The sequence below is a fragment of the Pseudomonas sp. QLc11A genome (assembly GCF_052112305.1).
Classification (GTDB): Bacteria; Pseudomonadota; Gammaproteobacteria; order Pseudomonadales; family Pseudomonadaceae; genus Aquipseudomonas; species Aquipseudomonas laurylsulfatiphila.
Map to the genome: position 1 here is coordinate 1 of NZ_JAVAJJ010000010.1, position 115,343 is coordinate 115,343.

Annotated in this window: 95 protein-coding genes and 4 tRNA genes (1 of these 99 running past the window's edge); 59 read left to right on the forward strand and 40 right to left on the reverse strand. The window is 60.5% G+C overall.

Features of this window, described 5'->3' with window-relative positions; genetic code table 11:
• Positions 1 to 452, reverse strand: a 452-nt coding sequence (locus Q8X48_RS15715) for an SDR family NAD(P)-dependent oxidoreductase (protein ID WP_407802771.1), incomplete at its 3' end; no start/stop codon positions are given.
• A 268-nt stretch (positions 453 to 720) separates the two neighbouring features.
• Here Q8X48_RS15715 and Q8X48_RS15720 point away from each other — a divergent pair.
• From Q8X48_RS15720 to dmpG, 4 genes are read left to right on the forward strand one after another with little or no spacing between them, the layout of a single operon-like run.
• Positions 721 to 1,563, forward strand: coding sequence for an alpha/beta fold hydrolase (locus tag Q8X48_RS15720; RefSeq protein ID WP_407801074.1), 843 nt, complete (start codon positions 721 to 723; stop codon positions 1,561 to 1,563).
• On the forward strand, positions 1,560 to 2,351 hold the full coding sequence (locus tag Q8X48_RS15725; protein WP_407801076.1) for a fumarylacetoacetate hydrolase family protein: 792 nt from the start codon (positions 1,560 to 1,562) through the stop codon (positions 2,349 to 2,351). Before Q8X48_RS15720 ends, Q8X48_RS15725 begins: the two co-directional genes overlap by 4 nt.
• An 18-nt stretch (positions 2,352 to 2,369) precedes the next feature.
• On the forward strand, positions 2,370 to 3,278 hold the full coding sequence (locus Q8X48_RS15730) for an acetaldehyde dehydrogenase (acetylating) (RefSeq protein ID WP_217835796.1): 909 nt from the start codon (positions 2,370 to 2,372) through the stop codon (positions 3,276 to 3,278).
• 12 nt (positions 3,279 to 3,290) lie between these two features.
• Positions 3,291 to 4,325: a 4-hydroxy-2-oxovalerate aldolase gene (gene dmpG, locus Q8X48_RS15735; RefSeq protein ID WP_407801079.1), complete on the forward strand. Its 1,035-nt coding sequence runs from the start codon at positions 3,291 to 3,293 to the stop codon at positions 4,323 to 4,325.
• Positions 4,326 to 4,391: 66 nt separating this feature from the next.
• Here dmpG and Q8X48_RS15740 read toward each other — a convergent pair whose 3' ends face one another.
• From Q8X48_RS15740 to Q8X48_RS15755, 4 genes are all read right to left on the reverse strand, one after another.
• On the reverse strand, positions 4,392 to 4,559 hold the full coding sequence (locus Q8X48_RS15740; protein ID WP_407801081.1) for a hypothetical protein: 168 nt from the start codon (positions 4,557 to 4,559) through the stop codon (positions 4,392 to 4,394).
• Positions 4,560 to 4,811: 252 nt separating this feature from the next.
• The gene (gene nudE / locus Q8X48_RS15745) at positions 4,812 to 5,360 is read right to left on the reverse strand and encodes an ADP compounds hydrolase NudE (RefSeq protein WP_407801083.1); all 549 of its coding nucleotides are present in this window, start codon (positions 5,358 to 5,360) and stop codon (positions 4,812 to 4,814) included.
• Positions 5,361 to 5,447: 87 nt separating this feature from the next.
• The gene (locus tag Q8X48_RS15750; protein ID WP_407801085.1) at positions 5,448 to 6,578 is read right to left on the reverse strand and encodes a helix-turn-helix transcriptional regulator; all 1,131 of its coding nucleotides are present in this window, start codon (positions 6,576 to 6,578) and stop codon (positions 5,448 to 5,450) included.
• 136 nt (positions 6,579 to 6,714) lie between these two features.
• Positions 6,715 to 7,758, reverse strand: coding sequence for a Rieske 2Fe-2S domain-containing protein (locus Q8X48_RS15755; protein ID WP_407801087.1), 1,044 nt, complete (start codon positions 7,756 to 7,758; stop codon positions 6,715 to 6,717).
• 146 nt (positions 7,759 to 7,904) lie between these two features.
• Here Q8X48_RS15755 and Q8X48_RS15760 point away from each other — a divergent pair, with 146 nt between their 5' ends.
• From Q8X48_RS15760 to Q8X48_RS15775, 4 genes are all read left to right on the forward strand, one after another.
• Complete coding sequence (locus Q8X48_RS15760) at positions 7,905 to 8,744, forward strand: SDR family NAD(P)-dependent oxidoreductase (RefSeq protein WP_407801089.1); 840 nt, start codon at positions 7,905 to 7,907, stop codon at positions 8,742 to 8,744.
• Positions 8,731 to 9,657: an alpha/beta hydrolase gene (locus tag Q8X48_RS15765; RefSeq protein WP_407801091.1), complete on the forward strand. Its 927-nt coding sequence runs from the start codon at positions 8,731 to 8,733 to the stop codon at positions 9,655 to 9,657. The genes Q8X48_RS15760 and Q8X48_RS15765 overlap by 14 nt, the downstream gene beginning before the upstream one ends.
• Complete coding sequence (locus Q8X48_RS15770; RefSeq protein ID WP_407801093.1) at positions 9,654 to 10,769, forward strand: 3,4-dihydroxy-2-butanone-4-phosphate synthase; 1,116 nt, start codon at positions 9,654 to 9,656, stop codon at positions 10,767 to 10,769. The genes Q8X48_RS15765 and Q8X48_RS15770 overlap by 4 nt, the downstream gene beginning before the upstream one ends.
• 271 nt (positions 10,770 to 11,040) lie before the next feature.
• A complete protein-coding gene (locus Q8X48_RS15775; RefSeq protein ID WP_095967419.1) occupies positions 11,041 to 11,499 on the forward strand; it encodes an REP-associated tyrosine transposase in 459 nt (152 codons plus the stop codon).
• A gap of 150 nt (positions 11,500 to 11,649) precedes the next feature.
• Here Q8X48_RS15775 and surE read toward each other — a convergent pair whose 3' ends face one another.
• From surE to Q8X48_RS15790, 3 genes are all read right to left on the reverse strand, one after another.
• The gene (surE, locus tag Q8X48_RS15780; protein WP_407801096.1) at positions 11,650 to 12,627 is read right to left on the reverse strand and encodes a 5'/3'-nucleotidase SurE; all 978 of its coding nucleotides are present in this window, start codon (positions 12,625 to 12,627) and stop codon (positions 11,650 to 11,652) included.
• 78 nt (positions 12,628 to 12,705) lie between these two features.
• Positions 12,706 to 14,085: a DUF1329 domain-containing protein gene (locus Q8X48_RS15785; protein WP_407801098.1), complete on the reverse strand. Its 1,380-nt coding sequence runs from the start codon at positions 14,083 to 14,085 to the stop codon at positions 12,706 to 12,708.
• A 23-nt stretch (positions 14,086 to 14,108) separates the two neighbouring features.
• A complete protein-coding gene (locus Q8X48_RS15790; RefSeq protein WP_407801099.1) occupies positions 14,109 to 15,686 on the reverse strand; it encodes a DUF1302 domain-containing protein in 1,578 nt (525 codons plus the stop codon).
• A gap of 265 nt (positions 15,687 to 15,951) precedes the next feature.
• Between Q8X48_RS15790 and Q8X48_RS15795 the strand changes: the two genes are divergently transcribed.
• The gene (locus Q8X48_RS15795; protein ID WP_407801100.1) at positions 15,952 to 17,694 is read left to right on the forward strand and encodes an FAD-binding protein; all 1,743 of its coding nucleotides are present in this window, start codon (positions 15,952 to 15,954) and stop codon (positions 17,692 to 17,694) included.
• Entirely contained in the window at positions 17,691 to 18,569 is an 879-nt protein-coding gene (locus tag Q8X48_RS15800) for an SDR family NAD(P)-dependent oxidoreductase (protein WP_407801101.1), read from the forward strand. Before Q8X48_RS15795 ends, Q8X48_RS15800 begins: the two co-directional genes overlap by 4 nt.
• 153 nt (positions 18,570 to 18,722) lie before the next feature.
• Here Q8X48_RS15800 and Q8X48_RS15805 read toward each other — a convergent pair whose 3' ends face one another.
• From Q8X48_RS15805 to Q8X48_RS15830, 6 genes are all read right to left on the reverse strand, one after another.
• Positions 18,723 to 20,303, reverse strand: a complete 1,581-nt coding sequence (locus tag Q8X48_RS15805) for a FadD3 family acyl-CoA ligase (protein ID WP_407801102.1) — start codon at positions 20,301 to 20,303, stop codon at positions 18,723 to 18,725.
• A 72-nt stretch (positions 20,304 to 20,375) separates the two neighbouring features.
• Positions 20,376 to 21,122, reverse strand: a complete 747-nt coding sequence (locus Q8X48_RS15810) for an SDR family NAD(P)-dependent oxidoreductase (RefSeq protein WP_095967411.1) — start codon at positions 21,120 to 21,122, stop codon at positions 20,376 to 20,378.
• Positions 21,123 to 21,353: 231 nt separating this feature from the next.
• Positions 21,354 to 22,436 (reverse strand): 2Fe-2S iron-sulfur cluster-binding protein, encoded by a 1,083-nt coding sequence (locus Q8X48_RS15815; protein ID WP_407801103.1) that lies wholly within the window; start codon positions 22,434 to 22,436, stop codon positions 21,354 to 21,356.
• A gap of 13 nt (positions 22,437 to 22,449) precedes the next feature.
• Positions 22,450 to 23,205, reverse strand: coding sequence for a glucose 1-dehydrogenase (locus Q8X48_RS15820; protein WP_015094272.1), 756 nt, complete (start codon positions 23,203 to 23,205; stop codon positions 22,450 to 22,452).
• Entirely contained in the window at positions 23,193 to 24,872 is a 1,680-nt protein-coding gene (locus Q8X48_RS15825) for an FAD-binding protein (RefSeq protein WP_407801104.1), read from the reverse strand. Before Q8X48_RS15825 ends, Q8X48_RS15820 begins: the two co-directional genes overlap by 13 nt.
• Before the next feature lie 9 nt (positions 24,873 to 24,881).
• The gene (locus Q8X48_RS15830; protein ID WP_015094274.1) at positions 24,882 to 25,397 is read right to left on the reverse strand and encodes a flavin reductase family protein; all 516 of its coding nucleotides are present in this window, start codon (positions 25,395 to 25,397) and stop codon (positions 24,882 to 24,884) included.
• An 841-nt stretch (positions 25,398 to 26,238) separates the two neighbouring features.
• Here Q8X48_RS15830 and Q8X48_RS15835 point away from each other — a divergent pair.
• The 16 genes from Q8X48_RS15835 to Q8X48_RS15910 all read left to right on the forward strand — a co-directional run bounded on the left by Q8X48_RS15835 (position 26,239) and on the right by Q8X48_RS15910 (position 42,438).
• Positions 26,239 to 27,423 carry a flavin-dependent monooxygenase gene (locus tag Q8X48_RS15835; protein ID WP_095967406.1) on the forward strand — a complete coding sequence of 395 codons (1,185 nt, stop codon included), beginning with the start codon at positions 26,239 to 26,241 and terminating at the stop codon, positions 27,421 to 27,423.
• Between the two features lie 139 nt (positions 27,424 to 27,562).
• Entirely contained in the window at positions 27,563 to 28,684 is a 1,122-nt protein-coding gene (locus Q8X48_RS15840) for an LLM class flavin-dependent oxidoreductase (protein WP_217835777.1), read from the forward strand.
• Between the two features lie 799 nt (positions 28,685 to 29,483).
• Positions 29,484 to 29,843 carry a DUF6124 family protein gene (locus Q8X48_RS15845; protein ID WP_407801105.1) on the forward strand — a complete coding sequence of 120 codons (360 nt, stop codon included), beginning with the start codon at positions 29,484 to 29,486 and terminating at the stop codon, positions 29,841 to 29,843.
• A 209-nt stretch (positions 29,844 to 30,052) separates the two neighbouring features.
• Complete coding sequence (locus Q8X48_RS15850; protein WP_407801106.1) at positions 30,053 to 31,180, forward strand: peptidoglycan recognition protein family protein; 1,128 nt, start codon at positions 30,053 to 30,055, stop codon at positions 31,178 to 31,180.
• The gene (locus tag Q8X48_RS15855) at positions 31,177 to 31,464 is read left to right on the forward strand and encodes a hypothetical protein (protein WP_407801107.1); all 288 of its coding nucleotides are present in this window, start codon (positions 31,177 to 31,179) and stop codon (positions 31,462 to 31,464) included. Before Q8X48_RS15850 ends, Q8X48_RS15855 begins: the two co-directional genes overlap by 4 nt.
• A gap of 332 nt (positions 31,465 to 31,796) precedes the next feature.
• Positions 31,797 to 32,687 carry a VOC family protein gene (locus Q8X48_RS15860; RefSeq protein WP_407801108.1) on the forward strand — a complete coding sequence of 297 codons (891 nt, stop codon included), beginning with the start codon at positions 31,797 to 31,799 and terminating at the stop codon, positions 32,685 to 32,687.
• A gap of 11 nt (positions 32,688 to 32,698) precedes the next feature.
• Positions 32,699 to 33,580: a CoA transferase subunit A gene (locus Q8X48_RS15865; RefSeq protein ID WP_407801109.1), complete on the forward strand. Its 882-nt coding sequence runs from the start codon at positions 32,699 to 32,701 to the stop codon at positions 33,578 to 33,580.
• Between the two features lie 12 nt (positions 33,581 to 33,592).
• Positions 33,593 to 34,381, forward strand: coding sequence for a CoA-transferase subunit beta (locus Q8X48_RS15870; RefSeq protein WP_407801110.1), 789 nt, complete (start codon positions 33,593 to 33,595; stop codon positions 34,379 to 34,381).
• 25 nt (positions 34,382 to 34,406) lie between these two features.
• Entirely contained in the window at positions 34,407 to 35,279 is an 873-nt protein-coding gene (locus Q8X48_RS15875) for an enoyl-CoA hydratase (protein ID WP_407801111.1), read from the forward strand.
• 2 nt (positions 35,280 to 35,281) lie between these two features.
• A complete protein-coding gene (locus Q8X48_RS15880; protein WP_407801112.1) occupies positions 35,282 to 36,349 on the forward strand; it encodes an NAD(P)H-dependent flavin oxidoreductase in 1,068 nt (355 codons plus the stop codon).
• Between the two features lie 29 nt (positions 36,350 to 36,378).
• A complete protein-coding gene (locus tag Q8X48_RS15885; RefSeq protein ID WP_407801113.1) occupies positions 36,379 to 37,134 on the forward strand; it encodes an enoyl-CoA hydratase family protein in 756 nt (251 codons plus the stop codon).
• A 10-nt stretch (positions 37,135 to 37,144) separates the two neighbouring features.
• On the forward strand, positions 37,145 to 38,311 hold the full coding sequence (locus Q8X48_RS15890) for an acyl-CoA dehydrogenase family protein (RefSeq protein ID WP_407801193.1): 1,167 nt from the start codon (positions 37,145 to 37,147) through the stop codon (positions 38,309 to 38,311).
• Between the two features lie 10 nt (positions 38,312 to 38,321).
• Positions 38,322 to 39,377: an acyl-CoA dehydrogenase family protein gene (locus Q8X48_RS15895; protein WP_407801114.1), complete on the forward strand. Its 1,056-nt coding sequence runs from the start codon at positions 38,322 to 38,324 to the stop codon at positions 39,375 to 39,377.
• A gap of 168 nt (positions 39,378 to 39,545) precedes the next feature.
• A complete protein-coding gene (locus Q8X48_RS15900) occupies positions 39,546 to 40,694 on the forward strand; it encodes an acetyl-CoA C-acetyltransferase (RefSeq protein ID WP_095967394.1) in 1,149 nt (382 codons plus the stop codon).
• Between the two features lie 161 nt (positions 40,695 to 40,855).
• Positions 40,856 to 41,731, forward strand: coding sequence for an SDR family oxidoreductase (locus tag Q8X48_RS15905; RefSeq protein WP_407801115.1), 876 nt, complete (start codon positions 40,856 to 40,858; stop codon positions 41,729 to 41,731).
• Between the two features lie 197 nt (positions 41,732 to 41,928).
• Positions 41,929 to 42,438: a DUF1993 domain-containing protein gene (locus Q8X48_RS15910; RefSeq protein ID WP_217835767.1), complete on the forward strand. Its 510-nt coding sequence runs from the start codon at positions 41,929 to 41,931 to the stop codon at positions 42,436 to 42,438.
• A 187-nt stretch (positions 42,439 to 42,625) separates the two neighbouring features.
• On the opposite strand, the gene sstT is transcribed toward Q8X48_RS15910, so the two are convergent.
• A complete protein-coding gene (sstT, locus tag Q8X48_RS15915; RefSeq protein ID WP_407801116.1) occupies positions 42,626 to 43,858 on the reverse strand; it encodes a serine/threonine transporter SstT in 1,233 nt (410 codons plus the stop codon).
• A 317-nt stretch (positions 43,859 to 44,175) separates the two neighbouring features.
• Between sstT and Q8X48_RS15920 the strand changes: the two genes are divergently transcribed.
• Positions 44,176 to 45,339, forward strand: coding sequence for an MFS transporter (locus Q8X48_RS15920; protein ID WP_407801117.1), 1,164 nt, complete (start codon positions 44,176 to 44,178; stop codon positions 45,337 to 45,339).
• Here Q8X48_RS15920 and nhaR read toward each other — a convergent pair.
• On the reverse strand, positions 45,326 to 46,225 hold the full coding sequence (nhaR, locus tag Q8X48_RS15925) for a transcriptional activator NhaR (protein WP_407801118.1): 900 nt from the start codon (positions 46,223 to 46,225) through the stop codon (positions 45,326 to 45,328). The genes Q8X48_RS15920 and nhaR overlap by 14 nt on opposite strands.
• A 159-nt stretch (positions 46,226 to 46,384) precedes the next feature.
• Here nhaR and Q8X48_RS15930 point away from each other — a divergent pair, with 159 nt between their 5' ends.
• On the forward strand, positions 46,385 to 46,627 hold the full coding sequence (locus Q8X48_RS15930) for a hypothetical protein (RefSeq protein ID WP_126050385.1): 243 nt from the start codon (positions 46,385 to 46,387) through the stop codon (positions 46,625 to 46,627).
• Positions 46,628 to 46,656: 29 nt separating this feature from the next.
• Positions 46,657 to 47,406 carry a TerC family protein gene (locus Q8X48_RS15935; RefSeq protein WP_007977136.1) on the forward strand — a complete coding sequence of 250 codons (750 nt, stop codon included), beginning with the start codon at positions 46,657 to 46,659 and terminating at the stop codon, positions 47,404 to 47,406.
• Between the two features lie 69 nt (positions 47,407 to 47,475).
• Here Q8X48_RS15935 and Q8X48_RS15940 read toward each other — a convergent pair whose 3' ends face one another.
• Complete coding sequence (locus tag Q8X48_RS15940; protein ID WP_217835763.1) at positions 47,476 to 47,643, reverse strand: hypothetical protein; 168 nt, start codon at positions 47,641 to 47,643, stop codon at positions 47,476 to 47,478.
• A gap of 178 nt (positions 47,644 to 47,821) precedes the next feature.
• Here Q8X48_RS15940 and Q8X48_RS15945 point away from each other — a divergent pair, with 178 nt between their 5' ends.
• The 3 genes from Q8X48_RS15945 (at position 47,822) to Q8X48_RS15955 (ending at position 49,091) form a co-directional block, all read left to right on the forward strand.
• Positions 47,822 to 48,556: a peptidase C39 family protein gene (locus tag Q8X48_RS15945; protein ID WP_407801119.1), complete on the forward strand. Its 735-nt coding sequence runs from the start codon at positions 47,822 to 47,824 to the stop codon at positions 48,554 to 48,556.
• A 95-nt stretch (positions 48,557 to 48,651) separates the two neighbouring features.
• Complete coding sequence (locus Q8X48_RS15950) at positions 48,652 to 48,858, forward strand: DUF6021 family protein (RefSeq protein ID WP_015094297.1); 207 nt, start codon at positions 48,652 to 48,654, stop codon at positions 48,856 to 48,858.
• A gap of 17 nt (positions 48,859 to 48,875) precedes the next feature.
• Positions 48,876 to 49,091, forward strand: coding sequence for a hypothetical protein (locus Q8X48_RS15955; protein WP_015094298.1), 216 nt, complete (start codon positions 48,876 to 48,878; stop codon positions 49,089 to 49,091).
• A 131-nt stretch (positions 49,092 to 49,222) separates the two neighbouring features.
• On the opposite strand, the gene pbpG is transcribed toward Q8X48_RS15955, so the two are convergent.
• Positions 49,223 to 50,161, reverse strand: a complete 939-nt coding sequence (pbpG, locus tag Q8X48_RS15960; protein WP_015094299.1) for a D-alanyl-D-alanine endopeptidase — start codon at positions 50,159 to 50,161, stop codon at positions 49,223 to 49,225.
• Between the two features lie 237 nt (positions 50,162 to 50,398).
• A complete protein-coding gene (gene folD / locus Q8X48_RS15965) occupies positions 50,399 to 51,253 on the reverse strand; it encodes a bifunctional methylenetetrahydrofolate dehydrogenase/methenyltetrahydrofolate cyclohydrolase FolD (RefSeq protein WP_008001570.1) in 855 nt (284 codons plus the stop codon).
• A gap of 274 nt (positions 51,254 to 51,527) precedes the next feature.
• On the opposite strand from folD, the gene Q8X48_RS15970 reads away from it, so the two are divergent.
• From Q8X48_RS15970 to Q8X48_RS16025, 12 genes are all read left to right on the forward strand, one after another.
• Positions 51,528 to 51,604: transfer RNA gene (locus Q8X48_RS15970), tRNA-Arg, on the forward strand.
• A gap of 32 nt (positions 51,605 to 51,636) precedes the next feature.
• Positions 51,637 to 51,712: transfer RNA gene (locus Q8X48_RS15975), tRNA-His, on the forward strand.
• Between the two features lie 56 nt (positions 51,713 to 51,768).
• A tRNA-Leu gene (locus Q8X48_RS15980) sits at positions 51,769 to 51,853 on the forward strand.
• 77 nt (positions 51,854 to 51,930) lie between these two features.
• Positions 51,931 to 52,006, forward strand: a tRNA-His gene (locus Q8X48_RS15985).
• 385 nt (positions 52,007 to 52,391) lie between these two features.
• Positions 52,392 to 53,702 (forward strand): trigger factor, encoded by a 1,311-nt coding sequence (gene tig, locus Q8X48_RS15990; RefSeq protein WP_102702178.1) that lies wholly within the window; start codon positions 52,392 to 52,394, stop codon positions 53,700 to 53,702.
• 93 nt (positions 53,703 to 53,795) lie between these two features.
• Positions 53,796 to 54,431: an ATP-dependent Clp endopeptidase proteolytic subunit ClpP gene (gene clpP, locus Q8X48_RS15995; RefSeq protein WP_015094302.1), complete on the forward strand. Its 636-nt coding sequence runs from the start codon at positions 53,796 to 53,798 to the stop codon at positions 54,429 to 54,431.
• A gap of 111 nt (positions 54,432 to 54,542) precedes the next feature.
• Positions 54,543 to 55,826 (forward strand): ATP-dependent Clp protease ATP-binding subunit ClpX, encoded by a 1,284-nt coding sequence (gene clpX, locus Q8X48_RS16000; RefSeq protein WP_007982210.1) that lies wholly within the window; start codon positions 54,543 to 54,545, stop codon positions 55,824 to 55,826.
• Positions 55,827 to 56,073: 247 nt separating this feature from the next.
• Complete coding sequence (gene lon, locus Q8X48_RS16005; protein WP_007970757.1) at positions 56,074 to 58,470, forward strand: endopeptidase La; 2,397 nt, start codon at positions 56,074 to 56,076, stop codon at positions 58,468 to 58,470.
• Between the two features lie 149 nt (positions 58,471 to 58,619).
• A complete protein-coding gene (locus Q8X48_RS16010) occupies positions 58,620 to 58,892 on the forward strand; it encodes an HU family DNA-binding protein (RefSeq protein ID WP_002552737.1) in 273 nt (90 codons plus the stop codon).
• 233 nt (positions 58,893 to 59,125) lie between these two features.
• Positions 59,126 to 60,997: a SurA N-terminal domain-containing protein gene (locus Q8X48_RS16015; RefSeq protein WP_407801120.1), complete on the forward strand. Its 1,872-nt coding sequence runs from the start codon at positions 59,126 to 59,128 to the stop codon at positions 60,995 to 60,997.
• Between the two features lie 203 nt (positions 60,998 to 61,200).
• Positions 61,201 to 62,052, forward strand: a complete 852-nt coding sequence (locus Q8X48_RS16020; RefSeq protein ID WP_407801121.1) for a DUF2242 domain-containing protein — start codon at positions 61,201 to 61,203, stop codon at positions 62,050 to 62,052.
• A 194-nt stretch (positions 62,053 to 62,246) separates the two neighbouring features.
• Positions 62,247 to 62,393 (forward strand): hypothetical protein, encoded by a 147-nt coding sequence (locus Q8X48_RS16025; RefSeq protein ID WP_407801122.1) that lies wholly within the window; start codon positions 62,247 to 62,249, stop codon positions 62,391 to 62,393.
• Between the two features lie 3 nt (positions 62,394 to 62,396).
• Here Q8X48_RS16025 and Q8X48_RS16030 read toward each other — a convergent pair whose 3' ends face one another.
• The 5 genes from Q8X48_RS16030 to Q8X48_RS16050 form a co-directional block, all read right to left on the reverse strand.
• Positions 62,397 to 63,437: an AraC family transcriptional regulator gene (locus tag Q8X48_RS16030; protein WP_015094307.1), complete on the reverse strand. Its 1,041-nt coding sequence runs from the start codon at positions 63,435 to 63,437 to the stop codon at positions 62,397 to 62,399.
• Positions 63,438 to 63,440: 3 nt separating this feature from the next.
• Positions 63,441 to 64,571 carry a carbon-nitrogen hydrolase family protein gene (locus Q8X48_RS16035; protein ID WP_095967381.1) on the reverse strand — a complete coding sequence of 377 codons (1,131 nt, stop codon included), beginning with the start codon at positions 64,569 to 64,571 and terminating at the stop codon, positions 63,441 to 63,443.
• Positions 64,572 to 64,806: 235 nt separating this feature from the next.
• Complete coding sequence (locus Q8X48_RS16040; RefSeq protein WP_407801123.1) at positions 64,807 to 66,135, reverse strand: TolC family outer membrane protein; 1,329 nt, start codon at positions 66,133 to 66,135, stop codon at positions 64,807 to 64,809.
• A gap of 1 nt (position 66,136) precedes the next feature.
• Entirely contained in the window at positions 66,137 to 67,477 is a 1,341-nt protein-coding gene (locus tag Q8X48_RS16045; RefSeq protein WP_407801124.1) for an HlyD family type I secretion periplasmic adaptor subunit, read from the reverse strand.
• A gap of 6 nt (positions 67,478 to 67,483) precedes the next feature.
• Positions 67,484 to 69,220 (reverse strand): type I secretion system permease/ATPase, encoded by a 1,737-nt coding sequence (locus Q8X48_RS16050; RefSeq protein ID WP_015094311.1) that lies wholly within the window; start codon positions 69,218 to 69,220, stop codon positions 67,484 to 67,486.
• A gap of 669 nt (positions 69,221 to 69,889) precedes the next feature.
• Here Q8X48_RS16050 and Q8X48_RS16055 point away from each other — a divergent pair.
• A complete protein-coding gene (locus tag Q8X48_RS16055) occupies positions 69,890 to 80,572 on the forward strand; it encodes a peroxidase family protein (RefSeq protein WP_407801125.1) in 10,683 nt (3,560 codons plus the stop codon).
• A 182-nt stretch (positions 80,573 to 80,754) separates the two neighbouring features.
• Positions 80,755 to 81,330, forward strand: coding sequence for a hypothetical protein (locus Q8X48_RS16060; protein WP_015094313.1), 576 nt, complete (start codon positions 80,755 to 80,757; stop codon positions 81,328 to 81,330).
• Positions 81,331 to 81,355: 25 nt separating this feature from the next.
• Here the strand turns inward: Q8X48_RS16060 and Q8X48_RS16065 are convergent, their stop codons facing one another.
• From Q8X48_RS16065 to Q8X48_RS16095, 7 genes are all read right to left on the reverse strand, one after another.
• Complete coding sequence (locus tag Q8X48_RS16065) at positions 81,356 to 82,345, reverse strand: fatty acid desaturase family protein (protein ID WP_407801126.1); 990 nt, start codon at positions 82,343 to 82,345, stop codon at positions 81,356 to 81,358.
• 56 nt (positions 82,346 to 82,401) lie between these two features.
• Positions 82,402 to 83,184 carry a PaaX family transcriptional regulator C-terminal domain-containing protein gene (locus tag Q8X48_RS16070; RefSeq protein WP_407801127.1) on the reverse strand — a complete coding sequence of 261 codons (783 nt, stop codon included), beginning with the start codon at positions 83,182 to 83,184 and terminating at the stop codon, positions 82,402 to 82,404.
• A gap of 148 nt (positions 83,185 to 83,332) precedes the next feature.
• Positions 83,333 to 83,791: a glycine zipper 2TM domain-containing protein gene (locus Q8X48_RS16075; RefSeq protein ID WP_007976931.1), complete on the reverse strand. Its 459-nt coding sequence runs from the start codon at positions 83,789 to 83,791 to the stop codon at positions 83,333 to 83,335.
• A 14-nt stretch (positions 83,792 to 83,805) separates the two neighbouring features.
• Positions 83,806 to 84,234: a hypothetical protein gene (locus Q8X48_RS16080; RefSeq protein WP_126050412.1), complete on the reverse strand. Its 429-nt coding sequence runs from the start codon at positions 84,232 to 84,234 to the stop codon at positions 83,806 to 83,808.
• Between the two features lie 28 nt (positions 84,235 to 84,262).
• Positions 84,263 to 84,940 (reverse strand): DUF3313 domain-containing protein, encoded by a 678-nt coding sequence (locus tag Q8X48_RS16085; protein ID WP_407801128.1) that lies wholly within the window; start codon positions 84,938 to 84,940, stop codon positions 84,263 to 84,265.
• A 47-nt stretch (positions 84,941 to 84,987) separates the two neighbouring features.
• On the reverse strand, positions 84,988 to 86,256 hold the full coding sequence (locus Q8X48_RS16090; RefSeq protein WP_407801129.1) for an OmpP1/FadL family transporter: 1,269 nt from the start codon (positions 86,254 to 86,256) through the stop codon (positions 84,988 to 84,990).
• A 238-nt stretch (positions 86,257 to 86,494) separates the two neighbouring features.
• Entirely contained in the window at positions 86,495 to 88,531 is a 2,037-nt protein-coding gene (locus Q8X48_RS16095) for an alkyl/aryl-sulfatase (RefSeq protein WP_407801130.1), read from the reverse strand.
• A gap of 153 nt (positions 88,532 to 88,684) precedes the next feature.
• Here Q8X48_RS16095 and Q8X48_RS16100 point away from each other — a divergent pair, with 153 nt between their 5' ends.
• From Q8X48_RS16100 to Q8X48_RS16110, 3 genes are all read left to right on the forward strand, one after another.
• Positions 88,685 to 89,644 (forward strand): LysR family transcriptional regulator, encoded by a 960-nt coding sequence (locus Q8X48_RS16100; protein ID WP_407801131.1) that lies wholly within the window; start codon positions 88,685 to 88,687, stop codon positions 89,642 to 89,644.
• Between the two features lie 164 nt (positions 89,645 to 89,808).
• Positions 89,809 to 90,255, forward strand: a complete 447-nt coding sequence (locus Q8X48_RS16105) for a hypothetical protein (RefSeq protein ID WP_126050422.1) — start codon at positions 89,809 to 89,811, stop codon at positions 90,253 to 90,255.
• Positions 90,256 to 90,537: 282 nt separating this feature from the next.
• A complete protein-coding gene (locus Q8X48_RS16110) occupies positions 90,538 to 92,250 on the forward strand; it encodes an arylsulfatase (RefSeq protein ID WP_407801132.1) in 1,713 nt (570 codons plus the stop codon).
• 76 nt (positions 92,251 to 92,326) lie between these two features.
• Here Q8X48_RS16110 and Q8X48_RS16115 read toward each other — a convergent pair whose 3' ends face one another.
• A complete protein-coding gene (locus tag Q8X48_RS16115) occupies positions 92,327 to 92,986 on the reverse strand; it encodes a MarC family protein (RefSeq protein WP_015094324.1) in 660 nt (219 codons plus the stop codon).
• A gap of 146 nt (positions 92,987 to 93,132) precedes the next feature.
• Positions 93,133 to 94,719: a GMC family oxidoreductase gene (locus tag Q8X48_RS16120; RefSeq protein ID WP_407801133.1), complete on the reverse strand. Its 1,587-nt coding sequence runs from the start codon at positions 94,717 to 94,719 to the stop codon at positions 93,133 to 93,135.
• Positions 94,720 to 94,851: 132 nt separating this feature from the next.
• Between Q8X48_RS16120 and Q8X48_RS16125 the strand changes: the two genes are divergently transcribed.
• Entirely contained in the window at positions 94,852 to 95,856 is a 1,005-nt protein-coding gene (locus tag Q8X48_RS16125; RefSeq protein WP_407802772.1) for an AraC family transcriptional regulator, read from the forward strand.
• A gap of 4 nt (positions 95,857 to 95,860) precedes the next feature.
• Here the strand turns inward: Q8X48_RS16125 and Q8X48_RS16130 are convergent, their stop codons facing one another.
• Entirely contained in the window at positions 95,861 to 96,937 is a 1,077-nt protein-coding gene (locus tag Q8X48_RS16130; protein WP_407801135.1) for a LysR substrate-binding domain-containing protein, read from the reverse strand.
• 27 nt (positions 96,938 to 96,964) lie between these two features.
• Between Q8X48_RS16130 and Q8X48_RS16135 the strand changes: the two genes are divergently transcribed.
• From Q8X48_RS16135 to Q8X48_RS16160, 6 genes are all read left to right on the forward strand, one after another.
• Positions 96,965 to 99,340, forward strand: coding sequence for a crotonase/enoyl-CoA hydratase family protein (locus tag Q8X48_RS16135; protein WP_407801136.1), 2,376 nt, complete (start codon positions 96,965 to 96,967; stop codon positions 99,338 to 99,340).
• A gap of 108 nt (positions 99,341 to 99,448) precedes the next feature.
• Positions 99,449 to 100,906 carry a coniferyl aldehyde dehydrogenase gene (locus Q8X48_RS16140; RefSeq protein WP_407801137.1) on the forward strand — a complete coding sequence of 486 codons (1,458 nt, stop codon included), beginning with the start codon at positions 99,449 to 99,451 and terminating at the stop codon, positions 100,904 to 100,906.
• A 47-nt stretch (positions 100,907 to 100,953) separates the two neighbouring features.
• A complete protein-coding gene (locus Q8X48_RS16145; RefSeq protein WP_095966585.1) occupies positions 100,954 to 101,340 on the forward strand; it encodes a tautomerase family protein in 387 nt (128 codons plus the stop codon).
• Between the two features lie 95 nt (positions 101,341 to 101,435).
• On the forward strand, positions 101,436 to 102,227 hold the full coding sequence (locus Q8X48_RS16150) for an enoyl-CoA hydratase/isomerase family protein (protein WP_407801138.1): 792 nt from the start codon (positions 101,436 to 101,438) through the stop codon (positions 102,225 to 102,227).
• A 172-nt stretch (positions 102,228 to 102,399) separates the two neighbouring features.
• Entirely contained in the window at positions 102,400 to 104,439 is a 2,040-nt protein-coding gene (locus Q8X48_RS16155; RefSeq protein ID WP_407801139.1) for an oxidoreductase, read from the forward strand.
• A gap of 182 nt (positions 104,440 to 104,621) precedes the next feature.
• Positions 104,622 to 105,548 (forward strand): 1-aminocyclopropane-1-carboxylate deaminase/D-cysteine desulfhydrase, encoded by a 927-nt coding sequence (locus tag Q8X48_RS16160; RefSeq protein ID WP_407801140.1) that lies wholly within the window; start codon positions 104,622 to 104,624, stop codon positions 105,546 to 105,548.
• Positions 105,549 to 105,674: 126 nt separating this feature from the next.
• On the opposite strand, the gene Q8X48_RS16165 is transcribed toward Q8X48_RS16160, so the two are convergent.
• From Q8X48_RS16165 to Q8X48_RS16175, 3 genes are all read right to left on the reverse strand, one after another.
• Complete coding sequence (locus Q8X48_RS16165; RefSeq protein WP_407801141.1) at positions 105,675 to 106,235, reverse strand: cytochrome b; 561 nt, start codon at positions 106,233 to 106,235, stop codon at positions 105,675 to 105,677.
• 250 nt (positions 106,236 to 106,485) lie between these two features.
• Complete coding sequence (phnX, locus tag Q8X48_RS16170) at positions 106,486 to 107,313, reverse strand: phosphonoacetaldehyde hydrolase (RefSeq protein WP_407801142.1); 828 nt, start codon at positions 107,311 to 107,313, stop codon at positions 106,486 to 106,488.
• Positions 107,314 to 107,468: 155 nt separating this feature from the next.
• A complete protein-coding gene (locus Q8X48_RS16175) occupies positions 107,469 to 108,578 on the reverse strand; it encodes a 2-aminoethylphosphonate--pyruvate transaminase (RefSeq protein ID WP_407801143.1) in 1,110 nt (369 codons plus the stop codon).
• Positions 108,579 to 108,687: 109 nt separating this feature from the next.
• Between Q8X48_RS16175 and Q8X48_RS16180 the strand changes: the two genes are divergently transcribed.
• On the forward strand, positions 108,688 to 109,551 hold the full coding sequence (locus Q8X48_RS16180; RefSeq protein ID WP_407801144.1) for a LysR substrate-binding domain-containing protein: 864 nt from the start codon (positions 108,688 to 108,690) through the stop codon (positions 109,549 to 109,551).
• Between the two features lie 119 nt (positions 109,552 to 109,670).
• Here the strand turns inward: Q8X48_RS16180 and Q8X48_RS16185 are convergent, their stop codons facing one another.
• The gene (locus Q8X48_RS16185; RefSeq protein ID WP_015094338.1) at positions 109,671 to 110,543 is read right to left on the reverse strand and encodes a LysR family transcriptional regulator; all 873 of its coding nucleotides are present in this window, start codon (positions 110,541 to 110,543) and stop codon (positions 109,671 to 109,673) included.
• A 267-nt stretch (positions 110,544 to 110,810) separates the two neighbouring features.
• On the opposite strand from Q8X48_RS16185, the gene Q8X48_RS16190 reads away from it, so the two are divergent.
• Positions 110,811 to 112,136, forward strand: coding sequence for an MFS transporter (locus Q8X48_RS16190; protein ID WP_407801145.1), 1,326 nt, complete (start codon positions 110,811 to 110,813; stop codon positions 112,134 to 112,136).
• A gap of 67 nt (positions 112,137 to 112,203) precedes the next feature.
• Here Q8X48_RS16190 and Q8X48_RS16195 read toward each other — a convergent pair whose 3' ends face one another.
• Positions 112,204 to 113,616 (reverse strand): type VI secretion system Vgr family protein, encoded by a 1,413-nt coding sequence (locus Q8X48_RS16195; RefSeq protein ID WP_407801146.1) that lies wholly within the window; start codon positions 113,614 to 113,616, stop codon positions 112,204 to 112,206.
• A gap of 225 nt (positions 113,617 to 113,841) precedes the next feature.
• Here Q8X48_RS16195 and Q8X48_RS16200 point away from each other — a divergent pair, with 225 nt between their 5' ends.
• Positions 113,842 to 114,546: a YebC/PmpR family DNA-binding transcriptional regulator gene (locus tag Q8X48_RS16200; RefSeq protein WP_007976978.1), complete on the forward strand. Its 705-nt coding sequence runs from the start codon at positions 113,842 to 113,844 to the stop codon at positions 114,544 to 114,546.
• Positions 114,547 to 114,682: 136 nt separating this feature from the next.
• Here Q8X48_RS16200 and Q8X48_RS16205 read toward each other — a convergent pair whose 3' ends face one another.
• Positions 114,683 to 115,343 carry the 3' portion of a leucine-rich repeat-containing protein kinase family protein gene (locus Q8X48_RS16205; RefSeq protein WP_407801147.1) on the reverse strand. Its footprint extends 653 nt past the window's final position, so 661 of the gene's 1,314 nt are visible here — the last part of the coding sequence; the start codon falls outside the window, past its right edge; it ends in the stop codon at positions 114,683 to 114,685.

Here is a 115,343-nt window from a genome sequence, read left to right on the forward strand (position 1 = left end):
GTGCCGGGGGAGGGGCGGGTGGCGCTGACGCTGCAGATGTTGATGATCGCGCCGCCGTCGACCTGGGCCTGCATCACTTGGTTGGCCTGCTGGCACAGGTTCAGTGGCGCGATCAGGTTCAAGCGAATGATCGCTTCGCTGAAGCGAGGAGACGCGGTGGCCGCGTCGGCATTCGGTGAACCGCCGGCGTTGTTGACCAGCACATCGAGGCGGCCGAAACGCTCGACGATCTGTGCGATCAAACGCCCGGATTGTTCGAATTCCCGCAGGTCGCAGGGCACGAACAGCGCCTCGCGCCCGCCGCTGGCAGGCACGGATGGCGGGGCTTCGCGCCCGCAGATCACCACCTCGGCGCCGCACTCGAGAAAGCGCTGGCTGATGCCGCGGCCCACACCTTTGCCACCGCCGGTGACCAGTACCACTTTGCCGCGAAAGTCCATTGGGTCAAGCATGGGAGTTCTCTTTTTGCCGCTCGGGAATGCCGTCGATGCTAGGTCTGTGGTCCCTGTAATCCAACGTCCGATGAGACTAGGAACGGTGTAGGAGCGAGCCTGCTCGCGATGGACGTCAACGATAACGCGTAAAACCTGATGCCCCACGGTGTCCTGGCGTTTTTCGCGAGCAGGCTCGCTCCTACAAGGGCGTAGTCCTGTCGGACGATGTTGCGCAGCCGGCCCGTCTGAATAATCCAGCTACAACAACAGGCCGGGAGGACACCTTATGGGCGCTTCAGCGCAAGGGCACTTCGTTACGCTGCCGGATGGTTTGCAGCTGCGCTATGTGGATACAGGCGGGAAGGATGGCGGCAACGGCGAGCCGGTGATCTTCATCCATGGCAGCGGGCCGGGCGCCAGCGGTCACAGCAACTTCAAGCAGAACTACCCGGTGTTTGCCGAGGCCGGTTACCGGGTGATAGTCCCGGATCTGCCGGGCTACGGCGCCTCGGACAAACCCGACACCCTCTACACCCTGGATTTTTTTGTCGCAGCCCTGAGCGGTTTGCTCGATGCCCTCGACATCCAGCGTTGTGTGTTGGTCGGTAATTCGTTGGGCGGCGCGATCGCGATCAAACTGGCCCTCGACCAACCGCAGCGTGTCAGCCGTCTGGTGCTGATGGCCCCCGGTGGCCTGATGGAAAAGGAACAGTATTACCTGCAGATGGAAGGTATCCAGAAAATGGGCGCGGCCTTCGCCAAGGGTGAGCTGAACGACGCGGCGGGCATGCGTCGCCTGCTGGCGCTGCAGCTGTTCGACGAAAGCCTGATCAGCGACGAGACGGTCAACGAGCGGGTGGCCGTGGTGCAACAGCAGCCGGTGTGCGTGCTGTCGACCATGCAGGTACCGAACATGACGTCGCGCCTGGGTGAGTTGCGGTGCCCGATCCTCGGTTTCTGGGGCATGAACGACAAGTTCTGCCCGTCCTCCGGTGCCCGGACCATGCTCGAGAACTGTTCCAGAATCCGTTTCGTGATGCTCAGCGAGTGCGGGCATTGGGTTCAGGTCGAGCACCGTGACTATTTCAACAGCCAGTGCCTGGCGTTTCTTCAGGAGGCCCGCGGATGAGCGTGCAATTGCGCCGTGAGTTCGGCGAAGAGCTTTATCAGGCGCTGCTCAGCGGCTCGACCCTGGCGCCGCTGACCGAGCGTTGGCCGTCGATCAGCATCGAAGACGCCTATCACATTTCCCTGTACGCCATTGAGCGTCGGGTGGCGGCCGGTGACCGGATCGTCGGCAAGAAGATCGGTGTGACCTCGGCGGCAGTGCAGCAGATGCTCAACGTGCATCAGCCGGATTTCGGCTTCATCACGCGGCAGATGTGGTTCGATGACGATGCGCAAATTTCCCTGTCGGCCAACAAACTGATCCAGCCCCGTGCCGAGGGCGAGATCGCCTTCAAGCTCAAGCGCGACCTGGTCGGCCCGGGCATCACCGAAGCCGATGTGCTGGACGCCACCGAATACGTGATGCCGTGCTTCGAGATCGTCGACTCGCGGATTCACGACTGGCGCATTCGCATCCAGGACACGGTCGCTGACAACGCCTCCTGCGGCGTATTCGTGCTGGGCGACAGCAAGGTCGACCCGCGTGAGCTGGACTTGCCGAACTTGCGCATGCGCGTGTTCAAGAACGGTGAACCCCTGAGCGAAGGCCTGGGTTCGGCGGTGCAGGGCAATCCATTGACGGCGGTGGCTTGGCTGGCCAACACCCTGGGCGCCTTCGGCATTCCGTTCAAGGCCGGGGAAATCATCCTGTCCGGCTCCCTGGTGCCACTGGAACCGGCCCGTGCCGGCGACCGTTTTTCTCTGACCATCGATGGCCTGGGCAGTGCCCGGGTGTCTTTCTGCGCCTGACTTTTGGAGTTTGACCCCATGAGCAAAAAACTCAGAGCGGCCATTATCGGCCCGGGCAATATCGGCACCGATCTGCTGATGAAAATGTGCCGATCGCAATGGATCGAGCCGGTATGGATGGTTGGCGTCGACCCTGAATCCGAAGGCCTGAAACGAGCCAGGGAAATGGGCATCAAAACCACCGCCGGCGGTGTCGATGGCTTGCTGCCGCACGTGCTCGACGATGATATTCGGATCGCTTTCGACGCCACCTCGGCCTACGTGCATGCGCAAAACAGCCGCAAGCTCAACGAGCTCGGGGTGATCATGATCGACCTCACGCCGGCGGCCATCGGCCCGTTCTGCGTGCCGCCGGTCAACCTCAAGGAGCACGCGTCGAGCCTGGCAATGAACGTCAACATGGTCACCTGCGGTGGTCAGGCGACCATCCCGATGGTGGCGGCGGTGTCGCGGGTGCAACCGGTGAGCTACGGCGAAATCGTTGCCACCGTGTCGTCCGGTTCGGTTGGCCCGGGTACCCGGCAGAACATCGACGAATTCACCCGCACCACGGCCGGTGCGGTGGAGAAGATCGGCGGCGCCCGACGCGGTAAAGCCATCATCGTCATCAACCCGGCCGAGCCGCCGCTGATGATGCGCGACACCATCCACTGCCTGACCGATGACGAGCCGAACCAGGATGCGATCCGCACCTCGGTGCTGGACATGGTTCGCGAGGTGCAGCGCTATGTGCCCGGCTACAAGCTGATCAACGGGCCGGTGTTCGACGGGCGCAAGGTGTCGATCTTCATCGAGGTCGAAGGCCTCGGCGATTTCCTGCCCAAGTCCGCCGGCAATCTCGACATCATGACCGCCGCCGGTTTACGCACGGCCGAGATGTTCGCCGAAGAAGCCCACAAGGGCACCCTGCAACTGCCTGTCCGTTGAGTGGAGATGAGTATGAATTTGCAAGGTAAGAGCGTCCGTCTGCATGACATGAGCCTGCGCGACGGCATGCACGCCAAACAGCATCAAATCAGCATTGAACAAATGGTCGCGGTGGCCACCGGCCTTGATGCGGCTGGTGTGCCGCTGATCGAAATCACCCATGGCGATGGCCTGGGCGGTGCGTCGCTGAATTACGGTTTCCCGGCCCACAGCGACGAAGAGTACTTCGCTGCGGTGATCCCGCAGATGAAACAGGCCAGGGTTTCGGCCCTGTTGTTGCCGGGGATCGGCACCCTCGACCACCTGAAGATGGCCCATGAGCATGGGGTCTCGACCATTCGCGTGGCGACCCATTGCACCGAAGCGGACGTGTCCGGCCAGCACATCGGCATGTCGGCGAAGATGGGCCTGGACACCGTCGGCTTCCTGATGATGGCGCACATGGTCAGCCCGGAGAAACTGCTGGAGCAGGCGCGGCTGATGGAAAGCTACGGCGCCAATTGCATCTATTGCACCGACTCGGCCGGCTACATGTTGCCCGATGAAGTGACGCAAAAGATCGGTGCCCTGCGCGCCGGCCTGAACGCCGGGACTGAAGTCGGCTTCCACGGCCACCACAACATGGGCATGGCCATCGCCAACTCCCTGGCCGCCATTGAAGCTGGTGCTGCGCGGATCGACGGGTCTGTTGCGGGCCTTGGTGCGGGCGCGGGCAACACGCCGCTGGAAGTGTTCGTCGCGGTGCTGGAGCGCATGGGCGTTAACAGTGGTGTGGATCTGTACAAGATCATGGACGTGGCCGAAGACCTGGTGGTGCCGATGATGGACCAGCCGATCCGCCTTGACCGCGATGCGCTGACGTTGGGATATGCCGGGGTTTACAGTTCGTTCCTGCTGTTCGCCAAACGGGCTGAGCAGAAGTACGGGATTGCGGCGCGTGAGCTGTTGGTGGAGCTGGGGCGGCGTGGGACTGTGGGGGGGCAGGAGGACATGATTGAGGATCTGGCGTTGACCTTGTCGCGGGCCCGTGGGGTATTGCCAACCTGATCCTGGAAGCGACGAAAAAACCACCGATGATTCGGTGGTTTTTTTATTGCCGGTGAAATCTTGCGCTCAAGGCAACAGATTACGTACCAGCGGTGGATAGCAATTGATCGCCGCGCTCGCACAACTGAAATACGTCGTGGTCGGTCGATAGGCTTCGTTTTTGAACAGTTGGCACAGGCTGGTGGACGCGCCTGTACAGACGATGATGAACAGAGCACAAGTAGATTTGCGCATGATGAGTCTCGACACAGTTTTATTGTTGTAGAGACAGGTTATGGCTGTAGCGCGAGGGTGACTTCGTCCGAATGGACTAGCCGATCAATTTGAAGCTGCCCCGTCACCTTGTGGGAGCGAGCTTGCTCGCGATGGCGGCGTGTCAGGCACCATGGATGTTGGCTGTGCCGGCCTCTTCGCGGGCAAGCCCGCTCCCACAAGGTTATTTGGTGTTCCCGGGATTTGCGTCAGGCCGTGACCCTCTGTGTGGTGTCAGGTTCTTCGGGCGAGGGTGCCCATGGCCATGAACAGTGCGGCGATCGCCCGCGCTTCGTGCAGTTCGCCGCGGGCTACCAGTTCAGGGATCTGCGCCAGGGGTACTCGCAAGCATTCAAGGGGTTCGGGTTCGTCGCCTTCGAGTTGGCAGGGGCTCAGTTGTTCGGCCAGTACCACCCGGTAGCGATGGCACAAATGCCCCGGTGCCAGGGTCAGTTCGCCCAGTTCGGTGAGGCGTGCGGCGCGCAGGCCGACTTCTTCGCTCAGTTCGCGCTGCGCCGCCTGCAAATAGTCTTCATCGGGCTCGGCGCCGCCCTTGGGCAGGCCGAGTATGGTTTTTTCCACACCGACCGCGTATTCGCGCACCAGCAGCACATGCGCAGGATCAGGCATCGCCACCAGCATCACCGAGCGATAACCGGTGCCGCGCAGGCGTTCGTAGACCCGCTGCTGGCCGTTGCTGAATTGCAGGTGCAGGGCTTCGATCTGAAAGTGGCCGCTTTGCGCCAGCAGTTCAGTCTTGAGGATGGTTGGGCAGTTGCGCATGGGGCAGTCCCCTGTTTGGGATGGGGACACTGTGCGCTGTACCACGGGGGCCGCCATCGTCCGAGCGGACGAGGGCGGCAATGAGGGTCAGCCGAGGGTCGCCACGCTGCGCAGGATCAGGCGCACCAGCATGGTCTGGCGGGTCACGCCGGTCTTGGAGAAGGTCGAGCGCAGGTGGGCCCGCGAGGTGTTGCGGCTGATGCCCAGCTCTTCCGAGGCTTCGTCGAGGGTCAGACCGTTGGCCAGCAGCATCGCCAGCTGGGTTTCCGCCGGGGTGAAGTCGAACAGCGCGCGCACGATTTCCTGCGGCGCGGTGGACTGTTGTTCCGGGTCGCTGATGAAAATCACCACGGTCGGGCACTGTTTGCCTTCGCTCCAGTCGGTCAATGGCACCGAGCGCACGATGATCCCCAGGTCCGCTTTGCCGGACGGGCGCTGCACGCGCAGGGCTTCGACCACGGACGGGTTGCTGCTCTTTTGCGACAGCAGCGACTGCTTGACCAGGCGGCGGAACTCCTGGGTGTCCCGGGCCGTACCCACCTGCAGGCCATCGTTGACCAGTTTGATGCCGTCCTTTTCCTGGATCAGCCGGTCGGCGACCTGGTTGGTCTGCAGCACCTTGCCGGACTCGTCGAGGATGATCGTGCCGACTGCCATCTGGTTCACCGCACCGGCGTACAGGTTGCGCTCGGCTTCGATGCGGTTGAGCTGCATGTGGATCTTGATCGACCGCTCCAGGTGCGGAATGAAATGCGTGAGCATGGCCTTTTCTGCATTGCCGAAAGGCTTGTCGTCACGTCCGCGGCTGATGCGAATGCGGCACTGGGCGCCGTCGACGGTGTTGATGTCGGCACCGAGAATGTGGAACACGTCCACCGGTTCCAGGAAATTCTTGTAGAACTCGGAATTCTGCCAGTCGTCGTTGGAGACAAACTCGGCGAGGGTCACGACCTGGCGGTTGGGCAGGTCGACAAAGGGGTCGAGGCTGAAAAAGTGTTTGTTGTACGACGCGGTCGCCTCGGTCGAAGTGCCGGTGGTGTTGACCATCAAACCGTCCACGTGGGCACTGGGCGGACGCAGGATGAAGGTCACGTATTTGCTGTTCAGATGCACATTGAGCTGATTGAGGAACGTCGCCCAGGGAATGTTTTCCAGCGGACCCTGATAGAGGTTGCCGATCAAATCACTGAACGTATCGAGGCTGAGGCTCTGCTGCATAGGGAAAAACCGTTTTTATTATTAGCGTTGGCGGTGGCCGAGAATAAGCGCCGGTATCGACTCCTTGCAACGCTCGGGCTCAGGGCCTGACAGGCGGCTGCCAATCAGGCCCGGGGCGGGCGAAAAGCCGCTGGCGTCAGACCCGTTCGCTGGCGCGCACGACATACTTCTTGTGTTCGGCAACGTCTGCCGACAGCGCCTCGACGTCGGTGTAGAACTGCTCGTACCAACGGCGCAACTGATAGACCGGACCGTCGCCGTCGCACAGCAGCGGATTGTCGACGCGGGTCTTGCTGTGCCAGATGGCCACGTCTTCGTAGAAGGCTGCCTGGGCCTGTGCCACATAGGCCTTGGCCATCGCCTGGTTCTGCTCTTCGCTGAGCCCCGGGATTCTTTTCACCAGCACGCCGTAGCGCAGGGTGAAGCTGTCCAGATCGATTGGCACGTGGCAGTTGAGCAGGATCGAATGGATCGGCTGGCCGTTCATGGCGCCGTTCATTTCAGTGATCTGATAGGCCGGGCCGAAGTAGGTGGCTTCGGTGGTCAACACGCTGTCGCCGGACAGGCGTTCGCTGCGGGCGCGCATGATCTGGGTGGCCAGGTGGCCTTCGAAAATATTGATGAACTCATCGACCGGCGCGCCGTGCACGGTGCCGAAGTGCGCCATGTCGGCGATGTTGTCGATCAGTTCGCGGCAGTTGGTGCCAATCTGCAACTCGGCGACTTCCCACTCGGCCCATTCGTCGCTGTAGCAGGCGTCGATGCGCGGAATGCGTTGTTCCGGCAGCGGCGGGTTGCCTTCGGGGTCATTCCAGACGAACAGCAGCTGGTTCTCTTCCATGATCGGCCAGCTTTTGATTTTGGCCCGTGGCGGGATGCGCTTGGCGTAGGGGATGTCATCGCACACGCCGTCGGCGCCCCAGCGCCAGGCGTGGAACGGGCAGCGGATCGAGTTGCCCTCAACGCAACCGGTGCTCAGGTCGGCACCCATGTGCGGGCAGTAGCCATCGAGAATATGCAGTTCACCGTCTTCACCCTGGAACGCCACCAGGCGGGTGCCGAACACCTCCAGGCGATGGGCCTTGCCGTCGCGGTATTGCGCAGCCAGGCCCAGGCAATGCCAGCCACGGGCGTAGCGGTCTTCCAGCAGTTTGGCTTCGATGCGGTGCAGGGTACTCATCTTATTATTCTCCCAAGGGATCACGGGGTTGGCGCATGTAAGGGATTCTGCCGCCCCTGTAAAAGCGGGCATCGTCTGAATGGACGATGGCTGCTTTAAGTAGGCCCGCTCTACTGGCGCCATTGGACCCATGGCAGGAGTTGGCGATGAGTAATGAACAAGGGCCGGTCGCGGTGATTACCGGGGCCGCCAGTGGTATCGGCCGAGGCCTGGCCGAACATGCGGCGACACTGGGCATGCGCCTGGTGCTGGCGGATCGGGATGCGGCGGGCCTGCAAGCCCTGTGCGACGAATTGAAGGCCGGTGGTGCGCAAGCGATTGCCTGCGTCACCGATGTCGGTGAGGTCAAGCAGGTCGAGCGCTTGCGTGACCGGGCTGTCGAGCACTTTGGCGGGGTCGACCTGCTGTTCAACAACGCCGGCGTCATGCAGACCGGCTTCAGCTGGGAAATCACCGAGGCGCAATGGCAGCGCATGCTCGACGTCAACCTGGGCGGCGTGATCAACGGCATTCGCAGTTTCGTGCCGCTGTTGCTCAGTCAGGGCCGGGCAGCCCATGTGATCAACACCGCGTCCCTTGCCGGGCTGGTCAGCAGTCCGCTGATGGCACCGTACAACGTGACCAAGCAGGCGGTGGTCGCGCTTTCGGAAACCCTGCATTACGAACTTGCCATGCTCGGTGCGCCGGTGTCGGTTTCGGTACTGTGCCCGGGGCCGGTGGCCAGTGAAATCATGGCGTCGAACCAGGTGGTGGACAGCGCCGGATCGGACTTCAGTCAACTGCTCGACAGCACCATTCGCCAGGGCATGACCCCGGCGGAGCTGGCCGCGCTAGTGTTCGCCGCCGTCGCGCAAAAACGCTTCTGGATCCTGCCCCACAAGGGTTTCAAACCGGCCCTTGAGCGCCGGGTACAAAGCATCCTGGGCGAGACCAATCCGCAATTTCAAATGACCGACGTAGAGGACGATGCCCATGCCGCTCGATAAGCAGATCGCCGGGGTTCTCCAGCAATTTCGCGACCTCCCGGAACCCGATTTCAGCCAGGTCGATGCCGCTCAGTACCGGCAGTTCTCCGACAATATGTTGCCCGCCATTCCTGGCGAGCCGATGAGCGAGGTGCACGATCTGAAAGTGGCCGGCGCGGACGGTGATCTGGATGCACGGCTGTACCGGCCATCGGAAGCGCCCGACCTGCCGTTGCTGGTGTATTTCCATGGCGGCGGATTTGTCATGGGCAATCTCGATACCCACGATAATCTTTGCCGTTCGCTGGCGCGCCAGACCGAGGCGGTGGTGGTGTCCGTGGCTTATCGATTGGCCCCGGAACACCCGTTCCCGGCGGCGCCCCTCGATTGCTATGCGGCCACCTGCTGGCTGGTTGAGCACGCGGCTGAACTGCGCGTCGATGGCAGCCGGCTGGCCGTGGCCGGCGACAGCGCCGGTGGCAATCTGGCGCTGGCGGTCAGCCAGCTGGCGGCGCAAGGCAAGGGACCGACGATCAGCTATCAGTGCCTGTTCTACCCGGTCACCGATGCCGGATGCGACAGTCAGTCCTTCGAGGCATTCGCCGAAAGTTACCTGCTTTCCGCCAAGGCGATGCGCTGGTTCTGGCAGCAATACCTGCAAGAGGATGGACAGGCGGATGATCCGTTGGCCTCGCCATTGCGAGCCGAAAGCCTGGCAGGCTTGCCGCCGACCACATTGTTCAGCGCCGGGTTCGATCCGCTGCGGGACGAGGGCGAAGCGTTGGCCGAGTGCCTGCGCGAAGCCGGTGTGGCGGTGCGTGTGCAGCGTTACGAAGGCATGATCCACGGCTTTATCAGCATGGCGCCGTTTGTTGAAGCAGCAGCACAAGCGTTGACAGACGCTTGCGCCGATTTGCGTGGAGCACTCAAATGAGCGGCCTGGCTTTCAACACGGTGCCGCAACTGATCGAGGCCATCGGCGCCGGTCAAATGGTGGTGATTACCGACGATGAACACAACGGCGAAGGTTCGCTGCTGATGGCCGCCGAACAGGCCGGGGCCCAGGCCGTCACCTTCATGGCGGTGCAGGCACGCGGGCTGATTTGCCTGGCCTTGACCGAGCAGCGCTGCCGCGCGCTGGGCCTGGACCTGATGGTGCCCAACTCCCGGGCGCAACATGGCGTGGGGTTTACCCGCTCGATCGAAGCCGCCACCGGGGTGTCCACCGGCATCTCAGCGGCGGACCGGGCGCGGTCGATCCAGGTGGCGGTCGACCCGGCCAGCGTACCGGCGGACCTGGTGCAACCGGGGCATATCTTCCCGGTGCAGGCCTTGCCCGGCGGCGTGATGCAGCGCGCCGGACATGTCGAGGCCGCTTGCGACCTGACACGGCTGGCGGGGCGGCAACCGGCGGCCACCCTGGTGGGCATTCTCAACGAGGACGGCGAACTGGCCCGTGGCGCCGAGTTGCATGAATTCGCCCAGCGTCATGGCTTGCGGATAGGCACCATTGCCGACCTGATTCACTACCGCATCCTGCATGAAGGCACGATCGAGCGCGGCGGTGAGTATCCGTTACAGACACGCCATGGCGAGTTCCAGGTGACGACCTATCAGGACACCTACCAGGGCGCGTTGCACCTGGCACTGGTCAAGGGCCGGATCGACAGCACGCAACCGGTGCTGGTGCGGGTGCAAAGCATCGAGACGTTGCGTGACGTGCTGGGGTGTGAAAGCGAAGGCGGGACACAGCAGTGGACCCTCGAACGCTCGCTGGCGAGCATCGCCGCCGCCGGTAACGGCGTACTGGTATTGCTGGCACAAAAGGAAACCGCCAACGGCGTGCTTGAACAACTGCGCCAGCGCAGCGGCGGCAAGCCGCGCACACCGCAGTTTCCGCAACGGACCCTGGGCATTGGCGCACAGATCCTGCGCGACCAGAACGTGCGCAAAATGCGCCTGATGAGCTCGCCGGTGCCGTACAAGGCCGTGTCCGGGTTTGATCTGGAAGTGACCGAGTTTGTGCCGTTCCAGCCGGTAGTCTGAAGCCAACACCTGAACCTGTGGGAGCGAGCCTGCTCGCGAAGGCGGTCGGTCAGTCAACATCAATGTTGAATGTGCCGGCCTCTTCGCGAGCAGGCTCGCTCCCTCAGTGATTTCGGTTGGTTGCATAGTTTGTGTACACCCACAAACCCTGTGGGAGCGGGCTTGCTCGCGATGACGATCTATCAGGCACATCCAGTCAAAAGCTGACCCAACTCTCAAGCATCCACCGGTCTAGCCTTTCTCCTGAACTCACCATGTAGAGGGCAAAGGAATGCCGGATTTACCCGCCTCACATCGCCTGCGCACAGGCCGCTATCCTGAACCCAACAGGATTTACCTGCTGACGAGCAACACGCTGGGCCGAGAACCGGTTTTCAAGGATTTCGGTTTGGGCAGGCTGGTCGTCAAGCAATTTCAATATGCACAGGAACAATACTGGGCGAACTCTTTAGCCTGGGTCGTCATGCCCGATCATTTTCATTGGTTGATCGAACTGCAGCAGTGCTCACTCAGTCAACTGATGCAAAAAACCAAATCATTGAGTACGCGAGCCGTGAACATGTCCGTCGGACGTAAAGGCAGTCTTTGGCAACAGGGCTATCACGATCGGGCGTTGAGGCGAGATGACGATCTGGTAAAGCTTGCTCGATATGTCGTCGCCAACCCGCTGCGCGCGGGATTGGTGGGGAAGCTGGGCGATTATCCGCTGTGGGACGCGATATGGGTTTGATCCGTAACCGCGTTGCCACTATCGCGAGCAAGCTCGCTCCCACAGTAGATTTGGTTGCCCGCAGATGTTGCGTACACCCGCTAACCATGTGGGAGCGAGCTTGCTCGCGATGGCGGAGTGTCAGTCGACATCTCTTTTGAATGAGTGCGCTTAAGGCTTGATCCCTCGCAAGATTTTCTTCGCCTGATCCTGCACCGCCTCCTGTGCCGTCATGTTGCCGTCGATCACGGTGATCACTGCATGTCCTTGCCACAGTTGGTACGCATCGGCCTTTTGCTGGACGTCGGTCGGTGTCGACGGCGGGGCCAGGTTGACGTGGACCACGCCGTCGGCGCCACGTTGTGAGGTGAAGTTCACCCGGTCCCAGTTGCCGATCGAGGCAAAGCTCACGCCCTTGACCTCATCGGGTTTCAGCGGTGGGTAGTTGAGGTTCAGGCCGCTGACACCCGGCAGGCCCAGCACGTTCAAATCGCACTGATGTTTACTCCTGGCACAGGCCTGTCTGGCTTCTGTACCGGCCAGGCTCGCCTGTTCGATCACTTTCACGGCAAAGTGCGCCGTGTCGTCCATCGCACCGAGGGTCTTGCGGTACCCGGCCTGCTGGTCGCGGATGATCAGGTCCATGTCGATGGCCGTGGACACCGCCACCGCCGGAACCCCTTTGAACATCGCCCGCACAGCCGCGTTGAGGGTGCCGGACATCTGCGTCAGCGGGCCGACGTTTTCGCCAAAGTTGCTGCCCGAGACCACCAGGTCCGGCGGTGAGTCCTTGAGGATCACGTCGAGTCCGACGTTGACCGCATCGACCGGCGTGCCAATGGCGGAAGTCTTGCCGGCAGGCGGCGTATAGCCTTGCGGCGGCCCGACGCAAAATTTCCCCGGCGCCAGTTCGGTCACCGCCAGGGCCTGGCCGGGCACGACCACGCTGGCGGCACTGATGCCGCTGCTGTCATTCAACGGACCGACCAGGGTGACTGTGTGTCCGGCAGCGGTCAGGGCGCGGTACATCGCATCGATGCCGGGTGCGCGGCAGCCATCGTCGTTGGTCAGCAGGATGTTCAGGGCGCTGGCTTGCATCGACAGGCCAACGCTGGCCAAGGCAATGACGCCGGTGAGGAGTTTGTTCATGGGGACTTTTCCGTGGGAGGCGCGGATTTTACAAAGCACAACGCCCCGACCGAAGAAATCGGTCGGGGCGCGGTGAGTTTAGCGGGTGCCGAGTTTGCGCAGGTTGCCAGGGGTGAATTCGTCTTCGGTGAAGGCGGTGGCGTTGAGCTTGGCCGGTTTCTGATCGACCAGCATGCGGTCAACCAGGTAGGAGCCGGCGATCAGGTCGTGGTAGATGCCGAGGCGAGCGTGGTAGCGCTGCATCTCGTAGGCGTAGATCGAGGTCTGCATGTTGGTGCGCCACAACTGGCCACGGCTGTCGTAGTTGTCGGCCATGGTTGCCGACCAGGTGTCCTCGTCGAGGTACAGCACGCGCTTGGCGTATACGTGGCGGGCACCTTCCTTGAGGTTGGCCTGCAACACCCAGACGCGGTGTTTCTCGTAGCGCATGTACTGCGGATCGACGTGACCGGTGGAGTCCAGGATCTGGTCGACCGTTACGCTCGGGTCGTCGATCTTGTAGTTGTGGTACGGAATGTAGATCTCTTTCTTGCCGACGATGGTCCAGTTGTAGCGGTCCGGCGCACCGTTGAACAACCGGTCTTCGTCGTACACGCGGAAACCTCCCGCGCCGGTCGGCGAGTCGTAACCCACGGTCGGTGCGCGACGTACCCGGCGTTGGCCCGGGCTGTACTGCCAGGCCTGGCGCGGAGAAGCGGTCGGGTTGATGAACTCGTGGCCGACCACGATCTCGCCTTTCTTGCGCACCGGCTCCAGGGTGGTGATCAGGAAGTGGGTGAATACACCGTTGGCGGTATCCAGGGCTTTGTCCGGGCTCGACCAGATCGAGAAGATCTTGTAGTCGACCTCTTCCAGTACCTTTTCCTTGTTGGAGTACACCACCGCCTGGCCGTAGGTGGCCTCTTCAGTGCTGGCGCGCCCCTGCAAGGTATGGTTGAACATCAACTCGCTGCCGTTCTTCGGGATCGGGAACGGCGAGGCACCCCAGGCGTTTTTCGTGTCGTTGTTGTCATTGTCGAGTTCGGCAGTGACGGCGTTTTTCTTGACCTGGTCTTCCAGGCGCTGATCCAGGCGGAAGTCGCGATGGCTCGGGTACACCGGGATCTTGAACGTGTCAGGGTAACGCTTGAGCAACGCTTTCTGGCCATCGGTCAGGTTGTCGGCGTACTTGTCCATGTTCTTAGAATCGATCACGAACAGCGGTTTTTCCGCGGCGTACGGGTCCGGGTACGGGGTGCCCGGGCCGGCGTATTTGAGGCCGGGTGGCAGGCCGCGCCATTTGCCGGTCCAGGCCGGGATGCTGCCGTCGGCGTTGCCGGCTTTTTCGGCACCCATCGGGGTCAGGTCCTGGCCCAGGCGGGCGGCTTCTTCGGGGTTGACCTTGGCGTAGGCCAGGCCACTGCCGAGCAGGCTGACGGTCAGCGCCGTGCTCAATAATGTTTGGGTGAATCTGGACATGCTGTGCTCCTCCGACAGGGGAATCAGAACCGGTACTTGAAGTTGAGCGCGACGTTGTCGCGGTCGGCCAACGGGCTGTTGTTGGCGTTGCCGAGGTAAGCGTTGTAGCGGGCCTCGACGGTGAAGTTGCCCAGGTAGCGCCACGAACTGCCGATGCTGGCGCGGTTATCGTTCTGGCCGGCGTTGATCGAGCCGACCATCGAACTGTCGCCGTGGGCGGCGGCGCTGAAGGTGACAGGCACCGACATGTCCCATCCGCTGAACACGTCGTTGTAGTCAAAGTTCGCCTGCACCGTGTAGCCCCAGGCATCGCGGTCATAGACCAGGCTGTCGGTTCCCGGCAGCGCGAAGCCCGGCGCCAGGGTGACCGGCTGCGACTTGTCGTTGCTGACCACGGTGTTGTAGACCAGCTCACCGGTCAGGGTGGTGTTGTCGGCGAAGGAGGTTGGGCCGAGCACGTAGATCATCGACGTTTGCGCCTGCACGGTCTTGCCACGCACGGGGCTGGAGAAACCGTTGTCGACCATCACTGGCGTGCCGTCGCGGTAGCTGACTTCACCGGCCCAGCTGACGTCGCCCAGCACGGTGGCGAAGCTCGCGCCGAACAGGTCGATGTTGTCGAAGTAGCGCACCTGGTAGCGACCCAGGGTCGAGGCGAAGTCCAGGGACGGGGTCTTGTCGTGATAGCGCGAGTAGTAGATGCCGAACTCGGTGTTGTTCAACGACTCGGCGGCGTAGGTGAAGGCCAGACCGTACTGGCCGCTGTCGCTCGGCTTGTCGTCCTTGAGGCGGGTGACGAAACCGGAGGCGTCGTTGAAGCCGCCCTCATCGATGAAGTCGGTGGTGGAGAAGTAGCTGCCCACGCCGAACAGCTCGGTCTTTTCCCACTTGTATTGGTAGTACGCCTGGACACCCAGGCTTTCGGTCAAGGCGAACTGGGTGAACAGTTGGCCGACCGGCAGCAGGATTTCCTTGACCTCGACGCCCGGCGTGGTCGCCTTGGTCGCGTCGACCGGGCTCTGCGCTGCGGAAATGCCCGGGTAGAACAGGCTTTCACCCCAGCTCACCACCTGATTACCCAGGCGCGCGTTGAGGGCGTGGCCGCTCACGTCCCAGGTACCGTAGGCATAGTAATCGAGCATGCGCAGTTCATTGCGATGCTGGTCGATGGTGTCCTGGGAGAAGCGGTCGGGTTGGCTGCAATGGCCACCGGCGAAGCAGTTCGAGGTGCCAGTGGTGTTGTCGTTGCCCTGATCGTAGACGTTGTCGTAGAAACCGGTCGCCCGGACAAACACGCCATAGTCGTCCTGCCACTTGATGTTGGCTTCGGTGAGAAAGCCACTGCGGTTGTTGATCAGGCTGCCTTTATCGAACGCGTTGTCGCCGTCGTTGCCGTTGGCATCGGCGGTCAGTTTGTGATCGCGAGACTCGGTCCGCCAGGCGAGGCTGTACGTCAGTGTGGTGTCCCAGTCGATGCTCAAGTCTTCGCTCGGCTGAAAGCTCATGGCGTTAACGTGAGCGCTTAATCCGCCAGCCAGCATCAATAGAACAAGCTGTGTGCGAGGGTGCTGTGTTGGTGGGGCGATTATTGTTTTTATCATGTCGTCCTCATGGCCCAGGTCAGACCTGCCCGACCTGCATTTCAGGGGGGGATTGGTGTTGTGGGCGACTATGGAGTCACGACTTGCGCGCAACATCGTCCAAGCGGACTAAGCGATTTGTACGGGGCTGTCGCAGTCTCAGCCTTAGTCCCATCGGACGATGAACCCCCGGCGCGTGCGGCGAACAATCCCGAGACCGACTGCACCGGGCGAAGATCCGGCGGTGGCGGTTTCTGCCTGATGGGCGCTGAACAAGGGTGATCGCATGAACGCTGCCGGGATCAAATGGGACGAGTGTTGTGATGTGTTGGTAGTTGGCTCGGGAGCCGGAGGCATGACCGCTGCGCTGCGTGCCCACGACCTGGGCTTGAATGCGCTGCTGATCGAGAAGAGCGGCGAGTACGGCGGTACGTCGGCGGTGTCCGGCGGCGGCATCTGGATCCCCAACAACCATCGGATCAATGCGCTCGGCGGCAGTGATTCTGCAGCCGAAGCGATTGCCTACATCCGCGCCGTGACCCATGACGAGATCGACGACGGGCGCATCGAAGCCTATGTCGAGCACGGCCGGGAGATGGTCGAGTATCTGGAAAAACACACCCGGGTGCGCTTCGAGGCGCAACCGCGCTACGCCGATTACTACCCGGAAGTCGCAGGCGGCAAACCGGGCTATCGCTCGATGGATCCGCAACCCTTCGATGCCGCTGAGCTCGGCGAAGAATTCCTGCGCATGCGCGCACCGTCCCCCGGCACCCTGATGATGGGGCGCATGGCGATGACCATGAAAGAGGCGCAGGTGCTGCTGTGCCGTGGCCCCGGTTGGTTGCGCCTGACACTGCGGGTGATGTGGCGTTACTGGCGTGACCGCGAGGGGCGGCGCTTGTCCCGTCGCGACCGCTACCTGACCCTGGGCAATGCCTTGATCGGTGCCTTGCGCTGTTCGCTGCAGGATCGCGGCAAATCCCTGTGGCTCAACTGTGCACTCGAAGAACTGCTGTTGGTCGGCGACCGGGTTGGCGGTGCGCGGGTCAATCGCAACGGTCAGTTGCTCCACGTCAAGGCGCGCTACGGGGTGATCATTGCCGCCGGTGGTTTCGAGCGCAACCAGGCGATGCGCGAGCAGTACCTGCCGCAGCCGTCCCGGGCCAACTGGAGTGCCACGCCGCCGAACAATACCGGCGACGGCATCCGCGCCGGCCAGGCCATCGGCGCGCGTACCGCGTTGATGGAGCACAGCTGGTGGGCGCCGACCACTTTCGTCAAGGGCGAAGAGAAGCAGCGTGCGTTGTTCGTCGAACGAACCTTGCCGGGGTGCGTGATGGTCAACGCCGCGGGCGAACGTTTCGTCAATGAAGCCGCGCCCTATACCGATATCGTTTATGCGATGTACGCCAACAACCGCGAGGGCGCCGCGAGCGTGCCGTGCTGGCTGGTGTTCGATGCCGAGTTCCGCCGCAAATATCCATGCGGTGCCTTGCTGCCGGGCTATGCCCAGCGCGACTGGCAATTGCCCGAGCATCTGCGTGACTACTTCCACAAGGCGTCGAGCCTGGAAGAGCTGGCGACGAAAATCGGCGTCGACGCTGCCGGACTAATGCGCACTGTGCAGCGCTTCAATGGCATGGCCGTGCAGGGCGTCGACGAGGATTTCCACAAGGGTGACTCATTGTTCGACCGCTACTACGGCGACCCGAACGTGCAACCCAATCCGTGCCTGGCGCCGTTGCTCAAAGGGCCGTTCTACGCCGTGCGCATCGACGCCGGTGACATCGGCACCAAGGGTGGCCTGCTGACCGACGTGCACGCCCGCGTGTTGCACGAAGACGGGCAACCGATCAACGGCCTGTACGCCATCGGCAACAGCGCCGCCTCGATGATGGGCCGCACCTATCCAGGTGCCGGCTCGACCATCGGCCCGGCCATGACCTTCGGTTACCTGGCCGCCAATCACATCAAGCGCCAGAGCGAAACCGCTTCGGCGAAAACCTTGTTCGGGAGTGTCGAATGAACAATCAGCGTCCACAGATCGCCGTAGTGACCGGCGCCAGTCGCGGAGTCGGGCAGGGCATTGCCCTGGCCCTCGGGGAGGCGGGCATGACGGTGTATGTCACCGGTCGTGCCCCGGCGCAGGGCGGCTCGAATCTGTACGGGCATGCCTTGCGCGGCTCGCTGGAGGACACCGCCGCGGCGATCACCGCCGCCGGCGGGCGCGGTATCGCGGTGGTCTGTGACCACGCCGATGACGCGCAGGTTCAGGGTTTGTTTGCCCGCGTAGAAGAAGAGTGCGGGCAGCTGGATTTGCTGGTGAACAACGCCGCCTTCATCCATGACCAGTTGATCGAACCGGGGCCGTTCTGGGCCAAACCGCTGGAGCTGGTCCGGATTCTCGACGTCGGCCTGCGCTCGGCCTACATCGCCAGCTACTACGCCGCGCCGCTGTTGCTCAAAAGTGCCCAAGGGCTGATCTGCTTCACGTCGTCGTTCGGGGCCGGGTGCTACATGCACGGCCCGGCGTACGGCGCGCAAAAGGCCGGCGTCGACAAACTGGCGGCGGACATGGCCATTGATTTCGAGGGGCAGGGTGTGGCGGCGTTGTCGCTATGGCTCGGCCCGCAACTGACCGAACGCACCCGGATTGCCGGCGAGCAGCACGGCGAGCAGTACCAGGCGTTTCTCGCCCATGCCGAAACCCCGCAATTCAATGGGCGGGTGATTCATGCCTTGCTCAATGATCCGCAGTTGATGGCGTTGTCCGGACAGACCTTGATCACCGCCGAAGTCGCTCCCGGCTATGGCATCAGCGAAGCCGAAGGCCGCCAGCCGCCGTCCCACCGCGCCATGCTCGGCGACCCGCGCCAACAGCACCCGGCGCGGGTGGTCTGAATTCACAGTCGTCAGGCACACACACAAACCTGTGGGAGCGGGCTTGCCCGCGATGAGGGCGTCAGCTTCAACATTGATGTTGACTGACACACCCCCATCGCGGGCAAGCCCGCTCCCACAGGTAATGTGGCATTAACCAAATATCGCCGACGCTTAACTGACCGGCCGCAGTGCCCACTCGCGCAACACATTCTTCGTCACTTTCCCCGCCGCATTGATCGGCATGCTCTGCAGCACCTGCACCCGACGCGGCACCTTGTAATTGGCCATCTGCTCGCGGCACCAGGCGAGGAACCGCGCCTGCTCGATTTCCATTCCGGGCGCAGGCAACAGGAACGCCATCGCCACCTCACCCATGCGCTCATCGGGAATACCGATCACCGCGGCCTGGGCTACGCCCGGGTAGGTCAGCAGACACTGTTCGATCTCCGCCGGGTACACGTTGAAGCCACCGGTGATGAACATGTCCTTGAGGCGGTCGGTGATGCGCAGGTAACCCTGTTCGTCGAGCATGCCGATGTCGCCGGTGTGCAGCCAGCCGTCGGCGTCGAGAAGCTCCTGGCTGGCCTCGGGGTTGTTGAGATAGCCCTGCATCAGGTTGTAACCGCGGATCTGCACTTCACCGGGAGTGTTCGCCGGTTGGCTGCGGCCAGAATTGCCGACACACCGCACTTCCACCCCCGGCATCGCCCGGCCACTGGTGTTGGCGACCAGTTCCGCGGAATCACCGGAGCGGCAGATCGTGGCGAAACCGCAGACTTCCGTCAGGCCATACGCGGTGACGATGGTGGCGAATCCGAGTTCGTCGCGCATGCGGTGGATCATCTCCACGGGGATCGCCGCCGCCCCGGTCACCGCCACGCGCAAGGAGCTCAGGTCGAACTCGCTGCGTTGCGGATGGGCCAGCAACGATTGATACAGCGTCGGCGGTCCGGGCAACACGGTGATGCGTTCGCGCTGCACGCATTCAAGCACGGCCTGCACGTCGAACACTTGCTGCGGCAGGAGGGTGCAGCCACGCATCAATGCGGCCAGCCAGCCGGCCTTGTAGCCGAAAGAGTGGAAGAACGGATTGACGATCAGGTAGCGATCACTTTCGCGCAGCCCGACGATGTCGCTCCAGTCCCGTACGATGCGCAGGTTCTGGCCGTGGTTGGTCATTACGCCCTTGGGCTTGCCGGTGGTGCCCGAGGTGAACAGCACATCGGACAAGGCTTGCGGGCCAACGCTCTGTTCGCGGGTGCGCAAGGCCAGTTGCGGCACGTCGGCCGCCAGATCCATAAAACGCTCCCAGGCCAGAGTGCCCGAATTGGCGCCGCGCAGGCTGACGATGTGGCGCAGCTCAGGCAGGTCTTCCGACGCCAGCATGCCGGGGTAGTCCGCGCCGAGGAATTCGCCGATGGCAAACAGCACGCAGGTGCCGCTTTCGCGCAGGATGTAGCCGGCTTCGCTGCCCTTCATCCGGGTATTGAGCGGTACCAGGGCGGCGCCGACACTTTGCAGGGCGCCGGCGGCGACGATCCATTCCCAGACGTTGGGCGCCCAGATTGCCACGCGGTCCCCGACCTGTACGTCGAGGGCCAGCAGTGCGCGGGCAGCCTGGCGACGCAACTGGTCGAGTTGTCGGTAGCTGATGCTGTGGCCCGCGTCCTCGATGGCCGGGCGGTCGCCGTAGGCCTGGGCAGCGTTGGCGAACAGTTGAGCGATGGTCAGTGCGGTGGCGACAGGCGGCATGGGGCCTCCCCGGTTAGAAGACAGTTGCGAAAAAGGGAGTAGGCCGGGCAGGGCGCCCGGCCGGATTGCGAATTACTGGGCGGGCGGGGCGAAACGGCGACCGGCGGAGAAACCACCGTCCACGGCGATCATCTGGCCGCTGACAAAGGACGCTTCGTCCGAGGCCAGGAACAGCGCGACGTTGGCCACTTCTTCCGGTTGCCCGGAGCGGCTGAGCATGTGCTGCGAGGCGAAGAAGGCGTGGAACGCATCGTTGTCACGGACCATGCTGGTCATCGGCGTTTCGATCAGGCCCGGGCACAGGCCGTTGACGCGAATGTTGGCGTAGCCGTAGTCGATGGCCATCGAGCGGGTCAGCTGGTTGATGCCGCCCTTGGACACGTTGTAGGCCACGTTGCCGTCGCAGCCTTGCAGGCCGAAGATCGAACCGACGTTGATGATCGAACCACCGCGCTGTTCCACCATCGACGCCAGCGCGTACTTGCTGGTGAGCATGCTGCCGGTGAGGTTGATGTCCATCACCCGTTGCCAGTTGGCGGTGGTGGTCTGGGTCACGCTGCCCTGGTCGGCGACGCCGGCGGCGTTGACCAGAATGTCGATGCGCCCGAAGCGGCTGATGACGTCTTGCATGACCTGCTGGACTTGCGCTTCGTCGCGCACATCGAGAGTCATGAACAGGCCGGGGAAATCCGCCGGTGCGCTGCCGATGTCCAGCCCGACCACTTGCGCGCCTTCGGCGGCGAAACGGCGCACGCAGGCCAGACCGATCCCCGAAGCGCCGCCGGTGACCACCGCGACCTTGTTCTGCAAACGAGCCATAACTGCACCTCTTTATTGTTGTGGGCTAATGCTGGGGCCGAGTCTAACTGCAGACTTGGCCTGAGTGATCGTCCAATGAGACTAAGCAACAGTTCTCCCGTCCGGCACATTTCAACTGTAGGAGCGAGCCTGCTCGCGAAAAACGTCTGGGCACCACGGTCATTCAGACAGGGCGCGTTATCGTTGACGTCCATCGCGAGCAGGCTCGCTCCTACAGGGTTATGTGTAGCCTTAATCCGGGAATTTCAGGCGTACCCGGGCACCCGTCGGGCGGCTCTGGCAGGCCAGCGTCCAGCCGTCGGCGAGTTCCTTGGGGGTCAGCACGTCGTTGCGCGCCAGTTGGGTCTGGCCTTCCTTGACCACGCACATGCAGGCCCCGCAAAAACCTTCTTCACAGGAGGATGGCACGTCGAGGCCAGCCGCTTTGCAACTTTGCAGCAAGGTGTCGCCGGGTTTACAGGCAATTTCGTGTTGCTGGCCGTCGAGCTCGACGATCAGTGCTTCACAGTGCGAATCCATGGCCGCCGCTCGTGCCAGCGTTTCTTCGGCCAGCAGTTCATCGGGGTCCGGTGGCGAGACGAAACGTTCGACATGAATGCGTTCGGCCGCTTCGCCCAGTGCCAGCAGCGTGCGCTCCACGGTGTCCATGAAGGGGCCCGGCCCGCAGATGAAGTAGTCGCCGCCGGCCGATCCGTGCAGCAGATGACGGACCTGATGGTCCGTCAGGAAGCCCTGCACCGAATCGAGGACGTGCACCACGTGCAGTTGATCAGGATGCGCCTTGATCAGCTGGCACAGCTCGTCCTTGAAAATCACCGACGCCTCATCGCGGTTGGCGTAGATCAACTTGATCGGCCGCCGGCTGCCATGGAGCACTGATTTGAGAATGGAAAACACCGGTGTGATGCCCGAACCGCCCCCGAACAGGACCAGGGGCTTTTCGGTGTCCACCTGCGGGTCCAGGCAGAAATGCCCGGCCGGTGGCAGCACTTCCAGCCAGTCGCCGACCTGCACTTCGTTCATCCAGTTCGACACCCGACCGCCGTCGACCCGTTTCACCGTGACCTTGGGCAGTGGGTCCGCGAGGGGCGAGCTGGCCATGGAGTAGCAGCGGGTCAACAGTTTGCCGGCGAAGGGCACGCGAAAACTCAGGAACTGGCCCGGTTTGTAGCGAAAGCGCTCACGCAGGGTTGGCGGTACGTCCAGCACCAGCGAGCGCGCGTCAGCGGTCTCGTCGATCACCGCGCACACTTGCAATGAGACGCTTGCCGTCGTGTGTTCGGCCGGGGTCAGGTTCTGTTGTTGCGTGCCCATGTTCACCTCGACCTCAGAGCCCGCTGATCAGTTGGGCGTTGTCGACGCGGATCTCGGCACCGTTGACGAACCGCGACTCGTCGGTGGCGAGGAACAGCACCACGTTGGCAATGTCCCGTGGCGCCGCCATGCGGTTCATCGGGTCCTGGTCCAGCGCTTCCTGCGGGATCGGCTGACCGCCGGCCAGGGCCTGGGTCATCGGCGTGTTCACGCCATCGGGGTGCACGCTGTTGCAGCGGATGCGGTAGCCCTGCTGCTTGCAGTGCAGCGCAATGGAACGGGTCATCGCCGCCACCGCGCCTTTTGATGCCGAGTAGGCGCAGAACATCGGCATGGCGCCCAGGGCGGCGACTGACGACATGTTGATGATCGAGCCGCCACCGCTTTCCTTCATCGCCTGGATGGCGTACTTGCAACCGAGGAAGTAGCCGTCGCCGTTGATCTTCTGCACCTTCTGCCACAGCTCCAGGGTGGTGTCTTCGATGCTGCCCAGGGCCAGGATCGCGGCGTTGTTGACCAGTACGTCGAGGCGGCCGAAGTGTTCGACGGTGGTCTTGACCACGTGTTGCCAGTCGCTTTCGCTGGCGATGTCGTGGCGGATGAACAGCGCGTTGGCGCCGATTTCCGCAGCCGCCTGGCGACCGGCTTCTTCGTTGAGGTCGGTCAGTACCACTTTGGCACCTTCGCGGGCCAGCAGCAGGGCGTCTTCGCGACCAATGCCGCTGGCGGCGCCGGTGATGATGCAGACTTTGCCTTCTACACGTTGCATTGTTGTTCTCCTGATCGTGCGGTTTGAAGTGCGAATTGGTCGGCCACGTGGGCGGCAGCCCGGCGACCGGAATAGATGCAATCGGCCAGTGACAGGCCGGAGACATACAGGTTGGAGGCGACCCCGACCGCATTGCGGCCGGCGCTGTACAGGCCGTCTATTGGCTGGCCGGCAGGGTCCAGCACCCGACCGCTGGCCTCGCAGACTTTCAACCCGCCCAGGGTGATGACCGGGCAGGGGAACAGTTTGCTGGCGAATGAAAGATCGAGGGCGTACCACGGGCCCTGGTCGAGGTTGGCGAGCATCGCTGCGGACTTGCCGAATTCGTCGGCCACCTCGCCCCGTGCCGCGCGGGAATAGCGTTCGACACTTTGGCGCAGCAGTTCCGGCGGCAGGTTGCAGCGCTTGGCCAGGCCGGCGAGGCTGGTGCTGCGCTTGGCGTTGAACAGCAGGTTGAGGAGCACCGGCAGGCGCTGGAAATTCCATACCTTGCCGGGACCGACCTGACTCAATGCCTCACGTACCAGTGCGCGGTTGAGCACCAGAATGGCGCGGCCATCCTGTTCTTCGACCATGGCGTGGCCGAGGGTCGCGCCATAGATTTCTTCGTTGGCGTAACGTTGTCCGCGGGCATTGACGATCAGCCCGCGGGCCCAGGCCAGCGGCGGATTGATGAAACGCCAGGCGCTGATCTTGTCCATCCGTGCCACGCTGGCCCCGGCGCTCTGGCCCAGGGCGATGCCGCTGCCGTTGCACCCGGTGGCGCCCAGCGGCAGACCGGCCAGGTACTGCGGCGCGTGTTGGCGCACCAGATCACGATTGAAAATAAAGCCGCCACTGCTCAACAGCACTGCCTGTTCGGCGCGAATCAATTGGCGGATGGCGCTGGTCTGTTCGATGCGACGCTGACGGGCGCGCAAGCGGTCGGCCAAGGCCGGAGCGTACATATGAATGGCCGCGGCCCAGCGCGACAGGCGCGCATGTTGTTTGGCAGCGCGACTACCCGACGGCAACTGCCAGGCTTCGACGCCGAGGACCTTGTCGTCGAGGTCGAGCACCAGCCGCCGTACTTCGCACTGGCTGCGCAGGCGTGCGCCGTGGCGCAAGGCGCTGGCCTTGAGCGGGGCGAACAGACTGGCGCCGGACATGCCGGGGCCTTTGGTGCGGTGACCGCGGGGCGCTGGTTTGGCGCTGGCGGCATAGGCCGGCACGGCTTCGTTGCCCGAGTAATAAAGGTAGTACTGGTCGCTCGGGTACGAGGTTTTGTGCGGCGGCACGCTGGCTTCGAAGGCCGCGCCTTGTCGTTCCAGCCAGGCCAGTTGTTCACGGCTGCCTTCGCAGAACGCCCGCAATGTCTCGTGGCTGACGGCTTCGCCGACTTCCTGGCGCAGGTAGTTGAACATGGCTTCGCTGGTGTCTTCATAGCCAGCCTGGTGCTGATACGGCGTGCCACCACCGGCATAGACCACGCCACCGCTGAGTGCCGTGGCGCCACCGCCTTCGAAGCGATCCAGGGCGAGCACCGACAGGCCGCGAGTGCTGGCTTCGATGGCGGCGCAGGCGCCGGCTCCGCCAAACCCGACGATCAGCAAGTCGCAGCGGTCATCCCATGGCAACTGGTCGGCGCTGTTCACTCGCAACGCCGTCAACCGGTTCAGGCTGTCCATGTTCGGGCCTCAGCCAGCGGCTGCGAGAGAAGGTGCGGGTTTGGCGGTGGTGGTGTAGCTGCCGTCGAGGTAGACCAGCGGGGTGATGGCATCAGTGGTGTGGATCTGCAGGATGCGTCCGATGAACACGGTGTGGGTGCCGTAGCTGAAGTGGCCGTCCTGGCGGCAGAGAATCGCCGACTGGGCGTCACCCAGGTACGGAATGCCGCCGGGGCTGGTGAGCCAGTTGCCACGGTCGAAGCGTGCTTCGCCCTTGATCGCGCCGCTGCACAGGTTGGCCAGGTCTTGTTGGTCGACGCCGAGGATGTTGACGCAGAAGTCGGCGCCGGTCGCCAGTGCGGCGTGGGGCGAGGCGGTCTTGTTCACGCAGATCAGCAGCGATGGCGGTTCGGTGCTCAGGGAGTCGACCGCAGTGGCGGCCATGGCGAAGCGTTCGGAGCCGTTGCTGGTGCTGATAATGGTGACGGACTTGGCCAGGCGGCGCATGGCCTGGAGCATGTCGGCTTTGAGATTGGCGTCGTTCATCGCACTGGGCCTTTTTTGTTGGGGGTGGAGTGCGATGGATTCTTGCTCCGACGTCCAGTCGTCACATCGTCCGAGGGGACTAGGCCTTGGCGGCCTCTGGGTCGACCAGGCTGGTGGTTTGGGTTGTGTACATATCCGTTTCTGCGGTAACGGCGGCTGGCGGTTTCGCCCTTACGGCGAGTCACTTTTTTTACAAGCGCCTAAAAAAGGAAGCAAAAAACGCTCGCCCCTTACGTACGGCCCCTCGCTGAGGCTCGGGGTTCCTTCGCTCCGGTATTCATCCGGGGGCATTGCCCTCCGGTCGGCTTCGCTTCGACCTACATGCAATGAGTTCGACTGCGTCGAACGGCGCTGCGCGCCCATCCCCGGATGAACACCTGCGCTCAGCCTGCCGAGGGGGCGGGTGGATCAAGATCAAGAGCTGCAGGCGAGCTAACGCTCGGCCTGATGAGTGGTGAGAAGCGGCGCGGTGTGGGCTGCTCTGCTTTTGCTCTTCTGTGGGAGCGGGCTTGCTCGCGAAGGCGGTTGATCATTCAACATCTCTGCTGGCTGATACTCAGCTTTCGCGAGCAGGCTCGCTCCCACATTGGATCTGTGTTGCTCACAAATGCTGTGAACAACCCGGTTCCCTGTGGGAGCGAGCCTGCTCGCGAAGGCGGCCTGCCAGCAAACACCTCCCTTTCAGATACACCCCCCAGAGACCCGTTCCGCAATCCCACATGGTCCGTTTGAGGGATGCCCGCCGCTTTGCGCATTGTTTGAATGCCAGCGTAGGGGCACTACACCCGCCCCGTTGCACGCGCGCCCCGGCGGATGGGGTGAACAAAGGAGAACAATAAAAATGCTCAACCAAGACCTGATTCGCCAGCGTCTGAGCCAACGTGCCCGTGAGTTGGTGCCGATCCTGCGTGAACGCGCCCTGAATGCCGCGCAAGCCGGGCAGTTGCCTGAAGAAACCCTGAAGGATTTCCACGACGCCGGGTTCTTTCGCATCCTGCAACCGTCCCGTTGGGAAGGCTATGAGCTGGAGCCCAAGGATTTCTTCGACGTGCAGATGACCCTGGCCGAGGGCTGCATGTCCTCGGCGTGGGTGCTGGGGGTGGTGGCGATCCACAACTGGCAGCTGGCGTTGTTCGACGACCGCGCGGCGCAGGATGTCTGGGGTAGCGATTCCAGCGTGCTGATCTCGTCTTCGTACATGCCGGTGGGCAAGGTCGAGCGGGTCGACGGTGGTTTCAAGTTGAGCGGCCGCTGGGGCTTTTCTTCCGGCAGCAAGCACTGCGACTGGGCGTTTCTCGGTGCGCTGGTGCCGCCGGAAGAGGCGGGCGGTGCGCCGGATTATCGGACGTTCCTGGTGCCGCGCAGCGACTACCAGATTCTCGACAACTGGAACGTCATGGGCCTGGAAGCCACCGGCTCCCACGACATTCTGGTGGAAAACGCCTTCGTTCCCGAGTATCGCACCCATCGTGCGCTCGACGGTTTCATGCAGAACAGTCCGGGCAATGCGGTCAACACCGCGCCCCTATTCCGCCTGCCGTTCGGGCAGATTTTCGTGCGAGCGGTGTCGTCGTCCGCCATCGGTGCCCTGCAAGGCGCGGTGGATCAGTTTGTCGAGCACAACCGCGCCCGGGTCGGGGTCAATGACGGTCGCAAGATGGTCCAGGACCCGGCCGCGCAGTCGTCGCTGGCCAATGCCATGGTCTGCGTCGACGAGTGCAAGACCGTGCTGCATCGCAACTTTGCCTTGATGCTGGAGCGCGCGCAAAAGGGTGAGCCGTTGAGCATGCCCGAGCGGGTGAAGATGCGTTACGACTCGGCGCTGGTGGCCGACAAGTGCGCCAAGGCCGTTGGCGACCTGATGTTCAACAGCGGTGCTTCGACGATCTTCCGCAGTCACGCGATCAACCGTGCCTTCCGCGACATTCACACCGGTCGCGCCCACGTTGCCAACAGCCCGGCTAAGTACGCCTGGAACCTTGGCGGCGTGAGCATGGGGCAGGAAAGCAGCGACTTTTTCCTCTGACGCTTCCCTACAGCTCTTTTTCTATGAAACGGGCTAGTCCGTTTGCGTGATTCGAGCGCCCCGTCGATGCACGAGCATTGGCGGTAAGGCGAAGGTCTACGGCGCCGACTGCGCATCCAAATAAGCACAAGGATCAACCATGAAATTTTCCCTGATTTACGAAGCCCAGACGGTGGACTCAAGCCGCGAAGGCGACCGCAAGATTTTCGAAGACACGGTCGAGCAGGCCGTCCTCGCCGACAAGCTCGGCTTCGACACTTTCTGGTGCGTGGAACATACCGCGCTGAGCAACTACTCGCACATGTCCGCGCCGGAAACCATGCTGGCTTTCGTGGCCGGTAAAACCGAGCGCATCGGTATCGGCCACGGCGTGGTCTGCCTGCCTCCGGCGATGAACCACCCGGTGAAGGTCGCCGAGCGCATCGCCACCCTCGACCTGCTGTCCAAGGGCCGTGTGCACTTTGGCGTCGGCAAGGGCGGCACCCAGCAGGAAGCCGGCACCTTCGGCTACGACCTGGCGACCTTGCAGCCGCAGATCGACGAGATGATGTACTTGATCCCGAAAATGTTCGTGCAGGACGAGATCGAGCACAACGGCGACTTCGTGCAGATCCCCAAGCGTCCGATCCATCCAAAGCCTTACCAGGACCCGCATCCGCCGATGTACCTGGCGTGCACCAACACCGAATCGCTGAAGAATGCCGGCGGCCGTGGCATGGGCGCGTTGGTGTTGGGTTTCGGTGGACCGGAAGAAATCGCCAAGAAGGTTGAGGTGTATCACTCGGCCTACGACAACCGCGATGAGAAGAAGCAAGTGGGCTTCCGTCCTAACCGGCACATCGCCGCGCTGTGCCCGGCCATCGTGCTGGACGACAACGAAGAAGCGCGCCGCATCGGTATCCGTGGCCAGCGTTACTTCATGGAATCCCTGGGCTACTGGTACGGCGGTGGCGAGCGCCCGGATCCGCAGAAGTGGAAGGACGACACCTTCGTCGACGGCAACGGCCAGAGCGTGATCAAGTCGCGCTTCGCCTCCGAAGAAGTCAGCGTCGACTTCTCCGACCCGACCATGGCCATGATGAACCCGAACCACGCCTACGGCACCGTCGAAGATTGCATCGGCTACGTGCAGCGCCTGATCGACGCCGGCGCCGACGAAATCCTGTTCATCTGCCAGATGGGCACCGTGCCGCAGTGGGCGCAGCTCGAGACGCTGAAGAACATTGGCGAGAAGGTGATTCCGCACTTCCGCAAAGGTTGATGCCGGACAAGGCCTGTTGGTTAACGAATGTTCTCCATTCGGACCGAACCTGTGGCGAGGGGGCTTGCCCCCGTTCGGCCGCGCAGCGGTCGCAAAACAGGGTTGCACGGTTTTTCAGACATTCCGTGTCGCCTGGATTTTGGACTACTTCGTAGTCCAGCGGGGGCAAGCCCCCTCGCCACAGGATGCAGCACAAGGCTATCAATCCCATATGTTTCAGGCCTGGCACGGACGTCAGGCCAACTTTCCAACGGGTCCCCAAGGCCCGTTTTTTTATGCCTGCCGAATAAAGATTGAACACCGCATACCCCTTGTAGGAGCGAGCCTGCTCGCGATAAACCGGAGAACGCCGCGGGGTGTCAGGCTTTCAGCGTTATCGTTGACGACCACCGCGAGCAGGCTCGCTCCTACAGGTTATTGCGCAAGTTCGCGGCACCGATTTGGCCTTTAAACGGAGGTTGTTTAACGGCTGTCAGTGTTACTTGATGAAAGCTACACCGCCTTGCGTCGTTGCCTACAGGTACGCCAGAATCCGCCGGCTTGTGCGCCTTGGGGCCCCTCGGTAACTTGATTCGCGTCACTGCCCATCAGTGATCGGGTTTAGTCGCCCGTGGTCAATCGAAGCGCATTTGCATCCAGACAGTCAGGTCATTTCATGCCTGCACTTTATGGTAGCTGTGCGCAGGGCGCCTTCGGGCGCGCCGGTTTCGATTCTCCCCGGTCGACTAACCTGCGTACAGCTGCCACCTCTCGTTTAGTCGCAAGTCGGTGACGGCTCCACATTATTGGAGAGTCGTAAATGTTCAAGGTAACGCCCAATCCGCCGGACACCGATCCGGCATCCCCATACGAACCCGATTCCAAAAAACTAAACGAGGCCGCCGAGCGAGCCCTCGCTTACCACTTCCCTTCAACCGCCGACATCAAAGCCACCCCTCGAACCATCAGCACGCTGTTCAGCGTCGACCCCGGGGCCACGACCGAAACCCTGGTGGTCTATCTGGTCGAGACCCTGGCCTCGGTCGATGTGATGGTGCATCAACTGGTGGATCATCTGGAGGGCGGAGACCGCAATGCCCTGCTGGGTATTTCCAACAGCGTCATGCTCGCCGAACTCGCCGCGAACCGCGTGCTTGATCAAATCGAACCAGCCGCATAAACCCGCAACACCATTGCCCCCTGTGGGAGCAACCTCAATCCCACAGGTACTGCGGCACGGTCAAAATTGCGTAATCACAGCGACTCTTCCTACAGGGATTTCTGCACCTTGACTGAGTGGTCTATAGGCTGTTTATTCTGCGACCCTCTACAAGGAAATCGGCGCCCACCAATGTTGTTGGAGTGCGTCGTTATTAAGGAGGATGGTTTATGTGGATGCGCCTTATTCATCAGCGAGACCGCGAGCGTCAAGGTATTGGTTTCAATCAAATCGAATCGCCATTCTTTGCCGTGTCCAGAGTGCGAGAGGCGCTTCTGAGCCGCCGTGACGAGTTCTTGGGGCTGAATGATTTTTTACTGGCTCATGGACGTTCGCGTGGTCAGCTGACGTACGACGTTATTGAACGAATACTGACTACGGTGAAAGACGGCGATTGGCTGTTGGTTTGCAGTGACCCTTTCAGCCCGCTGAGTGAAGACACAACAGGTAACTATTCACGCATTGGAGTGCGCTGTCGTGTGGAGTCGTGGGATTATCCTCTTGTCGCTTCTGCCGACCAACGCAAGCCACCGTTGCCAAAAACCGAACTGGTCGCAAGCCCGCTACCTCAAGAACGCTCAAACATGGCTCAACAATTTGCTATCAAGGCGAAGGCGAGCGATGTCCTCTCCGACGAGCCAGCAACCCTTACTGCCATTACTGTCAACGATAGAGCTGCGATGAGAGAAACAATCATTAGGCTCGCCCGAAAAAATGGTCATGAATTTGTAGAAAGATCGTCCTGGGGAGCTCAAGAAGTAAAAGGCGAAATGGTCGACGACTGGGACTACTCGATGATCGCACTTCACCATGCGGGTAGAAGTGTGGGCTGTGGTTTCGGCGCAGGACAAATGCTTGCGATTCAGAGCGAGCATCAGGCCAAATTTGATGACATCGGTTACCACTACGGCATCGACTGTATGGGTAAAGTTTTTGAGGGACGGGACATCCGGTTCAAAGGCTCAAGCGTACATAACTACAACACAGGTGTTATTGGCATCGTTTTGCTGGAAAACCTGACAACCGCGGAAGAAGGTGGCGATATGGTTTCTATTGCCCGTCAGGCTCTTGAAACCATGCATGGCAATATGGACCAGGAAATCCCTGCCGTACAAATCGACGCGCTACTGAACTTGATTCAAGCTCTGACCAGTGTTTTCAGGGTGACTACTTTGGGTGGGCACCGTGAATTCCCCATGCAAGCCGGCGAAGGAAAAATTTGCCCTGGCAACATCGGGATGGACCTGGTGAGAGTCCTTCGAATCAAAACCCAACTCATGCAACCACCTTCATCATGAAACCGCTGCTTATTATTTTTCCGATCGCACTCTTCGCTGTCCTCTACATTGGCTTTTACGAAAAGATGGAAGACGCTTACCCGGAAAAAGTATTTTTCATCAAGAAAAGTCCGACACTACAGATGAAGTTTGAAAATATTTTCGCGTACGAATCAGATGACAAAAAATTGAGTGAGCTGAGCGATACGGAGCGACAGCTGGTCATCCAGTACTGCAAGTATCGGTTAGGTATAGCTACGATTTTGAAAAGCCAAAACGAGCTTGAAGAATGTAAGAAAAGATAAGTTTCATACCTTCGAACCTTCCTCAAACGGGCCTGTATGGCCCGTTTTCTTAGCCTGCACCAATGCCCTGTGGGAGCGAGCTTGCTCCAGGCGGCGATCCGACGATGGGGCCCTGTCATCAAACATCTCTGTTGACTGACACGCCGCCTTCGCGAGCAAGCCCGCTCCCACAGTTTTTAATGCGTGTACCCCGTCATTTCCGCTAGTCCCATCGGACGATGTTGCCCCTCCCCGAACCCGTTTGAATAGCTCCTACAAATAGCCCTTACATAAAGTCTCCCCCGGCACCAGCCGAAGGGCGGCACGGCCTGAGTAAAACGAGGAGTGCATCCATGGATATCCGCGGTCTGGGTTACGTCACCCTGTTATCCAGCGACCTGGCGCAATGGCGCCACTACGCAAGCCAGGTGCTGGGCATGATGGTCAGCGGCGACGATGAGCTTTTGTACCTGAAAATGGACGAGCGTCATTACCGCGTGCTGGTGCAGAACAGTGCCGAGAACGGTTTCGGTGCCTGCGGCTGGGAAGTGGCCGGCAAAGCGGCCCTGGAGCAGGCGGTCAGCGAGCTGCAACAGGCCGACGTGCAAGTGACCCGTGGCACAGCGGCCGAGGCCGAGCTGCGCAAGGTCCAGGAGCTGGTGCACTTCAGTGATCCGGATGGCAATCGCCACGAAATTTTCTGGGGCCCGCTGCAGGACTTTGCTCGCTTCGTTTCGCCGGTGGGCGTCAAAGGCTTTGTCACCAACGACCTTGGCATGGGCCACGTGGTGTTGCCGGCGCCGGCCTTCGAACGCTGCCGCGACTTCTACGAACAAGTGATGGGATTCGGCCTGTCGGACCTGATGAAAGTCCGCTTCACCCCGGACCCGGCCGAGCCACAAAAGCGCATCCACTTCCTGCACTGCAACAACGGCCGCCACCACTCGCTGGCGATTTTCGAGTGCCCGATGCCCCATGGCTGCGTGCACATGATGGTCGAGGTCAACGCGCTGGACGAAGTCGGCCGTGCCCTGGACCGCGTCCACGCCAACGGCGTGAAGCTGTCGGCCACCCTCGGCCAGCACACCAACGACCAGATGATTTCTTTCTATATCAAGACCCCGTCCGGGTTTGACCTGGAATACGGCTGCGACGGCCTGGTGGTCGACTGGGAACGCCACACGCCGTTCGAAAGCACCGTGGTCAGCCACTGGGGCCACGACTTCAGTGTCGGTCGCCAATGAGGAACAAGACGATGGACAAGCAAATGAGCACCGCCGAGATCGTCGGCCAACTGCGTGACGGCATGACCATCGGTATCGGTGGCTGGGGCCCGCGCCGCAAGCCGATGGCGCTGGTGCGCGAAATTCTGCGCTCCGACCTCAAGGACCTGACGGTGGTTGCCTACGGCGGGGCCGATGTCGGCATGCTCTGCGCCGCCGGCAAGATCAGGAAACTGGTGTTCGCCTTCGTCTCCCTGGATTTCATTCCGCTGGAGCCGTACTTCCGCAAGGCGCGCCAGGAAGCGGCGCTGGACGTGATGGAGATCGACGAAGGCATGCTGCTGCTCGGCCTGCGGGCGGCGGCGATGAATGTGCCGTTCATTCCGACCGCCGTGGGCTTGGGCACCGATGTGCTGCGCCACAACCGCCAGATCAAGTTGATCGCCTCGCCCTACGCCGATGGCAAGGATTGGGTGGCGATGCCGGCCCTCAAGCTCGACGCGGCGCTGGTACACGTCGACCGTGCCGACAAACGCGGCGTGTGCCAGATCAGCGGCCCGGATCACTACATGGACGACCTGTTCGTACGGGCCGCAACCCACAGCTACGTGACCTGCGATGAACTGGTCGACAGCGACTACTTCCATCAGGACAGCGCCCATGCCCATCAAGTGTTCTGGGAACGCAACCTGACCACCGCCGTGGCCCACGTCCCGGGCGGTGCACATCCGTCGTCCTGCGCGCCGCTGTACGGTTTCGACGTCGCGCACTTCAAGGCCTACAACGCCACGGTGCAGGCCGCCGATGGCTGGGAAGGTTACGTGCGCGACTACGTCGACTGCACCCACGAACAGTACCTGGACAAGGTTGGCGGCCTGGCTGCGATCCGTGAACTGCCGTTGCCGATTTTCTAAGGGAGCCTTCCGATGAGCACTACCACTTACAGCCTCGCCGAACTGATGATCTGCGCCGCCTCCGAAGCCTGGCGCGAAGACGGCGAAGTGTTGGCCAGCGGCATCGGCGTGATCCCGCGCCTGGCGGCATCCTTGGCCATGCTGACCAGCAACCCGCAACTGCTGATGACCGACTCCGAAGCCTACATGGTCGCCGAACCGGTGCCTTTGGGCGCACGCAAGGGTTACGAGCCCAAGCGTGACAGCTGGATGGGTTTCTCGCGGATTTTCGACAACGTCTGGGGCGGCAAGCGCCATGCACTGGTCGGCCCGACCCAGATCGACCGCTTTGGCCAGGCGAACATTTCCTGCATCGGCGACTACGCCAAACCCAAGGCGCAGATGCTCGGTGTGCGCGGTTTCCCCGGCAACTCGATCAGCCACGCCAACTCGTTTTGCGTGCCGAGCCACAACCGTCGGGTGTTCGTCGAAGGCGAGGTCGATATGGTCGCTTCGGTCGGCTACAACCCGGCCCGCCTGGCGCGTGGCTGGAAGCTGGACGACATCGACATTCGCCTGATCATCACCGACCTCTGCGTCCTGGATTTCCAGGGCCCGCAACGGCAGATGCGCATCCGTTCGCTGCACCCCGGCGTGACGGCGGCGCAGGTCCAGGACAACACCGGCTTCGAGTTGCACGTGCCGGACGACTGCCCGACCACCGCAGCCCCGACCACCGAGCAATTGCAACTGATCCAGCGTCTGGACCCGCACAACCTGCGCGCCCTGCAGCTTAAAGACAACCCGCCAGGCCAGCGCTGAGCGCCCGCGTTTTCGGAGACAAGTGATGGCTGAACATAACGACAAGAACGAGGCCGAAGTGGTCCTGTACGAAGTGCGCGACGCGGTGGCAATCGTCACCATGAACCGTCCCGAGTACCACAACGCACAGAACTCGCAGATGACTTATGCGCTGGACGCGGCGTTTCGCCGGGCCTGCGATGACGATGAAGTGAAGGTCATCGTGTTGCGCGGCGCCGGCAAGCATTTCTCCGCCGGGCATGACATCGGCACCCCGGGCCGCGACGTCGACAAGAGCTTCGATCGCGCCAGCCTGTGGTACGACCACACCAACAAACCGGGCGGCGAGTTTCTCTATGCCCGTGAGCAGGAAGTCTATCTGGGCATGTGCCGACGCTGGCGCGAGATGCCCAAGCCGACCATCGCCATGGTCCAGGGCGCGTGCATTGCCGGTGGGCTGATGCTGGCCTGGGTGTGTGACTTGATCGTCGCCAGCGAGGATGCCTATTTCGCCGATCCGGTGGTGCGCATGGGCATTCCCGGGGTCGAGTATTTCGCCCACGTGCATGAATTGAACCCGCGCATCGCCAAGGAATTCCTGTTCCTCGGCGAGCGCATGCCGGCACCGCGCGCCTATCAGATGGGCATGCTCAATCGGGTGGTACCGCGCGACGAGCTGGAACAACAGACCCTCGACATCGCCGGGCGCATCGCCCAGATGCCGCGCCTGGGCCTGCAATTGAGCAAGCAAGCGGTGAACAACGCCGAAGACCTGATGGGCAAGCGCGCAACCATGGACATGGTGTTCGGCCTGCATCACTTCGCCCACGCCCACAACGAACTGGTGTCCGGCGACCGCCTCGGCGGCTACGACGCCAAGGCCATGGCCAGTTCCCAGCGCAAAACGGGCGAGGCGTGAGCATGGCGATTTCGTTGAATACCCGCCTGACCGAGCTGCTCGGTTGCCGCCATCCGATCATCCAGACCGCCATGGGCTGGGTCGCCGATCCGAAACTGGTGGCGGCCACGGGCAATGCCGGTGGTTTCGGTTTTCTCGCCGGGGCGACCATCGAACCACAGCACATGGAAGCGGCGATCCTCGAAACCCGGCGCCTGACCGACCAGCCGTTCGGGGTGAATTTCCACATGTACCAGGCCAATGCCGGCGAGATCGTCGATTTGGTACTGCGCCACAAAGTCCGTGCGGTCAGCTACAGCCGTTCGCCGGGCAAGCAAATGATCAGCCGCCTGAAAGATGCCGGGGTGGTGTGCATTCCCACGGTCGGCGCGCTCAAGCATGCGCAGAAAGCCGTGGAAATGGGCGCCGATGCGGTGACCGTACAGGGCGGCGAGGGCGGTGGGCACACCGGTTCCGTGCCGACCTTGATGCTGCTTGATCAAGTGGTCAATGCGGTTTCGGTGCCCGTGGTGGCGGCCGGTGGTTTCAAGGACGGCAAAGGCCTTGTGTCGGCCCTGGCCTACGGTGCTGAAGGCATCGCCATGGGCACGCGTTTTCTGATGTGCGCCGACAGCCCGGTGCCGCAGGCGACGTTGGCGCGTTACCTGGCGGTCAAGGACCCGGCCGCGATCATCATCAGCCGCGCCATCGACGGCATGCCGCAACGGATGATCCGCAACGAATTGCTCAACCAGCTGGAAAACAGCGGTGGTCTAAAGCGCCTGTTGCTGGCCTTGCAGAGTGGTCTGGCCTACCGTCGCCACACCGGCATGAGCCTGACGCAACTGCTGACCAGCGCGTTGAAGATGCGCGGTGCCGGAGAGCTGACCGCCGCGCAAAGCATCATGGCCGCCAACGCGCCGATGGTGATCCAGAAAGCCATGGTCGACGGGCAACCGGCCGCGGGCGTGTTGCCTGCCGGACAGATCGCCGCATCCATCGACAGCTTGCCCAGCTGCGCCCAATTGATTGAACAGATCGTCCGCGACGCCGAAGCGCGCCTGGGCGAACTGTGCTGCCGTGTGTCGTAAGGGGCCATGCATTGTGAAGGAAGGAAACCATGAAACCATTTAGCGTCAGCATCGAACACGGCATTGCCGAACTGGTGTTCAACCGGCCACCGGTCAACGCCTTCAACAACCAGGGCTGGGCTGATATCGCCAGCGAGATCGAGGGCCTGGGCCGCAACAACAACGTGCGGGTGATCGTGATTCGCGCCGAAGGTCGCGGCTTCTGTGCCGGGGTCGATATCAAGGAACTGGCGGCCGACGGCAACCTGATCATTGCGGTGAACAAAGGCAACTACGACAGCTTCAAGGCCATTCACCGCAACCCGAAACCGGTGATCGTCGCCGTGCACGGCTTCGTGCTGGGCGGCGGCATCGGCATCTGCGGCGCTGCCGACATCATTGTCGCGTCCGAGTGCGCCACCTTCGGCGTGCCGGAAGTGGATCGCGGGGCCATGGGTGGCGGCGCGCATTTGCAGCGGCTGTTCCCGGTGCAGAAGGTCCGCCACATGTACTTCACCGGCGAGCCGATCGACGCCGCCGAAGCTTACCGCCTGGGCGCGGTGGAGCAGGTGGTCAAGCGCGAAGACTTGCGCGAAGCCGCGTTGCAGATCGCCCGCACCATCGCCGCCAAGAGCCCGGGCATGATCAGCCTGGCCAAGGAAGCGCTGACCGGCATCGAAGACGGCAATCTGGAAGACAAATACCGCTGGGAGCAGGGCTTCACCCTCGAAGCCTACCGCTCACTGGACTCTCAGGAAGCACGCGACTCGTTCGTCGAGAAACGCGATGCCCGATTCAACGGCTGAAGGCATATCCATGGACCTGACCTATACCCCGGCCCAGCAGGCCTTTCGTGCCGAGGCGCGGACCTGGCTGGCGGCCAATGTACCGAGTGAACCGCTGCAATCGTTCGACACCGAACAGGGCTTTGCCGAGCACCGCGCCTGGGAAGCCAAGCTCAACGAAGGCCGTTGGGGCATGGTCACCTGGCCGACCGAGCTCGGCGGGCGTGGCTGCGACCTGATCGAATGGCTGATTTTCGAAGAGGAATACTACCGTTCCGGGGCACCGGCACGGGTCAACCAGAACGGCATCTTCCTGCTCGGCCCGACCCTGATGGAGTACGGCAGCGAAGAACAAAAGGCTCGGTTTCTGCCGCGCATGGCCACCGGCGAAGACATCTGGGCCCAGGCCTGGTCCGAGCCGGGTGCCGGTTCCGACATGGCGGCGATCCGCTCCAAGGCGGAACGGGTGGGCGACCACTACGTGATCAATGGCCAGAAGACCTGGTCGACCCGCGCGGTGTGGGCCGATTGGGTGTTCGGTATTTTCCGTACCGATCCACAGTCCCAGCGCCATCACGGCCTGACCTTCATCCTGCTGCCGCTCAATACGCCGGGCATCACCGTGCGGCCGATTCCGCAGCTCAACGGCTTGCCCGGGTTTGCCGAAATCTTCTTCGACGACGTCAAGGTGCCGGTGGAGAACGCCCTCGGCGGCGAAGGCATGGGCTGGCACGTGGCGATGTCCACCGCCGGTTTCGAGCGCGGTTTGTTGCTGCGCTCGCCGGCGCGTTTCCAGGAAACCGCCAAGCGTCTGGTGCAGCTGTACCTGGCCAACCGCGAGCAGGCCGACCGCGACCCGGCCATCGGTGAGGCGGTGATGCGCGCCTGGCTCGATGCCGAGGCCTACACCCTGAGCACCTACATGACCGCCTCGCAACTGGTGCAGGGCGGCAAGATCGGGCCGGAATCGTCGACCAACAAGATCTTCTGGTCCGAACTCGACCAGCGCATGCACGACACCGCCATGAGCATTCTTGGCCTGCGTGGTGAGCTGCTGCCGCAAGCCCCGGCCGCCGGTGACGTCGGCCATTGGCTGGACGGTTTCCTGTTTGCCCAGGCCGGGCCGATCTACGCCGGCACCAACGAGATCCAGCGCAACATCATTGCCGAACGCATGCTCGGCATGCCGCGTGCCTGAGGAATAGACCATGGACTTTAGTTTCAGCCGCGACCAACTGCTGTTTCAGGACAACGTCCGCAGCTTCCTGATCAACGAAGTCACCCCGGAACGCATTCGCGAACTGTGGCAGAGCGACAGCGGGCGCAGTGAGCGACTCTGGGCGCAACTGGTGGAACTGGGCCTGACCGCGCTGACCGTGCCCGAGGCGCAGGACGGCATGGGCATGAATGAACTGGATTTCGTGCTGATTGCTCAGGAATGCGGTTACGCCGGTCTGCCCGAACCGCTGGTGGACACCATGCTGGTGGGCGTGCCGATGCTCGCCGCCCTCGATGAGCAACACGCGACGCTCAAGCAATACTGGTTGGCGCGAGTTGCCGAGGGCAGTGCACGTCTGACCGTTTCTGAACCGGGGAACCCGCTGGTCAGCGATGCCCATGTTGCCGATCTGCTGTTGCTGGCCCATGGCGATGAAGTGCATGCACTGGAGCGCGATGCCGTGCGCCTGACCCGCAACGAGTCGGTCGACCCGAGCCGTCAACTGTTCCAGGTCGAATGGACGCCGACTCCCGCTACTTGCGTGGCCAGCGGCGAACAAGGAAGGCAACTGTGGGCGGCCGCCTTCAACCGAGGCGCTCTCGCCAGCGCTGCGCAATTGCTGGGGCTGGCCAAACGCATGGTCGACCTGGCGGTGGACTACACCTTCGAGCGCAAGCAGTTCGGCAAGCCGGTCGGCTCGTTCCAGGCGGTCAAGCATTTGATGGCCAACGTCGCGGTGCAGATCGAGTTCGCCAAAGGTCCGCTGTACCGCGCCGCTTATGCGCTGGCCGAGCAGCAACCGGGGCAGGACGTGCTGGTGTCCCACGCCAAGCTGGCAACGGCGGAAGCGGCCATGCTGGCGGCGAAGAACACCATCCAGGCCCACGGCGCCATGGGTTACACCTGGGAAGTCGACCTGCATCTGTTCATGAAACGCGCCTGGGCGCTGGACAAGGTCTGGGGCGATCGCGGCCATCACAAAGGGCGGATTCGCGCGGCGTTGTTCGACGGCAAGCCGACGCTGGGTGCGGGCAGTACGTTTTAACCCGTCAGTAAGGGTGACTACATCCCTGTGGGAGCGAGCTTGCTCGCGATGGCGGTGCGTCAGATGGCATCAATGTTGGATGTGTCGGCCTCATCGCGAGCAAGCTCGCTCCCACAGGTTTTTCGGCGCTCTCAATACCAGATTTCAATTTTTTCACCGAGGTAGACCATGCCTGAAGCCTATATCGTCGACGCCCTGCGCACGCCCACCGGGCGGCGCAAGGGTGGTCTGAGCCAGATTCACGCCGCCGATCTGGGCGCGCATGTTTTGCGCGCACTGGTCGAGCGCAATGACATTCCCGACGAGGATTACGACGACGTGATCTTCGGCTGTGTCGACACCATCGGCCCGCTGGCCGGTGACATCGCCCGCACCAGTTGGCTGGCGGCCGGCCTGTCGCAATCAGTGCCGGGCACCACCATCGATCGCCAGTGCGGTTCGTCCCAGCAAGCGGTGCACTTCGCCGCCCAGGCGGTGATGAGCGGCACCCAGGACGTGGTCATCGCCGGTGGCGTGCAGACCATGACCCAGATCCCGATTTCCTCGGCGATGATCGCTGCCGAGCCCTTGGGCTTCACCGATCCGTTCAGCGGCTCCGAAGGCTGGGTGCGGCGCTACGGTGCGCAACCGCCGACGCAGTTCCGTTCGGCGCAGATGATCGCCGAAAAGTGGGACCTGTCCCGGGCGCAGCTCGAAGCCTACTCGCTGGAGTCCCATCGACGGGCCTTGCAGGCCATCGAGCAAGGCCGCTTCAATCGCGAGATCGTGCCGTTGGCCGGTGTGCTGCATGACGAAACCCCGCGCCAGACCAGCCTGGAAAAAATGGCCGAGCTGGAGTTCCTGTTCGGCTGTGACCGGGTCACCGCGGCAGTGTCGAGCCAGACCTGTGACGCGGCCAGTGCGATGCTGATCGTCTCGGAGGCGGCGCTCAAGCGTTACGGCCTGACGCCACGGGCACGCATCCATCACCTGAGCGTGCGCGCCGAAGACCCGATCTGGATGCTCACCGCGCCGATCCCGGCCACGGCTTATGCGCTCAAGCGTGCGGGGATGAAACTGCAAGACATCGACCGGGTGGAGATCAACGAAGCCTTCGCTTCGGTGGCCATGGCCTGGCTGAAAGAGACCGGCTATCCGCACGAACAGACCAACGTCAACGGCGGCGCGATTGCCCTCGGCCATCCGCTGGGCGCCACCGGCACCCGTTTGATGTGCAGCCTGCTGCATGAACTGGAGCGCAGCGGCGGACGCTTCGGTATGCAGACCATGTGCGAAGGCGGTGGGCAGGCCAATGTGACCATCATCGAACGTTTGTAATCAGGAATCACACCGATCCTGTAGGAGCGAGCCTGCTCGCGATGGACTCAAGAACGACGCGGTGATTCAGATACCCCACGTATTCGTTAACGACCATCGCGAGCAGGCTCGCTCCTACAGGGGATTGTGTCGATTAGTGAAGAATTTGAAGGAATAGACTCATGAAAATCTGTGAAAACCGCGTCGTGATCATCACCGGTGCCGGCGGTGGTCTGGGCCGGGCCTACGCGATGGCTTTCGCTGCCGAAGGCGCGAAGGTGGTGGTCAACGACATCAACCGCGAAGCGGCCTTGGCCGTGGTCGGCGACATCCTCGGCCAGGGCGGCAGTGCCGTGGCCAACAGCGACGATATCACCCGCTACGATTCGGCAGGGCTGATCGTGCGCCAGGCCATCGAAACCTTTGGCGAGCTGAACGTGGTGGTCAACAACGCCGGCATCTGCCGTGACCGCATGTTCGCCAGCCTCAGCGAATCCGACTGGGACGCCGTGGTGGCGGTGCACCTCAAGGGCCACTTCTGCATTTCCAGCCACGCCGTGAAGTACTGGCGTGAGCAGGCCAAGAGCGGCGCCAAGGTCGATGCGCGGATCATCAACACCAGTTCCGGCGCCGGTTTACAGGGTTCCATTGGACAGTCCAACTATGCGGCGGCCAAGGGCGGTATTGCTTCGCTGACGCTGGTGCAGGCGGCTGAACTGCGCCGTTACGGGATCACCGCCAACGCCCTGGCGCCGGCCGCGCGTACCGGAATGACCGAGCAGGTGTTCGCCGACACCATGAAAAAACCTGAAGCGGGCTTCGATTACTTCGCCCCGGAAAACGTCGCGCCGCTGGTGGTGTGGCTGGGTTCCGAGGCGTCCGCCGAGGTGACCGGACAGATGTTCGAAGTCGAGGGCGGCAAGTTGTCGATCGCCGATGGCTGGCGCCGTGGCCCGCAACTGGATCGCCAGGGCCGCTGGGCGGTTGGCGAGATGGGCGATGCCGTCGCGCAACTGCTGACGCAAGTGGTACCGGCGGCCAAAGTGTACGGCAGCTGAAAAAGACCGGTCTCGGGAGGGCGGCACGCGGCTATAATCGGCCCCTGATGCTGATCACCTGTAGGAGCGAGCCTGCTCGCGATGGACTTCGGCGCAACGCGTTCATCCAGACAGGACGCGTTTTCGTTAACGACCATCGCGAGCAGGCTCGCTCCTACAGATGCACATGACCCACGTTCCTCCACACGAGACCTGCCATGACCATTTCCCTGTACGACGCTTCCGTGCCTGTTTTCCAGCAAATGCTCAACGCCCTGAGCGATGTACTGAAAAAGGCCGAGGCTCACGCCGCCGAAAAAAACATCGACCCTAACGCCTTCCTGCAAGCGCGCCTGTTCCCGGACATGTTCCCGCTGGTGCGCCAGGTACAGATTGCCGTTGATTTCGCCAAGGGCGTTTCTTCCCGTCTGGCCGAAGTTGAAGTGCCGAAGTACGACGACACCGAAACCACTTTCGCCGAACTGCAAGCGCTGCTGAGCAAAGTTCTGGCTTACATCGGCGAGTTCACGCCTGAGCAGATCAACGGCAAGGAAGGCATCGAGATCGTCACCCGTCCGGGCACGCCTAAAGAGAAGCGCTTCAGCGGCCAGTCCTACCTGCTGACCTACGGCCTGCCGCAGTTCTTCTTCCACGTCACTACCACTTATGCACTGCTGCGCCACAATGGCGTGGAAGTGGGCAAGCGCGACTACATGGGCGCGTTCTAAACCGCCCGGGTACAAAAAAGCCCGCCAAGGTTTACGCCTTGGCGGGCTTTTTCATACACGCATATGTTTCAAATACACCGCCGACCCTGTGGGAGCGGGCTTGCCCGCGATGGCGGTGTAACCTTCAACATTGATGTTGACTGACCCACCGCTATCGCGAGCAAGCTCGCTCCCACAGGGATTTGTGTCAGGCCAGGCGCTCTGTTTTTGCCTCTTCACCCAGGCAAGCCGCCGCCGTGAACAGCACATCGGTGGAGGAGTTCAGTGCGGTTTCCGCCGAGTCCTGCAACACGCCGATGATGAACCCGACCGCCACCACCTGCATGGCGATTTCGCTCGGGATGCCGAACAGGCTGCATGCCAGCGGAATCAGCAACAGCGAACCGCCGGCCACACCCGAAGCACCACAGGCGCAGATCGCCGCGACCACGCTCAGCAGGATCGCGGTGGGAATGTCCACGGTGATGCCCAGGGTGTGTACGGCGGCCAGGGTCAGCACGGTGATGGTGATCGCCGCGCCGGCCATGTTGATGGTCGCGCCCAGCGGGATCGATACCGAGTAGGTGTCTTCGTGCAGGCCCAGGCGCTTGCTCAATTCCAGGTTGACCGGAATGTTCGCCGCCGAACTGCGGGTGAAGAATGCGGTAATGCCGCTTTCGCGCAGGCAGGTCAGCACCAGCGGATACGGATTGCGGCGCACTTTCCAGAAGACAATGATCGGGTTCATCACCAGTGCCACGAACAGCATGCAGCCCAGCAGCACGGCCAGCAGGTGCGCATAACCGATCAAGGCGCCGAAGCCGGAGGTGGCCAGGGTCGAGGCCACCAGCCCGAAGATGCCCAGCGGAGCGAAACTGATCACCAGGCGCACGATCACGGTCACGCCGTTGGACAGGTCGCCCAGCACTTCACGGGTGGTGTCGCCGGCATGACGAATGGCGATGCCCATGCCGATGGCCCACGCCAGGATGCCGATGAAATTGGCGTTCATCAGCGCGCTGACCGGATTGTCGACCACACTCAGCAACAGGCTTTGCAGTACTTCGCCAATCCCGCCCGGTGCTGTGACCGCGACGTCCTGGGTCGACAGCACCAGGCTGGACGGGAACGTCATGCTGGCAACCACCGCGACCACCGCGGCGGCGAAAGTGCCCAGCAGATACAGGAACAGAATCGGCCGGATGTGGGTTTCCTGGCCGTGCTTGTGGTTGGCAATCGACGCCATGACCAGCACGAACACCAGAATCGGTGCAACGGCTTTCAGTGCCGAGACAAACACTTTGCCGATGAACGCCGTGGATTTCGCCACATCGGGGGCAATCAGCGCCAAGGCAATACCGGCGATCAGGCCGATCACAATTTGTGTAACCAGGCTCAAGCGTTTAAGGCGGTGTAATAGAGAAGGGGATGAAGCAGTCATAAAACAGCATCTCTGATTTTTTATTAGTGCGAGGTTTCACCGCGCATGCAGCCCGCTGGAAACCGAAGAGGATCGTGACATCGACGCCAAAATGACCGATGAACACAGGGTGTACGTTTTTCAGGGCGCGGACTTTATCACAGCGCAGGACCGATCTTTCAGACCTGTGACGAACTGCCGCCCTGGTCTTCAACGCGAATTGCAGGTTCGTGCAACCGCATCCGAAAACACTCTGTTAAGATTCGCCATCCTCATTTTCATGTCTGCCAGTGGGCCTTCGGGCTATCGCTGGTGTTTTCGTTTTTCTGGAGTTGTGCATGCGGTTGTTGCCCATTCTTCTGTTGTCTGCCGCCGGTTTCACGGTGCTGACCACGGAATTCATCATCGTTGGCCTGTTGCCGGCTATCGCCAGGGACCTGGAGGTCAGCATCCCGCAGGCCGGTTTGCTGGTGACCTTGTTCGCGTTTACCGTGGCCGCGTTCGGGCCGTTCCTCACGGCTTATTTCGCTCGCTTCGAGCGGCGCAAGCTGTTCATCTCGGTGCTGATCCTGTTTGGCCTGGCCAATACGCTGGCGGCGCTGGCGCCGAACATCTGGGTGATGGCGTTTGCCCGGTTGATCCCGGCGCTGGGGCTACCGGTGTTCTGGGCGCTGGCCAGCGAAACGGCGGTGGACATCGTCGGGCCGGATTACGCCGGTCGCGCCATCGCCAAGATCGGCTTCGGCATTGTCTGCGCCACGGTGTTCGGCATTCCGGTGGGCACGCTGATTTCCGATGCGTTCGGCTGGCGCAGTGCCTTTGCGATTCTGGCGGTCATCGCCTTTGCCAAGGCGCTGCTGCTGTTTATCTATCTGCCCAGGACCAACCTGCACCAGCATCAGGTGAGCTTTGTGTCGCAGTTCAAGATCCTGCGCAGCCCGCTGATGCTCGGTCATGTGTTGCTGTCGGTGATCGTGTTCAGCGGCATGTTCACGGCCTATACCTATCTGGCCGACATCCTCGAGCGTCTGGCCGGCTTCAACGGCACCCTGGTCGGCTGGTGCCTGATGGGCTTCGGCGCGGTCGGGTTGATCGGTAACTCCCTGGGCGGCCGGGCAGTGGATCGGCACCCGCTGATGGCGTCGATGATGTTCTGTGCGTTCATGATTGCCGGCCTGGTGGCACTGGTGCCGAACATCCATTCACCGCTCGGTCTGGCGGCGGCGATGGGCATCTGGGGCGTGACTCAGGCGGCGTTGTTCCTGGTCAGCCATGTGCGCCTGATGAAAGCCGCGCCCGAAGCGCCGGCATTTGCCGCGTCGCTGAACATCGCCGGGGCCAACCTCGGTATCGGCCTGGGCGCGATGATCGGTGGTCGGGTGATCGACAGCGTCGGCCTGCAAGGCCTTGGCTTTGCCGCCGCCGCTTTCATTCTGGCTTCGATCCTGCTGGCCATCGCCCTGATGACGTTCAAGCCGCGCGAAGCGGTTACAGCGCTGTAAACAGCTCGCGTCGGGCACCTTCGGTAATGGCGACAATGCCGGGGTGCTTGACCTTGCGCTCCACTGAGATGGCATAGAACGACTCGCTCACCGCATCGGTCTGGCCGATCACTAGCACGCCATACTGGCGCCGCACTTCATCGGCAATCACGCTCGGGCCGATGAAGATCCCGCTGCCGGATTGGCCGAAGGCCTGCATCAGGGCGCTATCGTCGAACTCGCCGACAATCTGCGGCTGGATCTGCTGCTCGGCGAACCAGCGCTGCAAACGGCTGCGCACCACGGTTTCCGGACCTGGAATCAGCAGTGGCGCACCGTGCAGGTTGCGCGGGAAGTCCTGACCGAAGCGTGCCGCCAACTCAGGGGTGGCGAAGAAGCTGATCCCGCACTCACCCAGTTTCTGGCTGTAGCCCTTGATGTCCAGGTGCGACGGCATCGGGCTATCGGAGATCACCAGGTCCAGGCGCTGGATCGCCAGGTCGGCCAACAAACGTTCAAGCTTGTCTTCGCGGCAGGTGATGCGCAGCGGTTCGCTCAGCTCCATGGTCGGTGCAATCAGGCGATAGACGATGGACTTGGGCACCACGTCGGCCACCCCGACACGAAACAGAATTTGCTGCTCATTGGGTTGTGCCCGCAGCATCAGTTCCAGTTCGCCACCCAGCTGGAACATTTGCTCGGCGTAGGGCAGTGCCTGGCGTCCGGCCTCGGTCAGTTCGAGTTGCCGTCCGACGCGCCGAAACAACTCGATGCCAAAGGTCTGTTCCAGCAATGAAATCTGCCCGCTGATGGTTTGCGGTGTGAGGTTCAGTTGTTCGCAGGCGCGCACGATGCTGCCGGTCTTGGCCACCACCCAGAAATAATGCAGTTGTCGATAATTCAACATAGGTACGGTCCCTACATCTAAAGCAAGAAAGTATGGGTTCGTAAAAAACGAAGTATATACCGCAAAAATACGAATTTTCCTGAAGTGTTCGCTTCCCTAGAATGCATCGCTATCAACGGGCCATCGTTTCGGTCCCGTTCGTTCTATCGAGGGAGCATCATGAAAATTAAATCCACGGCGCTGTTGATCACATCTTTACTGGTATTGGCCGGTTGCGACCAGGCCGAGAAAAGCGCTCAACAGTTGATGGGCAAGGCCGCCGAAAGCGCCAAACAGGCGATTGACGATACCCACAAGGCTGCCGAACAGGCACTCAGCGATGCCACCAGCGGGTTGATCAGCAAAAAAGAATCATCGGAAAAAGAATCGGAAAAAACCGAATCTTCCTCCCAGGAAATCTAAACCGTATTACAACGAGTCAGGACTGACCCATGGACTACCTTTTACAACTTGCCGCCAGCCCCACTGCCTGGGTTGCCCTGGCCACCCTGGTGGTGATGGAAATCGTGCTCGGCATCGATAACCTGATCTTCATTTCGATCCTGACCAACAAGCTGCCCGAGCAACACAGGCAGAAGGCACGGCGCATTGGTATCGGCATGGCGCTGATCCTGCGATTGGGTCTGCTGAGCACCATCGCGTTCATCGTCCAGTTGACCGCTCCGGTGATCGAGATTCTCGGCCACGCGTTTTCCTGGAAAGACATGATCCTGATCGCCGGTGGCCTGTTCCTGTTGTGGAAGGCGACCACCGAGATCCATCACAGCATGGACCCGGCGCCGGATGATCCGACGTCCAAGACATCCACCGTGACCCTGGGCTTTGCTGCGGCGATCGGCCAGATCCTGATGCTGGACATGGTGTTTTCCATCGACAGCATCATTACCGCTGTCGGCATGACCGAGCATTTGCCGATCATGATCATCGCGGTGGTGGTGTCGGTGCTGGTGATGTTGTTTGCCGCTGATCCGTTGGCCAAGTTCATCAACGACAACCCGACGGTGGTGATGCTGGCCCTGGGCTTCCTGATCATGATCGGCATGACGCTGATCGCCGAAGGCTTCGGCGCCCATGTACCGAAAGGCTACGTCTATGCGGCCATGGCGTTCTCGGCTTCGATCGAGGTGTTGAACATGATGTCTCGCCGGGCCCGGCAGAAGCAGGTAAACGCTGACGCTTGACGGTAGATGAAAGCAAAACGGCCGCCTGAATCCAGGCGGCCGTTTTTGTTTGTTCGAAGAAAATATCGGTCAGTGAGCGTTGGCGTGTTGGCTGCGCGTCTCGTCCGCTTCTGGCGCCGTTGCGGGTGGGGCAGGGTGATGGTGGCGGCGAGTGATGCGCAGCACGCCCCACAGCATGGCAGCGGCTACCGCCAGCCAGCTGCAAATCAACATCGCAATGATCATGGTCAGGCTCATCTGCGCCTCCTCTTTGCCCTGCTGCGGGCACACACGCTTCACTGTCGTCTCTTAGAACACAGTCTAGCCGTTACTGCATTTCAGACTATTGACCGAAAGTCGGCAGTCACCAACCAGTTCGCTCTATCGAATGAACGCGTCTGCCGTTTAAAGCTATACCCTGGCAGCGCGGCGACCTATGATCGACGACCGAGCCGGGAATGGGATTGCCTGGCGTCTGAACCTGAACAAGAGAGAGCTGATGGTGCGGGTATTTTCTCGAATTTTGTCGGCCATGCTGATGGCCGGTTGCGTGGCAAGTCTGGCGGGCTGCGCCGGGAGTGTTGCGCCCGAGATCAAGCGTTTGCCGGAGCGAGTCGAACTCAGCGGCCGATTCTACCGGGGCGATGCGTATCAAAGCGGGCCGCAGGTGCTGGCCAGCATGCTGTCCCAGCAGGGCATCGTGATCACCCCGGGCTTGCTCGAAAAGCCCTTGCATTTGCCGGGGGGTGAAGCGCAGTTGCAACAGAACATGCAGAACCTGGCCCGCGAGTACGGGATGGTGGTTTATCCCCTCGACAGCAACCTTGCGGCTTTGTTGACGCAGGTCGCCGCCGGTTATCCGGTGATGGTGCGCTTCACCGAGGGCTCGGCCATGTGGGCCGAACCGCGTTACGCCATTCTAGCCGGCTACAACCGCCAGAAGCAGACGGTCCTGTTGCGCGCGGGGATGGATCGCCGCGAACTGATGAGCTTCAGCGCCTTCGAGTCGGCATTCAAGGACGCCGGTGGCTGGGCCGTGCTGATCCAGAATCCGACGCAGATCCCGTCGCAGGTCGATCAGCAGCGATGGCTCAATGCCGCCAACGAGCTGGCTCAAGCCGGTCAGGAGCAGGCCGCCGCCAAGGCGAAAAAAGCCCTGGCCGCACACTAAGTCCGTTGGTCACCCGACGGGCACCATCGTTCGCCGCCGGCCTCTGATCTTCAAAGGCCCGGATCATTGTTCCGGGCCGAGATCAGGAGGCACCCATGGCTCACTCCACAACGCCCGTCGGTCCGCACTCGTCTGAACATTCCTCTGGCGATGAGCTGGGTTTCGACCCCGATTCCCCGGACCTTGCCGATCCTCAGGTCGACCCGATCGGGCCCGCCAAGGCACCGAGGGACGTGAAGCCGGGTGACAACCCCAAGGCTCCGGCCAAGCCCTACGATCCACTGGGTGATCTGAAACCTTAGGTTCAATGGAGGTGTGTATGTCTACCGATTCCAGTTTCGACGACAAACGTCCGGAAACCGTCCCCACGACCCCGGAGCAAAGCACCGATCCGGTGATGGATCCGGACAGCCCGTTGAGGGATCCCATGGCGCGGCCAACGGTGGTGCCCACTGAAAAACCGAAGGGGTGGAGAGATCCAAGTACCGGCGACGGCATCCCGGACGACGACCAGATGCCGCTGCCCAATGACTGAATAGCCGGAAAAAAGGTTCATCTGTAGGGGCCTTCGGCAGTTCCTACAGATATTTCGTAATCTGTGTTCCGTGAATCACCAAAAAAAAGCCCCGAGTGATCGGGGCTTTTTTTAATGTGTTTGCAGCAAGGTTACTGCGACGCTTCAACCACGCCGCTCTGCCGCTGCTTGAGGTTCTTGTCTGCCTTGTACTGCAAGGCTACGGAAGGCACGTCTGCGCTCTTTCCGCTCTCTACCCAATTACGCATGCGCGTGGCATCGGCAAAATGGGTGTACTTGCCATAGGCGTCAAGGATCACCAGGGCCACCGGGCGGTTACTCATTCGGGTCACCAGCACCAGGCAGTGGCCTGCTTCGTTGGTGAAACCGGTTTTTGTCAGCTGGATGTCCCAGTCCGGCTTGCGGACCAAATGGTCAGTGTTGCGAAAACCCAGGCTGTAGTTGGGTTTACGGAACGAGACGGTTTTTTCCTTGGTCGTGCTCAGCTCGGTCAGCAGCGGGTACTTGTGCGCGGCGATCAACAGTTTGCTCAAATCGCGAGCGGTCGAAACGTTGCGCGGGGAGAGGCCGGTCGGCTCGACGAAATGCGTGTTGGTCATGCCCAGTGCCCGGGCCTTGGCGTTCATGGCAGCAATGAACGCGGCATAGCCTCCCGGATAGTGGTGGGCCAGGCTTGCGGCGGCGCGGTTTTCGGATGACATCAGGGCAATCAGCAACATTTCCCGGCGCGGCAGTTCGCTCTTGAGCTTGACCCGGGAGTACACGCCTTTCATTTCCGGTGTGTCGCTGATGTTGATGTTGATGTATTCATCCATGTTCTGGCGGGCTTCGACCACGACCAGGCCGGTCATCAGTTTGCTGACGGACGCGATGGGGACGACGACGTCAGGATTGCTGGCATAGATGACTTTGTTGGTTTGCATGTCCAGCAGCAGGGAGCTGCCGGAAGCGAGCTTGAGTGTCTTCGTATCTCGCGGCGCTGCGGTGGTCTCGTCAGCACTGGCGATTGGCGTGAGGAAAGTTCCTGTAACTGCAAAAAATAGGCTCAGGATGGAAAGACGGATTTTCACGCTGGCAGACTCGCAAAGTGTTGATAAGCCGTTCTGTAACGGGCTATTTCGTTAAAAGCGCGACATTCTGGAGTATGGCTGAATAACTGTCGATGGTTGTTCAAACAACAGGCGAAAGTCCTGAGAAACATGAAAAAAATGTCATTTTCCGTCGGGTGGTCGAGTGTGTTTCGCAGGCAAAAAGAACCCCGCCAAGGGCGGGGTTCTTCGATTCGCTGTCAGCGTCTGCGGTGAAACTCAGCTGTGCAGGGTTTCAGCGGCGTAGAGGGTGTTTTCCAGCAGGCAGGCACGGGTCATCGGGCCAACGCCGCCCGGCACCGGAGTGATCCAGCCGGCGCGGGGCAGGGCGGTTTCATAGATCACGTCACCGACCAGCTTGCCATCGTCCTGACGGTTGATGCCGACATCGATCACGATCGCGCCTTCCTTGATCCATTCGCCCTTGACCAGTCCCGGCTTGCCGGCGGCGACGACGACCAGGTCCGCACGGCCGACATGCCCGGCCAGGTCCTTGGTAAAGCGGTGGGTGACGGTCACGGTGCAACCGGCCAGCAGCAATTCCATCGCCATCGGGCGGCCAACGATATTGGACGCACCGACGACCACGGCATTCATCCCGTAAAGATCGACCCCGGTGCTTTCCAGCAGGGTCATGATGCCTTTGGGGGTGCATGGGCGCAGTAGCGGGATACGCTGGGCCAGGCGACCGACGTTATAAGGATGGAAACCGTCGACGTCTTTGTCCGGACGAATGCGCTCCAGCAGTCTGGAGGCGTCCAGGTGTTCGGGAAGCGGAAGCTGAAGCAGGACGCCGTCGATCGCAGGATCGTCGTTCAGGCGATCGATCAGCTCGGTCAGCGCTTCTTGAGTGGTTTCGGAAGGCAGGTCATAAGCTTGGGACAGAAAGCCGACCTCTTCACAGTCTTTACGCTTGTGCGAGACATAAACCTGAGAGGCAGGATCGCTACCGACCAGGATCACCGCAAGGCCGGGCGTGCGCAGGCCTTGCTGGCGACGCTCGGTGACACGTTGGGCGATCTGCTGGCGCAGGCTGGCGGCGATCGATTTGCCGTCGATTAGTTGTGCAGTCATTGCGCGTGATTAACCATCGAGAGGGGAAAAAAAGAGAACGCATTCTCGCATGTCATGCGGTGAGGGCAAAGGCGCTTGGTCTGCAAATTCCCCTAACTCCTTTAATTAAATGAATTTTTTTTAAAAAGGATTTGACGACCTTCGGGTGGCTCTATACTATTCGTCGCACTTGTCGGGCACAGCCTAGCACTGGTTAAGAAGGTTGAGCGGGATTACGGTTCTGCGAGACTGGAAAGCACTTAGTTTGTAGTCCTCCAAGGGTACAGCTAACAAGGCGCCCGTAGCTCAGCTGGATAGAGCATCCGCCTTCTAAGCGGATGGTCGCAGGTTCGAGTCCTGCCGGGTGCGCCATTAGGCAGCTTTGGCACAAGTAGCGCGATATGGTGGGCGTAGCTCAGTTGGTAGAGCACGGGATTGTGACTCCCGTTGTCGTGGGTTCGATCCCCATCGTCCACCCCATATTTCGAAAGGCGCCAGATTAACAGTCTGGCGCCTTTGCTTTAACGGCTTCATCCGCGGATGTGGTGGAATTGGTAGACACACTGGATTTAGGTTCCAGCGCCGCGAGGCGTAAGAGTTCGAGTCTCTTCATCCGCACCAAATAAAGCTTCGATCAGGCTGTTGGCCTGGCTGGAGCTTGATAAAGAAGTTGTTTGGCTTCTTTAACAGGCAATATGGTGGGCGTAGCTCAGTTGGTAGAGCACGGGATTGTGACTCCCGTTGTCGTGGGTTCGATCCCCATCGTCCACCCCATATTTCGAAAGGCGCCAGATTGAAAAGTCTGGCGCCTTTTTTGTTTCGGCGGCCGCAAGTTCCGGGTCGCAGGGGCGGGGCGTTTCGTCGTATTTATGTTTCTCGATGATGCTGTCCTGTCCGCCGGTCCTGCTTGCGGGGCCGGCTGTCAGGGAGATGATTGGCGGCCTCTTCTATATAGGAAGGGTCGGCGCAGAGCCCTGGCGTGATTGGTTGTATTTGCCATCGGGGCGAGGTGCACTCGTGCATTCGCACCTATAAATTGCCTGCTGCTTTTTTACCCGTTTTCAGTAGGGTGACTTCTTGAGTTTGACCCACTAGAATGCATGCCCTTGATTCTGGGGTCGGAAACGGCCGGCTAACGTCTGTGCAACGAGGAATATCCATGCAAGTTTCTGTTGAAAATACTACTGCTCTTGAGCGCCGCATGAGCGTCACCGTGCCGGCTGAGCGCATCGAGAGCCAGGTCAACAAGCGTCTGCAGCAGACCGCCCAAAAGGCCAAGATTGCTGGCTTCCGTCCAGGCAAAGTGCCAATGAGCGAAATCAAGCGCCGTTTCGGTGCTGACGCTCGCCAGGAAGCTGTAGGCGACGTGATCCAGTCTTCCTTCTATGAAGCTGTGGTTGAGCAGAAGCTGAACCCGGCTGGTCAGCCTTCGATCGAACCAAAATCCCTGGAAGCGGGCAAGGACCTGGAATACGTAGCCGTATTCGAAGTGTTCCCTGAGTTCACCGTTGCCGGTTTTGACGGTATCGCCGTCGAGCGTCTGAGCGCTGACGTGACTGACGCCGATCTGGACAAGATGCTGGAAATCCTGCGCAAGCAGAACACCCGTTTCGAAGTGGCCGATCGCGCTGCCCAGAACGAAGACCAGCTGAACATCGATTTCGTCGGCAAGGTCGACGGTGAAGTGTTCGCCGGCGGTTCCGCCAAGGGTACCCAGTTGGTTCTGGGTTCCGGCCGCATGATCCCTGGTTTCGAAGATGGCCTGGTTGGCGCCAAGGCCGGTGAAGAGCGTGTTCTGAACCTGACTTTCCCAGAGGACTATCAGAACCTGGACCTGGCTGGCAAAACCGCCGAGTTCACCGTGACTGTCAACACCGTTTCCGAGCCAAAGCTGCCAGAACTGACTGAAGAGTTCTTCGCTCAATTCGGCATCAAGGAAACCGGTCTGGAAGGCTTCCGTGCCGAAGTTCGCAAGAATATGGAGCGCGAGCTGCGTCAGGCGATCAAATCCAAGGTCAAGAATCAGGTAATGGACGGTCTGCTGGCCACCAACCCGATCGAAGTGCCAAAGGCTCTGCTGTCCAACGAAGTTGACCGTCTGCGCGTGCAGGCTGTCCAGCAGTTCGGCGGCAACATCAAGCCTGACCAGCTGCCGGCCGAGCTGTTCGAAGAGCAAGCCAAGCGCCGCGTAGTGCTGGGCCTGATCGTGGCTGAAGTGGTCAAGCAGTTCGACCTCAAGCCAGACGAAACCCGCGTTCGCGAGATGATTCAGGAAATGGCTTCGGCCTATCAGGAGCCTGAGCAAGTTGTGTCCTGGTACTACAAAAACGACCAGCAACTGAACGAAGTTCGTTCGGTTGTGCTGGAAGAGCAAGTTGTGGATACTGTTCTGCAGAAAGCTAGCGTGACCGACAAATCGGTCTCTTACGAAGAAGCGGTCAAGCCGGTAGAAGCACCACAAGCCGACTGATCACTTTTGCGGTAAGAAGCAAACACCATAAGCCAGCCTTCGTGCTGGCTTATGCGTATTCAAGACATAACTATTTGGGAGTGACTGCAGAGCATGTTCCGTAATTCGTATATTCAGCAGAACTCTGATATCCAGGCCGCAGGCGGCCTGGTCCCGATGGTTGTCGAGCAGTCCGCTCGTGGCGAGCGCGCCTACGACATCTACTCGCGCCTGCTCAAGGAGCGAGTGATCTTTCTGGTTGGCCCGGTAGAGGACTACATGGCCAACCTGATCTGTGCGCAATTGCTGTTCCTTGAAGCGGAAAACCCGGACAAGGACATCCATCTCTATATCAACTCCCCGGGCGGTTCGGTGACGGCGGGCATGTCGATCTACGACACCATGCAGTTCATCAAGCCCAATGTGTCGACCACCTGTATCGGTCAGGCGTGCAGCATGGGCGCATTCCTGCTGACGGCTGGTGCCCAGGGCAAGCGTTACTGCCTGCCGAACTCGCGTGTGATGATTCACCAGCCACTGGGCGGTTTCCAGGGTCAGGCGTCGGATATCGAAATCCACGCCAAGGAAATCCTCTTCATTCGTGAGCGTCTCAACACGCTGATGGCCAAGCACAGCGGGCGCACGCTTGAAGAAATCGAGCGTGATACCAACCGCGATAATTTCATGAGTGCGGACGCTGCGCGTGAGTACGGGTTGATCGACGAAGTGATCAGTCAGCGCCCTGCTTAAAATAAGCAGCTCAAAATAAGGTTGGTCGGCGGGTCCGACACCTGCGGGCTTGAAAAAGCCCGCAATAGCCTTCATCTTGTGTTGCAAGCCTATCGGATTTGGATCGAACGAATGACTGACACCCGCAACGGCGAGGACAACGGCAAGCTGCTCTATTGCTCCTTCTGTGGCAAAAGCCAGCATGAAGTACGCAAATTGATTGCCGGCCCCTCGGTCTTTATCTGCGACGAGTGCGTCGACCTGTGCAATGACATCATCCGCGAGGAGGTGCAGGAAGCACAGGCCGAAAGCAGCGCGCATAAATTGCCTTCGCCTAAAGAAATCAGCGGCATCCTTGATCAGTATGTGATTGGTCAGGAGCGTGCGAAAAAGGTTCTGGCCGTAGCGGTGTACAACCACTACAAGCGCCTGAATCAGCGTGACAAAAAGAATGACGACGTCGAACTCGGCAAGAGCAACATCCTGCTGATCGGCCCGACAGGCTCGGGTAAGACCCTGCTTGCCGAAACCCTGGCTCGCTTGCTGAACGTTCCGTTCACCATCGCCGACGCAACCACCCTCACCGAGGCGGGTTACGTGGGTGAAGATGTCGAGAACATCATTCAGAAGCTGCTGCAGAAATGCGATTACGATGTGGAAAAAGCCCAGATGGGTATTGTCTACATCGATGAAATCGACAAGATTTCGCGCAAATCCGACAACCCGTCGATCACCCGGGACGTTTCCGGTGAAGGCGTGCAGCAGGCCCTGCTCAAGTTGATCGAAGGCACGGTCGCTTCCGTTCCGCCTCAAGGTGGTCGCAAGCATCCGCAGCAGGAATTCCTTCAGGTCGACACCCGTAACATCCTGTTCATCTGCGGCGGTGCGTTCTCCGGTCTGGAAAAGGTTATTCAAAACCGTTCCACCAAGGGCGGTATCGGTTTCAACGCGGAAGTGCGCAGCAAGGAAGAAGGCAAGAAAGTCGGTGAGTCCCTGCGTGAAGTCGAGCCTGACGATCTGGTCAAGTTCGGTCTGATCCCGGAATTCGTCGGTCGTCTGCCGGTACTCGCGACGCTGGACGAGCTAGACGAGGCTGCGTTGATGCAGATCCTCACCGAGCCGAAAAATGCTCTGACCAAGCAGTATGCCAAGCTGTTCGAGATGGAAGGCGTTGATCTGGAATTCCGTTCCGACGCTCTGAAATCGGTCGCCAAGCGTGCCCTGGAGCGTAAAACCGGTGCCCGTGGCCTGCGTTCGATTCTCGAAGGTGTATTGCTCGACACTATGTATGAAATCCCCTCGCAATCCGAGGTGAGCAAAGTAGTGATCGATGAAAGCGTGATAGAAGGCAAGTCCAAGCCACTGTATATCTATGAAAACAGTGAGCCGACCGCCAAGGCCGCGCCAGACGCTTAAGCGTCACGCAGCTCGAACAAAGAAGGGGCCTTCGGGCCCCTTTGCTATTTGGGGCTGGCTCGCCGAAACGGCGGCCTGGCTTTTGTAGGAGCTGCCGCAGGGTTATGCGAAGTATCCAGCCCCCTGCAGGCTTCGATCTTAAAAGTCGTTCCTTTATCCGCTTGTTTTTTTCCAAACTAGCCCCCATCTTGGTTTCAAGCTTACTTCCATCTGTTTACGGCCTTACGGCCGCCGTAGAGGCGAAATCATGAAGACCACCATTGAATTGCCTCTCCTGCCATTGCGTGATGTCGTGGTTTATCCGCACATGGTTATCCCGCTGTTCGTGGGGCGCGAGAAATCCATCGAAGCCCTCGAGGCTGCGATGACGGGTGACAAGCAGATTCTTCTGCTGGCCCAGAGAAACCCTGCTGACGACGATCCCGGTGAAGAGGCTCTGTACCGCGTTGGTACGATTGCCACCGTTCTGCAGCTGCTGAAGCTGCCTGACGGCACGGTCAAGGTCCTGGTCGAAGGTGAGCAGCGGGGCGCCGTTGAGCGCTTCAGCGAAGTGGACGGCCACTGCCGTGCTGAAGTCTCCCTGATCGACGAAGTTGATGCACCAGAGCGCGAGTCGGAAGTGTTCGTTCGCAGCCTGCTGTCCCAGTTCGAGCAATACGTGCAGTTGGGCAAGAAAGTCCCGGCTGAGGTCCTCTCGTCGCTCAACAGCATCGATGAGCCAGGCCGCCTGGTGGACACCATGGCTGCGCACATGGCCCTGAAGATCGAGCAGAAGCAGGAAATCCTCGAAATCATCGATCTGTCAGCCCGGGTCGAGCACGTCCTGGCGTTGCTCGATGCCGAGATCGATCTGCTGCAAGTCGAAAAACGCATTCGCGGCCGCGTCAAGAAGCAAATGGAGCGCAGTCAGCGCGAGTACTACCTGAACGAGCAGATGAAGGCCATTCAGAAAGAGCTCGGTGACAGCGACGAAGGTCATAACGAAGTCGAAGACCTTAAAAAGCGTATCGACGCCGCCGGCCTGCCGAAAGACGCGCTGGCCAAGGCGACGGCCGAACTGAACAAGCTCAAGCAGATGTCACCGATGTCCGCGGAAGCAACCGTGGTGCGTTCGTACATCGACTGGCTGGTTCAGGTGCCGTGGAAGGCCCAGAGCAAGGTGCGCCTGGATCTGGCGCGTGCCGAAGACATTCTGGATGCCGACCACTATGGTCTCGAAGAAGTCAAAGAGCGCATCCTCGAATACCTCGCCGTGCAAAAACGCGTGAAGAAGATTCGTGGTCCGGTGCTGTGCCTGGTCGGTCCTCCGGGGGTGGGTAAAACATCCCTGGCGGAGTCGATTGCTCATGCCACCAACCGCAAGTTCGTACGCATGGCTCTCGGTGGCGTGCGTGACGAGGCGGAAATTCGTGGTCATCGCCGTACTTACATCGGTTCGATGCCAGGAAGATTGATTCAAAAGATGACAAAAGTGGGCGTGCGCAACCCGCTGTTCCTGCTCGATGAAATCGACAAAATGGGCAGCGATATGCGCGGCGATCCGGCATCGGCGTTGCTGGAAGTGCTCGATCCCGAGCAGAACCACAACTTCAACGATCACTATCTGGAAGTCGATTACGACCTGTCCGATGTGATGTTCCTGTGCACCTCGAACTCGATGAACATCCCGCCGGCGCTGCTGGACCGAATGGAAGTGATCCGTCTGCCTGGCTACACCGAAGACGAGAAGATCAACATCGCCGTGAAGTACCTTTCGCCGAAGCAGATCACTGCCAACGGATTGAAAAAAGGCGAGCTGGAATTCGACGCCGAAGCGATTCGCGACATCATCCGCTACTACACCCGTGAAGCCGGTGTGCGTGGCCTTGAGCGGCAGATTGCCAAGGTGTGCCGCAAGGCCGTCAAGGAACATGCGCTGGAAAAACGCTTCTCGGTGAAGGTTACTGCAGACATGCTGGAGCACTTCCTGGGCGTGCGTAAATTCCGTTATGGCCTGGCCGAGCAGCAGGATCAGATCGGCCAGGTGACCGGGCTGGCGTGGACTCAGGTGGGTGGCGAACTGCTGACCATCGAAGCCGCCGTGGTACCGGGCAAGGGCCAGTTGATCAAGACCGGTTCCCTGGGTGATGTGATGGTCGAGTCGATCACGGCCGCATTGACCGTTGTTCGCAGTCGAGCGAAGAGCCTGGGCATTCCCCTGGACTTCCATGAGAAGCGCGACACGCATATCCATATGCCTGAAGGGGCAACCCCGAAAGACGGTCCTAGCGCTGGCGTGGGCATGTGTACGGCCCTGGTTTCGGCATTGACCGGCATTCCGGTACGCGCGGATGTCGCCATGACCGGCGAAATCACTTTGCGTGGCCAGGTGCTGGCCATTGGCGGCTTGAAAGAAAAACTGCTGGCTGCCCATCGTGGCGGGATCAAGACCGTGATCATTCCTGAAGAGAATGTGCGCGATCTCAAAGAGATTCCGGACAATATCAAGCAGGATCTACAGATTAAACCGGTTAAATGGATTGACGAGGTCCTGCAAATTGCGTTGCAATACGCGCCGGAGCCCTTGCCGGACGTGGCTCCGGAGATAGTCGCGAAGGATGAGAAACGCGACGCGGATTCTAAGGAAAGAATTAGCACGCATTAGTACGTATTTGCCTGGGGGGCTTCCTTGACAGTTTTTTAGAGCCCTTGTTATAAAGCGGCTCTTAAGTGTCTGTAGGCCATTCAGCACTCGTTTTTGCTTTCACCAAAAAAACTTAGAATCATACTCAAATAGATATAAGGGGACTTAGAGTGAACAAGTCGGAACTGATTGATGCTATCGCTGCATCCGCTGATATCCCGAAAGCTGCTGCTGGCCGTGCGCTGGACGCTGTAATCGAATCCGTCACTGGCGCTCTCAAGGCTGGCGACTCTGTTGTTCTGGTAGGTTTCGGTACTTTCTCCGTAACCGATCGTCCAGCTCGCATTGGTCGTAACCCACAGACCGGTAAGACGCTGGAAATCGCAGCAGCCAAAAAACCAGGTTTCAAAGCCGGTAAAGCACTGAAAGAAGCTGTCAACTAAGTTCGATTCAGGTTTTTACCCATCCGGGTCGGGGTCATGCCTGACTTGGCAGCGGAGCGGCAGTCCTGACTGCAGGTCGCCGGTTCAAGACACCAAGGGTCGCCAGTTCGAGCCTTTGATCCGCTCCGCCAGTTACGAGAAGGCGCATCCTCGGATGCGCCTTTCTTCTATCCGGATTCTACCCACGCTCCACGGTTGCCTAATTTTGAAGTTCAACCGTTTCTGGGGGACGCATGCTGCAGAATATCAGGGACAATTCACAAGGCTGGATTGCCAAGACTATTATCGGTGTCATCGTTGCGCTGATGGCCTTGACCGGTTTCGACGCCATTTTCCAGGCCACGACGAGCAAGAATGAAGCGGCGAAGGTCAATGGTGAAGAAATCAGCCAGAACGAGCTGAGTCAGGCGGTGGATATGCAACGCCGCCAGCTCATGCAACAGCTGGGCAAGGATTTCGATGCTTCCTTGCTGGATGAAAAAATGTTGCGCGAATCGGCCCTCAAGGGCCTGATCGATCGCAAGCTGCTGTTGCAAGGCGCAGAACAATCGAAGTTTGCCTTTTCCGAAGCGGCACTTGATCAGGTCATCCTGCAAACACCGGAATTTCAGGTTGATGGCAAGTTCAGCTCCGAGCGTTTCGACCAGGTGATTCGCCAGCTCGGCTATAGCCGCATGCAATTCCGCCAGATGCTGGCTCAGGAAATGCTGATTGGCCAGCTGCGTGCCGGTCTGGCCGGTAGCGGCTTCGTGACCGATGCGCAGGTGCTGGCATTTGCCCGTCTGGAAAAACAGACCCGCGATTTCGCTTCGCTGAACATCAAGGCTGACCCGTCGGCTGTGAAGCTGACCGACGAAGAGGTCAAGGCCTATTACGACGAGCACGCCAAGGAATTCATGACGCCGGATCAGGTGGTCATCGATTACCTCGAGTTGAAGAAGGCTTCCTTCTTCGACCAGGTCAGCGTCAGCGACGAAGACCTGCAAGCGGCCTATCAGAAAGAAATCGCGAACCTGTCCGAGCAACGCCGGGCTGCGCACATTCTGATTGAAGTGAACGAAAAGACCACCGAGGCGCAAGCCAAGGCGAAGATCGAAGAGATCCAGGCCCGTCTGGCCAAGGGTGAGCAGTTCGAGGTGCTGGCCAAGGAGTTCTCCCAGGATCCGGGTTCGGCGAACAACGGCGGTGACCTGGGTTATGCCGGTCCTGGCGTCTACGACCCGGCGTTCGAAAAAGCCTTGTATTCGTTGGCCAAGGACCAGGTTTCGACGCCGGTTCGCACCGACTTCGGTTTCCACCTGATCAAGCTGTTGGGTGTGGAAGCGCCTGAAGTGCCAACTTTCGCCAGCCTGAAAGACAAGCTGACCCGTGCGCTGAAAACCCAGCAGGTCGAGCAGCGTTTCGTTGAGGCGAGCAAGCAGCTGGAAGACGCCTCGTTCGAAGCGTCCGATCTGGCTCAGCCGGCGCAGGACCTGAAACTGACCGTGCAGACGACCAAGCCGTTCGGCCGCGAAGGCGGAGAGGGTGTTGCAGCCAACCGTGCCGTGATCACTGCCGCGTTCAGCCCGGAAGTCCTGGATGAGGGTGCAAACAGCACCGCCATCGAGCTCGATCCGGAAACCGTGATCGTGTTGCGTGCCAAGGAGCACCTGAAGCCTTCGCAGCTGCCGCTGGAAAGTGTTTCTGCTGCGATCCGGGTACAGCTGGCCAAGGAGCACGCCAGCGCCGATGCCAAGACCAAGGCTGAAGCCTTGATTGTCAGCCTGCGCGATGGCAAGACCCCGCTGGATCAGGCAGTCGACGGCCAGGCCTGGAAAGTCACCGAAGCGGCGACTCGCGCTCAGGAAGGGGTCGACCCTACTGTGCTGCAAGCGCTGTTCCGCATGGCGAAGCCTGTGGCCAAGGACAAGCCGACCTTCACGAGCGTGACGCTGGCGGATGGCAGCCTGATGATCGTGCGCCTCAATGGCGTGAACGAAGCAGCGGCACCGACCGAAGAAGAGAAAGCGCAGTACCGTCGCTACCTCGCTTCGCGCATCGGCCAGCAAGACTTTGCGGCGTATCGCAAGCAGCTGGAAAGCCAGGCAGACATCAAGAAATACTGATGCCTTTGCAGGTTTAGCGCTACACAGAAGACCCCGGCCGAAACGCCGGGGTCTTTTTGTTGTGCCGTACGTCATTTGCCGCGGTGACTTTTGTGCAAAACCGGGGTCAATCAGCCTGTAACCGTTTTAAGACACAATCGATACTCCGCTAAGCATCGATCTGTTGCACAATATGCCCCGAACCGTTTTCCTCAGGATGTTCAATGTTTAAATCATTTCCCATGCGGATTGTCGGCGTGGTTGCCGTGCTGGCCGTTGCAGCCGGTTGTTCATCGAACAAGGCTGCCATCTACGAGCATGAGAACTTCGACGATTCCGGCACCTTTTCCCGAAACTATCCGGTCACCGATATCCAGACCTGTGAAGCCGCCCGCCGCGCCTTGCTCAGCCAGGGTTACATCATCACCAGCAACGATCCGAAGCTGGTCAGCGGTCACAAGAGCTTCCAGCAGACCGGCGAGAACCACATGGAGATCAGCTTCAATGTGGTGTGTGCCGATGACGGTAGTGAAGGGCACCACGCGACCGTGTTCGCCAACGCCCTGCAGGATCGTTATGCGCTGAAGAAAACCAACAACTCCGCCAGTCTTGGTGTGGGTGTGCTGGGCTCGGTGTCGATGCCGATCGGTTCCTCTGACGACTCGATGGTCAAGGTCGCCAGCGAAACCGTATCGTCTGCCAAGTTCTACGAGCGTTTCTTTGCACTGGTCGAACTGTTCCTGCCGCCAGAAGCGAAGAAGGCTGCGCATATCCCCGAAAAGCCGAAAACAGACCTGGGGATGCCTGAAGCCAAGGCAGTACCGGCTCCCCTGGCGCCTGCAGCGACCACTGCGCCGATCGCAGAGCCAGCCCCGGTAATCCCAGCACCGGCTCCAGTGGAACCCGCTCCAGCGGCCTCTGAGCCGGTCATGCCGCCGCCTGAAGCGGCACCGATTACCCCGGTTCAGAACATGGAACCGGCACCGTCGGTTGAAACCATCACGCCACCGACAAACCCGACAGACATGCCGCCACCGAGCGAGGCGATTCCGGCGATGCCTGTCACCGGCCAGTGATTGTTCGCGTTACGGGATCGGCCAACGAGTAACGATCCCGTAGCGAGCGGATGGATTGATCCGCGTCAAACAAGGCCGCTGTCCTGTGGCCTCCCGCGAAAAAACCCATGATAAATTCCTGACCAGCTGCTACGTTTTATTCAGTAGCGACGGAGTGTCGTGTCCGCGTCATTTTTCCTTCACGCGGGCACTTTATGCTCAAGGGGCTGGTCATTTATTCAGGCTTTTTTCAATACGGTTTGGGGGATTCAAAAATGGACGATTATCAAGAAGAACTGCTCGAGTACCAGGCTTTCGAACTGGACCCAATTGAGCCGGCGGAAGACGCTACCGAGCTGTAGGCATCAGGCGGACTGGCGATGGCTGCGGCGAAACTCGCCGGGTGTCTGCCCGTTCCAGCGTTTGAATGCGCGTTGAAACGCTTCGGCTGAAGCAAAGCCCAGCAGGTAGGCGATTTCCCCGAACGCCAGTTCGGTGTCGCGTATGTAGGTCATGGCCAGATCGCGACGGGTTTCATTGAGGATTGCGCGAAATTGCGTGCCTTCCTCGGCAAGTTTGCGGCGCAGGGTCCAGGTGGGCAGCTTCAGGCGTGCCGCCACTTCTTCCAGGTCGGGCTCCCGGCCACCATTGAGCAAGGGGCCCAGCAGCGCGATGATGCGCTCACGCAGGCTGCGGGTGCGTGTCAGTTGTTCCAGCTCTTGCTCGCATAGTTGCAGCAAATGCCGCCAGGTGCTCGGGCAATGCTCGGGGTTGCGCTGGGCGAGGCTTGCCAGGCTCAAGCGCAGTTGATTGCGTTCGCTGCCAAACTGGATCGGACAGTCACCCAGGACGTCATAGGCCGCGCGGTAACCGGGTTCGTCGAATTCGATCTCGATACGTTCGGCGCGCAGCGGGATGGGGCTGACACTGGATAATTGCTGCAACCAGCCAGCAATGATCGAATCCACCACGAAGCGGTTGTAGGCGTTATAGGGGCTGATCGAATAGAAACGCAGCCAGGCGCCCTGGGCGTCTTCGTGGAAGCTTGATTGGCCGCGATAATTGGAACCATACAAGGCTTCGAAGCGGATCAGGCAGCGTGCGGCTTCACGTACTGTGGGTGCCTGGGCAGCGGTGACCCCTGCGAGGCCGATCTGGCTCAGGCGACTGAGTTGACCCATGCGCAAGCCAAGGGCCGGGTTGTCGGTCAGTTGAATGGCGCCGTGGCCCAGGCGCATGTAGCGCGGTATTGACAGGCGGGCACCGGCCTCGCTCAGTCGCGCTGCATCGAGGCCGTATTGATCGAGCAGTGGCTGCGGATCGACGCCATGGCTGCGCACGGCATCGGCCAGGCTATGAACAAAGCCCACCGACAGATCGCCGAGGCGCATCGGCTGCGGTTTCATGGCCTACAACCAGAGGTTCAGCAAACGCGCACCCTGGGCGTTGCCGTCGGCAAACTGCTGGCCGTTGCGACTGAGGAAACTGTGCCCGGCGCTGCCCTGATCCCAGAACTGACCCCGCAGGAACACACTCATGCCCGCGACAGCCTGGCTGGCCGGTACCCGGGTCGTGAGGGTCAGGCGCTGCCAGGCCTGGCCTTCGCTGACTTCTCCGGGCTTGAGGTTGACCGACGCCGGCTCCGATGCCCCCCTGTAGCCACGCCACGGCTGCTCCCAGGTGCCGCGGCCGGGAACAAAGGCTGGTACCGCAACCAACTGTACGCTCTGGTCGTTGAGCTTGAGGTAGTTTTCCGGGTACCAGCTGTCGTGGCCGATCAATACGCCCAGCTTTCCTGCGGGGGTATCAACGACGTTGAGCGAGTGGTCGGCGTTCGCCTTGATCCCGTTCTGTTCTGCGAAGAACGGGTGCATCTGGCGCTGGGGCTGGCCGATCGGCAGGCCATCGTTGTTGAACACCACGCTGCTGTTGTACAGCGCGCCGCGACCGATTTTCAAGGTACCGTCGATGATGCTTGGTTCAGGCAGCACGATGGAGCCGGCGACCAGCGTCACGTGGAATTCCCTGGCCAATCCACCGAACAACGCCTGGTAGTCTCTGGCCATCGCCTTGGCTTTCATGCGCAGGTGGGCATCGTCCAGGCGGTTGCCACCCTCGGCGCTGATCAATGCTCTGGCGAACTTGAGGGGATTGCTCACCGCCAGCCAGTTCATGGCCTCCTTGAGGGTGCTGGCCTGATACAACTCATCTTTTTCGCCGCTGACCATCAGCCAGGTACCGACGTGTTCCGGCAACACGACGACGGTCTTGCCGTTCAACAAACCCTGGTCCCGGGCTGCTTGCAAATAGGCCGCGAGCTTGCGGTGCAAACGCTCGGGGCTTTGATAATCGGTAGGAAACAGTTCGGGCTGAATGCCCAGCAGATTGCCACGATCGGCAGGCGTACCCTGGTCGACAGCCAGGTTGATCCGCAGGTCCGAAAGGTAGTGACCCACCGGCCGGTCCGCGGCCCACATCGCGTAGGTCGTGAGGGCGGCGAGCAACGCCATGGAGAATGTCAGGTACAAAAGTTTGCGCATGGGGACACAGTTTACAGCCTGGAGCCGGGCGTGGCTTTTCATTTGGAACCGGATTAAGCATAAAGGGAATCAAGGGCTTGGTGGGCAAATTTCACGCTGACGGTTTTATGCGGTCGGCGGCCTTTCTGCATCGAGATGCAGCAATGAATGACCGGGTTAAACGCCAGGGGAATTGAGGGGGGGGGGGGGGGCACCGGTCAGCCACCATTTTGCTCGACCGGCCGGCAGGAGAACGTTAGTTGGTGACCAGCAGTTCCGGGCCGAGGTAGTCGTTGATCTGGTCGATATCGTCGTCGCCCAGGCTGCCCACCGAAGAAGCCAGGCGCAGACGCGACATCAAATAGCGCAACTTGGCATCGAACAGGTCGTGACGTGCAACGAAGAGCAGTTCTTCGGCATTGAGGACGTCCGAGTTGGTGCTGGTGCCGCCTTCCTTGAAGCCCTTGCGTGTCGATGCCAGTGAGCGTTCGTTGGACGCTACTGCCTTCTCCAGGGCGCGAATGCGTTTGGCGCCGCTGAGTATGCCTTGATACTCACGGGTGGTTCCGGTGATGACTTCCTGACGCGCGGCATCAAGCTCATTCAGGGCCTTGTCGCTATTGGCGCTGGCCTGGCGCGTCAGTGCGCTGACGCCGCCACCGCTGTACAGCGGGATATTGACTTCCAGCCCGACCGAGCCGTAGTGGTTGCGTTGGTTCAGCTCGGAGAGCGATTGGCTCTCACCCGCGGTGTAGCCGGCGATGAAATCCAGTGTTGGCCAGTGGCCGGCGCTGGCGCGCTTCACTTCTTCTGCGGCAAGGTCGCGGCTATAGCGGCGCGCATGGATCAGCGGGCTGTCGGTCTGGGCCTTGACCAGCCAGTCCTGCAGGTTGCTCGGCAGCAGCGGCGGTGTGTCGAAGCTCGGACGCAAGGTGGTCAGCGATTCGGGCGTTTCACCGATATATTCCTCAAGCTTGGCGCGCGCGTTGACCAGATTGTCCTGCGCTTCGATCACTTCGGCTTCGGCGAGGTCGCGGCGGGCGGCCGACTCGTCGATGTCGGTGATGGTGCCGGCCCCCAACTCCATACGCCGTTTCGCCGAGGCGAGTTGCTCGTCGAATGCGTTCAGCTTGGACTTGGCCAGGGTGATGGTTTCGCTGGCCAGGAGCACGTCGAAATAGCTTTCGGCCAGGCGCACCGCGGCGTCCTGGCTCTTGGCATCGAATACCGCGTTGCTGTAGTCGGCACGCTGCTGACCCTGGCGGTACTCAGCCATCTTCTGTTTGTTGAACAACGGCTGGCGCAGGCGCACGTTGGCGCCCTTGGAGTCGTAGTGCAGATCCCTCTCGATGCCGCTCTGGCTTTGGGAGCCATTGACCTTGTTGTTGTAAGCCGAGGCGTTGATCTGCGGCAGCAGGCCGGCCTTGCCGATGGCGCGGTTTTCGCCGCCGGCTTGTTTTTCATGCACGGCGGCCTGGTAGATAGGGCCCTGGTACTGCAACAGATCCCAGGCTTGCTTGAGGTCCATGGCGTCAGCCGGCAGGGCCAACCCCAACAAGCAGAAGAGCAGGCAATGACGTTCCATTTCATTGTTCCTTGAATGAGCTGTCCACGCGTTCGAGCATTGGTTTAAGAAGATAGCTCAACATGTTGCGTTCGCCGGTCTTGATGGTGACGGTGGCGGGCATGCCGGGGCGAATGTGATTGGTGCCGAGCAGGTTCATGCCGTCGGGCGTGACTTCCACTTGGGCCAGATAGAAGGGTTCCTTGCTTTCCTCGTCCATCAGGCGGTCGGCGGAGATGGTCAGCACGCGACCTGGGATGTTTGGCGTCTGGGCATGGTTGAAGGCCGGGAAGGAAATGTCCACGGGCAAGCCGGTGACCATCTTGTCGATGGCCTGCACGGGAATCATCGCGTCGACCTGCAACGGTTCGTTGAGCGGAACGATTTCCATGATCTTGAAGCCGGGCTGAATGACCCCGCCGACGGTGGCAATGCTCAGGCCCTGGACCATGCCATCGATTGGCGAGCGAATTACCGTGTGGGTCACTTCATAGTCGAGCGCGCGCAAGCGGTCGGCCAGGGTGGTGTTTTCCTTGGCGGTTTCAGTCAACTGCGATTCGACTTCCTTGAGGTAATCGTGCTGGCGCTGGAGGATGCGCAGCTTGATTTCGGTGGTCTGGCTACGCACGCGGGCGATGTTGTTGAGGTTCTCGGCCTGGCCGGCGGAGAGGTCGGCGTTGCTGCGTTCCAGCTCGAGCAGGCGATTGCGCGGCACATAGCCTTCAGCCGACAGCACGCGGGTGCCCTGCAGTTCCTGATTGAGGAAGCCGATCTGCGAAGCGCGGGCGCTGTAGACTTGTTGCAGGCCCTTGAGCTGCACTGCCGACGCTGCCAGGTTCTCCTGCAGGATACTGATTTCGCCAGCGAGTCCGGCGCGGCGGGTGTCCAGCAGGCGCTGCTGCAGGTCCATGGCGGCCTCCAGGCGGTAGTCACCCTTGAAGCGCTTGAGCAGCTCGGGATCGTAGGTCACTACATCGCGACCGTCTCGTTCCGCTTCCAGGCGGTTTTCCACGGTCTTGCTGACGATGTACTGAGCGCTGATCGCACCCTCTTCGGCAGCGGCACGCAACGAGTCGAGGCGGACCACTTCCTGTCCTTTTTTCACCAAATCGCCTTCGCGAACGAGAATGGCCTCCACAGTACCGCCGGTGAGGTGTTGTACGGCTTTGCGATTGTTGGTGACTTTGACCGTGCCGGTCGCGACCACGCCGGCATCCAGCGGTGCCAGCCAGGACCACAGGAGGAAGCCGCCGAAGCCGGCGAGCACCAGCCACACGCCCCATCGCGTGGGTCTGCCGACGTCCAGGTCTACCGCGCTGCGGGGATCGGCAGGAATCATCTCGGTGTGTTGGCTCAGTTGCATGATCGGTCACTCCCGTGCTTTGACGGAGGCCAGCGGAGTCGACGCGCCTGCAGGCATCACACTGGCCTTGCGCAGCGCTGCGAATACTTCATCGCGCGTGCCGAGCATCTGCACGCCGCCGTCACGCAGCATCAGTACCTTGTCGACGGCGCAGAGTACGTTGGGACGGTGGGAAATCAGGACGACGGTGGCGCCACGGCCCTTGAGTTCGGCCAGCGCATCGACCAGGGCCTTTTCGCCAACGTCATCGAGGTTGGCGTTCGGCTCATCCAGCACGATCAGATTGGGCTCGCCATACAGTGCGCGGGCCAAGGCAATGCGCTGCTTCTGGCCGCCGGAAAGCGGGCTGCCATCGGTGCCCAGGCGGGTGTCATAACCCTGCGGAAAACGCAGGATCATCTCGTGCACGCCGGTGCTCTTGGCGGCGCGGATGACCGCTTCACTGTCCACTTCGCCAAAACGCGCAATGTTGTCGGCGATGTTGCCTTCGAACAGCTCCACGTCCTGTGGCAGATAGCCGAGCCAAGGGCCGAGTTCGCCCTTGTTCCAGGTGAATATGTCCGCGCCGTCCAGGCGCACCTTGCCGGCCTGCGCCGGCCAGACCCCGACCAGCAGGCGGGCGAGGGTGGATTTGCCCGAGGCGGACGGGCCGATGATGCCAAGGCTTTCACCGGGGACCAGGCTGAAGCCCACGCCGCGTAGAATCGTGTTGTTGGTACCAGGGGCCCCGGCATATACATTCTCCACTGCCAGCATGCCCTGTGGCCGCTGCAGCGACATGCTCGGTGGCCGGCGCGGAAAGTCTTGCAGCATCTCGTTGAGCCTGCCCCAGGCCGAACGGCAGCCGAGCAGTTGCTTCCACGATGCGATGACCTGTTCCACCGGGCCCAGTGCACGGCCGGTGAGGATCGAGCAGGCAATCATCATCCCCGGGGTGATCTTGCCTTCGATCGCCAGCAGCGCGCCGGCACCGAGGATCAGTGACTGCAGCGTGATACGCACGAAGCGTCCGGTGCTGCTGATCAAGGCGGCGCGGTCGGAGGCCAGGGTCTGCATTTCCAGGATGCGCAAATGGCTATTGAACCAGCGCTTGCTGATCGACGGCAGCATGCCCATGGCCTCGATGACCTCGGCATTGCGCAGGTTGTTGTTGGCGTATTGGGCTGAGGACATGGCGGCCTGATTGGCTTCGGCCAGCGGCTTCTGCGTCGACTTTTCTGTGAGATAAGCCAGGCCTATCAGAATCAGGGAACCGATCAGCGTGATCAGTCCGAGTATCGGGTGGATCAGATAGGCGACCAACAGGTAGATCGGCGTCCACGGTGCATCGAAGAAGGCGAACAGGGAGTTGCCGGTGACGAACTGACGAACCTGGGAGAGGTCTTGCAGGGCCTGGGCCGGATTACCTCCGGCGCGGTTCAGGTTGCGTTCGAAGGCAGCGTTGAAAACGCGTCGGTTGAGGTCCATGTCGAGGCAGTTACCGACCCGGATCAGCACCTTGGTGCGGACCATTTCCAGCGTGGACATCAACAGGAAAAGACCCACCACCAGCACAGTCAGCATCGTCAGCGTCGTAACGTTGCGACTGACCAGGGCTCGATCATAGACCTGCAGCATATAAATAGCTGGCGTCAACATCATGACGTTTATGACACCGCTGAACGCTGCCAGCGAATAAAAGCTGCGCCGCAGGCGAAACAGCGCGTCGGCCAGTTCGGAACGGATGCTCGACTGCTTGGGCATGGTGATCCTCCCACTTCGAAAAGGCGGTTGCCCTTGGGGCGCAACAGCTAACAGTAAATGTAGTCCGTTAAACGACTTATGCACACGCAGGCTGGTCGCTCTGTGAATGGCGAGTCTTCCGAAATCTCTGCGTTGCTCCCTTATGCAGGAGCGTAGGTCGCGCTGAAACCCTCCGAAATAACATTTCGCTCTATACCTGCACTCAACTTTCTATATGTCCTTTAAAAACAGCTAGTTGTGTCGACTAAACACCAGTCGTCTGTTTTCACGACGGAATATTGACAAAGATTTGCTATGGAACTTTAGTCTTAGTTATCGGGGGGGCCGCCCGCCTGAAGCTTGTCATCGTTTTGGCAACGCAAGGCGCGGTGATTTCCCGGAAGGAGCAGAGCATGTCGATCATTGCGTTCTTTTGCAGAGTGAAGGGGCTTTCCAGCAAGTTTGCCTTTACCTCCTGTTTCCATGGCCCGCCCAGGGCTCGTACTCGCTCTGCCTGACCGTTCGGCGAGCCATTCACTACGCGAATTCCAGGCGCGTATCCCGGGTTCCGGGTAACGCCAGCTCTCGCAAAAAACATGACCAACACACTGCGCAAGCCAGCACTTGACTTGGCGCGGGAGGATTTTCTCGTCCCGCGCCTTTACCCAGACAGATCGAGGGCAATCCAAAATGGCCAATTTCACCCAATCGGACCTGGAATTCATCCTCAAGCAAATCTTTATCGCCGAAGCGAATGCCGCCGGCACCAGCCTCATTGATTTGCTTCCCAACACTCAGGTGCCATTCGGTCTGCGTACCGTCGATGGCAGCTTCAACAACCTGGTCACCGGCCAGACTGATTTCGGCGCGGCGGACGCTGATTTTCTGCGCCTGCTTGATCCTTCCTTTCTATCGGCGCAATACGCAGGAACCGGGACGGTGGTCGACCCGCAACCACGGATTATCAGTAACCTGGTCGTCGACCAGACCGCCAACAACCCGGCGGCCTATGCGTCTGCGTTCGACCCGGGCCTGGACGGTGTGCTCAACTTCGGCACGGCGGGTAATGACGACGTACTCAAGGATGGCGTACAGATAGTCACCAGCCCCGGACTGGATGGCGTGTTCGGCACGGCCGATGACAAGGACGTGTTCTTCATGCCCAACGTGTCGCCGGACGTCGGCCTGACCGCCAGCTTCAACTCGTGGATGACCTTCTTCGGCCAGTTCTTCGACCACGGTCTCGACCTGGTCACCAAAAGCACTACCGATGTCGTGTTCATTCCGCTGCAGGCGGACGATCCGTTGTTCGTACCGGGCAGCCCGACCAACTTCATGGTGCTGTCACGCGCAGTGCATACCGCTGGCGCGGACGGCGTAGTCGGCACGGCCGATGATGGCCAGACCAACACCACCTCGCCGTTCGTCGACCAAAGCCAGACCTACAGCTCGCACCCCTCGCATCAGGTGTTCCTGCGCGAGTACGTTCTCAACGCCGCAGGTGACCCTGTTGCCACGGGGCGCCTGATTACCAACCGCGATCTCGGTGCTGATGGCATATTCGGCACTGCCGATGATGGCGCCGGTGATGGCATGGCGACCTGGGCAGTGGTCAAGGCGCAGGCCCGTGACATGCTCGGCATCAACCTGACCGACGCCGACGTGCACAACGTGCCGTTGCTGGCAACCGATGCGTACGGCAACTTCATTCGCGGGCCTAGCGGCATGCCGCAGGTGGTGATTCGCATCAGTAACGGTGCCGACGGCATCGCCGGGACAGCGGATGACGTCACGCAACTGGTCGAAGGCAACCGGGCTGCTCCGATCAGTTTGACCAACGCAGTGAGTACCGGGCATGCCTTCCTCGATGACATTGCCCACAATGCTGCACCCGTCGTCGTCGGTGGCGTTCTGCAGGCGGATGCCGACATCGCTGTCGGCAATGCGCAGCCCGTTGGCCCTGGCGGCAACAACCTGACCTATGACAACGAACTGCTCGACGCCCACTTTATTGCCGGCGACGGCCGGGTTAACGAGAACATCGGCCTGACCGCCGTGCACCATGTGTTCCACTCCGAGCACAACCGTCTGGTCCAGCAGTCCAAGGACACTATCCTTGCCTCCGGTAACCTGGCCTTCCTCAATGAGTGGCTGGCTGACGACGTGACTGCGATACCGACTACACCCGCCGGGATCGCGGCACTGGTGTGGGATGGTGAACGCCTGTTCCAGGCCGCCAAGTTCGGTACTGAAATGCAGTACCAACACCTGGTGTTCGAGGAATTCGGGCGTACTGTTCAGCCACAGATCGACGAATTCCTTGCGCCCAACGGGTATGACACCTCGATCAATCCGGCAATCCTCGCCGAGTTCGCCCACGTGGTGTACCGCTTCGGTCACTCGATGTTGACCGAGACCGTCGATCGCTTCGACCCTGCGTTCAATCCGCTGCTCACTGACCCCACCAACCCGGACTCGCAAATGGGGTTGATTGCGGCCTTCCTCAACCCTCTGGCGTTCGCCAGCAGCGGGTTGACTGCGGACCAGGCGGCAGGTGCGATCATTCGCGGTGTGACCCGCCAGGTCGGTAACGAGATCGATGAGTTCGTCACTGAAGCGTTGCGCAACAACCTGCTCGGTCTGCCGCTCGATTTGCCGGCCCTGAACCTGGCGCGCGGTCGCGACACGGGCATCCCCACCTTGAATGAGGCGCGCCGGGAGTTCTACGCATCAACCGGCGACAGCCAGCTCAAGCCGTACATCAGTTGGGCTGACCTGGCGGACAGCCTCAAGCACCCCGAGTCACTGGTCAACTTCATCGCGGCCTACGGCACGCACAGCACGATCACGGCGGCGACCACACTGGCAGGCAAACGCGATGCAGCCCTGGCGCTGGTATTGGGGGGCGTGGGTTCGCCCGCTGACCGCCTGGACTTCCTCAACAGCACCGGTGCCTATGCCAACGTAACGCTGGCCGGCGCGGATGGGGTACTGGGTACTGCAGATGACCTGACCGGTGTGACGGTCACGGGCGTTGACGACATCGACTTCTGGGTCGGTGGCCTCGCCGAACAGAAAATGCCGTTCGGCGGCATGCTCGGCTCGACCTTCAACTTTGTGTTTGAAACCCAGATGGAGGCGTTGCAGAACGGCGACCGCTTCTACTACCTGGCGCGTACCGCGGGCCTGGACTTCGGCACCGAGTTGGAAAACAACTCGTTTGCCAAGCTGATCATGCTCAACTCCGATGTTACTCACCTGTCGAACACTGTGTTCCTGACACCGACGTTCACCCTCGAGGTGGATCAGACCGCTCAGTTCACCGGCCTTGGTGCGGACGGCCGAGCCGACCCGACGGGCGGCATCATGATCAACGGCGTCGAAGTCGTGTCGCTGGTGATTCGCGACAACCCTGACACCGTGGGTCCGGATACCAATTATCTGCAGTACACCGGTGAAGACCATATCGTCATGGGCGGCACCGCCGGCAATGACATCCTCATTTCCGGCGAGGGCGATGACACCCTTTACGGCGACGGCGGCAATGACCGCCTCGAAGGCGGCGCCGGGAACGACGCGGTACTGGGTGGCGCAGGTGATGACATCATCAGCGACTCGTTCGGCGACAACCGTCTGGAAGGCAATGACGGTAACGATGTGATCGTGGCCGGCAGCATGCTGGTTGGTGGCAATCTGATCCTGGGTGGCGCTGGCCAAGACTTCATCATCACCACGGAAGACATTTCCCTGACCTTCGGCGGCCAGGATGACGACTTCATCCTGGGTGCCAAGACCAACCTGCCACCTACCGGTGGCGAAGGTGATGACTGGATCGAGATGGGCACCCAGGACGGTGCGCCTGGCGATAACGCCTCGCCGTTGCTCAATGACGACGTGATAGGTAACGACATCTTTATCGGTGGTCCCGGCTTCGACGAAATGATCGGCGAGGGTGGCGATGACATCTTCACCGGCAGCGACGCTCAGGACAAGATGGACGGCATGTCCGGTTTCGACTGGGTGACCTACAAGAATGACAGGACCGGCGTGACCGCCGACCTGACCATGGCCGCGCTGGCACAGCCACACGGCAATGCGCCCAACCAGAACACCGGTGTGTTCAATCCGGTCGGGGCCTCGCCGGCCTCGATTCTCGACCGTTTTGCCGAGGTCGAGGGCTTGTCCGGTTCGAGCTTCGGCGATGTGCTCAAAGGCGATAATGTCAATGCCGACACCATCATCAACCACGGCGGTACCACAGGCAGTGCGCTGACCAATGTGGCGTTGATCCGCGGGCTGGAGCAGTTCCTGGCCGATGCCGGATTGCCGACCACCGGCTTTGCCACTGGCAACATCATCCTCGGCGGCGATGGCAGTGACCTGATCGAGGGTCGCGGTGGCGATGACCTGATCGACGGTGACAAATGGATCAACGTCAGGATTGCCGTTTATGATCCGGCTGACGTCAACCATACCGGTCCCGAAATCGCCTCCTTCGACAGCATGGTCGATATGATTCCGCTCATGCTGGACGGCACCATCAACCCTGGTCAGCTCCAGGCCGTGCGGGAAATCATGCCCGGCACCTCGACTGACGGGGAGGCCTTCGACACCGCCATTTTCTCCGGGCTTCAGGACGAGTATACGGTGACCGTCGACGACCGCGGTACCGACGATCTGGAGGACGACGTCTATACGGTGACAGACAGCGTAGCGGGCCGTGACGGCACCGATACCCTGCTGCATATCGAACGCCTGCAATTCGCCGATAACCAGCTGGTGCTGGTGGATGGACTCAATGCCGAACCGACTGGCAGTCCGACTGTCACCGATGGCAACGGCGGCGCGATAGTCGTGGGCGATATACTGACTGTCAGCGTGGCCGGGGTGCGCGATGGCGACAACGTCACGGCGGGTAATCCGCAGGGCTTGATCAACGGTTCGGTGTCCTACTTCTGGCAATTCGAAGCAGACCCAGGCAGCGGCATTTTCGAGGACATCGTCCTGTTGCCGGCTGGCGATCTGGCGTTCCAGAGTGCCGACGGCACCACGTTCAAGGTCTCTCCCGACCTTGCCGGATTGTCGTTGCGGGTCAAGGCGATCTACCAGGACGGTCATGGCACGACTGAAGTGTTGTTCTCGCAACCCACTTCAGTGGTGGCTCCCGGCGCGCCGGTTGTGCCAACGGCGCAGACCCCGGTTGTCGATGCCACCGCGGGTGGCGCAGGCCTGCACATGGTCCGCTCCGACCTCAACTTCATTCTTGACCAGATCAAGATTGCCGAGGCTGATGCGGCCGGTCAGGACATCCTCTCGCTGATCCCGAACATCCGCGCGCCGTTGGGCCTGCGTACGGTCGACGGGTCGAGCAACAACCTGTTGAACCTCAACGGCACCAACAACACCGAGTTCGGCGCCGCCGATAACCTCTTTCCGCGGGTGACCGATCCGGTCTTCAATCCGGCGGAACAGGGAACGTCGTATGCGCAGGACAACGGCATTGTGATTGACTCGCAGCCGCGCACCATCAGTAACCTGATCGTCGACCAGACGTCGAACAATCCGGCGGCCTATGCCACGGCTTTCGACCCGGGCGCGGACGGTGTGCTCAACTTCGGTCTGGCGGGTAATGACGACGTGCTCAAGGATGGCGTATCGATAGTCGCCAGCCCGGGCCTGGACGGTGAGTTCGGCACTGCCGACGACCGCGATGTGTACCTGTTCGAGAACACCACGGCGGACGCGGGGTTGTCCGCACCGTTCAACGCCTGGATGACCTTCTTCGGGCAGTTCTTCGATCATGGCCTGGACCTGGTGACCAAAGGTGGTTCGGGCACCGTGTTCATCCCGCTGCAACCGGATGATCCGCTGTTTGTGCCTGGTAGCCCGACGAACTTCATGGTTCTGACCCGCGCGACCAACCAGCCGGGGGCCGATGGCATTCTCGGCACGGCCGACGACATCCATGAGCACACCAACACCACCTCGCCGTTCGTGGACCAGAACCAGACCTATAGCTCGCATCCGTCGCACCAGGTGTTCCTGCGCGCTTATCAATTGACTGACAACGGCCCCATAGCGACCGGCAGGCTGATCACCAACCGTGACCTGGGGGCGGATGGCCAGTTTGGTACCGCGGATGACATCGAACTGGGTGGCATGGCGACCTGGAAAGTGGTCAAGGCACAGGCCCGCGACATCCTGGGTATCAACCTTACCGATGCCGATGTCGATAGTGGCCCGCTGTTGGCGACCGACGCCTATGGCAATTTCATCAAGGGACCGAACGGCTTCCCAATGGTGGTGATGACGGGGGTTGACGGTATTGGCGGCACGCCTGATGACGAACTTGTCGAAGGCAATCCGCTAGCGCCGATTGACCTGAGCAATGCCGTGCGCACCGGTCACCAGTTCCTCGCCGACATCGCTCACAATGCCGTGCCGGTCGTCGTTGGTGGGGTTCTGCAGGCGGACGCTGACACCGATGTCGGCAATGCGCAGCCTGTTGGCCCAGGCGGCAACAACCTGACCTATGACAACGAACTGCTCGACGCTCACTACATCGCCGGCGACGGCCGGGTCAACGAGAACATCGGTCTGACCGCGGTGCATGCGATCTTCCACTCCGAGCACAACCGGCTGGTTGCGCAGACCAAGGACACCGTGCTCGATTCGGGTGACGTGGCCTTCCTCAACGAGTGGCTGCTCACTCCGGTGAGTGCGCTGCCAACCAACCAGGCCGAGTTCGATGCGCTGGTGTGGAATGGCGAGCGCCTGTTCCAGGCTGCCAAGTTCGGCACCGAGATGCAGTACCAGCACCTTGTGTTCGAGGAGTTTGCGCGGACCATCCAGCCCAACATCGACCTGTTCTTCGCACCGACCCAGGTCTATGACGTTGACCTCGACCCCTCGATCGTTGCCGAGTTCGCCCACACCGTGTACCGGTTTGGCCATTCGATGCTGACCGAGACCGTCGATCGCTACGACATCGACTTCAACGTGGTAAGCGATCCGAACAGCGCTGATCCCACTCAGCAGCTCGGCCTGATCGCGGCGTTCCTCAACCCGTTGGCGTTCGCCGCCAGTGGTGTGTCGGCAGAGGATGCGACCAGTGCGATCATACGTGGGGTGACCCGGCAAGCCGGTAACGAAATCGACGAGTTCGTCACCGAGGCGCTGCGCAACAACCTGCTCGGCCTGCCGCTCGACCTGCCGGCGATCAACATCGCCCGTGGCCGCGACGTGGGGATTCCCTCGCTCAACGCGATCCGCCGCGACATCTACAGCCAAACCGGTGATACCCAACTCAAGCCGTACACCAGCTGGGTCGACCTGGTGCAGCACCTCAAACATCCGGAGTCGTTGATCAACTTCATCGCGGCCTACGGCACGCATGACACGATCACCGCGGCGACCACGCTGGAAGGCAAGCGCGCTGCGGCGATGTTGCTGGTGTTTGGCGATGGTGGTGTTACGGAGCCAGTCGATCGTCTGGACTTCCTCAACAGCACCGGTGCCTATGCCAACGTAACGCTGGCCGGCACGGATGGCGTGCTGGGCACTGCCGACGACCTGAGGGGTGTGACTGTCACTGGCGTCGATGCCATCGATCTCTGGATCGGCGGCCTGGCCGAACAGAAAACCCCGTTCGGCGGCATGCTCGGCTCGACCTTCAACTTCGTGTTCGAGAACCAGCTGGAAAAACTGCAGGATGGCGATCGCTTCTACTACCTGGAGCGTACCGCTGGCCTGTCGATGAATGCCGAACTTGAAAGCAACTCGTTTGCCAAGCTGATCATGGCCAACACTTCGGCCACTCACTTGCCGGGCCTGGTGTTCTCGACCCCGGGACTCTACCTGGAAGTGGACCCGGGCAGGCAGTTCAACGAAGGCCTGGCTGCCGCTGATCCGCTCGGCCCGAACGGCGAGCAGGTGGTGTTCCGCGACAACCCGCTGACCGTGGGCGCGGACACCAACTACATCAAGTACACAGGTGATGAGCACATCGTGCTGGGCGGCACCGACGACGCAGACATCCTCATCTCCAGTGAAGGCGACGACACTGTCTGGGGTGATGGCGGCAACGATCGCATCGAAGGCGGTGACGGCAACGACCAGCTGCGCGGTGGCGCCGGCGACGACATCATTACCGACACTGGCGGCGACGATAACCTCCAGGGTGGCGACGGTAATGACGTGCTGCACGGAGGCAACGGCGTCAACCTGATCATTGGCGGGTTCGGCAACGACTTCATCATTACCGGTGAGGACGCCTCCGAAGCCATTGGTGGCCAGGGCAACGACTTCATCCTGGGCAGCAAGGCCAACGAGCAGGACATGGGTAACGAAGGCGACGACTGGATCGAGAAGGGCACTTCGGACGGTGCACCTGGCGACAACTTCGACCCGCTCGGCAACGACCCTGTGATCGGCCACGATGTATACGTCGGCGGCAACGAGAACGACAAGTTCAACGGCGAAGGCGGCGACGACATCATGGTCGGCAGTCTCGGCCTTGGTGACCGCTATATCGGCGGCTCGGGTTATGACTGGGCAACCTTCAAGGGGCTCGCCCAGGGCGTGAGCATCGATTTCAGCGACCGCTTCTTCGATGTACCACCGACGCCGGGTTCGGGTGCCTCGGCGCTGGTGCGTTTCGACGCCATGGAAGGTCTGTCGGGTTCTTCCCACGGTGATTACCTGCGCGGCGATAGCACAGATGCGACAACGCTACCTACTGCGGGTGCAACCGGCAGTGTGCTGACCAACATCAGCCTGATCAACGGTCTGTCCGATCTGCTGGCAGCGGGAGCTACGTTCTTTGACGGCGGCAACATCATCCTCGGTGGCAGCGGCAGCGACCTCATCGAGGGTCGCGGTGGTGACGACATCATTGATGGTGACAAGTGGCTGAACGTGCGCATCAGCGTACGGGCGAATGCTGATGGAAGCGGCGCGGAGATCGCCACGTTCAACAGCATGGAACCACTGGTGCCGTTCATGCTCAACGGTACTTACAACCCGGGCCAGTTGGTCATCATGCGGGAGATTCTGACCGGCACTGACAACTTCGACACTGCGGTGTATTCCGGTAATGCGTCGGAGTACACGGTCGCTGTCGAAGGCAACGCCGTCATCGTGACCGACCTGGTGGCCGGGCGTGATGGCGTCGATCGCCTGACCGGCATCGAGCGTCTGCAGTTCGCTGACCAGGCGCAGGCCTCCGGTGTTGGCACCGCCTCGAACAGCGCTCCTGTGGGACGTCTGGCGATCCTCGATGCTACCACCGGTGCGCGTGTCGATGCGCCTGTCGCCGGCCAACTGCTGCGCGTCAGCAGCCAGTCGATACGCGACGCCAACAGCGTGGGTGCGGCCAATCCGACCGGTGCGGTTACCGGACCGGTGGCTTACTATTGGCAGGTCGAAACCATTGCCGGTTCGGGCATCTATGATGACATCACCATTCTCGCCGCCGGCGAGGCATCGCGGGTGACGGGCGCCACCTATATGGTGGCGGACGATGTCGCCGGGCTGAACATCCGCGTTCGGGCGGTCTATCAGGATGGCAATGGTACGCTGGAGATCGTCGACTCGTCGGCGAACAACGCACCGACCGCAGGGCCGGGCATCCTCGGGTTTGCGTTTCTGAACCAGGTGTTGACCGCCGACCTGTCGACCATCGTCGACGTCGATGGCCTCAGCAATCCGCAGTTCACCTTCCAGTGGCAGGAGACCAACGGGGTCACCTTCGTTGACATCGCCGGAGCCACCACTAGCACGTTCACGCTTGGCCAGGCTCAGGTCGGCGATCAGGTGCGCGTGGTGGTCAGTTACGTCGATGACTTCGGTGTGGCCGAAAGCATTGCGTCCGACGCCACGGCCCCGGTGACCGTCGGTGCAGTGTTTGTCGGTACCGCCGGTGACGACATTTTTATCGGCACGCCAGGCGACGACGTGGCCAGCGGAGGTGATGGCAACGACTTCCTGAACGGCCTGGGCGGCAACGACATCCTCAATGGTGACGCGGGCAATGACATTCTCATCGGGGGTACGGGTGCCGACACAATGGCTGGAGGTCTCGGCGACGATGTTTATGAAGTCACCGAGTCCGGGGACGTGGTGACCGAGCTTGGCGGTGAGGGTATTGACACGGTCTGGTCCTCGCTCGCGAGCTACACCTTGAGTGCCAATGTCGAGAATCTGTTTTTCGGCGGCAGCGGCAACTTCGTGGGCATCGGCAACGTGCTCGACAACACGCTCGTCGGTGGTGCGGGTAATGACGTGCTCATCGGTGGCGGCGGTGCCGACACGATGATCGGCGGTGCCGGCAGCGATGTCTATGAAGTCTCCGACCTTGGGGACGTTGTGTTCGAGCTCGCCGGCGCAGGCACGGACACGATCTGGACCTCACTTGCGAGCTACACCCTGGGTGCCAACGTCGAGAACCTGTTTTTCGGCGGCATCGGCAACTTCGCGGGCACTGGCAACACGCTCGACAACACGGTCGTGGGTGGTGCGGGTAACGACGTCCTCACCGGCGGCGCAGGTAACGACGTCATCATCGGTGGCGCAGGTGCCGACACGATGGTCGGTGGCGTCGGCAACGATACCTATGAAGTCTCCGACCTCGGGGACGTGGTGAGCGAGCTTGGCGGTGAGGGTATTGACACGGTCTGGACCTCGCTTGCGAACTACACCCTGGGTGCCAACGTCGAGAATCTGTTTTTCGGCGGCAGCGGCAACTTTGCGGGCAGCGGTAACGCGCTCGACAACACGATCGTGGGTGGTGCGGGTAACGACGTCCTCATCGGTGATGCAGGTAACGACGTCATCATGGGGCGCGCAGGTGCCGACACGATGGCAGGTGGTGTCGGCAACGATACCTATGAAGTCACCGACCTCGGGGACGTGGTGACCGAGCTTGGCGGTGAGGGTATTGACACGGTCTGGACCTCGCTCGCGAGCTACACCCTGGATGCCAACGTCGAAAATCTGTTTTTCGGCGGCGGCGGCAACTTTGCGGGCAGCGGCAACGGACTGGCCAACACGATCGTGGGGGGGGCGGGTAACGACGTTCTTACCGGCGGTGGCGGTAACGACGTGATGATTGGCGGCGTCGCCGGCAACGATACGTTCGTGTTTGCTGCCGCAGGTTTCGGCAACGACCAGATCTTCGGCTTCGGAGCCAATCCAGTCGGGCAGGACTTGCTCAATATCACGGCGCTGGGGATCACCAGCGCGACGTTCGCTGCCAACGTGACCATCACGGCCAACGGGGCAGACACGGTGGTAGGGATCGGGGCTGACAGCATTCAGCTTGTCGGTGTCAACAGCGCGGCCGTTGATCAAACGGACTTCATCCTGGCCACTTGAGGTCCTGGCCAGTACTGTCGCAGGGAGCGTGGACCACGGAAGGGAGGGCAATGGATGCCCTCCCTTTTTCCTTCCACTCAATGACCCATCGGTAATCGGGGTGCCAGCAGCGTACTGGAGCTCAACAAAGCAGGCTGGAATTGAGCTGCGAAATCAAAAAATGGAAAAGGGGACACCAGGTCGTGAACATTTCTGCCATCTGCATCTTGAGCAGCCTACTGGTTTCGGCCGCGGCATCTGCTACCGGGGCCGCTTCTGTCTTCGACCTGGACTTCACCAGGTCAGCCATGGAAACGCTGGAAAAACTGGATATCAACGACGCTTGTATTATCTCCGTCTCAAGTCCTGCTGCGTTTACCTTTTGCCGAAAAGGATCGTCAACACTCTGGAAGTATCAGGTGCTGGATCTGGAGCAACAGGCGGCGATCCAGATGGGACAAAAGCGCTCTTCGACCGACTATCAACGAATTACCGTTGTGCAACTCAATAGCGTTGCCTGCGAGCAGGATCACCTTGCAGCATTGGCTAAACCGGCTATCAGGCGTGGGCTTGCCCTTGGCCTGATCGCCCTGTTTCTGTTGGTCGGCCTGCGGTATACCTACCAGGCAATCAGGCATGGTTATTACGTACAGGTCGGTGTTGCGAAGCCCGGTTTGCAGCGATTGAGCGAGTCCGGATTACCGCAAAATTCAACGGTCATGGCATTGGTCGCGTGGGGTATGGCGGCAGCTACGGCATTTGTGTACTTCGGCTTTTGAGTCTGGGGCGAACAGTATTCACCCATCAGGCGGTGTGAATTCGCTGGCTCACACGCTTGAGCACCTGCAAGTAAGTGGGCGGTTGCGGCACGATGCCACGCTGTCGCAAAAGAGCATGCAACTTCGGCAGGCGAAAATACGGCACCGATGCCATCAGATGGTGCTCGATGTGAAAGTTGACCCGGATAGGTGCCACGCAAACGCGGGCGATAACACCGGCTTGTGTGGTTCGCGTATTGCGAAGGACGTCCGTGCCTGATTCCAGGCAGGCATGTTCGGCCATGGAGCGAATGCGGATGAACAACGGAAACGGCGTGATATAGGCCAGCACCCACACACCGTACAACCACGCCTGTCCACTGATCCAGAATGCGGCAAGGAGCAGGCCGTTGGTGAGTAGCATGCCGCTGGCGTTTCTGAAAAAGGTCCGTGGGTAGTTCCACCAGCGACGACCTGCCTGCGGCAGGCGGTGGATATCGCTGGTGAGCGACCACTGCAGCACGCCGGCATCCATCAGCACGCGTCCCGCCAGGAACTTCAGACCGGTAATGCCTGAAAGATCGCGCAGACACTTGCGCATCAAGGAGCGTCGCGTCGTAGGCAATCCGGCAACCAGGCAGAGATCGGGGTCGTCGACGCAAGAGGTCCTGGCGTGATGAGTCAGGTGATAGGGACGATATTTGCGCAGCTCGTTCCAGATCGGCCGGGCGCACAACCAGTCCACCAGTACGTCATTGCACCATTTGGTCTTGAACAATGTCCCGTGCGCGGCGTCGTGCTGCAAAATGCCAAAGCACAACTGGCGTCCGGCAATAATCACGACACCCACGATCAGGGCGAGACAAAATCCCCACCAGGGCAGGAGTTCGCGGGCCCAGGCCAGGCTTGTAAAGGTCAAGGCCAACACACCCCAAGTAGACACTACGGCCCAGGCACCCCAGAGGTCTGAGCGTTCGCTGAAGGATTTGATTTCGTCGCGGCTGAGAATATCGCTGATTTTGGTTTTGTTATGCATGTCTATCCTCGACATCAAGGGCCTGGAACGGCACGGGTGATGAGTCAATTGAGTCTTCAGGGCTGTTGCACAAAGGTGCGCCAGATCTGGTGGCCGCGATCCACGAAGCGCTGGGTGCAGGCAAAGAATTCCGTGCGCAGCGCCACATCGACCATAGGTTCCGGTAGCAGGGGGTCGAAGACGATCTGGCGGATGGCTTCGCGGCCGAGGATGAAAGACTCGCGTGCGGCCATATCCGGCTTCAGTTGCCCCGCGCGCAGCATCCAGCTTTCCAATTGCTCGCAATTGCGGCGATAGCTGTCGTCGAGCAACTCACCCTTCCACAGGTTTTGTATTCGCTGCGACTGCGCCTCTTCGAAGCCCTGGGCCTGGAAAACCAGTGCGGCCGGTTCCAGGCCGAGTTCGATCAAACGTCGACGCAACGATTCGATATCAGGCGAGATATTGTTCGGGCGCACGTACAGGTCTTTGTCCAGCTCCGCGAAACCCAGCATGTGCAGGGCACGTTCACGCTGGCGCAAGATGTTGCGATCACTGCGCCCCAGGGCATTGCACGCCACCATCAGATAACTGCCGTCCCACGGCCGCAGATGCTGCTCCACGTTGCGCCACTCGAACAGCTGCGCCGAGATGTCCCTGGCCTGCGGTCCCAACTGATAACTTCCTCGGCCCGCACCTTCGAGCAATGCTTCGATAGTGAGGCGCGCCAAGGTGACCCGGACGTTGTTTTCACTGATGCCGAATAGCTCGCAGGCGACGATGGCTTCCCTGACCTGCAAGGGAACGCCGTTTTTAGCGACCAGCAGTTCGAGCACCAGGCTTTTTACGCAAGGTTTCATGGTCTTTTCAGCTCATTACAGATTATGAATAAATCTATCGTGAAGTGTAATATTACACAGCAGTGGGTTTATTTATTTTTACTGTAATGACTTGGTTTATGCCTTGGGCTGCCTGATCAACGGCGTTTTACCGCTCCAGACGTGGCCGCTACCCACCCTGTGGCAGCACCCGGGCATTATTTCCCGAGCCTTCGATATAAACGTTCATGCCTTTGCTCAGGGCCGGATTGATCGGCTGGGTCACCGATACCAGCACGCCACTTTTCACCCGCACGATGACCTGTTGCGCGGCGACCGGCTGATCGTACTTTTTCTTCTCTGCGTAATTGCCTCCCACCGCACCGGCGAGTGCGCCGGCAACCATCGCAACGTCGCGCCCGGTGCCACTGCCGATCAGGCTACCGATGCCGAGACCGCCGAGACCACCAAGGACGGCGCCGACGCCACTGTCGTGATTGGTCTGCATCTGCGTCAGCGATATCTGCTCGATCTTGCCCGAGCGAATCTCCATTTCACCGGCACCACCATCGTTCGATCCCACGGCGGAACAGGCACTGATCAAGACAGTCGCCAACGTGACCGTCAGCCAGGACAGGATTGCTTTCATAGCTGTGCACCTCGTCATTGGTATTTGATGGCAATGCCTTTGAGCTTGCGGCCCTGGATCGTATCGATGTCGCGGTTCCACAGAGGACCGGTCACGTAGGCGGCGACGGGTTGGATCCGGTCATAAACCACCACCACCGCGTCTGCACCCAGTTTGGCGCCTTCTTCACGCAGCTTCTGTTCGACCTGGGTGATGGGCGGTGCCGGGTCGACGCTGGCATCGATCAGGATTTCGCCCAAACGCACACTGGGGCGCTTCGGTTCCGTGCGTAATATCTGGACTTCGCTGGGCAGGGTCGGAGCAGGGTGCTCGACCCCGACGTAGGCGGTCGTCTGGGCATCCACCGTTGCGCAAGCGCTTAACGCAAGCGCGCTGGCGATGAGCGTTGCGACGATTAAAGGCCTGTGCAAGTTTGTGAGTCGAAGCAATGTATGGGAAGCCATGTCAGCTATTCCTCTACGTGGAAGTGATTCAACTGCGGATGAATGCCCAGAGATCGACGTTCAACTTGTCGATCGCCGCCTTGAAGTCCTGGGCGGTGATTTTCTGGGTTTCGTTGGACAACTGCTTGCCGAACACCTTGCGCACGACCCTGGCCACGGTCTGGTTGTCTTTCGCGTCGATGAGTTCGGCCTCGATATACAGCTCGGTGTCCTGATCGCGGTGACCGGTGGCCGCCTGTGTCGCTCCGACGACAGCGGCGATGGGCACCACTTCATACCATTTCATGCCTTCGTTGGAGGCGCTCACGCCGGTAATCGCGGCGCGCAGGATCAAGGTTTTCGAACCTTTTGGCGCGGCACTCGTGTGGTGGACCATCCGGTATTTCTGCCCCAGCGTCGCCTTGACCCTGTTGGACATGTAGTCCCGGATGTCATCGAGTGTCTGCTGGTTGACCCGCTCATTGGGCTTGGGCGCCGGATACAGCTCCAGTCGCTCGAACGCTACCGTGTCATAGGCATTGGGGTTCCACGACGGGCTCACCCAGCGCATCGCCGTGCCGCCGCTGGGCGTGGTGACCTCCTGCAGATTGTCGTAGTTGGACAGGTAGCCGGAGTATTGCGCCTGTTCAGTGACTTTGGAGGTGCAACCACCGAGCAGAAGCCCGGCCACGGCGGCACCGACAAGCAGGTTTCGGGACAGATTCATGATGCTGTGTGCTCCTCGGATGAAGTCGCTTTTGTGTGGCAAGACACTCAAAAGCGCCAGGTCATGTTTCCGGTCACGGCTTGAATCCAGGCGCTGTCGAATTGACCGGAAATTCGATTGCCCGAAACGTTTCTGGTCTGGTCCACCGGCATGTCGCCAATCCAGATCATGGCCCAACTGAGGTTGACGTCGGTGTCCTTGTCCAGCGCATAGGTGGCTCCTGTCGCAAGGCGCCAGGACTCGGCCATCGGTACGGTCACGGTGCGGTTGCTGTCCGACACGGCGCTGCTGTCGTACGCCACGCCGACGTTCCACAACCATTGCGGGGTCGCCTGGTATTGCGCGCCGAGCGACAGGTGCCAGGTGTCCTTGAAATGTGCGTCGACAGTGGTTGATCGGGCGCCGAGCGCCGTGGTGTCGACCTGCACCGCGATGTCGCCGAACTCTGACCAGTCCTGCCAGTTGACCGAAGCGAGCAAGGCCCATTGCCGGTCCAGTTGCTGGAACAGGCTCAGGGTGACGGTTTGCGGCACCTTCACATCGAGTTCGGTTTTGGTGTTGTTGACGCGCTCGAGCAGTCGGCCATCGCCATTCACGTCCAGCTTGTCCTCGAAGTCCAGATCGACCTGGCTGGTGTAGGTCAGGCCAATGCGTGTGCCGGCTTGCGGGGCGTAGATCACGCCGACATTCGCACCGAAGCCCCAATCCTGGTCCTTGTACTTGAATTGGCCGTCGGTGCGGTCGGTAAAGCCGAACGGCGAGCGGTCAATCGCGGTCTGTGCTTGCAGCATGCCGTACATGGCCTTGACGCCCAGACCCACCGACCATTGCTCGTTGAAGCGGTAAGCCACGCTGGGCACCAACGACAAACCACCGAGGCTGGCGTTTTGCGCGAAGTAGCGCCCGGACCAGTCGTTGTCGTAATTGACCGCCAGACCGAAGTCGGCGTATTGGCCGAAGCCGACGCTCCAGTGCTCGTCCAGTTCATGGCTGATGAAGAAGCTGCCGCCGGGAATCGGGTCGAGGGCGTTGCCACTGCTGGTGCCCGGGGTGTTGGTGCCGGCGTCGCGGTCGAAGCTCAGGTCGCCGTACAGCACCTGCAAGCCGGCGGTGATTTGCGTGCCGGGCAGGTAGCTCAGGCCCGCGGGGTTGCTGGCAATGGTCGAGGGGCCTTGGGCGCGGGCCGCGGCACCGGCATTGGCCAGGCCAGCGTTATCGGTGCCGATTTCGTAAAGCATGAGGCCGCCGGCCCAGGCTGGCTGGCTGCATAGGGCCAATAACGTTAAGGCAGGTATTGCTCCTGATCTGGTTTGCATGGATTAGATCCCGGCAAGTGTACATTTTCGAAATAAGGGTAATAACAATCGTCGAGAAACTTTAACTGCATTGAACCAGCACGGGTCGATCACACATAAGTGGTAGTTCATATTCTCGATTTTGGAAGGAACAACTTGTGAATAGCGCCATCCATGCTCGTTATTGTTTATTCAGGGTCGCGAAGTAGAGCGCCACAGCGCTTCACCCCGGTGCAGGATGAAGCGCAGCCCTTGTTGATTACTGTTGGGTGCCTGGCAGTAGTTCAAAGGTCGGGGTAAACGGGGTGATCGCCGCCATCAACAGTTCGAACGGTTTACGATCGCCCTCGAAAGTGGCTTTGCCGGCTGCAACAAGTTGATCAAAGCTGGTTTTCCTGGCCATCACACCTTCAAGGTCAGCACGGTCAAGGGTGATGGTGAGGTCGGGTTTGCTGGCTTGCTGCCCCTTGATATTGGTCAGTGTCGAGTTGCTCAACTCCACAACAAATTGCTCGCCGTTATCGGGTGTCTTGAGGTTGAAGATGAAGTGCTGGTTCGCGACTTTGCTGCCATCCAGGGCAATGCCCAGGTACTCCAGCCATAACTCGGTGCTCATGCCGCGGATCATGTCCGCACCACCCGTTTTTGGCGGCACGCCCTTGGGCATGCCATGGCGCAGTTCATACGCGGCCGAGAGGAAACTATTGCGCACGCCGGCACTTTCCTTCTGATAACCGACTTGCTCATAGACATCCGCGAGCAAGTCCTTGGCCTTGCTGTTCTGCGGTTCGGCATACACCAGCTTGTTGAGGATTTCATAGGCTTCGCGGTACTTGCCCTGATCGAACAAGGACTTGCCCTTGGCCATGATCTTGTCGGCGCCTCCCATCATTTCCACATACAAGGGTGCCGAATCCTTCGGAGACAAGGGCATCAGCGTCGCCGGATTGGCATCCCAGTAACCCAGGTAGCGGTTGATCACGGCGCGACTGTTGTGTTCTTCCGAGCCGTGGTAGCTATGGGTCGCCCAGTTGTTTTTCAGGCTTTCGGGCAATTTGTAGACGTTTTGAATCTCGTTGATGGTGACGCCCTGGTTGGCGGCATGCAGCACGGCGTTGTTCAGGTTGGCATAGGCATCGCGTTGCGCGCGCATCACATCCTGAATCCGCTCATTGCCCCAGCGTGGCCAACTGTGGGAGGCGAACATGACGTCTGCCGTTTGACCGTAGCGATACAGGGCATTGTTGATGTTCTTCGACCAGACCAGCGGGTCGCGGACAAGGGCGCCGCGCAGGGTATAGATGTTATGGATGGTGCCAGTGATGTTCTCGGCTGCCCAGAACGCCTTGAACTGTGGGAACCAGGTGTTCATCTCTGCGGGCGCTTCAGTGCCGGGCGTGCTCTGGAACTCCATTTCGATACCGTCGATGGTCAGGGTCTCGAAATCTTTGGTAATGAAACGATTAGGTTCGATCAGGCCCATGTTGCCACTGGAAGCGTTTTTACCAATGGCCATGTCGACATGACCATAGGGGCTGTGCGGCAACAGCAAACCATATTGCAAGAACGCTCGCCGGTTCATGGCGTTGCCGGCGTAGACGTTTTCAGCCACGGCATGCTCCATGAAACCTTGCGGCGCAATCAGCGGGATCTTGCCGCTGCGGACATCGGTCTCGTCGACCACGCCGCGGATTCCGCCAAAATGATCGGCATGGGAGTGGGAGATCACCACCGCCACGACCGGGCGCTTGCCCAGCTTTTCGTTGATGAAGTCCAGGGCGGCCCTGGCGGTCTCCTTCGACAGCAGCGTATCGAAGACAATCCAGCCGGTGTCGCCCTTGATGAATGTGATATTGGCCAGGTCAAACCCGCGCACCTGGTAAATCTTTTCCGGAACGACTTCATAGAGGCCATAGGCCGTATTGAGCACCGCCTGACGCTGCAGCGACGGATTGATGCTGTCGTAATCCTTGCCTTCATTCAGGAAGTTGTAGCTCCCCATGTTCCACGCGACGTTCCCGGCGTCGGCCATGATCTTCTTGTAGGGCGGTGCGGCGATGAAGCCTTTTTTCGCTTCTTCAAGGTCGCGCTTGTCTGCAAAGGGAAGTGACTTGCGCACAGTGTTCTGCATGTCGACCGTGTAGGACGAAGGCGCCTTGCCCTTGCTGTCGAAGTGCACGTTTTGCGATGGAGCCGGATCGGAAGCTGCGCCGTTTGCATCGGCAGCGAAAACGCAAGGGCTGATGCCACCGCCAAGTGTGATCGCCAGTGCCAGATGGAGGGTCTTGTTGTACATGAAAGGTTCCTGCGCCAGATGAAGTGTCCAAGGGCGTCAAGGCAACGCGAGTGTTCTGCGTTCTCGGCTTGACCTGTCGAACCATGAATAGCATATTGAGTTAATTCCTAAAAATTCCGTTTTAAAGGCTTTCGATAACATAAAGGTTATGAAATGACGCCGAACCGCCTACGTCAGTTTTTGGCATTGATCGAGCACGCACACTTTGGCCGAGCGGCAAAGGCGCTGGGTGTTTCCCAGCCGGCGCTGAGCAAAAGCATCCAGTTGCTGGAGCGCGAACTCGGGGTCACGTTGTTCGATCGACGCACCGACGGCGTTGTATTGACTGCATTTGGTCATTTGCTTCGGGAGAAAAGTCAGCGCCTGTTGGTGGCGGAGCAGGATCTGCGCCGTGACATCGCCTTGCTCGCGGGCGGGGATATCGGCGCACTGAAAGTCGCTTTCGGTCCTTACCCCAGTATCATCAGCGGCTACGCCAGCATCGCGCGGATGCATGCCCGGCATCCGCAAATCAAGGTGACGGCCCATGTGGCCGGGTGGCGGGAGGTGGCGCATCAGGTCACAACCGGCGTGGTGGATCTGGGCATCGCTGAAATCAGTACGTTGCAAGGCCGGGAAGAACTCACCTGCGAGCTGTTGGGGGAACATGAAGGCCGCCTGTTCTGTCGCCCGGACCATCCGCTGCTGGCGCAAAACCGTTCCCTGACGCTGGCACAAACACTCGATTACCCCTGGGTGGCGTCGCGCATTCCCTTGCGATTGGCGACCCACTTGCTTCCGGCAACGCTGGGCTGCGCCGGTGCCTATGATGCGCTGACCGGAGACTTCGTACCGGCCATCGAAATTGATGTGCCCATGCAAATCGTGAAGTTCGTCGAGAACAGCAACGCCTTGGCGCTGGGGAATCTGTCGACGTTCGAGCGCGAATTGTCGGCGGGTGAAATCGTGCCATTACCCGTTCAGGACCTCGCACTGCGTACCCGGTACGGCTTCATTTACCTCAAGGAACGCTCGCTGCCACCCGCGGTAGAGGTGTTCATGAAAGAAGTGAGGGCAGTGGAGGCCGACGTTTGCCAGCGCGAAAGTCTGTTGGTCAAGATCATGGAGGCGTGAAAGCAAGGACAGATGACACTGCCAGCGTTTCTTCTATTTTTTTGCCTGATCGTCGGATGACAGGTGCGAAGTTTTCCAATGCGGATTTATTGAGGTACAGCCCATTTATTAATGAGCTATACCCAATGTTCCCCCATGCACTTCTTCCACTTTTGGAGGTTGTTATGAATACCCGCATCGTTCCACTCGCGCTACTCATGGCAGGTCTTTTCGGTTGCAGCACGGCTTCGAACCACTCAATGAATCTGCCTCTGGCGGCCACCCACCGCAATGCGGGCCAGACGGGCAACGCCACCCTGACAGCCGAAGGCAATCAAACCAATTTTGATTTCTATATCACTGGCGTTCCGACCGGAACCCTCCTGCCGCCGCGCATTTACACCTTCATCAACAAAGGCAGCTGTCAGCAACCCGGACCTGTCGCCTATGCAATGAACGATAAGGTCAATACAAAAAATGAAGCCGGGGCCAATGGTTGGAGCTTTTACCGTAATGCGCCGATCGCAACGTCAGAGTTGCTTTCCGGAAAATATTCCATCGTCGTGCGTACATCACCCGAAGATGGCAGCGTCGATATTTTCTGCGGCGATGTCGCGCAGGCAAAGCGATGAAATGATGTGATCCTTTGAGGGGCGGCTTTGCGGCCGGCTCCTTGTAAATGCGCGTCTATACTCACCATCCGGTTAGTGGTAGGGCTGAATTCTGGGTATGCAAATGACTGGAGCCAAACACCATTGCGGTCAAAGCTCAACATATTTAAGGAAGCCGCACCCGTGACGGATGACCGTCAGCATTAAGGATGGGGCAGTTGAAGTTTTTGAGCCTTGAGAGATGAGAGCACGACGTATCCGAGATGGGTAGTTATGTGAATCAACTGGAAGAGGATCAAGTTAATGAAACTGAGAAAACTTGTACTGACGGGACTGGCGTTAAGCAGTCTTGCCGGTACCGCCAGCCTGTCGACAGTGACTCAAGCGGCCGACAAGAAACCCAACATCATGTTCATCATGGCCGATGACATCGGCTGGATGCAGCCGAGCATCTATCACCAGGGCCTGGCGGTGGGTGAAACGCCGAATATCGATCGCATCGCCCAGGAAGGCGCGAAATTCATGACCTACTACGCCGAGCAGAGTTGTACGGCGGGGCGCAATGCTTTTTTTACCGGGATGCACCCGCTGCGAACCGGCATGATCCCACCGCAATTGCCCGGCAGCCCGTCATGGCTGCGTCCTGGCACACCTGCGCTGTCCAAGTTCCTGCTGGATCTAGGCTATAACACAGGCGAATTTGGCAAGAACCACCTGGGTGACAATTTTGAGGCACTGCCGACTTCCCACGGCTTCCAGGAGTTCTGGGGTTACCTCTATCACCTCGATGCAATGCAGGGCGTGAGCTTTGTCGACATCAACAAGACGCCGCAGGTGCAGGGCATCGCCCCACCCTGCAAGGCCACGCCGATCAACGGGCTGCCGGACGTGCCTGGCGCCATCGATCCGCGGGAAGGTACCTGCCTGACGCCACCTCGTCCGGTCATGTCCTGCGTCTCCAGCGACGGTACGCAAAAGAACACCACGTGCAAGGACGAAGGGCCGCTGACGCTGGAACGCTCGAAGTCCGTGGATGAAGAAATCTCTGCCAAGGTCATCGACTTCCTCGACCGCAACGATCCGAAGAAGACCAACAAGCCCTTCTTCGTCTGGTACAACCCGGCGCGCATGCACATCACCACGGTGCTGCCACCCAAGTATGACGCCATGGTCGGCGAGCCCGGCGGAAAAGACTGGGGCACCAACGAAGCAGGCATGAAACAACTGGACGACAACATCGGTTATGTCCTGAAGAAACTCGAGGACATGGGCCAACTGGACAACACCATTGTCGTCTTCACCACCGACAACGGTGCGGAAACCATTACCTTCCCGGACGGCGGTACAACCCCGTTCAAAGGCGGCAAGTTGACCACCTGGGAGGGTGGCATGCGCGCTCCGCTGGTCATCCGCTGGCCCGGGGTGATCAAGCCAGGCACGGTCCTGACCGACATCTTTGCCTCGCTCGACTGGGTGCCGACACTGGTCAGTATCGCTGGCGGCAAGAAGGGCACTGAGCTGAACGAGCAGATCATGGCGGGCAATTACCCCGGCATCGTCAAGACCAAGCTCGATGGTGTGGATCAGACCGACTACCTGACCGGCAAGTCCGACAAGTCGGCGCGCGACACCTTCTTCTACTACACCGGCTCGCAACCTTCGGCGGTGCGCTACAAGAACTGGAAGATGTACTACACCATGGTGCCGGATACCGCGACGGGCGGGTTGTATGGCGCGACCACTTTCCACTGGACCCAACTGCTCAACCTCAAGCGCGACCCTTTTGAAACAACGGTCGGTGCCGATGCGAAGTCCATCACGGGCTATGGCGGTGCCTTGGGCTCACCGGGTAACGCCTATATCTACAACTGGAACATGCTGCCGATCGGACAATTGCTCTGGGAGAAGGAGCTGATGTCGTACAAGGACTTCCCGCCCATGCAGGCACCTGAAACCTACAACCTGGACGGAATCCTCAAAGCCATGAAGCAGAACGGTCATAACGGACACGATTGACGCCGTGGCTGGTGAGCTGCCATAAAAAAGGGCGCCCAAACAGGCGCCCGTTTTTTTGCATGAGAGCTTTGCAGTCCTACTTCGCTACACCGTTGAGTAGCACCCCATACGACTGCAGAAACTCCACCGTCCCGTGAAAGATCAGCCCCACGCCCATCGCCGAAACGAAGAAGCCGACGATTCGGGTCGCGGCATCGATGCCTTGCGGGCCAATCTTCTTGAGGATGTTGTTGGCGTAGGCCAAAGAGAGGTAAGTGACCAGCATGGTGGCGCAGATCGCCAGCGCCACGACGGCGAAGGACAGTACCGCGCGGTCGGAGTCCTTGATGGTGCTGGTCAGGCCAATCACCGTGGCAATGGCCCCGGGACCGAACATGATCGGCATGGCCATGGGGATGAAAGATACGTCCTCGTCGCCTTTGCCACCGCTTGGAATCAGGCTGCTGTCGGGGGAGGGCGCAAAAAGCTCGAACCCGATCCGCATCAGGATCACCCCGCCGACCACCCGAATCATACTCAGCGGAACTTCAAACAAACGCAGCAGCAGGTTGCCGAAGATCAAAAAGAAAAACATCAACAGCAGCGCGTAAAGGCAGGCCTTGCGCGCCACCCGACGCTGTTCGGCGGCATCTTTACCTTGCAACAGACCCAGGAACACCGGGATGGCTTCCAGTGGATTGATGATTGCCAGCAGGGTAGTGAACATGCCGAAGAACAGGGTGAAGTAGGCGTTCATGGATGATCTGCCCAAATGGGTGGTTGACCAAGTTACCTTAGCTGATCAGGAACAAATCACCTCAAACCACTGCGCGCTGTTCGGAAAGTGTGTACCGAAACCGCTGACCTCCCGCAGCAACGCCGAAGGTCGATTCGACAGCAGGATCACCCACTCGTGGACACCCAGTGCGCCGCGCGTTCGGCGATCATGATTGAAGCGGCGTTGGTGTTGCCACCCACCAGCGTCGGCATGATCGAGGCATCCACCACCCGCAGCCCCTCGATGCCATGCACGCGCAATTGGCTGTCCACCACCGCATGCTCGTCGTTGCCCATCTTGCAGGTACCGACCGGGTGATAAATGGTGTCGGTACGCTGACGCAACAGTTCGATCAGCTGTTCATCGCCATACAAGCCCTCGCTGAACATATCCTTCAAGCCATAACGCGCCATCGGCGCTTGTTGAATGATGTTCCGGGTCATGCGGTAGCCCGTGAGCAGGGTCTCGACATCTTCGTCATGCCCGAGAATGTTCGGGTCGATGCGCGGTGGGGCGCTCGGGTCGTTTGATTGCAAGCCGACGCTGCCGGTGCTCTTGGGCCGTAACACGCAGACGTGGCAACTGAAGCCGTGACCCCAGTGCAGCTTGCGGTTGTGGTCGTCGATCATCGCGATCACCGAATGTAGCTGGATATCCGGGCGTGCAAGTTTGGCATCGGTTTTCAGGAAGCCGCCACCTTCGGCGAAGTTGCTCACAAAAGGGCCGCGCCGATGACGGGCATAGTCGATCAAGGCCTTGCCCATTTTCACACTGCCGCGCAGTGAGACACCCATCAATGACGTATCCTGGCTCCTGTAGCTGAGCACGACATCCGGATGGTCCTGCAGGTTTTGCCCGACACCGGGCAGTTCGTGCTGCACCGTGATGCCTTGGGGCTTGAGTTCCTCTTGCGGGCCAATCCCCGAGAGCATCAGCAATTGTGGGCTGCCGAAACAACCGGCACTGAGCAGGACTTCCCGGCGTGCTTTGATGGTCTGGCGATTGCCCTTGAGGCGCAGCTCGACACCGACGGCTTTTTTGCCTTCGAGCACAATGCGTTCGGCAGCGGCCGACGTCAGCACCGTGAGGTTCTTGCGGATGTGTCGAACCGGTTTGAGGAACGCGGTGGCCGTGCTCCAGCGCCGACCGTCGCGGATCGTCACATCGAACTGGCCAACGCCTTCCTGGTCGACGCCATTGAAGTCGGGATTGTGGCGGTGTCCGGCCATCTGCCCCGCCTCGATGAAAGCTTGCGTGACGGGATGCATCGGGTTCCTGCCGACATAGAGTTCGCCTTGCGCCCCGTGGTAGTCGCATGCGCCGCGGTGACTCATTTCACTCTTGCGAAAGTACGGCAGTACCTCGGCGAACGACCAGCCGGGATTGCCCAGCGCCTGCCAATCGTCGAAGTCACTATGGTGGCCACGGATATACACCATGCCGTTGATCGAACTGCTTCCGCCCAGTACCTTGCCGCGTGGCTGGTAGCCGCGACGTCCGTTCAAGCCGGGCTGCGGTACTGTGTGAAATGCCCAATTGACGTGTCGGCTCGGCAGGATCGCCGCGACGCCCACCGGGGCATGGATCAATGGCGAGCGGTCTTCCGGACCGGCCTCCAGCAAACATACCGTGATATCGGGATTTGCACTCAAGCGGTTGGCCAGGACACAGCCGGCTGAACCGGCACCAATGATTACGTAGTCGAATTCCATCACACAATGATCCCGAGCGAGCGAACAGGGGCTGCTTCACCAGGAAGCAACAAAGGTACCTGGGACCGATTGTTGGCTGAAGGCGTTAGAAAATTATTGACCTCTCATGCCAATTATTTGATCTTTGACGACATGACTACATTGATCAGAACAAGCTCGTTGACCGGATTCCGTGAGGTGGCAAGCCAGCTTGGCGGGCAAGCCGACCTCATGCTCGAGCGCTTCCGCATCCATCCGGACGTGCTGATGGACGAGGAAGCACGGGTACCGTTGCGTTCGCTGGTAGGGTTGCTGGAGTTTGCCGCACGAGAGCTCGATTGCCCTGATTTTGGCCTGCGCATGGCCGAGTACCAGGACTTGCATGTCTTGGGGCCGATTGCGGTCATCGCTCGAACGTGCGCAACGGCAGGGGAGGCGTTGGAGCAAATCATCCGTTTTATCGGCTACCACAGCCCGGGCATCCAGCTTGATCTGGACCTCAGCGAGAACCACGCGCCGCGCCTGTTGATCGACATCCGCCTGTCCGGACCGACCCCGCGACGGCAAATGGTGGAGTTGGCAATGGGGGTGGCGCATAACGGTATGAAGTTACTGTATGGCGACAAATTCGTTGCCCAGGCGGTTCTGTTTTCCGCCAATCACTCAGTGGCTCAAGCACGGTACCGGCGCTATTTCAAAACCGCGGTGTGCACCGGTCAATCCTGCAACGCCCTGGTACTTCGTGACGAACAACTCAATCAGCGGATTGAACAGCAGGCTCCCTACCTGCATCGCGCACTGGAGCAGTATTTCCAGCAGTTCGACTTGCAAGCGACGTCGGATGTTGTCAGTCAGGTCGAGCGCCTGGTGTTGCGCATGATGCCGATACAGCGTTGCCGTTTGCCATTGATTGCCGAGCAACTGGGCATGCACGTGCGTATGTTGCAGCGAAGGCTGGCCGAGCAGGGGCGAAGCTTCGATGAAATGGTCGAGAGCCTGCGGCGTGACCGTGCCGATCACTATCTGGCGGAGCGGCACATGCCGATGTCCCAGGTTGCCGGTCTGCTCGGCTATAGCGAACAGAGCGTGTTCAATCGCGCTTGCCAGCGCTGGTTTTCCATGTCGCCGGGAGCCAGGCGCCGTCAGTTGTTCGAATGAAAGGTTATCGATCTTCGCGCGGGACCTGATGGCTGGCGACATCGAGACCGTCGGCGAAATGGCCGCTGTTGCGAATCACAGCCTTCAGCCAGCGCCGCAGCCGCAAGACTTTGGGAGACATCTCATTGCCATTGAGACACAGCAAGCGGTAAGCCGACACTCGCTCCAGCTTCTCCTTGAAAGGCAGGACCAATTGGCCATTCTTCAGGTGCTTTTCGATAAGCCCCAGCGGAGCCATCATCAATCCGTGACCGTCAATGGCCGCCTGCAGGCCATCACTCAGGCTTTCAAAAAGCAGCTCACGCTGTGGCGGGATATCCATGCGTCCGGCGGCTTGATTCCAAAGCGTCCAGACGCCAGGTGCCTGGGCTAGCGTAATGCGAGGGATACTCTCGATACGCTCCCCGGCAACAAGTCTTGCCGCTATTTGCGGTGCACAGACAGGCGCACCGGATACATCCGCCAGCTTTTCCGAAAATACGTTGAATCGGGTTTGCGTGGTGTGGCGAATGGCGATGTCCAGCTCGCGGGCTTCCAGATCGGCCACTCTGGATGAAAATTCCATATGCACGGTGATATCCGGGTTCTCATGCTCGAACTGCGCCATGCCCGCACTCAGGTAGGTCGCCGCGAAACTGGGCGCCACACTGATGCGTAAAGGGCTGGTGTCACTGGCTTGCTTGACCGCCTGAAGCCCGATAGAGATCTCGGCCAGCCCCCGGCTGACGTGCAGCTGCAGCTTGCGACCGCTTTCGGTCAATTCGATTTGCCGATTGCGTCGAACAAAAAGCGCCACACCCAATACGCCTTCCAGCCTTCGTACCTGGTGACTGATTGCCGAAGGCGTCAGGTGCAGGAACGTCGCGGCCTCTTGAAAGGAGCCCAGCCGCGCAGCCGCTTCAAAAGCATTGAGCGCGGGCAGTTGTCGCACGCTTTCCGCAGGGATGAGGATCTTCTTTTCGCGTGACATTTTGTCATCCAAGTAAAACCAATGTCGTTTGTCGAGCTCACGACCCCGCTCGTACTGTTGTTCACGAGATCGATGATCCGAGGCGCACTCATGCGTCTCGGAACACGCCATGACCAATACCACGAGCGGGGTAAAAACATGAATTCATTTCTGTTGCAAAGGCCATTGGAAGTGCCAGTCGGGTCCTTCGCCGGGCTATTCCTGGAGCGAATCCAACGCTACGCAGACAACCCGGCGCTGATCGACGGGCTGAGCGGTGAGCAACTGACCTATGCCGAACTGTCCCGGCATGTGCGTGTACTGGCCGGCAATCTGATAGAGCGCGGTCTGGAGCCTGGGGAGGTCACCGCCATCATCGCGCCGAACAGCGTCTGGTTCCCGGTGGCTCTGTACGGTATAGCCTTCGCCGGCGGCGTGTACTCCACACTCAATCCCATGTCCTCACCAGAGGACGTGCGAGAACTCCTCAAGCTGGTGGGGGCCACGCGTGTGATCGTCACCCCGCAAGTCTTCGAAAGGCTACGTGACACCCTGTCCACATTGCAGCTCAAAGAAATTTTCGTGCTGGGTGAGTCCGCGGGCCTCACGCCGTTTGCCTCGTTGCTGGTGGGCAAGCCTCTGGCCGAAGAGCGCTGCCGTGATCTGCAAAAGGACCTGTTGGCCCTGATGTTTTCCAGTGGCACCAGCGGCTTCCCCAAGGCGGTGATGCTCAGCAATCGCAACTACGTTGCGGCGACCGAGCAGGTGACCGCCGCCCAGGTTTTCCGCCGGTCCGACACCATCCTGGCGGCGCTGCCGTTCTTCCATATCTATGGACAGACCAGCTTCATAGGCTCGGCGCTTTCTCAGGGCGCGCGCTTGATCGTATTGCCAGCTCTCGACCTGGAAGTGACTTTGCGCGTGATTCAGGACTACAAAATCACTGTCGCTCCGGTCGTTGCTCCCGTTGTGTTGCAGTTTGCCAAGCATCCTTTGGTCGATCACTTCGACCTGTCGAGCCTGCGCCTGGCCATCTCCGGTGCCTCACCCATCAGTGCCGACCTGCTGAAGAGCGCCGCCGATCGATTGAAAGTACCGGTGCTCAACGGCTGGGGCCTTACCGAATCCACCACCACCGGCGCTGTTTCCGAGCCAGGCATGCCGAAAGAGGCCGAAGGTTCGGTCGGCCGGGTAATGCATGGCATTGAGGTGCGGGTCGTGGAAATCGGCGGCAGCCAGGACGTGGCGCCAGGTGCCGATGGCGAGCTGCTGATACGCGGTCCCAACGTGATGCTCGGCTACTTCAACAATCCGGCGGCAACCGCCGAAACGATCGATGCGCAGGGCTGGCTCCGAACCGGAGATGTAGGCCGGATCGATGAGCACGGCAATCTGCGAATCATCGACCGCGCCAAAGAGTTCATCAAGTTCAAGGGCTTCCAGATCAGCCCGGTCGAACTCGAAAGTGTGTTGTTGATGCACCCTGCGGTGGCCGATGCCGGCGTCGTGCCCAGCCCTGACACCGAATCCGGTGAGGTGCCCAAAGCCTTCGTTGTGCTGCGCTCACCTGTGACCGAAGCCGAACTGATCGACTTCGTCGCACAGCGTGTAACCCCCTACAAGAAACTGCGCGACATCGAGTTCATCGACGCCATTCCGAAGAACCCGGCAGGGAAAATCCTGCGGCGGATCCTGGTACTGCGCGAGCGCGAAAAACGCGAAACCCATGTCGCGTCCGGCGACCGTCTTGAAGATCGGGTGGTTATCACACGCCACGGTAATGTGCTGTCGATCTGCCTGGACCGTCCGCGCAAGATGAATGCCTTCGACCGCGACATGTTCATCGGCCTGGCCAAGGCCATGGCGATCTACGAAGACGATCCAAGCCTGCGTTGTGCGGTGTTGCATGCCAATGGCCTGGTCTTCACTTCGGGCATGGACATCGTCAGCACTGCGCCTCTCGCCGCGCGGGGAGAGTTGCGTATCGGCGATCCATCGTTGGTGGATATGCTCGAAATAGACCCGGCCGTTCGCCGTCGGAGCAAACCGGTGGTACTCGCCATTCAGGGCAAGTGCATGAACCTGGGGGTGGAGCTGGCGGCAGCGGCGGACATTGTTATCGCCGCGCAAGATGTCACGTTCATTCAACGCGAGGTGGCAGTCGGGTTGTTCCCGTTCGGGGGGGCCACAGTGTTCTTGCCGGCAAAAATCGGTCTCGGTAACGCGCTTCGCTACATCCTGACAGCAGAAGAGTTCGATGCTCAGTCCGCTTGCCGGATGGGGCTGGTGCAAGAAGTCGTACCGCAGAGCCAGCTGATGACGCGCGCTTTCGAATTCGCACGGCTGATTGCGCAGAACTCACCGTCCGGGGTTAAAGCAGCGCTTGCGTCGGTGCGCCTGGCCCGTGAAAAAGGCCCCGAGGCGGCGCTTGCAACACTGCTAAGTGAAGTCGCCCGGTTGACCGGTGCAGAAGACTTCAAGGAAGGCGCTGCAGCCTTCCTGGAAAAACGAGCGCCGAACTTCAAGGACGCGTGAGCGCCACACCGGATGCATTGAATCCTTTGCAATAGAAGGGGGGCGGCTGCGCGACAAGCGTAGCCAAACCCATTTGCCGCCTTTCAATCACTACACAAGGAACTCGGCATGAGTGCCCTGAATATTGCCCAGCCCATCGTTCCCCCCGCCATGCAATCCTGCTTCGAGCACCAACGCGCCGCCTACCTCGCCACGCCCGAGCGCAGCTATGCCCAGCGCGTGGAAGACCTCAAGAAGTTGGCGCGGATGCTGAAAGACAACCGCCAGGCACTGATCGAAGCGATCAACCAGGATTACGGCAACCGCTCCACCTTCGAGACGCTGTTCGCCGAGTTTTTCGTCGTGCTGGGAGATATCAAGTCCACCATCAAGCACCTGAAGAAGTGGATGAAACCGCAGAAGCGTCACATCGATCTGATGGTCTACCCCACCTCCAGCAACCGTGTCATTCCCCAGCCGCTGGGCGTGGTCGGCGTGATCGTACCCTGGAACTTTCCGCTGCTGCTGTCGTTCGGGCCACTCACCGCCATCTTCGCCGCCGGCAACCGGGCGATGGTCAAGATGTCGGAAAACTCGAACAATCTGACGCGTCTTCTGATGTCCATCACACCGAAATACTTCCCGCCGCAACAGCTTCAGTTCTTCGAAGACAGCGGCGCCAATGGCTCGGTGGGCCCGGCGTTTTCCTCGATCTCCTTCGACCATCTCTTCTTCACGGGTTCGGGTCAGACCGGCCGCGCCGTGATGGCGAATGCTGCGCGCAACCTGACCCCGGTGACGCTGGAGTTGGGCGGAAAATCACCCGCCGTGGTCGCGCCGGATTTCCCGATGACCCTGGCCGTCGATCGCATCATGTGGAGCAAGGCCTTCAACGCGGGCCAGATCTGCACCAACGTCGACTATGTCTTCATTCCCGCCGGCTCCGAGGCGGACTTCGAACGCGAAGCCCAGCGGGTAATAGCCGAGCGCTACCCCGATATCAATCATGCCGATTACACGTCCATGATCGACCAGCGCGCCTATGACCGCATGCAGGCCACGCTGGATGACGCTGTGGCCAAGGGCGCGCGCGTGGTCAATCTTTTCCCCGACCAGACGCCGGACAAGACCCTGCGCAAGTTCCCGCTGACCCTGGTATTCAACGTCAGCGACGACATGGTCATCATGCAGCGCGAGATCTTCGGCCCGCTGCTGCCGGTCAAGACCTATACCACTCGCGAAGAAGTGGCTGGTTATGCCAACAAGCACGACAGGCCCCTGGCGCTGTATCCCTTCACCAGGGACCGCGCCCTGCAGGACTACTACGTGACCCACATCATGTCGGGCGGCGTATGCATCAACACCGCGCTGCTGCACGTGTCTCAGCACGACATGCCCTTCGGCGGCGTCGGCGCCAGCGGTATGGGCCATTACCACGGTTACGAAGGCTTTCAGACCTTTTCCAAAATGCGCCCCGTCTATCGTCAGGGCTTCTTCGCGGCCACCAGGATGATGCTGCCGCCCTACGACAAAGGACCGCTCAAGCCCAACAAGCTGATCGAACTGATCATCAAGTTGAAGGGCTGAAGCCCTGTGTACCTGACTGTTGCATAACGTCTTCAAAGGAGTTTTCCATGCCCCTCTATGAATGCCAGACCGTCAAAGGAACGCTCAGCGAGCGTCAACGCCAATCGCTGGCTGAGTCCATCACATCCATTCACACCAGGGAGACGGGTGCGCCGGCCAGCTATGTGCACGTGCTGTTCAAGGAGCTTGAAGCGGGAAGCGCATTCACCGCCGGCCAAGTCGCGACCCCCGCGATAATTCGCGGCCAGATACGTGCAGGACGACCACAAGCGACGCGCCACGCCATCCTGCGCGCAATCACCGACGTTTACATGGCAGTCACCGGGGCCGATGCGAATGCTGTGGTGGTGGCAGTGGTCGACATTCCCGCTTCATGGGCCATGGAAGGCGGTCATATTTTCCCGGAACCGGAACAGCCTCCTGAAGTGGCCTGACACGCTTCGCTGCGACGAAAACATTTGCGCATTTTTTGACGGCCGACAACTTTGCGATCGCCGTACGCGCCCCTTACAAAAAGGAATCACCCATCATGTCCAACGAAAAACCCTTGTTGATCACGCGTCACGGCGCCGTTATGTCCATCAGCATCAATGATGCACCGATAAACCGGATGAGCTTCGCCTGTATCGACGCTCTGGAAGCGGCGGTTGAAGAGGCCGCCACCGATTCAAGTGTACGTGCCCTGCTTTTCACGGGTGAAGGCGAGGCCAATTTCTCCGTTGGCATGGACCTCAAGGAGGCGATGCGCGAGGTTCCAGCCCGCGGTGGTTGGGACACCGTGCTCGACCAGCGCCTACGCGTTCTGGCGCGCATCGAGTCCCTGGGCAAGCCGTCGGTTGCCACCCTGTTCGGCTACTGCCTGGGCGGCGGGCTCGAATTGCCCCTGGCCTGCCATTTCCGTCTCGCCGCCGATACTGGCACTCAGATAGGTCTGCCCGAGATGGATCTGGGAACCGTGCCGGCATGGGGCGGTTCGGTGCGCCTGACTCGCTGCATTGGTCGTGACAACGCGCTCGATATGGTGTTGCGTGCCCGCAGGATTGACGGTCACGAGGCCTTGCGCATGGGGCTGGTGCGTTCCGTTCATCCAGTCGCCGAACTCAAGGCAGCAGCGATGGCGCTGGCGCAGGAACTGGCTGAGAAGGCACCGCTGGCCGTGGACGGTGTGCTGCGCTGTATCGTAGGCGCCGACGAGAGGACGCTGGACGAAGGACTGCGTGAAGAGCGCAAGGCTTTCCTGCACTGCGCGGCGAGCAAGGATCAGGCTGAAGGTGCTCGCGCCTTTTTCGAAAAACGCAAGCCGGTATTTACGGGTAATTGACCTTATGAGGGGTGGCCACTCCCGGTCACCCCCTGTTGCTGCACATTTCGATCATTAAGTTGTCAGTTACGGTCATTGAGCGACGGCGTCGCGACTCTTAGTCTGTCGAACATGACTGACGGGGGCCACAGAGCTCCTGCACTTTCCGTGATCGATCGATGTGGAGTTACCGATGACCGCCGCTCAATACCCGCACCTGTTGGCTCCGCTGGACCTGGGTTTCACCACGCTGCGCAATCGCACCCTGATGGGTTCGATGCACACGGGCCTTGAGGAGAAACCGGGTGGTTTCGAACGCATGGCGGCGTACTTTGCCGAACGTGCCCGTGGCGGTGTCGGCCTGATGGTTACCGGCGGTATCGGCCCGAACGATGAAGGTGGCGTGTATTCCGGTGCGGCCAAGCTGACGACCGAAGAAGAGGCGCTCAAGCACCGTATCGTCACCCGTGCCGTTCATGATGCAGGCGGTAAAATCTGCATGCAGATCCTCCACGCCGGCCGTTATGCCTACAGCCCGAAACAGGTTGCACCCAGCGCCATTCAAGCGCCGATCAACCCGTTCAAGCCCAAGGAGTTGGACGAGGAAGGCATCGAGAAGCAGATCAGCGATTTCGTCACCTGCTCGGTACTGGCGCAAACCGCCGAGTACGACGGTGTGGAAATCATGGGCTCCGAAGGTTATTTCATTAACCAGTTCCTCGCCGCCCACACCAACCACCGTACCGACCGCTGGGGTGGCAGCTATGAAAACCGCATGCGCCTGCCGGTGGAAATCGTTCGCCGCGTGCGTGAAGCGGTCGGCCCGAATTTCATCATCATTTTCCGGCTGTCGATGCTCGACCTGGTCGAAGGCGGCAGCACCTGGGAAGAGATCGTTCAACTGGCCAAGGCCATCGAGCAGGCCGGCGCGACCATCATCAACACCGGTATCGGCTGGCACGAAGCGCGGATCCCGACCATCGCCACCAAAGTGCCGCGTGCGGCGTTCAGCAAGGTCACGGCCAAGCTGCGGGGTTCGGTGAATATTCCGCTGATCACCACCAATCGCATCAACACGCCGGAAGTCGCCGAGCAGATTCTCGCCGAGGGCGATGCCGACATGGTGTCCATGGCGCGGCCATTCCTCGCCGACCCGGATTTCGTCAACAAGGCCGCTGAAGGTCGCGCCGATGAAATCAACACCTGCATCGGCTGCAACCAGGCCTGCCTCGATCACACCTTCGGCGGCAAGCTGACCAGTTGCCTGGTCAACCCGCGTGCCTGCCACGAAACCGAACTCAATTACCTGCCCGTGCAGCAACTGAAGAAAATCGCCGTGGTCGGTGCCGGGCCTGCCGGTTTGTCCGCCGCGACCGTGGCGGCTGAGCGTGGCCATCAGGTGACGCTGTTCGATTCGGCCAGCGAAATCGGCGGTCAGTTCAACATCGCCAAGCGCGTTCCGGGCAAGGAAGAGTTCTTTGAGACCATTCGCTACTTCAACCGCAAGCTGCAGACCACCAACGTCGAGGTGTGCCTGAACACCCGCGTCGACGTGGCACAGCTGGTCGAGGGCGGCTACGACGAGATCATCCTGGCCACCGGCATTGCGCCGCGCGTGCCGGCGATTCCTGGCGTGGAAAACGCCAAGGTGCTGAGCTACCTGGATGTGATCCTGGAGCGCAAACCGGTCGGCAAGCGTGTTGCGGTGATTGGTGCTGGCGGTATTGGCTTCGACGTCTCCGAGTTCCTCGTTCATGAAGGTGTCGCTACCAGTCAGGACCGCGCCGCGTTCTGGAAGGAGTGGGGCATCGATACGCACCTTGAGGCACGCGGTGGTGTCGCTGGTATCAAGGCCGCGCCCCATGCGCCGGCTCGCGAGGTGTTCCTGCTGCAACGCAAGAAGTCCAAGGTCGGCGACGGCCTGGGCAAGACCACCGGCTGGATCCATCGCACGGGTCTGAAGAACAAACAGGTACAGATGCTCAACAGCGTTGAATACCTGAAGATCGACGACCAAGGCCTGCATATCCGCATCGGCGAAACCGGCGAGCCGCAGGTGCTGCCAGTGGACAACATCGTGATTTGCGCCGGGCAGGACCCGCTGCGTGAATTGCATGAAAGCCTGGTGGAGGCGGGGCAGAGCGTGCACCTGATCGGTGGCGCGGACGTCGCGGCAGAGCTGGATGCCAAGCGGGCGATCAATCAGGGGTCGCGTCTGGCGGCGGAGTTGTAATAGCAGGTTCAGCGTGCCAATGGCCATCGCGAGCAAGCTCGCTCCCACAGTTATTGCGTTGTTCATGAGTTTTGTGAGCGACACAAATCCACTGTGGGAGCGGCGGTGCGACGATTCGACTTGCCCGCGAAGGCGTCCTCAAGGCTGTTAAGATGCCTGTTCCCTACTCGGATCAGGCGTCAATGCTTCTCCCTCCCGATACCTGGCTACCCCAGGCCCCCCTCGAACGCCTTGATCTCGACTGGCTCACCCACGCCGGCATCGAGGTGGCGATCCTGCGTCTGGACCAGATCGATCCGCTGATCAGCGGCAACAAATGGTTCAAGCTCATCGAACACCTGAAGGCCGCCGACCACGCGGGGGCCGAAGGCATCATCAGTCTCGGTGGCGCGCACTCCAACCACCTCCACGCGTTGGCGGCGGCGGGCCAGCGTTTCGGCTTTTCCACCGTCGGCTTGTTGCGCGGGCATCCTCAGGAAACACCGACCGTGAGGGATTTGCAGGCATTTGGCATGCAGTTGCACTGGCTGGGTTACGGCGGCTATCGGGCGCGACACGAGGCCGGTTTTTGGCAGCCATGGCAAACGCAGTATCCGACATTGCATCCGGTGCCTGAAGGTGGCGGCGGATTACCCGGCGCACGAGGGTGCATGCAGTTGCGGGCGCAGGTTTGTGCGCAACTGGCTGGATTAGGCTGGAGTGATTACGACGGTTGGTGGGTGGCCTGCGGAACCGGCACGACCCTCGCGGGGCTGGTACTGGCAGAAGCTGGTGATCATCCGGTTTTCGGGGCGTTGGCGGTGCCTGAAGATCATGGCGTGGCGCTGCAGGTCGAGATGATCGTGGGGCAAGCGGGCGTGTCAGATCCGGTGTATGAACTGTTTGAGGCCAGTCGCGGTGGCTTCGCCAAGGTCGATCCGCTGCTGCTTGAGTTCATCGAAAAGACCGGGCAGGCCAGCGGCATTCCCTTCGAACCGCTGTACACCGGCAAGGCACTGCTGGCACTCAAGCAGCAAGTCGAAGCGGGCCGATTCGCCCAAGGTACGCGACTGATCTTCATCCACACCGGCGGCTTGCAGGGGCGGCGAGGGTTTGATTCACAAGCCTGAAACGCACCGCAAATCAATGTGGGAGCGAGCTTGCTCGCGATGAGGGCATTGCCTTCAGCACATTTGTCGACTGACACACCGCCATCGCGAGCAAGCTCGCTCCCACATCTCGGGTTGCCGTCAAGTTCAGCTATCGCGGGTTCCGCCTTTGGGCGTCATCCGCAGCAAGGTGTTATCGCCCACCACATAGTGGTGATACAGCGCGGCCACGGCATGCAGGCCGATCAACCAATAGCCGATAGTGCCGCCAAGCTCGTGCCAGTCCTGGAGTTGTTTGCCCAGCTCCTTGTTTTCCGCAATGGGCATCGGCAGGTCGAAACCGTAGAACATCACCTGGTTGCCTTTGGCGCTGGTGACCAGCCAGCCGAGAATCGGCGTGACGATCATGAAAATGTACAGCGCCCAGTGCATCAGCCTGGCCAGCGTCGTTTGCCACGGCGGCGAGGCGGGGAAGACCTGCGGCGCCGGGCCGAGACTGCGTGCGAACAATCGCAGCCAGACCAGGACGAATACGGTCAGGCCGAGCATGAAGTGTGATTCGACGATCAGCGTGCGTCCGCCACTGCCCTTGGGAAAGAGCCCGCGAAACTCGATACAGGCATAAACCAGCGCCAGCAGGACCAGCATCAACCAATGCAGCGTGATCGATACGGTGCTGTAGCGCGACTCGGAGTTTTTCCACGGCATTCGGTGTTCCTCAGAGGTCCGGTTTAAAGCCACCGCTCTTGTCCGACGGTGTGCCTTAACTGTAATCCTGTTTCACCGGGTTTGCCTGAGGTGATCGGTCGCTCGTTGCTCTGGATCAGGTAATACGCAGAAAAAACCTGTAGGAGCGAGCTTGCTCGCGATGGTCTCAAGTCTGTCGCGGTTACCCAGTGGCTATGCGTCATCGTTGGCGACCATCGCGAGCAAGCTCGCTCCTACAGGAGGGCGGTTTTTAGCTCGATTGCGGCATTTCGCCGTTGGCCAGACGCTTGTTGATGTCGGCGATGACCTGCGGCAGATCGGTGATGGTGTCGATCATGTAGTGCGGGCGCGAACTTTCGAACATCCCATGGATGCGCTTGCGCTCACTGTCCAGTTGGTCGCTGCCCAGAGCGCGATAACCTTCGTAATCCAGACCCAGGGCGTTGCCCGAGCAGATCAGCGCCACGGTCCACATGCCGGCGCGGCGACCTTCGAGAATGCCAGGCACGGTGTCATCGATCTTCACGCACGCGGCGACATCGTCGATGCCCAGGGCGATGACGTTGGCCAGCGCCTGGGCCGGCCATGGACGGCCATTCGGGACTTCGTCGGTGGCGACCACGTGATCGGCCACATAGCCGTTGGTGGCAGCCAGTTCGACCACCTTGTCCATGACCTGTTTCGGATAACCGGAGCAGGAGCCGATCTTGATCCCTTGCTCGCGCAGGTTGGCGATGGTCTCCAGAGCGCCCGGAATCAGCGCCGAGTGTTCGGCGATTTTCTCGATCTGCAGCGGCATGAAGCGCTGGTAAATCGCGGTGACGTCGTCGTCGGTCGGCGTGCGGCCGAAGACTTTGCGATAACGCTCGGCAACTTCCGGCAGATCGCACAGGGTGCGGATGTGGTCCCACTTGCCCATACCCATCGGGCCGCGGGCTTCTTCGATGGAAACCTGGACGTCGAACTCGGCGAAGGCCTCGACAAAAATCTGCGTCGGGGCGAAGGAGCCGAAGTCGACCACGGTGCCGGCCCAGTCGAGGATGGCGGCCTGGAGTTTGCCTGGGTTGGAGTAGTTCATGGTGTTTGGATTCCTGTGAGAATGAGCTATTCGGTAGTTCGCGTTACCTGTGGGAGCGGGCTTGCCCGCGATGGGGCCCTGTCAGTCGACATCAGTGGTGAATGTCAGACCGCAATCGCGGGCAAGCCCGCTCCCACAGGGGAATGCGGTGTGGGTTAGATCTCCAGCACTTCCATCTCGCGCAACACCTCGCCAATCGCGGCCACGGCTTCGCGCATCTCGGCCGGTTGCACATGTCCGATGCAGCCGACGCGGAAGGTTTCGACCTGGGTCAGTTTGCCGGGGTAGAGGATGTAACCCTTGGCCTTGACCCGCTCGTAGAACTCCTTGAACTGGTAGCGAGGATCTTTCGGGGCGTGGAAGGTGGCGATGATGGGCGCCTGAATGGCCGCCGGCAGGAAGCTGCGCAACCCCAGTTTGCCCATCTCTTCCATGAGTGCCTGGCAGTTGGCGGCGTAGCGTTCGTGCCGGGCCGGCAAGCCGCCTTCTTCGTTGTATTGCAGCAGGGCTTCGTGCAGCGCCGCGACCACGTGGGTCGGCGGGGTGAAGCGCCACTGGCCGGTCTTGGCCATGTAGGCGTGCTGGTCCTGCAGGTCCATCGCCAGCGAATGCGAGTTGCCGGCGGCGCTGGCCAGGGACTCCTTGCGAGCGAAAACGAAGCCCATGCCAGGCACACCCTCCAGGCATTTGCCCGAGGCGGCGATCAGGGCGTCGAACGGCACTTGTTGCGCGTCCACCGGCAGGGCACCGAAGGAGCTCATGGCGTCGATGATCAGGCGCTTGCCGTGTTGTGCGACGACCTGGGCGATCTCCGGCAGCGGATTGAGGATGCCGGTGCTGGTTTCGCAGTGAATCAGGGCAACGTGGGTGATGCCGTTGTCGGCGCGCAGCAGGCGGTCGACGTCGGCAGCGGTGGTGGGTTCGTCTTCGGCGGTTTCGAAGGTGCTGAAGGAACGGCCCAGCACTTCGCAGATTTTCGCCAGGCGTTTGCCGTAGGCGCCGTTGATCAGTACCAGAACCTTGCCATCGCGAGGCACCAGGGTGCCGATCGCGGCCTCGACGGCGAAGGTGCCACTGCCTTGCAAGGGCACGCAGTGGTGAGTGGCGGCGCCGTTGACGATCGCCAGCAATTGCTCGCAGAGGCTGGCGGTCAATTGATTGAAGCGCTCATCCCATGAGCCCCAGTCGATCATCATCGCCTGACGGGTGCGGGCCGAAGTGGTCAACGGGCCGGGGGTGAGCAGGATGGGTTCGGCAGCACTCATTTTCGTGTCCTCGCAATCGATGGGATGAAGCTACGGGGCTTAAATTGCAATTTGCCGTGCTATCAATCAAATTGTTTGTTGTTATGCCAGCCATCAGTGAGGGTTATTCATGAACCTGTTTCAGCTCCGCGCCTTCGATGCCGTGGCCCGGGAAGGCAGTTTTACCCGGGCGGCGGCGCGGTTATTCATCAGCCAGCCGGCGGTCACCGGGCACATCAAGGCGCTGGAAGAGCACTACCAGATCACCCTGTTGCGCCGCACCGCCCGACGCGTGGAACTGACGGAGGAGGGCACCAAGCTGGCGGCGATCACCCGGGCAATGTTCGGCCTGGCCGAGGAGGCGCAGGCGATGCTCGAAGCCAACCGGCAATTGCTGACCGGGCGTCTGGAGGTGGCGGCGGACGGTCCGCACATGGTCATGCCGATGCTCGCCAGCCTGCGCGCGCGCTATCCGGGGATCACGGTGAACCTGCGCCTGGGCAACGCCCAGGAAACCCTGGCGGCGCTGCTGTCCGAACATGCCGACGTGGCGGTGCTGACTGAAGTCGAGCCGCGCAAGGGCTTGCATCTGCAGGCACTGAGCGAATCACGGATTTGTGCGCTGGTGCCCGACGGGCACCCTTGGGCGCAGAAGACCAAAGGCGTGCAGCTCAAGGAACTGGATCAGGTAATCATGGTGCTGCGCGAACCGAGTTCGATTACCCGGCGCACTTTCGATGAAGCTTGCGCCCAGGCCAGGGTCAATCCGCGGGTGCTGCTGGAACTGGACAGCCGCGAAGCGGTGACCGAGGCGGTGGCCGCCGAACTGGGGGTGGGGGTGGTGTCGTCGGTGGAAGTCAGCCACGACCCGCGAGTGGCGGCGGTGCCGATCATTGGCGAGGGGTTGGTGAACCGGCACATGATCGGGTGCATGGAGCGGCGCCGGGATTTGCGGTTGATTAAGGCTTTTTTGGGGTTGGCGCCCACTCCGTAGGCAGGTCCGCCGCCATCGCTGGCAAGCCAGCTCCCACAGGGATTTATGCCAGTTCGCCGATTTTGTGTACGACTCAATACCTGTGGGAGCTGGCTTGCCAGCGATGGCTTCGGTCCTGCCTACACAAGACTCTCGCGAACCATCTCAAGAAACGTCGCCACGATTCGCCGCGAACTCTGCTCGCGCAAGCACACCAGGGTTTCCGTCAGGCGGCGTTTGCAATCGGTAATCGGCAAGGCGCATACCCGTGAGTCGGCGCCGAACTCGGCCGCCGACACCACGCCGATGCCAATCCCTACCACCACCGCTTCACGAGCGGCTTCCCGGCCTTCAACCTGGATCGCCGGACGAATGCGCAGCCCGGCGCCGGCCATTTCCTCCTCCAGGGTCTGGCGCGTCACCGAACCGATTTCCCGCAGTACCAGCGGTGTGTCATCAAGGTCGGCGAGGGTGATGGATTCACGGTCGGCCCACGGATGATTGCGCGACACGAACGCCACCATCGGGTCATTGCGCAGGGGCAGGGAAATCAGGCGTTCGTCACTGACGTCCCGGCCCAGCAACGCCAGGTCGGCCTGATAGTTGAACAGTCGAAACAGCGACTCATCAGTGTTGCCGGTTTCGATCTTCACGCTGATCCCCGGATAGCGTTCGCAGAATCGGGCAATCTGCGGCAGCACGTGCACCGGCGCATCCACCGCCAGAATCAGGCTGCCGGTCTGCAGGGCCTGGGAATCCTGCAGCAGTTCCTGGGCTTCGGCCTCAATCACAAAAAGCCGCTGGGTTACGCTCAGCAGGCGTTCGCCCAGATCGGTCAGGCGTACCGAACGCTTGTTGCGGTGAAACAGCAAAACACCGTAGCGCTCTTCAAGTTTGCGCACTTGGTCGGAAATCGCCGGCTGCGTCAGAAATAGCCGCTCGGCGGCTTTGGTAAAGCTTCCATATACCGCAACGGCATGGAACGCTTTGAGTTGGGCGTGGGAAACCGACATCGATATCTCCAGTAACAAGCAAAGCTTATTTTGGAAATACGATAAATCGATTTCACTTATTAAACAGTAATTGTTTTTATCACTCTCAGCCCCGCTGACTGGTCAGTCGAACCGCAGCGGGTGCCATGAGCCTGGGCGTGCAAAACAGGACTCATCTGACCGGTATCCGCCGTAGGGACAGGGCGATAACGCAGTGCTCAACAATAAGAAAACAGGCATTTTCTTCCAATTCTGCCGGCACACTCACACCCTGAGGTCAGAACCACAATGAACAAGCACATCGGCACCATCAAGCGTTGGCGCGTGCAGATCTTCGCGATCACCTGGCTTGCCTACGCCGCGTTCTACTTCACCCGCAAAGCCTTCTCGGTGGCCAAACTCGGCATCGCCGAAGACCCGACCTTCATGCTCGACAAAATGGCCATGGCCAACCTCGATGCCATCTACCTGACGGCTTACGCCGTCGGCCAATTCACCTGGGGCATCCTGGCCGACCGCTTCGGGCCGCGGGTGGTGGTGCTCGGCGGGTTGCTGATTTCCGCTGGTGCGGCGCTGGTGATGGGCAACTTTGCGACGTTACCGATTTTTGCTACCTGCATGCTGGTACAAGGTCTGGCGCAGTCCACCGGCTGGTCGGGATTGTGCAAGAACCTGGGCAGTTTCTTTCCCTCCGAACAGCGCGGGCGGGTTTTGGGCCTGTGGAGTTCCTGCTACGCCTTTGGCGGGCTCGTGGCCTCGCCGTTTGCCGGCTGGTGGGCGTATACGCTCATCGGCACCTGGCATGCGGCATTTGTTTCCAGTGCGGTGGTGGTTGGGCTGGTCGCCGTGCTGTTTTTTATTTTCCAGCGCAACAAACCTGAAGACGTCGGCTTGCCGGCTGTGGAACCGGAGCCAGAACAGACCGCTGAAGAAACCCTTGCCCAAAGCAAAATCAGTATCTGGGTGCCACTCAAGGAAATCCTGCGCAACCGCACGGTACTGGTGCTGGGGCTGGCGTACTTCATGCTGAAACCGGCGCGCTACGCGATTCTGCTGTGGGGACCGGTGATCGTCTTCGAACAGATGCCTTCGGTGGGCAAGGTCGGTGCGGCGATCATTCCGACCTCGTTCGAGCTGGCCGGGTTGCTCGGGCCGATCATGATCGGCCTGGCCTCGGACAAACTGTTCGGCGCCCGGCGCATGCCGGCTTGCGTTCTCAGTCTGTTGGCACTCACCGTGACCCTGGCATTGTTCATGGGCGCCCTGCATACCGGCAGTGTGGTCCTGGTGGTGGCGCTCTTGTTCGTCATGGGCTTGACCCTCTACGGGCCGGACTCGATGATCAGCGGCGCGGCGGCGATCGATTTCGGCACGGCCAAGGCCGGCGCGACGGCAGCCGGGTTCGTCAACGGTTGCGGTTCCGTCGGAGCGGTGCTTGGCGGATTGCTGCCAGGTTACTTCGACTCGGTCACGGTGTTCATTGTCTTCGCCGGCTGCGCGATGTTCTCGGCGCTGGTGCTGATCCCGCACTGGAACAGCCGCCCCGGCGGCCTGAAAACCAACCATCCCTCCGTGCCCGATCGGGCGATGAACATCAAACCCCTGCGTACCTGAGTGCTGTTCTTCGTCGCCGATGTGTACATCGGCGGCGGTTACACCGGGCTGTGGACCTCGATCATGCTCATTGACGGTGGAGCAGCCAGTCGAACAGCAGGCGGGTATCGCCACGGGGTTCACGGGGCGGTGGGCGCAGAGGTTGTGGCCGAGGGCCCAGCGCCGTACAGAGCACCGGGCGATCCGGGTCACTGTCGAGGAAGATCACCTGTACCTCACTGCCGGCCACGGGCAAGCGGGACGGATCGATCCAGTCCTCGGCGGTGGTCAGCGCCAAGGGTAGCCACAGGCCGCTGGACAACGACTCTGTGGCTGAATGTGTGGCGGGCCAGAGGTTCACCCGAATCCGGCCATCCTCGTCCACTGTCGGTGGTTGTCCGAGCGGGCCGCACACCTGGCCTGGCTGATACCCGGGGATACTCGGCCTGGGTTGTTTAAGCGCGGGCCTGAACACCGTCGACCAGGGGATGGCGCTGAATTGATTGCGGTAACCCAGGGCCATGCCCGTTGAGTCGTCGAGCAGAATCGATGGCTGGCACCCCTGATGGCTTGTTTCGGTCACCAGCCATTGATCATTGAAACTCGCCAGGGGATGCCCGGCCACCTGAACGATCCGGCCGCTGCGTAATGCTCCCAGATTGCTTTGACCGTGGATCTGCAGGTGCCGGCACCGCAGGCGTTCCAGTTGTCGCCGGCTGAGCTGGTCGCGATGCTGCTGTTCGCCCGCGAGAACCTGTCTGGCCGTGGTGAACGAGTGATTGGCTGCACCGTCGCTGATGTCCGCTGCACCAGGATTGCTCGCACCCGGGCGCACAGGGGGGAGCGAAGCATCATTGCGCTGGAACAATTCGCTGATCACAGGTTGGTGATGGTCGTTGCCTGCGTCGCTGCGCAGCGGCATGAGCAGTGGCTCCTGGGGGAAACTCAGGCTGTCATCGGCCAGTACCAGTACATGGCCGTCGCGTTGATGCTCGAAGTGGTAATGGATGCCTTCTTCCTCGCACAGTCGTTGCAACAATGCCAGGTCGGTTTCTTCGTACTGAATGCAAAAAGCTCGCACGGGATAGTGCCCGGTGGCCAGTTCAAAGCGATAACTGCTGGCGGGCAGCCCATGTTCCTCGAGCAACTGGCGCAGGATCATGGGCACGCTGGCGCGCTTGAAAACCCGTCGGCAGCGTTGCTGCTCCAGTTTCTGGATACCGGACACCAGCACCAGTTTGTAAGCGACCCGGTGTGCGCTTCGATATTCACACCCGGCGCTGTGCAGCACGCCATGTATGCCCTGGTCGTGGCCGAACTCGAGAAACACCGGCTGGTGCAGCAATCGTTCAAGGTTCAGGGCCGGTGCCAGGCCGATAACCTCGATTTCGAATCGATAGGGCTGGTTGAGTGCTTCGTGACCGCTGAACCGGACCACCTGGAAACTCAGGTCGTCATCGAGAAGCGTCAGGGTGGTGGGACTTTCCTTGTCGTTGTGCATCGAACACGCTGCCGCCGTTGAATAAGGTGCAAAGCGTACGAAACCCCGGCGCATTGCGGACAGGCCAAAGCGGCATTTCAGAATCCCCCTACAACCGCTGGTGAAGATGTCGATGCCAGTCGGGATTTTTTGGTCGATTGCCAACTTTAGGCCGTATAAACTTGCGCAAAGCGTCGGCCAATGGTTGTCTCGACGCCACAGATGTCACAGATAAGAGAGTGAGAAATGGGCGCACAGTGGAAGGTTAAACACAAAGAAGCGGCAGCCAATGCCAAGGGCAAGATCTTCGGCAAACTGGTGAAGGAAATCACCATCGCTGCGCGCAATGGCGCTGATGTTGCTACCAACGCGCACTTGCGTCTGGTGGTTGAACAGGCCAAGAAAGCTTCGATGCCCAAGGAAACACTGGATCGCGCCATCAAGAAGGGCGCGGGCCTCTTGGGCGAGACCGTGCAGTACCATCGCGTGACCTATGAAGGGTTCGCCCCGCATCAGGTGCCGTTGATCGTCGAGTGCGTGACCGACAACATCAACCGCACCGTTGCCGAGATCCGCGTGGCGTTCCGCAAGGGCCAACTGGGCGCTTCCGGTTCGGTAGCCTGGGACTTCAACCATGTCGGCATGATCGAAGCGTCGCCGGACACCCCGGACGCCGACCCGGAAATGGCCGCCATCGAAGCCGGTGCACAGGATTTCGAACCGGGTGAAGAGGGTGCAACCCTGTTCCTGACCGAACCGACCGACCTCGACGCGGTACAGAAAGCCCTGCCGGAACAAGGCTTCACCGTGCTGTCGGCCAAACTGGGCTACCAGCCGAAAAACCCGGTCAGCGGCCTGAGCGACGAGCAGATGGCGGAAGTCGAGGCGTTCCTCGAAGGCCTCGACAACCATGACGACGTGCAGGACATGTTTGTCGGGTTGGCGGGTTAAGTCTTTGTGTCAATGACGGTTCTGTTGTCTGTCAGACCGTCATCGCGAGCAAGCTCGCTCCCACATTAGACCGCGCCCAACCAGGCAACTCGGTCAACTGTGGGAGCGAGCTTGCTCGCGATTGACCGCATAGCGGTCACAGACTTTCCAATTGCCGCACGACTTCGCTAAACCCCGGCCGCTCCAGCACCTGCGGTTGACAGCAACACCGCTGCAGATCTTCCAGCCCCTCACGCCGTTCATCGCTCAACCCCGAGTCGATCCGCGCCAGCAATTCCCCCAGCAACACCCCGAATGCCCGCACCTCGATTCGCTGCAAGGCACGGCTTTCAAGGCTGTCGGAAATCCCGTGGAATGATGCCGCGCCAAAGTCCCCCAGCAAGCAGTCTCCCTGCTCATTCCACAGGATATTGTGCCCGTAGAGGTCGCCGTGGGTGATGCCATGGCTGTGCAGGTGTTCGGCCACGGAGGCAATGCCCGAGGCAATGCGCAGCGCCACGGCCACACTGAGGCGCAAGTCGTCGGGGTAGATGTCACGGCTGCACGACGCCAGGGTCGGCAGTCCGGCGAGGTTGCGGTAACTCGGTGCGATCAGTTGCATCACCAGCCCGGCGGTTTGCTGCGGGTGATCGACAATCCGCCCTTCGACGCGGATCAGGTTCGGGTGAAGGCCGGCGGTGATGCAGGCGTTCATCTCGTGCAGCGGTGAACCATCGCTGGTCATTTCGCCCCTGTAGAGCTTCACCGCAACGGCCATGGGCGGTTGCTCTGCCTGTTGCCAGACTGCCTGATGGATC

Excerpts from the sequence above, each read along its gene's own strand:
- Q8X48_RS15720 (WP_407801074.1), top strand. The coding sequence starts at position 721 with ATGGGCGCTTCAGCGCAAGGGCACTTCGTTACGCTGCCGGATGGTTTG.
- Q8X48_RS15725 (WP_407801076.1), top strand. The coding sequence starts at position 1,560 with ATGAGCGTGCAATTGCGCCGTGAGTTCGGCGAAGAGCTTTATCAGGCG.
- Q8X48_RS15730 (WP_217835796.1), top strand. The coding sequence starts at position 2,370 with ATGAGCAAAAAACTCAGAGCGGCCATTATCGGCCCGGGCAATATCGGC.
- dmpG (WP_407801079.1), top strand. The coding sequence starts at position 3,291 with ATGAATTTGCAAGGTAAGAGCGTCCGTCTGCATGACATGAGCCTGCGC.
- Q8X48_RS15740 (WP_407801081.1), bottom strand. The coding sequence starts at position 4,559 with ATGCGCAAATCTACTTGTGCTCTGTTCATCATCGTCTGTACAGGCGCG.
- nudE (WP_407801083.1), bottom strand. The coding sequence starts at position 5,360 with ATGCGCAACTGCCCAACCATCCTCAAGACTGAACTGCTGGCGCAAAGC.
- Q8X48_RS15750 (WP_407801085.1), bottom strand. The coding sequence starts at position 6,578 with ATGCAGCAGAGCCTCAGCCTCGATACGTTCAGTGATTTGATCGGCAAC.
- Q8X48_RS15755 (WP_407801087.1), bottom strand. The coding sequence starts at position 7,758 with ATGAGTACCCTGCACCGCATCGAAGCCAAACTGCTGGAAGACCGCTAC.
- Q8X48_RS15760 (WP_407801089.1), top strand. The coding sequence starts at position 7,905 with ATGAGTAATGAACAAGGGCCGGTCGCGGTGATTACCGGGGCCGCCAGT.
- Q8X48_RS15765 (WP_407801091.1), top strand. The coding sequence starts at position 8,731 with ATGCCGCTCGATAAGCAGATCGCCGGGGTTCTCCAGCAATTTCGCGAC.
- Q8X48_RS15770 (WP_407801093.1), top strand. The coding sequence starts at position 9,654 with ATGAGCGGCCTGGCTTTCAACACGGTGCCGCAACTGATCGAGGCCATC.
- Q8X48_RS15775 (WP_095967419.1), top strand. The coding sequence starts at position 11,041 with ATGCCGGATTTACCCGCCTCACATCGCCTGCGCACAGGCCGCTATCCT.
- surE (WP_407801096.1), bottom strand. The coding sequence starts at position 12,627 with ATGAACAAACTCCTCACCGGCGTCATTGCCTTGGCCAGCGTTGGCCTG.
- Q8X48_RS15785 (WP_407801098.1), bottom strand. The coding sequence starts at position 14,085 with ATGTCCAGATTCACCCAAACATTATTGAGCACGGCGCTGACCGTCAGC.
- Q8X48_RS15790 (WP_407801099.1), bottom strand. The coding sequence starts at position 15,686 with ATGATAAAAACAATAATCGCCCCACCAACACAGCACCCTCGCACACAG.
- Q8X48_RS15795 (WP_407801100.1), top strand. The coding sequence starts at position 15,952 with ATGAACGCTGCCGGGATCAAATGGGACGAGTGTTGTGATGTGTTGGTA.
- Q8X48_RS15800 (WP_407801101.1), top strand. The coding sequence starts at position 17,691 with ATGAACAATCAGCGTCCACAGATCGCCGTAGTGACCGGCGCCAGTCGC.
- Q8X48_RS15805 (WP_407801102.1), bottom strand. The coding sequence starts at position 20,303 with ATGCCGCCTGTCGCCACCGCACTGACCATCGCTCAACTGTTCGCCAAC.
- Q8X48_RS15810 (WP_095967411.1), bottom strand. The coding sequence starts at position 21,122 with ATGGCTCGTTTGCAGAACAAGGTCGCGGTGGTCACCGGCGGCGCTTCG.
- Q8X48_RS15815 (WP_407801103.1), bottom strand. The coding sequence starts at position 22,436 with ATGGGCACGCAACAACAGAACCTGACCCCGGCCGAACACACGACGGCA.
- Q8X48_RS15820 (WP_015094272.1), bottom strand. The coding sequence starts at position 23,205 with ATGCAACGTGTAGAAGGCAAAGTCTGCATCATCACCGGCGCCGCCAGC.
- Q8X48_RS15825 (WP_407801104.1), bottom strand. The coding sequence starts at position 24,872 with ATGGACAGCCTGAACCGGTTGACGGCGTTGCGAGTGAACAGCGCCGAC.
- Q8X48_RS15830 (WP_015094274.1), bottom strand. The coding sequence starts at position 25,397 with ATGAACGACGCCAATCTCAAAGCCGACATGCTCCAGGCCATGCGCCGC.
- Q8X48_RS15835 (WP_095967406.1), top strand. The coding sequence starts at position 26,239 with ATGCTCAACCAAGACCTGATTCGCCAGCGTCTGAGCCAACGTGCCCGT.
- Q8X48_RS15840 (WP_217835777.1), top strand. The coding sequence starts at position 27,563 with ATGAAATTTTCCCTGATTTACGAAGCCCAGACGGTGGACTCAAGCCGC.
- Q8X48_RS15845 (WP_407801105.1), top strand. The coding sequence starts at position 29,484 with ATGTTCAAGGTAACGCCCAATCCGCCGGACACCGATCCGGCATCCCCA.
- Q8X48_RS15850 (WP_407801106.1), top strand. The coding sequence starts at position 30,053 with ATGTGGATGCGCCTTATTCATCAGCGAGACCGCGAGCGTCAAGGTATT.
- Q8X48_RS15855 (WP_407801107.1), top strand. The coding sequence starts at position 31,177 with ATGAAACCGCTGCTTATTATTTTTCCGATCGCACTCTTCGCTGTCCTC.
- Q8X48_RS15860 (WP_407801108.1), top strand. The coding sequence starts at position 31,797 with ATGGATATCCGCGGTCTGGGTTACGTCACCCTGTTATCCAGCGACCTG.
- Q8X48_RS15865 (WP_407801109.1), top strand. The coding sequence starts at position 32,699 with ATGGACAAGCAAATGAGCACCGCCGAGATCGTCGGCCAACTGCGTGAC.
- Q8X48_RS15870 (WP_407801110.1), top strand. The coding sequence starts at position 33,593 with ATGAGCACTACCACTTACAGCCTCGCCGAACTGATGATCTGCGCCGCC.
- Q8X48_RS15875 (WP_407801111.1), top strand. The coding sequence starts at position 34,407 with ATGGCTGAACATAACGACAAGAACGAGGCCGAAGTGGTCCTGTACGAA.
- Q8X48_RS15880 (WP_407801112.1), top strand. The coding sequence starts at position 35,282 with ATGGCGATTTCGTTGAATACCCGCCTGACCGAGCTGCTCGGTTGCCGC.
- Q8X48_RS15885 (WP_407801113.1), top strand. The coding sequence starts at position 36,379 with ATGAAACCATTTAGCGTCAGCATCGAACACGGCATTGCCGAACTGGTG.
- Q8X48_RS15890 (WP_407801193.1), top strand. The coding sequence starts at position 37,145 with ATGGACCTGACCTATACCCCGGCCCAGCAGGCCTTTCGTGCCGAGGCG.
- Q8X48_RS15895 (WP_407801114.1), top strand. The coding sequence starts at position 38,322 with ATGGACTTTAGTTTCAGCCGCGACCAACTGCTGTTTCAGGACAACGTC.
- Q8X48_RS15900 (WP_095967394.1), top strand. The coding sequence starts at position 39,546 with ATGCCTGAAGCCTATATCGTCGACGCCCTGCGCACGCCCACCGGGCGG.
- Q8X48_RS15905 (WP_407801115.1), top strand. The coding sequence starts at position 40,856 with ATGAAAATCTGTGAAAACCGCGTCGTGATCATCACCGGTGCCGGCGGT.
- Q8X48_RS15910 (WP_217835767.1), top strand. The coding sequence starts at position 41,929 with ATGACCATTTCCCTGTACGACGCTTCCGTGCCTGTTTTCCAGCAAATG.
- sstT (WP_407801116.1), bottom strand. The coding sequence starts at position 43,858 with ATGACTGCTTCATCCCCTTCTCTATTACACCGCCTTAAACGCTTGAGC.
- Q8X48_RS15920 (WP_407801117.1), top strand. The coding sequence starts at position 44,176 with ATGCGGTTGTTGCCCATTCTTCTGTTGTCTGCCGCCGGTTTCACGGTG.
- nhaR (WP_407801118.1), bottom strand. The coding sequence starts at position 46,225 with ATGTTGAATTATCGACAACTGCATTATTTCTGGGTGGTGGCCAAGACC.
- Q8X48_RS15930 (WP_126050385.1), top strand. The coding sequence starts at position 46,385 with ATGAAAATTAAATCCACGGCGCTGTTGATCACATCTTTACTGGTATTG.
- Q8X48_RS15935 (WP_007977136.1), top strand. The coding sequence starts at position 46,657 with ATGGACTACCTTTTACAACTTGCCGCCAGCCCCACTGCCTGGGTTGCC.
- Q8X48_RS15940 (WP_217835763.1), bottom strand. The coding sequence starts at position 47,643 with ATGAGCCTGACCATGATCATTGCGATGTTGATTTGCAGCTGGCTGGCG.
- Q8X48_RS15945 (WP_407801119.1), top strand. The coding sequence starts at position 47,822 with ATGATCGACGACCGAGCCGGGAATGGGATTGCCTGGCGTCTGAACCTG.
- Q8X48_RS15950 (WP_015094297.1), top strand. The coding sequence starts at position 48,652 with ATGGCTCACTCCACAACGCCCGTCGGTCCGCACTCGTCTGAACATTCC.
- Q8X48_RS15955 (WP_015094298.1), top strand. The coding sequence starts at position 48,876 with ATGTCTACCGATTCCAGTTTCGACGACAAACGTCCGGAAACCGTCCCC.
- folD (WP_008001570.1), bottom strand. The coding sequence starts at position 51,253 with ATGACTGCACAACTAATCGACGGCAAATCGATCGCCGCCAGCCTGCGC.
- tig (WP_102702178.1), top strand. The coding sequence starts at position 52,392 with ATGCAAGTTTCTGTTGAAAATACTACTGCTCTTGAGCGCCGCATGAGC.
- clpP (WP_015094302.1), top strand. The coding sequence starts at position 53,796 with ATGTTCCGTAATTCGTATATTCAGCAGAACTCTGATATCCAGGCCGCA.
- clpX (WP_007982210.1), top strand. The coding sequence starts at position 54,543 with ATGACTGACACCCGCAACGGCGAGGACAACGGCAAGCTGCTCTATTGC.
- lon (WP_007970757.1), top strand. The coding sequence starts at position 56,074 with ATGAAGACCACCATTGAATTGCCTCTCCTGCCATTGCGTGATGTCGTG.
- Q8X48_RS16015 (WP_407801120.1), top strand. The coding sequence starts at position 59,126 with ATGCTGCAGAATATCAGGGACAATTCACAAGGCTGGATTGCCAAGACT.
- Q8X48_RS16020 (WP_407801121.1), top strand. The coding sequence starts at position 61,201 with ATGTTTAAATCATTTCCCATGCGGATTGTCGGCGTGGTTGCCGTGCTG.
- Q8X48_RS16025 (WP_407801122.1), top strand. The coding sequence starts at position 62,247 with ATGCTCAAGGGGCTGGTCATTTATTCAGGCTTTTTTCAATACGGTTTG.
- Q8X48_RS16030 (WP_015094307.1), bottom strand. The coding sequence starts at position 63,437 with ATGAAACCGCAGCCGATGCGCCTCGGCGATCTGTCGGTGGGCTTTGTT.
- Q8X48_RS16035 (WP_095967381.1), bottom strand. The coding sequence starts at position 64,571 with ATGCGCAAACTTTTGTACCTGACATTCTCCATGGCGTTGCTCGCCGCC.
- Q8X48_RS16040 (WP_407801123.1), bottom strand. The coding sequence starts at position 66,135 with ATGGAACGTCATTGCCTGCTCTTCTGCTTGTTGGGGTTGGCCCTGCCG.
- Q8X48_RS16045 (WP_407801124.1), bottom strand. The coding sequence starts at position 67,477 with ATGCAACTGAGCCAACACACCGAGATGATTCCTGCCGATCCCCGCAGC.
- Q8X48_RS16050 (WP_015094311.1), bottom strand. The coding sequence starts at position 69,220 with ATGCCCAAGCAGTCGAGCATCCGTTCCGAACTGGCCGACGCGCTGTTT.
- Q8X48_RS16055 (WP_407801125.1), top strand. The coding sequence starts at position 69,890 with ATGGCCAATTTCACCCAATCGGACCTGGAATTCATCCTCAAGCAAATC.
- Q8X48_RS16065 (WP_407801126.1), bottom strand. The coding sequence starts at position 82,345 with ATGCATAACAAAACCAAAATCAGCGATATTCTCAGCCGCGACGAAATC.
- Q8X48_RS16070 (WP_407801127.1), bottom strand. The coding sequence starts at position 83,184 with ATGAAACCTTGCGTAAAAAGCCTGGTGCTCGAACTGCTGGTCGCTAAA.
- Q8X48_RS16075 (WP_007976931.1), bottom strand. The coding sequence starts at position 83,791 with ATGAAAGCAATCCTGTCCTGGCTGACGGTCACGTTGGCGACTGTCTTG.
- Q8X48_RS16080 (WP_126050412.1), bottom strand. The coding sequence starts at position 84,234 with ATGGCTTCCCATACATTGCTTCGACTCACAAACTTGCACAGGCCTTTA.
- Q8X48_RS16085 (WP_407801128.1), bottom strand. The coding sequence starts at position 84,940 with ATGAATCTGTCCCGAAACCTGCTTGTCGGTGCCGCCGTGGCCGGGCTT.
- Q8X48_RS16090 (WP_407801129.1), bottom strand. The coding sequence starts at position 86,256 with ATGCAAACCAGATCAGGAGCAATACCTGCCTTAACGTTATTGGCCCTA.
- Q8X48_RS16095 (WP_407801130.1), bottom strand. The coding sequence starts at position 88,531 with ATGTACAACAAGACCCTCCATCTGGCACTGGCGATCACACTTGGCGGT.
- Q8X48_RS16100 (WP_407801131.1), top strand. The coding sequence starts at position 88,685 with ATGACGCCGAACCGCCTACGTCAGTTTTTGGCATTGATCGAGCACGCA.
- Q8X48_RS16105 (WP_126050422.1), top strand. The coding sequence starts at position 89,809 with ATGAATACCCGCATCGTTCCACTCGCGCTACTCATGGCAGGTCTTTTC.
- Q8X48_RS16110 (WP_407801132.1), top strand. The coding sequence starts at position 90,538 with ATGAAACTGAGAAAACTTGTACTGACGGGACTGGCGTTAAGCAGTCTT.
- Q8X48_RS16115 (WP_015094324.1), bottom strand. The coding sequence starts at position 92,986 with ATGAACGCCTACTTCACCCTGTTCTTCGGCATGTTCACTACCCTGCTG.
- Q8X48_RS16120 (WP_407801133.1), bottom strand. The coding sequence starts at position 94,719 with ATGGAATTCGACTACGTAATCATTGGTGCCGGTTCAGCCGGCTGTGTC.
- Q8X48_RS16125 (WP_407802772.1), top strand. The coding sequence starts at position 94,852 with ATGACTACATTGATCAGAACAAGCTCGTTGACCGGATTCCGTGAGGTG.
- Q8X48_RS16130 (WP_407801135.1), bottom strand. The coding sequence starts at position 96,937 with ATGGCGTGTTCCGAGACGCATGAGTGCGCCTCGGATCATCGATCTCGT.
- Q8X48_RS16135 (WP_407801136.1), top strand. The coding sequence starts at position 96,965 with ATGAATTCATTTCTGTTGCAAAGGCCATTGGAAGTGCCAGTCGGGTCC.
- Q8X48_RS16140 (WP_407801137.1), top strand. The coding sequence starts at position 99,449 with ATGAGTGCCCTGAATATTGCCCAGCCCATCGTTCCCCCCGCCATGCAA.
- Q8X48_RS16145 (WP_095966585.1), top strand. The coding sequence starts at position 100,954 with ATGCCCCTCTATGAATGCCAGACCGTCAAAGGAACGCTCAGCGAGCGT.
- Q8X48_RS16150 (WP_407801138.1), top strand. The coding sequence starts at position 101,436 with ATGTCCAACGAAAAACCCTTGTTGATCACGCGTCACGGCGCCGTTATG.
- Q8X48_RS16155 (WP_407801139.1), top strand. The coding sequence starts at position 102,400 with ATGACCGCCGCTCAATACCCGCACCTGTTGGCTCCGCTGGACCTGGGT.
- Q8X48_RS16160 (WP_407801140.1), top strand. The coding sequence starts at position 104,622 with ATGCTTCTCCCTCCCGATACCTGGCTACCCCAGGCCCCCCTCGAACGC.
- Q8X48_RS16165 (WP_407801141.1), bottom strand. The coding sequence starts at position 106,235 with ATGCCGTGGAAAAACTCCGAGTCGCGCTACAGCACCGTATCGATCACG.
- phnX (WP_407801142.1), bottom strand. The coding sequence starts at position 107,313 with ATGAACTACTCCAACCCAGGCAAACTCCAGGCCGCCATCCTCGACTGG.
- Q8X48_RS16175 (WP_407801143.1), bottom strand. The coding sequence starts at position 108,578 with ATGAGTGCTGCCGAACCCATCCTGCTCACCCCCGGCCCGTTGACCACT.
- Q8X48_RS16180 (WP_407801144.1), top strand. The coding sequence starts at position 108,688 with ATGAACCTGTTTCAGCTCCGCGCCTTCGATGCCGTGGCCCGGGAAGGC.
- Q8X48_RS16185 (WP_015094338.1), bottom strand. The coding sequence starts at position 110,543 with ATGTCGGTTTCCCACGCCCAACTCAAAGCGTTCCATGCCGTTGCGGTA.
- Q8X48_RS16190 (WP_407801145.1), top strand. The coding sequence starts at position 110,811 with ATGAACAAGCACATCGGCACCATCAAGCGTTGGCGCGTGCAGATCTTC.
- Q8X48_RS16195 (WP_407801146.1), bottom strand. The coding sequence starts at position 113,616 with ATGCACAACGACAAGGAAAGTCCCACCACCCTGACGCTTCTCGATGAC.
- Q8X48_RS16200 (WP_007976978.1), top strand. The coding sequence starts at position 113,842 with ATGGGCGCACAGTGGAAGGTTAAACACAAAGAAGCGGCAGCCAATGCC.